The organism is Kitasatospora sp. NBC_00315 (assembly GCF_041435095.1).
GTDB lineage: Bacteria > Actinomycetota > Actinomycetes > Streptomycetales > Streptomycetaceae > Kitasatospora.
Window position 1 is genome coordinate 5,796,086 of sequence record NZ_CP108025.1, and the last position, 115,343, is coordinate 5,911,428.

Below are 115,343 nucleotides of genomic sequence, written 5' to 3' on the forward strand. Positions count from 1 at the left end.
ACCAGCTGTTCGGCATCTCCCGGCTGCTCGGCAAGCACCGCGAGCGGATCCTCGCCGTCCGCCTCGGCGTCACCGACCTCTGCTCCGCGTACGGGCTGCGCCGCTCGCCCGACCTGACCGCCTACGACGTCGCCCTGGTCGCCGCCGTCATCGGGGACGTCGTGAACGTCCTCGGCCGCGCCGACGGCAGCGGCTACACCGTCACCGGCCCGGTCTGGGAGTACTTCCCCGTCCAGGAGCGGATGTTCAAGCCGCAGTTGCGCCGCACCCCGTTCGCGGCGACCGACCCGCCCGGCGAGGCCGTCCGGCAGCGGATCATCGAGCACGACCTGGACGGCCTGATCCGCGAGATCGAGCTGGACCGTGCCAACGGGCTGCTCGGCAAGACCTGCATCCACCCCAGCCACGTCCCCGCCGTGCACGCGCTCTCCGTGGTGACCCACGAGGAGTACTCCGACGCCCGCGACATCCTGGACCAGGAGCGCGGCGGCGGCGGAGTGCTGCGCTCGGCCTACACGAACAAGATGAACGAGGCCAAGCCGCACCGGGCCTGGGCCGAACGGATCCTGCTGCGCGCCGAGGTGTTCGGCGTGGCCAGGGAGGACGTCAGCTTCGCCGAGCTGTTGGCGGCCTGCCTCTGCTGAGCGGCCGGCCCCGGGCGCGCCCCGTACGCTGACCCTTCGGCCCGCCCCGGCCGGTGGCCGCCCAGCGCACCCGGGTGCCGGCGGCCGGGCTCCGCCCGGCAGTGCAAGCTCCGCGCAGCCGGGGCCGGAGCGCTCGGCCGGCGCGCACGGGTTCGGCGTCGCGGGCGGACCGCCCGGGCCGACCCGGGCCGACCCGGTCAGACCGGACGACCAGGCCGGGCCAGACCAGACCAGACCAGTACCGAAGCACCTACCGCAGTACGCACGGAAGCAGGAGCAGTGACAGCACAGGAAGCCGCGACCCGGCCCGCAGGACTCCCCGGGGGCACCCCGGCGGCCGCCCCCGCCGCCCGGGCCCCCTGGACGGGCCGCTGGGTCGCCGAACGGCTCGGCATCGCCCTGACCGGATCGGACCGGCTGCCCGAGCTGGTCGGCCTCGCCCTGCGCGAGAACACGAAGCGGGCCCACCTGCTCGTCTCCCACGTGCTCGGCAAGCACATCCCGCAGCGCCCGGCCGTCGTCCACGGCGTCGGCCTGGAGCTGGGCCACCGGGTACGTGAGCTGCTCGGCGAGCAGGCCACCGCGCGGGCCGTGGTGCTCGGCTACGCGGAGACCGCCACCGGCCTCGGCCACAGCGTCGCCGACGGCCTCGGGGCGCCGTACCTGCACTCCACCCGCCGCCCGGTCGAGGGCGTCGCCCCGGTCGGCGGCTTCGAGGAGGAACACTCGCACGCCACCTCGCACCTGCTGCTGCCGGCCGACCCGGGGATGCTGGCCGGCGACGGCCCGCTGGTCCTGGTCGACGACGAGTTCTCCACCGGCAACACCGTCCTCAACACCATCCGGGCCCTGCACGCGGGCCACCCGCGCGACCACTACGTGGTGGTCGCGCTGGTCGACCTGCGCGGTGATGCCGACCGTGCGCGCCTCGCCGGGGTGGCCGCCGAACTCGGCGCCCGGCTCGACCTGGTCGCCACCGCCGTCGGCGGCGTCGAGCTGCCCGCCGACGTCCTGCCGCGCGCCCAGCGACTGATCGCCGACGCCGCCCCCGCCGCCCCGCTGCCGGACGTCACGCCCGCCCCGCTGACCCGCGTCGAACCGGCCTGGCCGGCCGGCGTGCCGGACGGCGGCCGGCACGGTTTCACCGCCGAGCACCGCGCCCGGCTCGACCACGCGCTCCCGGCGCTGGCCGCCGGGCTGGCCGAGGCGCTGGCGGGCGGTGGCCGCGCCGGAGCCCGGCGGGTCCTGGTCCTCGGCTTCGAGGAGCTGATGTACGCCCCGCTGCGCCTCGCGGAGCAGCTCGCGGAGCAGCTCGGCGAGGACGTCGTGCGCTTCTCCACCACCACCCGCTCCCCGGTCCTGGCCGTGGACGACCCCGGCTACGCGATCCGCACCCGGCTGGTCTTCCCCGCGCACGACGACCCGGCCGACGAGGGTTCGCGCGAGCGCTACGCGTACAACGTCGCTCCCGGTGCCGACCCGGCCCGCCGCTTCGACGCGATCGTGCTGGTCGTGGACGACCTCGCCGACACCCCCGCCCTGCACGAGGGCGAAACCGCGCTGCTCCGGCAGTTGCGCCGGGTCACCGACCACGTCGTGCTGGCCGTTCTGCCCTCCCACCGCCCCACCCGTCCCGCCGGGCCCGGTCGCCCCGTCACCGATCCGACCGCCGCCACCACCACCGCGTGAGCCGGGGAACGGACCGACTCGTGCACTCGTTCGAACATCAGCCGCGCACCACACCGAAGGCGAGCATGACCACGATGCCTCCCAGCACCGCGACCACCCCGCGCCCGCTGTACGGACCAGAGTTCTCCTCCTACGCCGCAGCCGACGTCACCTGGCTGCTCACCGACCTCTCCGAGGTGGCGCTCGAGGCGCCGACCGAGGAGCGGGAGGAGGCCGTGCAGAGCGGCGGCGCCCACTACGCCGAGTCCCTGCCGGTGGAGTACCAGCCCAGCCCCGAGTACCAGGAGCTGTTCCACCAGGCCCTGCGCACCTCCGCGGCCCGGATCGCACTCGCCGTCGGTACGGTGGCCGAAACCCTGCTGCGCGAGCGCGGCCGGGGTCTGGTGCTCGCCTCCCTGGCCCGCGCCGGCACGCCCGTCGGCATCCTGATCCGCCGCTGGCTGGCCTTCGCCCACGAGCTGGACACCCCGCACTACGCCGTCTCGATCGTGCGCGGTCGCGGCATCGACCCGGTCGCCCTGCGCTATCTCGCGGCCCACCACGAGGCCGCCGACGTGGTGTTCGTCGACGGCTGGACGGGCAAGGGCGCGATCACCCGCGAACTCGCCGAGGCACTGGCCGGCACCGGCTTCAACCCCGACCTCGCCGTCCTCGCCGACCCCGGCGGCTGCGTCCGCACCTACGGCACCCGGGACGACTTCCTGATCCCCTCCGCCTGCCTCAACTCCACTGTCTCCGGCCTGATCTCACGTACCGTCCTGCGCGACGACCTGATCGGGCCGGACGACTTCCACGGTGCCAAGCACTACGCCGAGCTGGCCGGCGCGGACGTCTCCAACTCGTTCCTGGAGACCGTCGCCGACCACTTCGCCGCCGTCCGCGAGGAGGCGCTCGCCGCCGCCGACCGGCTGGCCGACGAGGACCGCACGCCGTCCTGGGAGGGCTGGGCCGCCGTGGAGCGGATCAGCACCGAGTACGGCATCGACAACGTCAACCTGGTCAAGCCCGGCGTCGGCGAGACCACCCGGGTCATGCTCCGCCGGGTGCCCTGGCGGGTGCTCGCCCGACGCGGCGCCGGCGCCGACCTCGACCACGTCCGACTGCTCGCCGCCCAGCGCGGCGTCCCGGTCGAGGAGGTCGACGACCTGCCCTACTCCTGCGTCGGCCTGATCCACCCCCGTTACAGCCGAGGTGCCGTCGGCGAAGCCGGCACCGCCGTCCTGACCAAGGAGTCCTGAAGCCTGATGAGTACCGACCGGACGGGCACCGAACGGAAGTTCCTGGTCGCCAGCGACCTCGACCGCACGCTGATCTACTCCAACCGCGCGCTCGCCCTGGACGTCCCCGACCGGCTCGCGCCACGGCTGCTCTCGGTGGAGGTGCACGACGGCAAGGCGCTCTCCTTCATGACCGAGCAGGCCGCCGAACTGCTCGTCGAACTCGTCCAGGCGGCCGTCTTCGTGCCCGCCACCACCCGCACCCGCACCCAGTACGAGCGGGTCAACCTGCCCGGTCCGACGCCCGGTTGGGTCCCGCAGTACGCGATCTGCAGCAACGGCGGCCAGATCCTGGTCGGCGGCGTGCCGGACACCGACTGGCAGGCGGAGGTCCGCAGTCGGCTGGACGCCGCCTCCGCGCCGCTGCGCGAGGTGGTCGAACACCTCGCCCTGTCGGCCGACCCCGAGTGGACCCACAAGCGCCGGGTCGCCGAGGACCTCTTCGCCTACCTGGTCGTCGAGCGCGCCGAGCTGCCCGCCGGGTGGATCGACGAGCTCACCGGCTGGTGCGCCGAGCGCGGCTGGACGGTCTCCCTCCAGGGCCGCAAGGTCTACGCCGTGCCGGCCCCGCTCAGCAAGAGCGAGGCCCTCGCGGAGGTGGAACGCCGGATCGGCGGGGCCACCGTCCTCTCGGCCGGTGACTCCCTGCTCGACGCGGAACTGCTGCTCGCCGCCGACGCGGGCTGGCGCCCCGGACACGGCGAACTCGCCGACTCCGGCTGGACGGCGCCGGGCGTCACCGCGCTCACCCAGATCGGGGTGGCGGCCGGCGAGGAGATCGTCCGGCAGATCCTCGGCCGGGTCCGGGCCGGCAGCGCCCGCCCGGGGGCGGTACCGGCCCGATAGCCGCTGCCGCTACCCGCAGCAGCCGCCACCGCAGCAGCCGCCACCGCCGCCGGGCGCCTGCTGCGGTGCGGCGCCGCCGCCGACACCCGTGACGGCGACGGTGGACAGCAGCTTGACGGTGTCGGGGTGGCCCTGCGGGCACACCGCGGGGTCGTTGGCCTGCGCCATCGCGCGGCGCAGCTCGAAGGTGGCACCGCAGGACCGGCAGCGGAAATCGTAACGAGGCATACCCGGCAGCGTACCGGGCCGCCGCCGCCACGCCAGGGGGCCGCGGCCCGGGGGCCGGCGGTGTGGGGGCCGGCGGTGTGGTGCTCGCGGCGGTGCCGCGGGGTGCGGTGGTCGGTCTCGTCCGGGTGTGTGCCGGTCGGGTACCGGTGACCGCGCGGTGCGGCGTCCGCTCAGTGGTGGCCGGTGCCGAGATCGCCGCGGATCAGCGACACCACCTGGGCCGCCGTCGCCCGTACCGCCGCCAGCTCGGTCAGGAAGTGCCAGTAGTCCGGGTGGCGTCCGGCGGCCTCCAGTGCGGCCACCGCCTGGTCGAGGCGCCCGACGGCGGCGTCCAGCGGCCCCGCGTGCCGAGGGTCCGGCGCCTGCCGCCCCGCCATCGCCAGCCGCTGGGCGTCCCGCAGGGCGAAGCGGGTCCGCTCGATCTCCTTGGTCGGGTCGTGCTCCACCTCGTTCAGCTGCCGCAGCCGCTCGTTGACCGCCGCGACCGAACCGTCCGCCGTCTCCAGCAGCGCCCGCACCGTCCCGATCGCCCCCGTCGCATCCGCCCAGCGCTGTTCGTCGCGCGCCCGCGCGGCCTCGGCCAGCTTCTGCTGCGAAGCCCGCACCGCCTCCGCGACCTGCTCCGACACCCGCCCGAGGTCTTGCCAGCAGGCCGCGCTGAACCGCCGCCTGAGCTCACTCAGGGCGGGTTCCACCGTGCCGGACTTGGTCTCCAGCGCCTGGATCCTGGTCCGCAGACTGGCCACCCGCCGGTCGATCTCCCCGGCCCGCTCCGGCAACTGCCCGGCCGACGCGGCGACCGCCTCCGCCCGCCGGGCCACGTCCTGCGCCCGCTTCAGCGTCGGCGCCACCCCGTGCTTCGAAGCCCCCTCGTTCAGCCGGGTCAGCTCCGGGGCCAGCTCCGCCAGCTGCGCCGCCAGATCGTCCGCCTTCAGCCCCGCCGCCCGGACGGCGTCCAGCGCGGTGGTCGCCGCCAACAGCGCACGCTTGGCCTTCTCCACCGCCGGGGCCACCTGCATCAACTGCGACTCGGCGCGCTGCAGCACTGGCTGGAGCCGCTGGAGGAAGCCCTCCAGATCCGTCTTCGCGGACCCGAGCTGCCCCGTCACGTCCTCCAGCCGGCGCCGGGCCCGGGTGGCCGCGCCCGACTCCAGCTCCTCGGCGTCCAGATCCTGCGCGTCCAGCGCGGCCAGGTAGTTCACCGTGACCTGGTCGACCCGCTCCGTCACCTGCTGGAAGTCCGCCAGGGCCTGCCGGACCGCCGCACCGTCCTCCGACGCTCGGACGGTCTCCACCGCCAGCCGCACGTCGCGCTGTGTCGAGTCCAGCTCGTAGAACGCCTCCTGCGCCGCGTCCCGCGCACCCCGGGCATCGGCCCGCACGGCATCACCCCGCCGCCACCAGCTGCCCCGGCCGCCCCCCGCACCACCGAACGACGCCACCCCGGCCGTCCCCAGCACCCCGGCCACCACCAGCGGCAACACCAGCACCTCGACCGCCGCGCCCGCCCTGGCCGCCGCGCCCCCGAGGCGCCCCCGCGCCCGCCCGCTCCCGCCGGCCACCCTCACACTGCGCTCCCTGCTCCGCCGTCCGAGCCGCCGGACACCCCATCGGGCCGCCCGGCAGCTGATCCACCACCCATTCTTCCCGATCGGCCACACCTACCGGCACCCCCGTGGCCCCATTCCCGTCCCACCGCGATCCTCGCGCCCGCCCCGGGCCCGTCCCACTCCTCGGCCACCTGCACCGGACGCCCCGCCGGAGCGGGTAGGCTTGCCTCTCGTCGTGCCCCCGGGCTGCGACGGGGGGCGCGTAGCTCAGTGGTAGAGCGCTGCTCTTACAAAGCAGATGTCGGCGGTTCGAAACCGTCCGCGCCCACATCCGGCGATCCACGGTCGCCAGCACGAAGGGCCAGTTCGGAGGCATGATCCTCACGAACTGGCCCTCTGTCGTCCCGGGGGCGGGGGAGTGGGCGGGTGCGGGGGCGGGTGCGGGGGAGTGGGCAGCCGGGCTGTGCCGTCCCGGTGCCGGATGTCGCCGGCGGCCCCCTGTCAGCGGGGCTTGCTGCGGCGCTTGCCCAGGTGGGTCCAGACGTGGCGGTGGCGGGCGACGGTGAAGATCCGGTCCACTCGGGCGGGGGACAGTTCCGTCGGGCGGCAGGGGAGGGCGGTGGCGATCTGGCGGCCGTCGATGACCGTCACTTCGGGTGTCACCCCGAGTATGATCTTCTGTGCGCCGACGATGGCGATGACGGGGTGGACGGGGACGTCGAAGCCGCACCACTCGGTCAGCAGGGCAGCGGTGCGGGTCGCCTCGAACTCGGAGTTCTGCAGGTAGGGGAAGCCGTTGCGGTTGACCTTCACGACCTCGTCGCCGACCCAGACGGTGGCGCCGGGGTGGTGCTTGGAGTTGACGGTGAAGACACCCGGCGGGCCGATCACCACGTGGTCGATGTCCGATCCGGACGGCAGCGGTACTCCGTGCAGGACGTTCCAGCCGGCGGCCTTCAGTGACTCCAGGCGGGCGCCCACGATCTGTTCACCCTCCAGTCCTCGGAGGGTGCTCGTGTCCCCGAGCCGCTGCCGGGAGATCCTGGCGGCGAGCCGGACCAGTGGCTTGTATCTCGCCTCACCCTCGCGGACCAGGCGTTCCAGGCCGGCGCCGGGGAGGTTGCGTGCCAGGTCGTCCTCGTCGCTCATGGGAGGTAGGAGGGGCAGCGCTGTCCGAGGCTGTGGTGCCCGGGGCCGTGGTACCCGGGGCTGCGGTACCCGGGGCGTGTCCGCCGTCGCGCGCGGGCGGCTCTCCGCCCGGCGTTGGACGGCTCGTGGTGGTACATGGCGGCCGGAGGATCCGCACCAGTCCTCGATGGTGGCCAGGGCGGCGGCCTCCAGTTGCGGAGTGTGGACCGTGACCACCCCTGTCCTGCAGTCCAGCCAGGCCACCGAGGCGCCACGGGCACCTGGTCTGTTCACGTAGAGCCGTTCCCTGCCCGGCACTTGCCACAGCTTGACCACCAGGTCGGTCATATCGCCCCCTCCTGCGCGCCCGCCCGACACGGAGTCAGTATGCCCACGCACGGATCGGTGGGAACGCGGCGAGCCGAGCGGTCGGCGCCTGCGGCCGGTGGGTGGTGGACGGCGTTCGGCCGGGAGACGCTCCTGGGGGCGGCAGAACCGGTGGACAGGCGGCCTGCCGGTCGATCATGATCCGCCCATGGATCATGAAACGGCCCGGGGCCTTGCCGTAGCCAGATTCGTGGAGAGCGGGAGGAACCGCATCGAGGACTGGGAGGTGTCCGGCCCGGTGCTGTCACCGGTGCGGACGCCGAGCGGGGTGCTACCGCACCTGACCTTCCGGTTCAGGCCGCGCGAGGGCACCGACACCGGCTGGGATCGTTCCTGGATCCCGCTTCAGGTAGCGGTGGATCCCCGCACCGGGGTCGCGGACATGTTGCGTTAGCGGCCCGAGGACTACGACGGAAGGACTGCGACGGCCGACGTCGGTCGGCCGCCCCGACGCGGGCAGCCGGTCGTACGGCCGACCCGTGGGCGCGTGCGTCGGTACGGGCGCCTGATCGGCCCCGCACGGGGTGCGGCGGCGCTCGGGGCGCGGTCGGATGGGGCCATGGAGACTCCGGAGCAGTGGCTGGCCACCTACGTCGAACAGCTGATGAGGCTCACCCGGGACCTCGATCAGGCTGCGGCGGTCGCGTTCGTCCGTGAGGTGTACGAGGCCGGTCGCGAGGCGGGTATCGCCGAGGTCGCCTACGGGCTCGGCGAGTCCGAGTAGGCGCGTCGGCGGCCGGAGCGGCGCCGTCCGTCCCGGGCGCATGCCGACCGGCGATGTCCGTACCGACGCCCGTGTGGTCGAATGCCGGTATGCCACGTCTCACCGCTCCCGTCGTGCCCGTCGGCTCGCTCGGCAGGGCCGGTCAGCCGGTGCTGTCGGCCGGCGGCCTGCTCCTGCGGCCGTGGGCCGAGGCGGATGCCGACGCCATGGTGTCGGCGTTCGCGGACCCGGTCCTGCAGCACTGGCACGCGCGTACCGTCGACTCCCGGCGGGAGGCGGTCGAGCTCATCACCGATGACGTCCGAGCTGACGTCCGGGGCGGATGACGTCCGGGGTGGGTGACGTTCGGTTTGGCGTCCGGGTCGGTGTGCCGGGCGTCGACGGGAGCACCGGCTGAGGCGGGGTCGACCGGCTCCGGGTGGCCGCGACCGTGGCCGACGGCTCGCTCCCGGGTGCCGACCGGTGTGACGAAGAGTCACCGAAGCTCGATTGACGGGGCCGATCGGGCGTTCGTACACTCGGAGCGGCGAAGAATGTCAGCTTTGGGCCCCGGCCGGCTGACTGGCAACCCTCCACTGTGGCGGGGTGCCGCCGGGGATAAGCCGGGCGACATGGGTGTCATGTCGCAAGCACAGATGCCCCGGGTGACGGGGAATGGAGACGGCCATGCAGCGCGTGCACGGCAGCAATGCCGTTCGGCTCAGGCTGGTGGCCAGGCTGGCTGTCGACCTCGTCCGCAGTGCCAGCTCGCTCTGTCGTTGAGGTCGTTCGGCCGGACCCCAGTGCGGGGTCGCGGTTCGGTTCGTGCGTCGGGGTTCCTGTTCCGCAACCGCTGACGCTCCTCTTTTCCGGCCTCTCGTACGACGGGTAGCGCAGCGTTGCGCGGCCCGGTCGTGCGCCCTGCTCCAGGAGAGCGGATGCTCACGTCCACCGCGCGTGCCGCGCGTCTTGTCCACCGATCCGAACCCTCCGGCCGTGACGTCGAGTTCCGGCTGCTGCGCCATGCGCTGGACCGCTGCCTGCGGGGCCAGGGCGGTGTCGTCGCCCTCAACGGTGCCGTGGGGACGGGCCGAACCGAACTGCTGCACGTGTTCTCGGACGCCGCGGCCGACCACGGCGTCCGGGTGCTCGCCGCGGCGGGCTCTCCGCTGGAGAAGGACTTCCCGTTCGGGATCGTCCGGCAGCTCTTCCAGAGCGCGGGCCTGGACCCGGCCACCGATGCCGAGGTGGCGCGACTCCTGGAGGCCGGTGTCGAGGCCCCCGCGGGGGACAGCGGCGCGCGGCTCACCCCGCAGGCGCTGCACGGCCTCTGCTCGATCGTGCTGCGGCTCGCCGAGCGGGTCCCGCTGCTGCTGGCGGTCGACGACCGGCAGGACGCGGACGTGCAGTCGCTGGAGTTCCTGCTCTACCTGGTGCGGCGCACCAGGACCGCCCGGGTGCTGACCGTGCTCAGCTCCCGCGAGACGATGACACCGCCCAACCCGTTCTTCGAGGTCGAGCTGGCCAGACAGCCGCACCACGAGCGGGTACGGCTCGGCCTGCTCTCCGCCGGCCTGGTCTCCGAGCTGCTCCGGGAGTGGTTCGGCGCGGACGCGGCCCTGCGGCTGACGGCCGAGGCGCACGCGCTCACCGGAGGCAATCCGCTGCTGGTCCGGGCGCTGCTGGAGGACCAGGAGCCGGGGCGGGCCCGGCAGGAGCTGGTGGCCGGGGAGAACTACCGGCGGGGGCTGATGAACTGCCTGCACCGGATGGACCCGCTGGCGCTGCGCTGCGCCCGGGGAGTGGCGGTGCTGGGTCGTCCGTCCGAGCCCGAACTCCTGGCCGAACTCCTGCTGCTCGCACCGCAGTCGCTCTCCCGGGCGGCCTATCTGCTGCATGCCGCAGGGCTGTTCCACGAGGGCGGGTTCCGGCACCCGACGGGCGGCGGGGACCTCCTGGCCGCGATGAAGCCGGAGGAACTGGCGGCACTGCACCGCCGGGCCGCCCAACTGCTGCGGGCCGGCGGCGCGCCGGCCGAGCGGGTCACCGAGCAGTTGCGCGCGGCGGAGGGACACGTCCGGGCGCCGTGGGCGGTGCAGGCGACCCCGGCGACCGGCCTCGGAGCGGCGCTCGGGCAGGCGCTGGAGGAAGTGCTCAGCGACTGCGATCCCGGTGGGACGGACGGGTGGGCCGAGGAGCTGCTGCAGCCGTTGCAGCCGCAGTGGGGACTTCCGCGGACAGGTGCCGTGGCAGGTCCCGTGGCAACTTCCGTGACAGGTGCCGTGGCAGGTGTGCCGACGCCGGACGCGGCTCCGGCCCTGGCCCCGTCCCCGGGGGCGACGGGTGCGGAGCCGACGACTCCGGGCTTCACGCCCGCTGGCCTCACGCCCGCTGGGTTCGCGCCCGCTGGCTTCACGCCCACGGGCTTCACGACCGATGGGTTCACGGGTCCGGGACCGTCGACCCTGGAACTCCGGTCGCCGGCCCTGCCGGCCTCGGACCTTCCGGCTCGGTCCGACGAGCCGGTGGAGATCCACTGCGTGCCCTGGTTGCCGGGCACCGGGGCGGACTCCGGCGAAGCGCAGGTGCGACGTCAACTGAAGGCGGTGCGGTACCTGTTCTGGCACGGACGGGTGGCGGAGGGCACCGCCGCGCTGGAGCGCTTCGAGGCGGAGCAGCCGCCCGGCGACGAGCCGGAGGGACTGCGCGAGCTGCGCTCCTGGCTCGGCTACTGGTTCCGCTCGCTCTTCCCGCAGCCGGCGCCCGTGCCGTCCGCGCGGTTCTGCGGCGAGGACGGACTGGCGGTCCTGGGCGGCCTGCTGGCCGGGCTGCCCCCGGAGGAGTCGGTGCTCAGCGCGGAGCGGATCCTGCGCGACGGCCGGCTGGGCGGCTCCTCGGTGGAGTCGCTGACCTCCGCGCTGACGGTACTGGTGTACGCGGACCGCGCGGACCGTGCGGCCCGCTGGTGCGAGCCGATCGCGGCCCGTACCGCGGCCAACTGCAGTTCGACCTGGCACGCGCTGTTCTCGGCGCTGCGGGCCGAGACCGCCCTGCGGCAGGGCGACCTGCGGACCGCCGAGGAGGCCTCCCGGGCCGCGTTCGCCCGGATCCGTCCCGAGGGGTGGGGTGTCGCGGTGGGCTACCCGCTGTCCACCCTCATCTCCGTCCGGACCGCGCTCGGACGGCACGAGGACGCCGCGCGCTACCTCGCCCTCGCCGTCCCGGACGAGATGGACCGGACGCCGGCCGGCCTGCACTACCGGTACGCCAGGGGCGGCCACCTGCTGGCCGTCGGCCGGATCCCGGAGGCCCTCGCCGACTTCCGGGCCTGCGGCGAGACGATGGCGCGCTGGGACGTGGACCACCTGCCCGGGATCGTGCCCTGGCGGGTCGGTGCGGCGCAGGCCGAACTGGCCCTGGGGCGAAGGCAGTCGGCTATCGCCCTGGCCGAGCGGCAGCTTGCCGCGCTGGGTCCGGGCGGTCATGCCCGGGTCCGCGGGATGGCGCTGCGGGTCCGCGCGGCGGCGGGGGAGCCGACGGAGCGGGCCGGTCTGCTGGAACGCGCCGCCGACGCCCTGGAGCGGGCCGGCGACCACGTCCAGTTCTCCGCCGTACTGGGTGAGCTGGGCGCCGTCCACCAGGCGCAGGGCGACCCGGCCCGGGCCCGGCTGGCCGAGCGGAGGGCCCGGCCGGGGCTGTCGCACGACGTGCGTGCCGCCGTTCCGCGCCCGCGCGCGGTGCCCGCCCAACCGCCGACGCCGCTCCCGTCCGGGGCCTCGCCCGAGCGGCCGGGGACGGGGACCGACCGGCCGGGGACGGCCACCGACCGTCTCGGCGGCGCAGGCCACCCCGGCGCGGGCGTAGGTCACCCCGGCGGCGTCGGCCACCTCCGGGACGGCGGCCACCTCCGCGACGGCGGACCGCTCGGTGACGGTGACCGGCTCGGTGACGCCGAACTGCTGAGTGACGCCGAACGGCGGGTCGCCGAACTGGCCGTGCACGGGCTCACCAACCGGGAGATCGCGCGCAAGCTGTACATCACGGTGAGCACGGTCGAGCAGCACCTGACCCGGGTCTACCGCAAGCTCGGCGTCCGGCGGCGGCTGGATCTGCGCCGATCGCCCTACCTCGGCGGCGAGTTGGCCGGATGACGACCGGCCGCCGTCCCGCCGCCGACCGGCCGCCGGCCGGTCGGCGGGACGGGCCGGCGCAGGTCGCCGGGGCAGGACCCCTAGCAGGGTCCAGCAGGGCTAGGGGTCCCGCAGGGGCCCGCTAGGGGTTAGCGCCGCAGGTGCGCGACAGAAGACTGGGGAGCGCCGGAAGAAGCCCTTTCCCAGAGGTGGAATCTCACGATGGCGCGCCAGGAACACCTGCACCCGTCCTTGCCCGAGAGCGTGCTCGCGACTGCGACCGCCGTCATCGGATCCGCCTGCCGCCTGCCCGGAGCACCGGACACGGCCTCCTTCTGGCGGCTGCTGGACGGCGCCGCCGAGGCGGTCGGCACGTTTCCGCCAGGCCGCTTCGCCGAGGGCGAGGAGGCCCGCCCCGGCGGCTACCTCGACCACGTGGACCGGTTCGACCCCGAGTTCTTCGGTATCTCGCCGGCCGAGGCCGTCGCCGCCGATCCGCAGCAGCGGCTGGTGCTCGAACTGGCCTGGGAGGCACTGGAGGACGCGGGCATCGTGCCGCGCACCCTGGCCGGACGTCGGGCCGGGGTCTTCGTCGGCTCGATCGGCGGCGACTACGCCACCCTGGTCGCCCAGGCTCCGGCCACCGTGGGCCGGCACTCGCTGACCGGCCTGAACCGGGGCATCATCGCGAACCGGGTCTCCTACACGCTGGACCTGCGCGGCCCGAGCCTGACGGTGGACTCGGCCCAGTCCTCCTCCCTGGTCGCCGTCCACCTCGCGCTGGAGAGCCTGCGCAGCGGTGAGTCCGAGGTCGCGCTGGTCGCCGGGGTGAACCTCAATCTCGCGCCCGACAGCACGCTGACGGTCGACCGCTTCGGCGCGCTGTCCCCCGACCACCGCTGCTTCACCTTCGACGCCCGCGCCAACGGCTACGTACGGGGCGAGGGCGGCGTGCTGCTGGTGCTCAAGCCGCTGGCCCGCGCCCTCGCCGACGGCGACGACGTCCAGGCGGTGCTGCTGGGCAGCGCGGTCAACAGCGACGGCGCCACGGACGGGCTGACGGTGCCGGGCGGCCGGACCCAGACGGCGGTGATCCGGGCGGCCGTCGAGCGGGCCGGAGTGGAGGGCCGCGACGTCCAGTACGTCGAACTGCACGGCACCGGCACCCAGGTCGGCGACCCGATCGAGGCGGCCGCGCTGGGCGCCGCGCTCGGCGCCGGCCGCGAGCCCGGCCGGCCGCTGCTGGTCGGTTCGGCCAAGACCAACGTCGGTCACCTGGAGGGTGCGTCCGGCATCGTCGGTCTGCTCAAGACGGTGCTGAGCGTGCGCCACCGCCGGCTCCCGGCGAGCCTCAACTTCGTCACACCGAACCCGGCGATCGACTTCGAGGGGCTCGCCCTGCGGGTGCGCACCGAGTCCGGTCCCTGGCCGGACGAGAGCCGGCCGCTGGTCGCCGGTGTCAGTTCGTTCGGCGTCGGGGGCACCAACGCGCACGTGGTGGTCGCCGAGGCGCCCGCCGCGGCGGCCGGGACGTCTGCCGCCTCCCCGGCGGCTGACGCCGGCGTGCCCGCGCCTTCGGCCGCCTCCCCGGCGGAGGCAGGCGCGTCCGTTGCTCCGCTGCTCTGGCCCGTCTCCGCCCGCAGCGCGCCCGCGCTGCGGGCGCAGGCCGCCCGGCTGCTCGCCCTGGTGGAGGAGCAGCCCGGCCCGGATCCGGTCAGCCTCGGCCGCTCGCTCGCCACCAGCCGGTCGGCGTTCGAGCACCGGGCCGTCGTCACCGGAACCGAGCGCGGCGAACTGGTCGACGGGCTGCGGGCCCTGGCCCGGGGCGGCCAGGCGCTCAACCTGGTCCAGGGCACCGCACACCGCAGCGGCCGGACGGTCTTCGTCTTTCCCGGCCAGGGCTCCCAGTGGGAGGCGATGGCACGCGAACTGTTCGCCACCGCACCGGCGTTCGCCGACAAGCTGCGCGCCTGCGAGGTCGCGCTCGCGCCGCACACCGACTGGTCACTGCTGGACGTCCTGCTCGGCCGGCCGGGTGCGCCCGGTCTGGAGCGGGTGGACGTGGTGCAGCCCGCGCTGTTCGCGGTGATGGTCTCGATCGCCGCGCTCTGGGAAGCCTCCGGGGTTCGTCCGGACGCGGTGATCGGCCACTCCCAGGGGGAGATCGCCGCCGCGCACGTGTCCGGCGCGCTCTCGCTGGAGGACGCGGCCGCCGTCGTCGCGCTGCGGGCCCGGGCCATCGCCGGGCTGGCCGGTCCGGGCGCGGGTGGGACGCCCCCGGGCGGGATGGCCTCGGTGCCGCTGCCGGAGGCGGAGGTCAGGGCCGCCCTGGCGCCCTGGGCGGGACGGATCGGCATCGCGGCGGTCAACGGCCCCTCGGCCACGGTGGTTTCGGGCGAGCGCGCGGCGCTGGACGAACTGCTCGCCGGCTACCGCGAGGCGGGCGTACGGGTACGGCTCGTCCCGGTCGACTACGCCTCGCACTCGCCGCAGGTCGAGCCGCTGCGCGACACCCTGCCCGTGTTGCTCGCCGGGATCCGGCCGCGGGCCGCCCGGACGGCCTTCTACTCCACCGTCACCGGTGGTCTGCTGGACACCACGGAGCTCACTCCCGCGTACTGGTACCGCAATCTGCGGCAGACCGTCGAGCTCAGCAGCGCCGTCCGGGCCGCCCACGCCGACGGCCACCTGGCCTTCGTCGAGGCCAGTGCGCACCCGGTGCTGACGGTCGGCCTCGGGCAGATCCTGGACGGCGCGGCCGCGGTGACGGGCACCCTGCGGCGGGACCACGGCGGCCTGCCGCAGTTCCATCGCGCGGTCGCCGAACTGTACGCGCAGGGCGGCGCCGTGCACTGGCCCGACCTCTTCGGACCCGAGCTCCACGGCCCCGAACCCCACGGACCCGGCGTCCGGCCGGTGGCCCTACCGACGTACGCCTTCCAGCGGCGCCGGCTCTGGATCGACTCCACCGCCGCCCGTACACCGCTCGCCGGCGCCGTGGCGCAACCGGGCCTGCCGCAACCGAACACGGACCACGCGGGTTTGGACCACGCGGGTACGGAGCTGGCGGGCACGAATGAGCGGGGCGGCGCCGGGGCGCCGGTCACGCCGGCCGTTTCGAGCGGGAGCGCCGTACTGGAGAGCGTCCGGACCAGCGCCGCGCTCGTCCTCGGCCAGGCCTCCGCCGAGGCCGTCGACCCCGACCTCACCTTCAAGGACCTGGGCTTCGACTCGGTCTCCGCCGTGGAGTTCCGCAACCGGCTGGCCGCCGCCACCGGTCTCACGCTGCCCAGCACCATCACATACGACCGGCCCACCCCACGCGCGTTGGCGGCTCACCTGCACGAGCAGGCCGGCGGCGCCGCGTCGCCCGGCGCCGCGTCCGCCGTCGCTCGCCCGCCGCGTGACGAGGAGGACCCGATCGCGATCGTCGCCCTCAGCGGCCGCTGGCCGGGCGGCGCGGACACGCCCGAGGCGCTCTGGGAGCTGCTGCGCGAGGGCAGGGACGCGATCGGCGGCTTCCCCGACAACCGGGGCTGGGATCTCGACGCCCTGTACGACCCGCAGGGCCTGCGACCGGGCAGCTCCTACACCCGCCAGGGCGGCTTCCTGTACGACGCCGACCGCTTCGACGGCGCGTTCTTCGGGCTGAGCCCGCGCGAGTCGGCCGCGATGGATCCGCAGCAGCGGCTGCTGCTGGAGTCCGCCTGGGAGCTGACCGAGCGGGCCGGGATCGCGCCCTCCGAGCTGCGCGGCAGCCGCACGGGCGTGTTCGTCGGGGTGATGCCGCAGGACTACGGGCCCCGGCTGCACGAGACCGCCGAGGGTCACCAGGGCCACGCCCTGACCGGCAGCCTGACCAGTGTCGCCTCCGGCCGCCTCGCGTACGTCCTCGGGCTGGAGGGCCCGGCCATCACGGTCGACACGGCCTGCTCCTCCTCACTGGTGGCGATGCACCTGGCGGCGCGCTCGCTGCGGCTGGGGGAGTGCGACCTCGCGCTCGCCGGCGGCGCCACGGTGATGTCCGGGCCGGGCATGTTCACCGAGTTCAGCCGCCAGCGCGGGCTGGCCGCCGACGGCCGCTGCAAGCCGTTCGCGGCCGCCGCCGACGGCACCGCCTGGGCCGAGGGCGCGGGTCTGGTCCTGCTGGAGCGGCTCTCCGACGCCCGGCGGCTGGGCCACCCGGTGCTCGCCCTGGTCGTCGGCTCGGCGGTCAACCAGGACGGTGCGTCCAACGGGCTGACCGCCCCCAACGGCCCCTCCCAGGAACGGGTGATCCGTGAGGCGCTCGCCACCGCCGGGCTCTCCCCGGCCGACGTGGACGTGGTCGAGGCGCACGGCACCGGCACCACGCTGGGCGACCCGATCGAGGCCCAGGCCCTGATCGCCGCGTACGGGCCGGGGCGTCCGGCGGAGCGGCCGCTGCTGCTCGGTTCGCTGAAGTCGAACATCGGTCACACCCAGGCCGCGGCCGGGGTGACCGGTGTGATCAAGCTGGTCCAGGCCCTGCGACACGGTGAACTCCCCGGCACGCTGCACCTCGACCGGCCCTCGCCGCACGTCGACTGGTCGGCCGGTACGGTCTCGCTGCTCACCGGGACCACCGAGTGGCCCCGGACCGGACGCCCCCGCCGGGCCGCCGTCTCGTCCTTCGGCATCAGCGGCACCAACGCGCACCTGATTCTTCAGGCGCCGCCCGCCGATCCGGGGGCTGCCGTCACCGCGCCGCCCGCTGATCCGGGGGCTGCCGTCACCGCGCCGCCCGCTGATCCGGCCGACTGGCCGCAGCCCTGGGTGCTCTCCGCCCGGGACGACCAGGCGTTGCGGGAGACCGCCGCACGGCTGCTCGCCCACCTCGACGCCGGTCCCGCCGCCGGGGCGACGGTGGCCGACATCGGCTATTCGCTGGCCGCCGGCCGGGCCCGCTTCGACCACCGCGCGGTCCTGGCCGGCGGCGACCGTGTCCAGCTGGCCGCGCTCGCCGCGGGCGGGACGGCCCCCGGTCTGGTCCGCGGTGAGGCCGGAGGCGGCCGCAAGCTCGCCGTGCTGCTCTCCGGGCAGGGCAGCCAGCGGCCCGGCGCCGGGCGTGAACTGTACGCCCGCCACCCGGTGTTCGCGCGCGCCCTGGACGCCGCCGCCGAACTCTTCGACGCCTCGGGCAGCCTGGACGTGGCGCTGCGCGAGGTGCTGTTCGCCGAGCCCGGCACGCCGCTCGCCGCCCTGCTGGACACCACCGCGTACACCCAGCCGGCGCTGTTCACCCTGCAGGTCGCGCTGTACCGGCTCGCGGAGTCCTTCGGGGTGCGCCCCGACCACCTGATCGGGCACTCCATCGGTGAGCTGACCGCCGCCCACCTCGCCGGAGTGCTCTCGCTGCCGGACGCGGTCACCCTGGTCGCCGCCCGCGGCCGGTTGATGCAGGCGCTGCCCGAGGGCGGCGCGATGGCCGCGCTGCAGGGCAGCGAGGCCGAGGTGCGGCCGCTGCTGGCCGGGCTCGACGGGGTGGACGTCGCGGCCGTGAACGGCCCGGGCGCCGTGGTGGTCTCCGGTGACGCCGCCGAGGTGCGGCGGATCGCCGCCACCTGGCGCGAGCGGGGCCGCCGCAGCAAGCTCCTCGCGGTCAGCCACGCCTTCCACTCCCCGCACATGGACGCCGTGCTGGACGACTTCCGGCGCGTGGCCGAAGGTCTGGAGTTCGCCGAGCCCCGCATCCCGGTCGTCTCCAACCTCACCGGCGAGCCGGCCACCGCCGATCAGCTGCGCAGCCCGGAGTACTGGGTGCGACACATCCGGGGCGCGGTCCGCTTCCACGACGGGATCCGCGCACTGGACGCCCTCGGTGTCAGCGCCTACCTGGAGATCGGGCCCGGCGCCGTTCTCACCGCGCTCGCCGAGGAGAGCCTGGACGCGCGCCCGGACGCGACCTCCGACGAGCGTCCGGAGGGGCCCGCCCGCACCGCGGTCGCCGTCCTGCGGCCCGACCGCCCGGAGGCCGACACCTTCACCGAGGCCCTCGCCCGACTGCACGTGCACGGCGTACCGGTGGACTGGAGCGCCGCCCACGCGGGCCGGGGCGCCCGCCGGGTGACGCTGCCGACCTACCCCTTCCGGCGGGTGCGGCACTGGCTGGACGCGCCAACGGGGGCCGCGCCGGCCGCTGCCGGCCTGCAGTCGGCCGGTCACCCGCTGCTCGCCGCTGCCGTCGAACTGCCGGACGAGGCAGGGTGGTTGTTCACCGGGCTGCTCTCCCTGCGCACGCACCCGTGGCTCGCCGACCACGCGGTGGGCGGCGCCGCGCTGCTCCCCGGGACGGCCTTCGTCGAGCTCGCCCTGCACGCGGCGGCCCGCACCGGTCGGGCCGCGCTGGCGGACCTCACCATCGAGGCGCCGCTGACCCTCACCGCGCGCGGCGTCCGGCTCCGGGTCTCGGTCGGCGCGGCCGACGAGGCCGGGCGCAGGCCCGTCCAGGTCCACTCCCGGCCGGTGGACGGCGACGGTTCCTGGACCAGGCACGCCGTCGGTGCCGCCGCCGTGCCCGAGGACACGGCGCCCGAGGACACGGCGCCCGAGGAGCCCGCCGAGGCCGAGGGAGCGCGGCGCTGGCCGCCGGCCGGGGCCGTCCCGGTGGACACCGGCGAGCTGTACGGCCGGCTGGCCGACCGGGGCTACGCCTACGGCCCGGCCTTCCGGGGCCTGCGCGCCGCCTGGCGGCTCGGCGAGGAGGTGTACGCCGAGGTGGGCCCGGCCGCCGAGGCCGACGCGTACGGGCTGCACCCCGCGCTGCTGGACTCCGCCCTGCACGCGGTGATCGGCGTCCTGCGTGACACCGAAGCTCTCGAACTGCCCTTCTCCTGGCAGCAGGTGACCCTGCACGCGGCCGGCTCCGCCGCCCTGCGGGTCCGGCTGCGTCCGGACGGCCCCGACACGGTCGCCCTGGAGGTGACGGACGACACCGGCGCGCCGGTCGCCACGGTCGGCGCCCTCACCCTGCGGGCGGCCGCCGGCGGGGCGATCGACTCGCTGTACCGCCCGGACTGGACTCCGCTCGCCCTGCCCGAGGCCCCGACCCGGACCCCGGCTCCCGCCGGGCCCGCCGACGGGCCGTGGGCCGTACTCGGCGAGGACGAGCCGCTGCGCGGCGCGATCGCCACCGTCACCGGCCGGAGCGTCTCGGCCCACGCCGACCTCGCGTCGCTGCCCGCCGGCCCGGTGACCGTCCTGGCGCCGGTGCCGGACGCCGAGCACGCCCTCGCACTGCTCCGGGCCTGGACGGCGGACGAGCGGTTCGGCCGGGCCCGGCTGGTGCTGCTCACCCACCGGGCGGTCGCCGTCCACGGTGGCGAGGACATCCCGGACCCGACCGCCGCCGGAGTCTGGGGCCTGGTCCGCGCCGCGGCCATCGAGCACCCGGACCGCTTCGTGCTGGCCGATCTGGACGGCGCCGCCGCGGCGGCCGCCCTGCCCGCGGCGCTCGCCACCGGCGAGCCCCAACTCGCCCTGCGTGACGAGGAGCTGTTCGTCCCCCGGCTGGCCGCGATCCGGGCCGGCGAGAGCCTGGCCCCGCCGGCCGGCGCCCCCGCCTGGCGGCTCGACACCGAGACCCCCGGCAGCCTCGACAGCCTCCGGCTGCTGCCGGCCGCCGAGGCACGGCGGCCGCTCGCGGCGGGCGAGGTCAGGATCGCGCTGCGCGCCGCCGGCCTCAACTTCCGCGACGTGCTGATCACGCTGGGGATGTACCCGGGCGGGGCGAGGATCGGCGCCGAGGGCGCCGGCGTGGTGCTGGAGACCGGCCCGGGCGTCACCGCCCTCGCCCCCGGCGACCGGGTGATGGGCCTGGTCCAGGGTACCCTGGGCCCGGTCGCGGTCACCGACCACCGCCTGCTGACCCCCGTCCCGGCCGGCTGGAGCTTCGCCCAGGCGGCCACCGTCCCGGTCGCCTTCCTCACCGCCTACCACGGCCTGTACGACCTCGCCGGGCTGCGTCCCGGCGAGAGCCTGCTGGTGCACGCCGCGACCGGCGGCGTCGGCCAGGCGGCGGTCCAACTCGCCCGGCACGGCGGCTCGCAGGTCTTCGGCACGGCGAGCCCCGGCAAGTGGGAGACGCTGCGCGAGCAGGGCCTCACCCGGGAGCGGATCGCCTCCACCCGCACGCTCGACTTCGAGGAGGGGTTCCGCCGGGCCACCGGCGGGCGCGGCGTCGACGTCGTGCTGAACTCGCTGGCACGGGAGTTCACCGACGCCTCGTTGCGGCTGCTGGCCCCCGGCGGCCGGTTCGTCGAGATGGGCAAGACCGACCAGCGCGATCCGGCGGTCGTCGCCGCCGACCACGACGGCGCCGCCTACCTGGCCTTCGACCTCTTCGACGTGGATCCGGACCGGATCGCCCGGATCCTCGCGGAGCTGGCCGGCCTGTTCGAGAGCGGCGCCGTCCGGCCGCTGCCGGTGCACGCCCAGGACGTCCGGCAGGCCCCGCAGGCGCTGCGCCGGCTCAGCCAGGCCCGGCACACCGGCAAGCTGGCCCTCACCCTGCCCGCCGCCCTGGACGAGGACGGCACCGTCCTGGTCACCGGCGGTACCGGCACCCTCGGCCGACTGGTCGCCCGCCGCCTGGTCACCCGGCACGGCGTACGCCGTCTGCTGCTGACCGGCCGGCAGGGCCCGGCCGCCCCCGGCGCCGCCGAACTGGCCGCCGAACTCACCGCGCTGGGAGCCGAGGTGACGATCACCGCCGGTGACGTCGCCGACCCGGAGGCGGTGGCCGCGCTGGTCGCCGCCGTGCCCGCCGCACACCCGCTGACCGCCGTCGTGCACACGGCGGGAGTCCTGGACGACGCCCTCCTCGACTCGCTCACCGCACAGCGGCTGCGGGCGGTGGAGCGCCCGAAGGTGGACGGCGCGCTGGCCCTGCACCGGGCCACCGAACACCTGGATCTCGCCGCCTTCGTGCTCTTCTCCTCGGCGGTCGGTCTGCTCGGCAACCCGGGCCAGGCCGGCTACGCCGCCGCCAACACCCAGCTGGACGCGCTCGCCCAGCACCGCCGGGTACGCGGCCTGCCGGCCGTCTCGCTCGCCTGGGGCCACTGGGCGCAGGCCGGAGGGATGGCGGCGGGGCTGACCGCGGCCGAGGCCGAGCGGCTGGCCCGGACGGGCCTGGCCCCGATGACCACCGAGCAGGCGCTCGACCTCTTCGACGCCGCTCTCGACTCGCCCCACGCGGTGCTCGCACCCGCCCGGCTCGACCTGGCCGGGGCGTCGCCGGAGGCCGTCGCCCCGGTGCTGCGGGGCCTGGTCCGGGCCCGGCCCGGGCGCGGCCCGGCGACCGGGACCGACGGTCCGGCGGCCCTGCTGCGCCGGCTCGCCGGAAAGCCGCCGGCCGAGCAGCAGCGACTGCTGCTGGCGCTCGTCCGCTCGACCGCCGCGGCGGTGCTGGGCCACCCGGACGCCGAGTCGATCCGGCCCCGGACCGGGTTCATGGACTCGGAGTTCGACTCGCTGGGGGCGATCGAGCTGCGCAACCGGCTGAACGCCGCCACCGGGCTCCGGCTGCCCACCACGGTGGTCTTCGACCAGCCCACGCCGGTCGCCCTGGCAGCCCATCTGCGCGAGCTGCTCGCCCCCGCACCCGCCGAACCCGAGCCACCGGCCGCCCCCGATCTGCTGGCCGAACTGGACCGGCTGGAGGCGTCGTTCGCCCGGACGGCACCCGGCGCCGAGACCCGGGGACAGGCCGTGGACCGGCTCGCCGCACTGCTGAGCGCCCTCGGCGGCCGCCCGGCCGCCGCCGGTGAGGACATCGCGGAGCAGATCTCCGCGGTCAGCAACGACGACATCTTCGACTTCATCGACAACGAGCTCGGAATTTCCTGAGAGAGGCGACGACACATGACCACCAACGAGGAGAAGCTCCGCGACTACCTCAACCGGGTCGCCGCCGAGCTGCAGCAGACCCGCCGCCGGCTGGCCGAGGCCGAGGCGAAGTCGCAGCCGCAGGAGACCGGGCACGAGCCGATCGCGATCGTCGGCATGGCCTGCCGCCTGCCGGGCGAGGTACGCGGCCCGGACGACGTCTGGCGGCTGGTGACCGAGGAGCGCGACGCGGTCGGGCCGTTCCCCGCCGACCGCGGCTGGGATCTGGACCACCTGTACGACCCCGACCCCGACCGTCCCGGCCGCAGCTACGCCCGTGAGGGCGGATTCCTCTACGACGCCGGTGAGTTCGACGCCGGGTTCTTCGGGATCTCGCCGCGCGAGGCGCTCGCCTCCGACCCCCAGCAGCGGTTGCTGCTGGAGACGGCCTGGGAGGCGTTGGAGCACGCCGCGATCGATCCGACCACGCTGCGCGGCAGCCGCACCGGCGTGTTCGCCGGCGTCATCGCCCAGGAGTACGGCCCGAGTCTGCACCACCTGCCCGCCGAGAAGACCGACGGGTACGTCCTGACCGGGACGACCACCAGCGTCGCCTCCGGCCGGATCGCCTACACCCTCGGCCTGGAGGGCCCGGCGGTCACCGTCGACACGGCCTGCTCGTCCTCGCTGGTGGCGCTGCACCTCGCCGCCCAGGCGCTGCGCTCCGGCGAGTGCTCCCTGGCGCTCGCCGGCGGCGCGACGGTGCTGGCCGCACCCGGCATGTTCATCGAGTTCTCCCGCCAGCGGGGCCTGGCCCCGGACGGCCGCTGCAAGCCGTTCGCCGGGGCCGCGGACGGCACCGGCTGGGGCGAGGGCGCCGGCGTCCTCGTCCTGGAGAAGCTCTCCGACGCGCAGCGCCACGGCCACCGGGTGCTGGCGGTGCTGCGCGGCTCCGCCGTCAACCAGGACGGCAGCAGCAGCCAGCTCACGGCGCCCAGCGGTCCCTCGCAGCAGCGGGTGATCCGGGAGGCCCTGGCGGCCGCCGGCCTCGGTCCGGGCGACGTGGACGCGGTGGAGGCGCACGGCACCGGCACCCGGCTCGGCGACCCGATCGAGGCGCAGGCGCTGATCGCCACCTACGGTCAGGGCCGGTCGGCCGAACAGCCGCTCTGGCTCGGTTCGCTGAAGTCCAACATCGGTCACACCCAGGCCGCGGCCGGGGTGGCCGGCGTGATCAAGGTGGTGCAGGCGCTCAAGCACGGGGTGCTCCCGAGGAGCCTGCACGTGGACGAGCCCTCGCCGCACGTGGACTGGTCGGCCGGTACCGTCCGGCTGCTCACCGAGGCGCAGGCGTGGCCCCAGGTGGACCGCCCGCGCCGCGCGGCCGTCTCGGCCTTCGGGGTGAGCGGCACCAACGCGCACGTGATCATCGAGCAGGCCCCCGAGCCCGCGGTCGGGCAGGAACAGGAGCAGGAGCTGCGCGAGGCCCCGGCGACGCTGCCGTGGGTGGTCTCCGCCCGTACCCCCGAGGCGCTGCGGGCGCAGGCCGCGCGGCTGGTCGAGCACCTGGCCGGCGGGGCCGACCCGGTGGACACCTCGTACGCCCTGGCCACCACCCGCGCCGCGCTGGAGGAGCGCGCCGTGCTGATCGGCGACCCGGCCGGCCTGCGGGCCCTCGCCGAGGGCGAGGACGCCCCGGGGCTGGTGCGCGGGCGGGCCGACGCGGACGGCAAGGTGGTGTTCGTCTTCCCCGGCCAGGGCTCCCAGTGGGCCGGTATGGCCGCCGGACTGCTCGACTCCGCGCCGGTGTTCGCCGAGCGGATCGAGGCCTGCGCCGCCGCTCTGGCGCCGTACACCGACTGGTCGCTGCTGGACGTGCTGCGCGGCGTCGAGGGCGGCCCCGACCCCGACCGCGTCGATGTCCTGCAGCCCGCGCTGTGGGCCGTGATGGTCTCGCTCGCCGAGCTGTGGAAGTCCTACGGCGTGCGCCCGGACGCGGTGGTCGGCCACAGTCAGGGCGAGGTCGCGGCCGCCTACGTGGCCGGCGCCCTGAGCCTGGACGACGCGGCCCGGATCGTCGCCCTGCGCGCCCAGGCCCTCGCCACCATCTCGGGGCGCGGCGGCATGGTCGCCGTCCCGCTGCCGCTCGCCGCCGTCGAGCCCCGGCTCGCCGCCTGGGCGGGCCGGCTCTCGATCGGCGTGCTCAACGGCCCGTCCTCGGTAGTGGTCTCCGGCGATCTGGACGCGCTGGCCGAACTCACCGAGCAGTACACGGCCGAGGGCGTCCGGGTGCGCCCGGTCGCCATCGACTACGCCTCGCACTCCGGCCAGACCGACGCACTGCGCGACCGGCTCGCCGAACTGCTGGCACCGGTGCGTCCGGTCACCGGGGAGATCCCGCTGGTCTCCACGGTGACCGGCGACTGGCAGGACACGGCCGGTCTGGACGCCGGGTACTGGTTCCTGAACCTGCGCCGGACGGTCCGCTTCGAGGAGGCCACCCGCGCGCTGGCGGCCGACGGGCACACCGTGTTCGTCGAGATCAGCCCGCACCCGGTGCTGACCGGAGCGATCGAGGACACCCTGGAGTCGGCGGGCACGCGTGGCGCCGCCGTGGTCGGATCGCTCCGCCGCGACCAGGGCGGGCCCGCCCGCTGGCTGGCCTCGGTGGCGGAGCTGTACGTGCGCGGCGTCGCGGTCGACTGGTCGGCGGCCTTCGCGGGCGCCGCGCCGCGCCGCGCCGAACTGCCCACCTACGCCTTTCAGCGGCAGCGCTACTGGCTGGACGCCACGAAGTCCCCCGAACTGCTGACCGCGGCCGGATCCGGCGCGGCCGACGATCCGTTCTGGGAGCTGGTCGCCGGTCAGGACGCCGGCCGGCTGGCCGAGGCGATCGGTGTGGACGACGCCCAGATCGGCCCGGTGCTGCCCGCGCTCGCCTCCTGGTGGGAGCGCCGTCGGACGGCCTCGGCCGCCGACTCCTGGCGTCACCGGGTGCTCTGGCGCCCCGTTCCGACACCGGCCGGCGACCGCCTCACGGGAACCTGGCTGCTGGCCGTCCCCGAGGAGTCAGCCGGGTCACCCGAGTCACCCGCGCAGGCCGGTGCCCCCGCGCAGGCCGGTGCCCCGGAGCAGGCCGAGCAGGCCGAGCAGGCCGAGCACGCCCGGATCGCCGCGCTGACGCGTGAGCTGACCGCCAGGGGCGCCCGCGTCGTCCCGGTCACGGTCGGCACCGACCGGGTCGGGGCCGCCGAAGCGCTCCGCGCGGCGGACACCGGGGAGGTCACCGGAGTGGTCTCGCTGCTCGCGTCGGCACCGGGCGGTCACCCCGCGTTCGAGGCGGTTCCGCGCGGGTACGCCGCCAACGTCACGCTCACCCAGGCGCTGGACGACGCCGGGCTCGCCGTACCGCTCTGGTTCGTCACCAGGGGCGCCGTGGCCACCGGCCCGTCCGACGCCGTGACCGACCCGGCGCAGGCGCTGGTGTGGGGCTTCGGCGCGATCCTCGCGGTGGAGAGCCCGGCCCAGTGGGGCGGACTCGTCGACCTGCCGCAGGACGTCGACGAGCGCTCCTGGGGGCAGCTGGGTGCCCTGTTGGCGGCGAAGGGCCCGGGCCGCGAGGCCGAGGCGGCGATCCGCCCGGCCGGTGCGTTCGCCCGCCGCCTGGTGCCGGCCCCCCTCGGGGCCGAGCCCGCCCGCGAGCCCTGGAGCCCGGTCGGCACCACACTGATCACCGGCGGCACCGGCGCGCTCGGCGGCCACCTCGCCCGCTGGCTGGCCCGGCGCGGCGCCGAACACCTGCTGCTGGTCAGCAGGCGCGGCGCCGACGCCCCGGGGGCCGCCGAACTGGCCGCCGAACTCGCCGAGTCGGGCACCAGGGTCAGTTTCGCGGCGGCCGACGTCGCGGACCGCGCCGAGCTGGCCGCCGTACTGGCCGCAGTCCCCGCCGAGCTGCCGTTGAAGGCCGTGGTGCACACCGCCGCCGCCCTGCACGACGGCCTGATCCCCACCCTCACCCCCGAGCAGCTGGACCTCGCCCTGCGCGCCAAGGTCGGCGCCGCCCGACTGCTGCACGAGCTCACGGCGGAGCTGGAGCTCTCGGCCTTCGTGCTCTTCTCCTCGGTGGCCGGTCTCTCCGGCATCCCGGGTCAGGCCAACTACGCGCCCGGCAACGCCTATCTGGACGCGCTGGCGGCGCAGCGGGTGGCCGCCGGGCTGCCCGCGACCTCGGTCGCCTGGGGGCACTGGGCGGGCGCGGGCATCGCGGCCGACGGCGCCGAGGCCCAGCTGCTGCGCCACGGCCTGGTGTCACTGCCGCCGGAGCCCGCTGTGGAGGTGCTCGGGCAGATCCTCGACCACGGGGAGTCGCACCTGGTGGTCGCCGACATCGACTGGCCGGTCTTCTACCGCGGCCGCACCCACCCGCTGGCCGCCGAACTCCCGGGCGTCCGGCAGGAATCGGCGCAGCCCTCGGACGCGCCCGTCGGCGATGACCCGGCAGCGCGGCTCGCAGCGCTGCCGGCCGCCGAGCGCCGGCGCGGCCTGCTGGCCGTGGTTCGCGCGCAGGCCGCCGCCGTCCAGGGCCACCGCTCGGCGGAGGCGATCGACCCGGCCAGGGCCTTCCGCAACCAGGGCTTCGACTCGCTCACCGCCGTCGAGTTCCGTAACCGGCTGGGCGCGGCCACCGGCCGCCGGCTGCCCGCGACGCTGGTCTTCGACCACCCGACACCCGCCGCGCTCACCGACTGGCTGGCGGGCGAGCTCTGGGGCACGGAGGCCGCCGCACCGGCCGCCCTCCCGCAGGCACGGCCGGTGGACGACGACCCGATCGTGATCGTCGGCATGGCCTGCCGCTTCCCCGGCGGGGTCGCCTCGCCGGAGGACCTCTGGCAGCTGGTCACCGACGGCGTCGACGCCCTGACCGAGTTCCCCGCCGACCGAGGTTGGGACCTGGAGCGGCTGTACAGCGCCGACCCGGACCGTCCGGGCACCTCGTACGCCAAGCACGGCGGGTTCCTCGACAGCGCGGGCGACTTCGACCCCGGTTTCTTCGGCATCCCACCGCGCGAGGCGCCGGCCATCGACCCCCAGCAGCGGCTGCTGCTGGAGACCACCTGGGAGGCCTTCGAGCGGGCCGGCATCGACCCCGAGGCGTTGCGCGGCAGCCGGACCGGCGTCTTCGCCGGGATCTCCGGCCGCGACTACGGCACCGCCGCCCAGCACGTCCCGGACGAGCTGGAGGCCTACCTCGGCATCGGCAACGCGGCCAGCGTCGCCTCCGGCCGGATCTCGTACTCCTTCGGTTTCGAGGGCCCGGCGGTCACGGTGGACACGGCCTGCTCGTCCTCGCTGGTGGCGCTGCACCTGGCCGCCCAGTCGCTGCGCTCCGGCGAGAGCGACCTGGCGGTGGCGGGCGGCGTGCTGGTGATGTCCACGCCGACCACCTTCATCGAGTTCTCCCGCCAGCGCGCCATGTCCCCGGACGGCCGCTGCAAGGCCTTCGCGGCGGCGGCGGACGGTACGGGGTGGGCGGAGGGGGTCGGGCTGCTGCTGGTGGAGCGGTTGTCGGACGCCCGGCGCAACGGCCATGAGGTGCTGGCGGTGCTGCGTGGTTCGGCCGTGAACCAGGACGGCGCGTCCAACGGCCTGACCGCGCCCAGCGGCCCCTCGCAGCAACGGGTGATCCGTCAGGCCCTGGCCGTGGCCGGCCTCGGCACCGGCGACGTGGACGTGGTGGAGGCGCACGGCACCGGCACCACGCTCGGCGACCCGATCGAGGCGCAGGCGCTGATCGCCACCTACGGTCAGGGCCGGTCGGCCGAACAGCCGCTGCTGCTCGGGTCGGTCAAGTCCAACATCGGTCACACCCAGGCCGCGGCCGGGGTGGCCGGCGTGATCAAGATGGTGCAGGCACTCAAGCACGGGCTCCTGCCGAGGACCCTGCACGTGGACGAGCCCTCGCCGCACGTGGACTGGTCGCAGGGCACCGTCCGGCTGCTCACCGAGGAGCAGGCCTGGCCCGAGGTCGGCCGGCCGCGCCGGGCGGGCGTCTCGGCCTTCGGGGTGAGCGGCACCAACGCGCACGTGATCATCGAGCAGGCTCCCGAGCCCGCGGTGGAGCCGACCGAGGGCGCGGCCCCGGCGGTGCTGCCGTGGGTGGTCTCCGCCCGCACGCCCGAGGCCCTGCGGGCCCAGGCGGCGCAGCTGGCCGAGCACCTGTCGACCGGCTCGGAGCCGGTCGACACCGCCTACGCCCTGGCCACCACCCGGGCCGCGCTGGAGGAGCGGGCCGTCGTGATCGGCGACCTGGCCGCCGGCCTGGACGCGCTGGCCCTCGGCGAGAGCGCCCCGACCGTGGTCACCGGTTCGTCGGTGGGTGCGGGTGGGCTGGCGTTCCTGTTCTCGGGTCAGGGGAGTCAGCGGGTCGGTATGGGCGGGGAGTTGGCTGCCGCGTATCCGGTGTTCGCGGAGGCGTTCGGTGCGGTGGCGGCGGAGCTGGATCCGTTGTTGGGTGTGTCGTTGGCGCAGGTGGTGGCTTCGGGTGAGGGGTTGGACGGGACGGGTCTGACGCAGCCGGCGTTGTTCGCGGTGGAGGTGGCGCTGTTCCGGTTGTTCGAGTCGTGGGGTGTGCGTCCGGATTTCGTGTCGGGGCATTCGGTGGGTGAGTTGTCGGCGGCGCATGTGGCGGGTGTTCTGTCGTTGCGGGATGCGGCGGTGCTGGTGGCGGCGCGGGCGCGGTTGATGGCCGCTCTGCCGTCGGGTGGGGCGATGGTGGCGGTGCAGGCCTCGGAGGAGGAGGTGGTGGCTGCGCTGTCGGCGGGTGTGTCGGTGGCCGCGGTGAACGGTCCTTCGTCGGTGGTCGTCTCGGGGGACGAGGCGGCGGTGGTGGCGTTCGGTGAGGTGTTCGCCGGGCGGGGTCGCAGGACGCGGCGGTTGCGGGTGAGTCACGCGTTCCATTCGGCGCACATGGACGGGATGTTGGTGGAGTTCGGTGCGGTGGCGGCTTCGTTGTCGTTCGCTGCTCCGTCGATTCCGGTGGTGTCGAATCTGACCGGGCGGATCGCGTCGGCGCAGGAGATCACCGATCCGGGTTACTGGGTGCGGCACGTCCGTGAGGCCGTTCGTTTCGCCGATGTGGTCCGGGAGTTGGACGCGAACGGGGTGACGACCTTCGTGGAGCTGGGGCCGGACGGCACGCTGTCGGCGTTGGTCCGGGAGGCTCTGCCGGACGCCGTCGCCGTCCCCGTCCTGCGCCGCGACGCCCCGGAGGCGGCCGCCGCGGTCACCGCACTGGCGCAGGTCCACGTGCGCGGCCACCGGGTCGACTGGACGGCCCTGTTCACGGGCCCGAGGCCGACCAGGGTGACTCTGCCGACCTATCCGTTCCAGCGGCGTCGGTACTGGTTGGAGCCGGGCTCCGGCCGGGGCGCCGACGCGGCGGGTCTGGGTCTGGGCGCTCCCGGGCACCCGTTGCTGGGGGCGGTCGTCGCCCAGCCGGACTCGGACGGCGTCCTGCTCACCGGCAGCCTCTCGCTGCGCACCCACCCCTGGCTCGCCGACCACGTCGCCCTCGGTACGGTCATCGTGCCCGGCGCCGCGCTGGTGGAACTGGCGATCCGGGCCGGGGACGAGGTCGGCGCGAGCACGCTGGAGGAGCTGGTCGTCGAGGCGCCGCTGGTGCTGCCCGAGCGCGCCGCCGTCCAGTTGCAGGTCCGGGCCGGGGCGCCCGACGAGGCCGGCGCCCGACCCGTCACCATCCATTCCCGGGGCGACGACGGCGACTGGCAGCGGCACGCCTCCGGCACCCTGCTGCCCGTCTCGGCACCGGCCGGTTTCGACCTCACCGCCTGGCCGCCCGCGAACGCCGAACAACTCCCGGTCGAGGACGTCTACCAGGCCCTGGCCGACGCCGGACTCGCCTACGGCCCGGCCTTCCGCGGCCTGCGGACGGTCTGGCGGGACGGCGAGACCTTCTACGCCGAGGCCGCGCTGCCGGAGGCCCTGCGCGAGCAGGCCGGCCGGTTCGGCCTGCACCCCGCGCTGCTCGACGCCGCGCTCCAGCTGCCCGGCCTGGTCGGCGCGCCGGACGGCGGCGGCCGGTTGCCGTTCGCCTACCGCACGGTCGCCCTGCACGCCTCGGGCGCGGCCGAGTTGAGGATCAGGCTGACGGTCGACGGGCCGGAGCGGTTCACCCTCCGGGCCACGGACGGCGCCGGTGCGCCGGTGGTGTCGATCGCCTCGCTGGTCACCCGGTCGGTCTCCGGGGAGCAATTCGCCGCGCGGCGGCCGGTGCGGCGCGACTCGCTGTTCGCCGTGGAGTGGCCCGAACTGTCGCCGACCGGCACGGACACGCCGGGGAGCCCGCTGCGGTCCGGCCCCGTGGACGCCGAGGCGCTCCGCTGGGTGGCGGTCCGCGCCGCGGCCGGACCGCACCCGGCCGGGTCGGACGTCCCGGCCCAGGTCCGGAGCGCGCTGGGCGAGGCGCTGGCCGTGGTCCAGGACTGGGTGTCCGAGGAGCGCGACCGGTCGTCCAGGCTGGTGGTCGTGACCAGGGGCGCGGTGGCGGTGGCCGGGGGCGAGAACCCCGATCCGGTGGCGGCCTCGGTCTGGGGCCTGCTGCGCTCCGCGCAGAGCGAGAACCCGGACCGCATCGTGCTGCTGGATCTGGACGGGCACCCCGACTCCGAGGCAGCCTCGGCCGAGGCCGTGCGGACGGCGCTGGCCGCCGGCGAGCACCAGCTGGCGCTGCGTGCCGGGACGGTCCACGTTCCCCGCCTGGTCCGTGCGAGCTCCGCCGAGGTGGTGGGGCGGGTGTGGGATCCGGAGGGGACGGTGTTGGTCACCGGTGGTACCGGTGTGCTGGGTGGGGTGTTGGCGCGGCATCTGGTGGTGGAGCGCGGGGTGCGGCATCTGGTGTTGGTGTCGCGTAGTGGTGGTGAGGCGCCGGGTGCGTCGGAGTTGGCGCGGTTGGGTGCGACGGTGACGTTCGCGGCGGCGGACACGGCCGATCGGGAGGCGTTGGCGGCGGTGTTGGCGGCGGTTCCGGCGGAGCATCCGTTGACGGCGGTGGTGCACACGGCCGGTGTGGTGGACGACGGTGTCATCGGTGCGTTGAGCCCGGAGCGGTTGGACACGGTGCTGCGGCCGAAGGCCGACGGTGCCTGGCACCTGCACGAGCTCACCCGCGACAACCCGGACCTCGCCGCCTTCGTCCTCTACTCCTCGGTGGCGGGCGTGCTCGGCTCGCCCGGCCAGGCGGCCTACTCCGCCGCGAACACCTTCCTGGACGCCCTGGCCCAGCACCGGCACGCCGAGGGCCTGCCCGCGCAGTCCCTCGCCTGGGGCCAGTGGGAGCAGGCCAGCGGCATCACCGGCCGGCTCAGCCGTACCGACCTGGCCCGACTGGCCCGGCTCGGCATCCGGCCGCTCGGCTCCGACGAGGGCGCCGAACTGTTCGACGCGGCCCAACTGCGCTCCGACGCGCCCGTACTGGTGCCCGCACCGCTCGATCTGACCGCCCTCGCCGCCACCGGTGAGCCGGCGGCGCCGCTGCTGCGCGCCCTGCTGGGAGACCGGCCGGGCCGGGCCCGGCCCGCCGCCTCCCGGAGCGCGGCGACCGCCGCCCCCCGGTCCACCCTGGCCGAGCGGCTGGGCGCGCTGGCGGACGACGCCGAGCGGGAGGCCGAACTGCTCCAGCTGGTACGTGCCGAGGTCGCCACGGTGCTCGGCACCGAGCCGGGGGAGATCGGGGCCCGCAAGGCCTTCACCGCACTGGGCGTCGACTCGCTGACCGCCGTCGAGCTGCGCAACCGGCTCAACGCCGCCACCGGGCTGCGGCTCTCGGCGACTCTGGTCTTCGACCACCCGACCCCGGCGGTGCTCGCGGAACACCTGCGGGAGGAACTGCTGGGCAGCGCACCGGTGGTGGCGGCCGTCGCCACCACGGTCGCGGCGCGGCCGCAGGACGAGCAGATCGCGATCGTCGGCATGGCCTGCCGGCTGCCCGGCGGGGTCACCTCGCCGGACGAGCTCTGGCAACTGGTCACCGAAGGCCGCGACGCCGTCTCGGAGTTCCCCGAGGACCGTGGCTGGGACGTCGAGTCGCTCTACTCGCAGGACCCAGAGAAGCCCGGGACCTCGTACACCCGGCACGGCGGGTTCCTGGAGCAGGCCGCCGACTTCGACGCCGAGTTCTTCGGGATCTCGCCGCGCGAGGCGCTCGCCACCGACCCGCAGCAGCGGCTGCTGCTGGAGACGGGCTGGGAGGCGCTGGAGAGCGCCGGCATCGACCCGAACACGCTGCGCGGCAGCCGTACGGGTGTGTTCGCCGGTGTGATGTACCACGACTACGCCCCGCGGGTGCGGGAGATCCCGGCCGAGTTGGAGGGCTGGCTGGGCAACGGCACGGCGGGGAGCGTCGCCTCCGGCCGGATCTCGTACTCCTTCGGTTTCGAGGGCCCGGCGGTCACCGTCGACACGGCCTGCTCGTCCTCGCTGGTGGCGCTGCACCTGGCCGCCCAGTCGCTGCGCTCCGGCGAGTGCGACCTGGCACTGGCGGGCGGCGTGGCGGTGATGTCCACGCCGACCACCTTCGTGGAGTTCAGCCGGCAGAAGGCGCTCTCCGCCGACGGCCGCTGCAAGGCGTTCGGCGCCGGGGCGGACGGTACGGGGTGGGCGGAGGGGGTCGGGCTGCTGCTGGTGGAGCGGTTGTCGGACGCCCGGCGCAACGGCCACCGGGTGCTCGCGGTGGTCCGGGGGACGGCGATCAACCAGGACGGCGCGTCCAACGGCCTGACCGCGCCCAGCGGCCCGGCCCAGCAGCGGGTCATCCGCCAGGCGCTGACCAACGCCGGGCTCGACACCGGCGACGTGGACGTGGTCGAGGGCCACGGCACCGGCACCACGCTCGGCGACCCGATCGAGGCGGGCGCCCTGCTGGCCACCTACGGTCAGGACCGGCCGGCCGACCGGCCGCTCTGGCTGGGTTCGTTGAAGTCCAACATCGGCCACACCCAGGCCGCCGCCGGCGCGGCCGGCGTGATCAAGATGATCCAGGCGATCCGGCACGGCGTGCTGCCCCGCACACTGCACGCGCAGGAGCCCTCGCCGTACGTGGACTGGGAGTCCGGTGCGGTCCGGCTGCTGACCGACGCCCAGGACTGGCCGCTGACCGGCGGCCCGCGCCGGGCCGGGGTGTCCTCCTTCGGGGTGAGCGGCACCAACGCGCACGTGATCATCGAGCAGGCCCCCGAGGCCGAGGGCGAGCCGGCCGGCGGCGAGCGCCCGACGGCGCTGCCGTGGGTGCTCTCGGCCCGCACCGCGCGAGCCCTCCAGGCCCAGGCCGGCCGGCTGGCCGACCACCTGGAGGGCGGCGCGGATCCGGTGGACGCCGCGTACTCGCTGGTGACCACGCGCGCCGCCCTGGAGGAGCGGGCCGTGCTGGTGGGCGACCGGGCGGGCCTGCGGGCGCTGGCCGCCGGCGACCCGGCGCCCGGCCTGGTGCGCGGCACCGCGGACCTGGCCGGGAAGACCGTCTTCGTCTTCCCCGGCCAGGGCTCGCAGTGGGCCGGTATGGCCGTCGAACTGCTCGACTCCGCACCGGTGTTCGCCGAGCGGATCGAGGCGTGCGCCGCCGCTCTGGCGCCGTACACCGACTGGTCGCTGCCGGACGTGCTGCGCGGCGCCGACGGCGCGCCCGGTCTGGAGCGGGTGGACGTCGTGCAGCCGGTGCTGTGGGCCGTGATGGTCTCGCTCGCCGAGCTGTGGAAGTCCTACGGCGTGCGCCCGGACGCGGTGGTCGGCCACAGTCAGGGCGAGATCGCCGCCGCCGTGGTGGCCGGCGGCCTGTCGCTGGCGGACGGCGCCCGGGTGGTGGCGCTGCGCAGCCGGGCGATCCTCGCCCTGTCGGGACGCGGTGGGATGGCCTCGGTGGCGCTGTCCGCCGCCGAGGTGGCCGACCGGATCGACCGCTGGGCCGGACGCCTGTCGGTCGCCGTGGTGAACGGCCCGTCCTCGGTGGTGGTGTCCGGCGAGCCGGACGCGCTGGCCGAACTGGTCGCCGGCTACCAGGAGGAAGGGGTCCGGGCCCGACTGGTCCAGGTGGACTACGCCTCGCACTCCGGACAGGTCGACGACCTGCGCGAGGAACTGCTCGCCCTGCTGGCGCCCGTCCGGCCGCGCACCGGCACGGTGCCGATGCTCTCCACGGTGACCGGCGACTGGTTCGACACCGCCGGACTGGACGCGCGGTACTGGGTGACCAACCTGCGCGAGACCGTCCGCTTCGAGGAGGCCACCCGGGCGCTGGCGGCGCAGGGACACAGCACCTTCGTCGAGATCAGCCCGCACCCGGTGCTCACCGTCCCGCTCCAGGAGACCCTGGAGTCGGCCGGCCGGGCGCGCGGCACGGCGGCGGTCGGCTCGCTGCGCCGGGAGCAGGGCGGCCTGGACCGCTTCCTCACCTCGGCGGCGGAGCTGTACGTCCGGGGTGTGCCGGTGGCCTGGCCGGTGGTCTTCGAGGGCGCCGGCGCCCGCCGGGCCGAGCTGCCGACGTACGCCTTCCAGCGGCAGCGGTACTGGCTGGACGCGACCGTCTCCAACACGACGGTGGCGACCGTGCTCGGACAGGCGGGCGCCGAGGCGGCCCCGGCCGAGGCGGCCTGGACCGTCCGGCTGGCCGGGCTCGGCGCGGCCGAACGCGAGACCGCGCTGCTGGAGCTGGTGCGGGCGGAGGCCGCCGTGGTGCTCGGCCACACCGGGGTCGCGGGAGTGGCCGCGGACAAGGCGTTCCGGGATCTCGGCCTCAGCTCGCTGACGGCCGTCGAGCTGCGGAACCGGATCGGCGCCGCGACCGGCCTGGAACTGCCGGCCACGCTGATCTTCGACCATCCGACCCCGGCCGCCATCGCGGCCTACGTGGTGGCGGAACTCCCCTCGGCCGACGGGAGGTCGGAGCCGCTCACCGCGCTGGCCTCGCTGTCGGCCCTGGAGGACGCGCTGGCCGCTCCCGTGGGCGCCGACGAGGACCGCGACTCCGTCCTCGCCCGGCTCCGGGCGCTCGTCGACCGGTGGGACACCCCCGAGGACCTGCTCGCGGTGGACGACGAACTCGATCTGGAGTCGGCGACCGACGAGGAGCTGTTCGAACTGATGGACCGCAACGCCGAGTCACTCTGACCCGCCCGAGGCGGCGCCGTGCCCGACGGGCACGGCGCCCGCCCGCCCTGCGGTGTGCCCGATGTGCGCCGTGCCCGCTGTGAGTTGCGCCCGACGTGAGATGTGAGAGGCAGTAATGTCCAACGACCAGAAGCTCCGCGAGTACCTGAAGCGGGCACTCGCCGACGCCCGGCAGGCCCAGAAGCGCCTCCAGGAGGTCGAGTCCGGCCGTCGGGAGCCGATCGCCATCATCGGGATGGCCTGCCGGCTCCCCGGCGGGATCGCCTCGCCGGAGGACCTCTGGCAGGTGGTCGCGGACGGTGTCGACACCGTCTCGGAGTTCCCCGACGACCGGGGCTGGGATCTCGCGGGCCTCTACGACCCCGATCCGGAGCACACCGGCACCTCGTACACCCGGCACGGCGGGTTCCTCGACACGGTCGCCGACTTCGACGCCGAGTTCTTCGGCATATCGCCGCGCGAGGCGCTCGCCACCGACCCGCAGCACCGGCTCCTGCTGGAGACCGCCTGGGAGGTGTTCGAACGGGCCGGCATCGACCCGACCGGGCTCAGGGGCAGCCGGACGTCGGTCTTCGCGGGCATCGCCGGCGGCGACTACACCCCCCGGCACCACGACGCTCCGGGTGAGTTGGAGGGGTACCTCGGCATCGGCGGGCTGGACAGCGTCGCCTCCGGCCGGATCTCGTACACCTTCGGCTTCGAGGGCCCGGCGGTCACGGTGGACACGGCCTGCTCGTCCTCGCTGGTGGCGCTGCACCTGGCCGCCCAGTCGCTGCGCTCCGGCGAGTCGGATCTCGCGCTCGCCGGCGGGGTGAGCATCATGGCCAGCCCGCAGGGCTTCGTGGAGTTCTCCCGCCAGCGCGGCCTGTCGGCGGACGGCCGCTGCAAGGCGTTCGGCGCCGGCGCCGACGGTACGGGGTGGGCGGAGGGGGTGGGGCTGCTGCTGGTGGAGCGGTTGTCGGACGCCCGGCGCAACGGCCATGAGGTGCTGGCGGTGCTGCGTGGTTCGGCCGTGAACCAGGACGGCGCGTCCAACGGCCTGACCGCGCCCAGCGGCCCGGCCCAGCAGCGGGTGATCCGTCAGGCCCTGGACAACGCCCGGCTCACGGCGGCGGACGTCCACGCGGTGGAGGCACACGGCACCGGCACCTCGCTCGGCGACCCGATCGAGGCGGGCGCCCTGCTGGCCACCTACGGTCAGGACCGGCCGGCCGACCGGCCGCTCTGGCTGGGTTCGTTGAAGTCCAACATCGGCCACACCCAGGCCGCGGCCGGGGTGGCCGGCGTGATCAAGTCGGTGCAGGCGATCCGGCACGGCGTCCTGCCGCGGACCCTGCACGCCGAGGAGCCCACCCCGTACGTCAACTGGTCGGCGGGCGCGGTGCGGCTGCTGACCGAGGCCCGGGCGTGGCCGGCCGGCGAGGGCCCGCGCCGGGTGGGGGTCTCGGCCTTCGGGGCCAGCGGCACCAACGCGCACGTGGTCATCGAGGAGGCGCCGGCGGCCGAGGAGGAGCAGCCCTCCCCGCCGCAGCCCGGCTCCGTGCTGCCGCGTCCCTGGGTGCTCTCCGCGCGGACGCCGCAGGCGCTGCGCGAGCAGGCGGCCCGGCTGGCCGCGGTGGTCCGCGCCGACGGGGAACTGGGCCTGGCCGACGTCGGGTTCACCCTGGCCACCTCGCGGGCCCGGCTGGACGAGCGGACGGTCGTCGTCGCCGAGGACCGCGCCGGTTACCTCGCCGGGCTGGACGAGGTGGCGGCCGGTGGCGGAGTCACCGGTTCGTCGGTGGGTGCGGGTGGGCTGGCGTTCCTGTTCTCGGGTCAGGGGAGTCAGCGGGTCGGTATGGGCGGGGAGTTGGCTGCCGCGTATCCGGTGTTCGCGGAGGCGTTCGGTGCGGTGGCGGCGGAGCTGGATCCGTTGTTGGGTGTGTCGTTGGCGCAGGTGGTGGCTTCGGGTGAGGGGTTGGACGGGACGGGTCTGACGCAGCCGGCGTTGTTCGCGGTGGAGGTGGCGCTGTTCCGGTTGTTCGAGTCGTGGGGTGTGCGTCCGGATTTCGTGTCGGGGCATTCGGTGGGTGAGTTGTCGGCGGCGCATGTGGCGGGTGTTCTGTCGTTGCGGGATGCGGCGGTGCTGGTGGCGGCGCGGGCGCGGGTGATGGCCGCTCTGCCGTCGGGTGGGGCGATGGTGGCGGTGCAGGCCTCGGAGGAGGAGGTGGTGGCTGCGCTGTCGGCGGGTGTGTCGGTCGCGGCGGTGAACGGTCCTTCGTCGGTGGTCGTCTCGGGGGACGAGGCGGCGGTGGTGGCGTTCGGTGAGGTGTTCGCCGGGCGGGGTCGCAGGACGCGGCGGTTGCGGGTGAGTCACGCGTTCCATTCGGCGCACATGGACGGGATGTTGGTGGAGTTCGGTGCGGTGGCGGCTTCGTTGTCGTTCGCTGCTCCGTCGATTCCGGTGGTGTCGAATCTGACCGGGCGGATCGCGTCGGCGCAGGAGATCACCGATCCGGGTTACTGGGTGCGGCACGTCCGTGAGGCCGTTCGTTTCGCCGATGTGGTCCGGGAGTTGGACGCGAACGGGGTGACGACCTTCGTGGAGCTGGGGCCGGACGGCACGCTGTCGGCGTTGGTCCGGGAGGCTCTGCCGGACGCCGTCGCCGTCCCCACCCTGCGCCGCGACCGCTCCGAGACGCTGACCGCCCTGACCACGCTCGGCCGGATCCACGTCCAGGGCCGGACCGTCGACTGGAACTCGTTCTTCGCCGACGGCGCGCCGCGGCGGGTGGACCTGCCGACCTATCCGTTCCAGCGGCGTCGGTACTGGTTGGAGCCGGGCTCCGGCCGGGGCGCCGACGCGGCGGGTCTGGGTCTGGGCGCTCCCGGGCACCCGTTGCTGGGCGCGGTCGTCGCCCAGCCGGACTCGGACGGCGTCCTGCTCACCGGCAGCCTCTCGCTGCGCACCCACCCCTGGCTCGCCGACCACGCGGTGCAGGGCACCGTGATCGTGCCCGGCACCGCCCTGCTGGAACTGGCGATCCGGGCCGGGGACGAGGTCGGCGCGAGCACGCTGGAGGAGCTGGTCGTCGAAGCGCCGCTGGTGCTGCCCGCGCGCGCCGCCGTCCAGTTGCAGGTCCGGGCCGGGGCGCCCGACGAGGCCGGCGCCCGACCCGTCACCATCCACTCCCGGGGCGCCGACGGCGACTGGCAGCGGCACGCCTCCGGCACCCTGCTGCCCGTCTCGGCACCGGCCGGTTTCGACCTCGCCGCCTGGCCGCCCGCGAACGCCGAACAACTCCCGGTCGAGGACGTCTACCAGGACCTCACCGACGCCGGACTCGCCTACGGCCCGGCCTTCCAGGGGCTCCGGGCGGCCTGGCGGGACGGCGAGACCTTCTACGCCGAGGTGGCCCTGCCGGAGGCCCTGCGCGAGCAGGCCGGCCGGTTCGGCCTGCACCCCGCGCTGCTCGACGCCGCCGTGCACATCACCGCCCACCACGGGCTGCTGGACACCCCGGCGGGCTCCAGCCGCCTGCCGTTCGCCTACACCGGCGTACGCCTGCACGCCGGTGGCGCCGGGGCTCTGCGGGTGCGGCTGCGCCGCACGGGCCCGGAGGCGATCTCCGTGGAGGCCGCCGACGAGAGCGGCGCGCCGGTCGCGACGGTGGAGGCACTGCTGGCCCGGCTGGTGTCGGCGGCGCAGCTGGAGCCGGCCCGGGCCGGCCACCGGGACGCGCTGTTCCAGCTGGACTGGGCGGTCCTGCCGCCCGTCACCGGCCCGGCCGCGGCCGTACCGGGCGCCGGCCCCTACCCGGACCTCCGCTCGGTCGGGCCCGACGCGGGGAGCGGCGGCTGGCTGGCCGTCGCCCTCGAAGGACATCAGGAGCCCCGGACGGCGCTGCGGGACGCGCTGGCCCTGGTGCAGGAGTGGGTGGCCGACGAGAGCCGGCAGTCCACCCGGCTGGTGGTGGTGACCCGGGGCGCGGTGGCCGTGGCCGAGGGGGAGCGGCCCGACCTGGCGCTGGCGCCGGTCTGGGGTCTGCTGCGCTCGGCGCAGGCCGAGCACCCGGATCGGATCCTGCTGCTGGACCTGGACGAGCACCCGGACTCCGCGAACGCGCTGCCCGCGGCCGTGGCCTCGGCCCTGGCCGCCGACGAGCCGCAACTCGCCGTCCGGGCCGGAACCGTGTGGGTGCCCCGGCTCGCGCGCGCCACCGGGCCCGAGGTGGTGGGGCGGGTGTGGGATCCGGAGGGGACGGTGTTGGTCACCGGTGGTACCGGTGTGCTGGGTGGGGTGTTGGCGCGGCATCTGGTGGTGGAGCGCGGGGTGCGGCATCTGGTGTTGGTGTCGCGTAGTGGTGGTGAGGCGCCGGGTGCGTCGGAGTTGGCGCGGTTGGGTGCGACGGTGACGTTCGCGGCGGCGGACACGGCCGATCGGGAGGCGTTGGCGGCGGTGCTGGCGGCGGTTCCGGCGGAGCATCCGTTGACGGCGGTGGTGCACACGGCCGGTGTGGTGGACGACGGTGTCATCGGTGCGTTGAGCCCGGAGCGGTTGGACACGGTGCTGCGGCCGAAGGCCGACGGTGCCTGGCACCTGCACGAGCTCACCCGCGACAACCCGGACCTCGCCGCCTTCGTCCTCTACTCCTCGGTGGCCGCCCTGTTCGGCGGCCCGGGCCAGGGCTCGTACGCGGCGGCCAACACCTTCCTGGACGCCCTGGCCCAGCACCGGCACGCCGAGGGCCTGCCCGCGCAGTCCCTCGCCTGGGGCCAGTGGGCCCGAACCAGCGGTGTCACCGCCCAGCTGGGCGAGGCCGACCTGCGCCGGGCCGCCCGGGCCGGGGTGCGGCCGATCCCGGACGAGCAGGGCACCGAACTGCTGGACGCGGCGGCCCTGCTGGGCGCCCCCTACCTGGTGCCCGCACCGCTCGACCTGGCCGCGCTCCAACGCGGGGGGCAGCCCGTTCCGGCCCTGCTGCGCGGGCTGGTCCGCCCGGCCCGGCGCGCCGCGCGGGCCGCCGCGGCCGAGGGGCCGACGCTGCCCGAGCGGCTCGCCGGGCTCGGCGAGCCGGAGCGGGAGGCCGTCCTGCTGGACCTGGTACGGACCGAGGTCGCCGCGGTGCTGGGCACCGAGACCGAGTCGGTCGCTCCCGCGCGCCCGTTCAACGATCTGGGGCTGGACTCGCTCTCCGCCGTCGAACTGCGCAACCGGCTCACCGTGCTGACCGGCCTGCGGCTGCCGCCGACGGTGACCTTCGACCACCCGTCACCGACCGTCCTGGCGCTTCATCTGCGCGAGCTGCTGGGCGACCTCGCACACCGGCCGGCCCCGCGCCCGGCGGCGGGCCGCGCCGCCGAGCCCCAGCACCCGCTCTCCTCGCTCTACCGGGCGCTCGCCGCGCAGGACAGCTTCGCGGAGGCGTCCGCGCTGATCGGGGTGGCCTCCGCGCTGCGGAGCAGGTTCCCGGCCGAGGAGCGTGCCGCCCACACCCCGGAGCCGATCCGACTGGCCTCCGGGAACGGGGGGTTGGCCGTGGTCTGCTTCCCCGCACTGAGCGCCATCTCGGGTCCGCACGAGTACGCCCGCTTCGGCCACGGCTTCCAGGGCGAGCGCGACGTGTTCGTGCTCCCCTCGCCGGGTTGGGCCCCCGCCGACCTGCTGCCGGACACCCTGGACACCTATCTGCGGATGCAGGTCGACAGTGTGCGGCGACTGATCGGGGAGGAGCGGCCGTTCGTGGTCGTCGGCCGCTCGATGGGCGGTTGCGTGGCACACGCGGTGGCCGCCCGGCTGGAGGCCGAGGGCCGGTCGGTGGCGGGCCTGGCCCTGATCGACGCGTACCCGATCGACAGCGCGGTCCGTGAGGGCATGGGCGAGTGGTGGCTGACCGCGATGCTCGGCGGGATGCTCGACCGGATCGAGCAGTACGACATGGTCTGGAGCGACGCCAGCCTGACCGCGATGGGCGGCTACAACAGCGTCTTCGCCGACTGGCGGCCCGGACCGATCGCCGCCCCCACCCTGGCCGTCCGGGCGGACACCCCCCTGCGCGGCACCGTGATCGACCCGACCGGGCGGCACGACTGGCGCGCCTACTGGCCCACTCCGCACGAGGTGGCCGACGTCCCCGGCGACCACTTCACCGTGCTGGAGCAGCACACCCCGACGACGGCGGACGCCGTCCGGCAGTGGATCGAGAAGAGGGAGCAGGAATGGTCAACCCGGTAGTTCTGGTCACCGGCGCGGCGTCCGGTATCGGCGAGGCGACGGTACGGCTGTACGCGGAACGCGGGCACCGCGTGGTCGCGGTGGACGTCGACGAGGAGGGGCTGGCCAAGCTCGCGGTCCTGGACGGTGTCGCGACCCTGGCGGGGGACGTCTCGACCGAGGAGACGAACGAAGGCGCGGTGCGCCTGGCCCTGGAGCGGTTCGGCCGCCTGGACGCGGCCGTGCTGAACGCCGGGATCGGCGGGGCCGGCCCGCTGGAGTCGGCGGGCGCGATCGAGCGCTTCGACCGTCTGTTCGCGGTCAACGTGCGCGGCGTCGCCCTGGGCATCCGGGCGGCCGTCCCGGCCCTGCGGGCGGTCGGCGGCGGGGCGATCGTGGCCACCTCCTCGGTCTCCGGCCTGCGCGGGGATCCCGGCACCTGGGGCTACAACGCGACCAAGGCCGCGGTGATCAACCTGGTGCGCGGCGCGGCCATCGACTACGCGGCCGAGCAGATCCGGATCAACGCGATCGCTCCCGGCGGCACGGTGACCGCGATGACCGGCAGCCAGGTCGCGGACCCCCGGTTCTCCCGCGCGATCACCAGCAAGATCCCGCTCCAGCGCTGGGCGGTGGCGCGGGAGCAGGCCGAGGTGATCTGGTTCCTGACCTCCCCGGCCGCCTCCTACGTCACCGGGGTGACCCTCCCGGTGGACGGCGGTCTGACCGCCAACGGCGGCATCCTGGCGCCGCCGCCCGCCCGCAACTCCTGACCCTTTCACCACCGTTCACCTAGGAGAGACATGAGCACCGAGGACAACAAGGCGCTGGTTCGTCGTTACTACCACGAGCTGGTCAGCGGGCAGCGGATCGATCTGCTGGCGGAGCTGGTCGCCGAGGACGCCGCCGACGAGACCCGGGTCGGTCCCGGCGGCTCCGGCACCCGGGACGACTTCCGCGAGCACCTGGAGGTGCTCTGGGCGAACGTCCCGGACGTGCGCGCCACCGTCGAGGACCTGGTGGCCGAGGACGACCGGGTGATCGCCTTCTGGCGCATCGAGGGCACCCACGCTGGCCCGGTCTTCGGAGTGCCGGCCACCGGAAAGCCGTTCAGCGGCTTCAGCATCAGCACGCTGACCGTCCGGGACGGCCAGGTGGTGCGCTACAACGTGCTGCCCGACCGCCTGGGCATCATCAGCCAGCTGGGCGGCTCGGTCCGCTGACTCCCGCCCCTTCCGTGCCCCGCCCGGCCGGCCCCACCCGGCCGGGCGGGGCCGTTCCACACCCGATCGCCGAGAAGGAATCACGAGGGAATCATGGCCGAAGAACTGACGCTCCATCAGATATCCGACATCCGAAGGCTGTTCGCCCTGTTCGCGCACGTCTTCGACAATGGTGAGGTCGACGCGCTCGACCAGGTCTTCGCCGAGGACGGCGTGATCGAGCTGGCCCGTACCGGCACCGTCTTCCAGGGGCTGGCCGCCATCCGGGCGTTCAACCTGAGCCTGGGGGAGCACTCCCCGGACCACCACACCCTGGACACCGTGCTGTCGGTGGACGAGGACGGCACGGTGCGCGGGCGCAGCCGCTATCTGGCGATCCTGCCCGACGGCAGCGTCCACAACGGCGACTACTTCGACGTCCTGGTGCACACCGCGCGGGGCTGGCGGATCGCCCACCGCCGCTCCGTCCCGCGCTACCCGCTGGTGGGCCCGCACTGAACCTGCCGCCCGCGCCCAGGGGTGACCCCTGCGGGCCCCGCCCGGACGAGGTGCGGCCGGCGTGCCTGCCGGTCGCTCTAAGGGTCCGGTAGGGGCCCGCTAGGGGTGCGGCGGGGGGTCGGCGATCGCTAGTTTCGGATCATCCCCCCGACGCACGAACCCTGCGAACCATCGGAGTCACCGGCATGCCCAGATCCGTCCCCCGACCGTCAGCCCTGCTCGCCGCCGCCGCGGCCGGGACCCTCCTCCTCGCGGGGTGCGCTTCCACCGGAGGCACGGTCGGCGACAGCGCCGGCGCCTCGGCGAAGCCCGTCGAGGGGGGATCGCTCACCTACGCCGTGGACACCGAGCCGGTCTCCTTCGACATCCACGCCAGCTCGCAGGACATCACCGGCGCCATCCAGCGCAACGTCTTCGACTCGCTCGTCCGCCAGGACGACGCGGGCGAGTTCCACGCCTGGCTGGCGAAGACCTGGGAGGTCGCGCCCGACCTCAAGAGCTACACCTTCCACCTGCGCGAGGACGTGAAGTTCACCGACGGCACGGTCTTCGACGCCGAGGCCGTGAAGATCAACTTCGACCGCATCGTGGCGAAGGACACCAAGTCCCAGTACGCCTCCAGCCTGATCGGCCCCTACACCGGCACGGACGTCATCGACGCGCACACCGTGAAGGTCAACTTCTCCGAGCCGTTCGCGCCGTTCCTCCAGGCCGCCAGCACCCCCTACCTGGGCTTCTACTCCCCGGCCACGATCAAGGCGAACGGCCCGAAGCTGGGTTCGGGCGGCGCGGTGGACATCGGCACCGGCCCGTTCGTGTTCAGCGGCTACACCAAGGGCCAGAGCGCGGTGCTCACCAAGAACCCCGACTACGCCTGGGCCCCGGAGGGCTCCGCGCACCAGGGTCCGGCCCACCTGGACAAGCTCACGGTGCGGTTCCTGAGCGAGAGTTCGGTCCGCATCGGCGCCCTGAACAGCGGCCAGGTGCAGGTCGCCGACGCCGTCCCGCCGGCCGACGTGAAGACCCTCAAGGCCGACTCCCGGATCCGGCTGATCACCAAGGACGCGCCCGGCGCCAACTACGGCCTGGTGCTGAACACCACGCAGGCCCCGCTCGACGACCCGGCGGTCCGCAAGGCGATCCAGCGCGGCATCGACGTCGACACCGACGTGAAGAGCGTGTACTTCGGGGTGTACCAGCGCGCCTGGAGCCCGATCTCCCCGAGCACGCCGTTCTACGACCCGTCGTTGGAGAAGAGCTGGCCGTACGACCAGGCGCAGTCCAACAGCCTGCTGGACCAGGCCGGTTGGACGGCCCGCGACGCGGACGGCTACCGCACCAAGGACGGCAGGCGGCTCACCGTCGAGTGGCCGCTGATGCCCGCCGAGTACATCCGCGACCAGCGCGACACCCTGGGCAGCGCGATCCAGGCCGACCTGAAGAAGATCGGCGTCGAGATCACCCGCCCCCGCCTGGACATCGGCACCTACATCAAGAAGGTCTACGCCGGCGAGGAGGGCATCGCCGACTACAGCTGGGCCCGCTTCGAGCCGGACGTCCTGCGGCTGTACTTCAACAGCGCCAGCGACCCCCGCAAGGGCGGCCAGAACGCCACCTTCTACAAGGACGCGGATCTCGACACCTGGACCGACGCGGGCAAGTCGACCACCGACAAGGCCGTGCGCCAGGACGTCTACGCCAAGACCCAGAAGCGCGCCATCGACCTGGCGCTGTACGTGCCGCTCTACGTCCGCACCGCCGTGGCGGGCACCACCGCCGACGTGCACGACGTGAAGTCCGACCCCAACACCTGGCTGAACTTCTACGACGCCTGGCTCGGTAAGTGACATGAGCCCCCTCCCCCTGCTCGGCGCGATCGCGAAGCGGCTGGCCGCAGCCGCGGCGGTGCTGCTCGGAGCCGCCACGGTGGCCTTCGCCGCGCTGCAGCTGATCCCCGGTGACCCGGTGACCGTGATGCTCGGGCCCGGCACGGTCGCGACGCCCGAGATCAAGGCGCAGATCAGGGCGCAGTACGGGCTCGACCAGCCGCTCGCCCTGCAGTACCTGCACTACCTGGGCAACCTGCTCCGGGGCGATCTCGGCGAGTCGTACCAGCTGCAGCGGCCGGTCGCGGATCTGATCGGCGAGCAGCTCTGGCCCACCGTCCAACTCGCTCTGGCCGCGCTGGCGCTGGCCGTCCTGCTCGCGGTTACCACCGCGGTGGCGACGGCCGGCCGCCGGCCGGCGCTGCGGGCCCTCGCCACCCTGCTCGAACTGCTGACCGTCTCCAGCCCCTCGTACTGGATCGGGATCCTGCTGCTCACCGCCTTCTCGTTCCAGTTGCGGATCTTCCCGGTGGCGGGGGACCAGGACCTCTCCGCGCTGGTGCTGCCGGCCCTCACGCTGGCGCTGCCGCTGACCGGCGTCCTGGCCCAGGTGCTGCGCGAGGGGCTGGAGACGGCCCTCGGCCGGCCGTTCGCGGTCACCGCCCGTTCGCGCGGGCTCAGCGTCACCGCCGTCCGGCTGCGGCACGCGCTGCGGCACGCGGCCGTGCCGCTGGTGACCCTCACCGGCTGGCTGACCGGCTCGCTGCTCGGCGGCGCCGTCCTGGTGGAGACCGTCTTCGCGCGGCCCGGCATCGGCGCGCTCACCCTGCAGGGAACCACCAACAAGGACATGCCGCTGGTGATCGGTGTGGTGCTGCTGTCGGCCCTGGTGTTCGTCGTGCTGTCCACCCTGGTCGATCTGCTCTACACCGTCATCGACCCGCGACTGAGGACCGGTTGACCACATGACCTCGCTCTTCGCCGCCCCGCCCCGGCCCGCCGCCCGTCCGCGCCGCAGGCTGCCGCGTCCGCCCGGCGGCCCGGTCCTCGTCCTCGCCTGCGTCGTCCTCGCCCTGATCGTGCTGGCCGCCGTCGCGCCGGGCCTGTTCACCGGCACCTCGCCGATCGAGACCGACCCGGTGCACGCCCTCACCCCACCCGGCGCCGAGCACTGGTTCGGCACCGACCAGCTGGGCCGCGACCTCTTCTCCCGGGTGCTGTACGGCGCCCGGCCCTCGCTGCTGCTGGGCCTGGGCGCCACCGTGCTCGCGGTGGCCGGCGGCGCGCTGCTCGGCGTCGCGGCCGCGCTCGGCGGGCCGTACGCCGACCAGGTGCTGATGCGGATCACCGACATCCTGCTGTCGCTGCCGCCGATCCTGCTCGCCCTGCTCGGCGTCATCGTGCTCGGCACCGGCTCGGGCAATGTCGCCGCCGCCATCGCGATCGCGTTCGTCCCCGGCTACGCCCGGATCGTGCGGGCCGAGACGCTGGTGGTCCGCCGCTCCGGCTACGTCGAGGCCGCGGTCGGACTCGGCCTGCCGCGCCCGCTGCTGATCGTGCGGCACGTCCTGCCCAACGCGCTCGGCCCGATGCTGGTGCTCGCCACCGTCGGCTTCGGGGCCTCACTGATCGCCGCCTCCGGCCTGAGCTTCCTCGGCCTCGGGCCCGAACCGCCGTCACCGGAGTGGGGCGCGATGCTCTCCCAGGGGCGCGGCTTCCTCCAGAGCGCCTGGTGGGTCGGGGTGTTCCCGGGCGCCGCGATCACTCTCACGGCGCTCGTCGTGAACGCCGTGGGCCGCCGCGCGCAGGCCCGATTCACCAGGAGGACCACCCGATGAGCCTGCTGCGCGTCGATGCGCTGGACGTCTCCTTCGGCGCCGTCCGCGCCGTGCGGGACGTCTCCTTCACCCTCGACCGGGGCGAGTGCCTGGCCATCGTCGGGGAGTCCGGCTCGGGCAAGAGTGTCACCGCCCGCACCCTGGTCGGGCTCGCCGGCGACGGCGCCGAGATCACCGCGGGGGCGCTGACCTTCGACGGCCTCGACCTCGCGGCGCTCACCGAGACCCGCTGGCGCGCCGTGCGCGGCCGCCGGATCGGCCTGGTGCTCCAGGACGCCCTGGTCTCACTCGATCCGCTGCGCAAGGTCGGCGCCGAGATCGCCGAACCGCTGCTCACCCACGGCCTGGCGTCCCGGGCGCGGATCCGTCCCCGCGTGCTCTCGCTGCTGGACGACGTCGGGGTCCCCGAGCCCGGGCGCCGCGCCGAGCAGTACCCGCACCAGCTCTCCGGCGGGCTGCGCCAGCGCGCCCTGATCGCCTCCGCGATCGCCGCCGGCCCCGAACTGCTGATCGCGGACGAGCCCACCACCGCGCTCGACGTGACGGTCCAGGCCCAGGTGCTCGACCTGCTGGGACGGCTCAAGGAGCAGGGCACCGCGCTCCTGCTGATCAGTCACGACCTGTCCGTGGTGGCCAGACTGGCGGACCGGGTGGCCGTGATGTACGGCGGCCGGATCGTCGAGACCGGCCGCACCGAGGACGTCCTCGCCGACCCCCGGCACCCGTACACCCGCGCGCTGCTGGAGGCCGTGCCCACCACCCGTGCCAAGGGCACCCGGCTGTCGGTGCCGGGCGCGGGGCGGCCCGCACCCGGTCCGGCGGGCTGCCCCTACGCCGCCCGCTGCGCCGCCGCCGACGACCGCTGCCGTGAGAGCCTGCCCCGGCCCGACGGGCACGGGGCGCTCTGCTGGTACCCGGGCGAGGGCGCCGGTCCGCCGGTGGCGGCCGTCCGGCTGCGCGTCCGCGCCGAGGAGCCGGCGGAGCAGGCACCCCCGCTGATCGAGGCCGACCGGATCTCCAAGCGGTTCCGGGCCCCTGACGGCAGCACGTACGACGCGGTGCGCGAGGTGTCGCTGAGCCTGCGGGCCGGCGAGACCCTGGGCGTGGTGGGGGAGTCCGGCTCCGGCAAGACCACCGCCGCGCGGATCGTCCTCGGCCTGCTGGAGCCCGACTCCGGCACCGTGCGGTTCGCGGGCGAGCCGTGGAGCGGCGTCCCCGAACGGCGGCGCCGGGCGGCCCGGTTGCGCATCCAGGCCGTCCAGCAGGACCCGCTGGGCTCCTTCGACCCGCGCTTCGACGTCGAGCGGGTGATCGGCGAGGCGGTCGCCAGGGCCGGGGTGCGGAGCCGTCGTGAGCGCCGGGCCCGGGTCGTCGAACTGCTCGACCGGGTGGGCCTGTCGGCGGGGCTGCTGGAGCGCCGGCCCCCGGAGCTCTCCGGCGGCCAGCGCCAGCGGGTGGCGATCGCCCGCGCCCTGGCGCCCGACCCCGACGTGGTGGTCTGCGACGAACCGGTCTCCGCGCTCGACGTCTCCGTCCAGGCCCAGATCCTCGACCTGCTGGCGGATCTGCGGCACGACCTGAACCTGGCGCTGCTGTTCATCTCGCACGACCTCGCGGTGGTGCACCACGTCAGCGACCGGGTGGCCGTGATGAAGGACGGCCGGGTGGTGGAGACCGGGGCGGTGGCCGAGGTCTTCGCGAACCCGGCCGAGGAGTACACCCGCGAGCTGCTGGCGGCCGTCCCCGGCGGGAACCTGCTGCGCGACCGGGCCTGACCCCCGCGCGCCCGAGCGGGGGTGGTACCGCGGTACCACCCCCGCCGGGGCGTTCACCTCCCGGGTACCACGGTTGCCGGTGCTCCTGCGCCTAGCGTGGAGGGTGAGGCAGTCCGGGACGGCCGGCGCCCGAGCGTGAGGGAAGAACCGATGATCGAAGCGCACCAGCTGACCAAGCGCTACGGGGAGAAGACGGCGGTCGACGGACTGGACTTCACCGTGAAGCCCGGTTCGGTCACGGGGTTCCTGGGCCCCAACGGCGCGGGCAAGTCCACCACGATGCGGATGATCGTCGGCCTGGACGCCCCCACCACCGGTTCGGTGACCGTCAACGGCCGCCGCTACGCCGAGCACGACGCCCCGCTCCAGGAGGTCGGGGCGCTGCTGGAGGCCAAGTCGATCCACCCGGGCCGGTCGGCCTTCGACCACCTGATGGCGCAGGCCTACACGCACGGCATCGGCCGCCGCCGGGTCGAGGAGGTCATCGAGCTCACCGGCCTGCAGTCGGTGGCCAAGAAGCGGGCCGGGGCGTTCTCCCTCGGTATGGGACAGCGGCTCGGAATCGCGGCCGCGCTGCTGGGCGACCCGGCGACCGTCATGCTGGACGAGCCGGTGAACGGCCTCGACCCCGAGGGCGTGCTCTGGATCCGCAACCTGCTGACCGGGCTGGCGGCCGAGGGCCGTACGGTCTTCGTCTCCTCCCACCTGATGAGCGAGATGGCGCTGGTCGCCGAGCACCTCATCGTGGTCGGCCGCGGCCGGCTGCTGGCCGACACCACCGTCGAGGACCTGGTGCGCCAGGCCGGCGGCGACACGGTCACGGTGGCCAGCTCCGACCCCGCCCGGCTGCGCGAGCTGCTGAGCGCGCCGGGCGTGGACATCACCGGCCGGGCCGGCTCCGAGGAACTCCAGGTGACCGGGCTGGCCGCGCGCGCCATCGGCCTGAAGGCCGCCGAGCACGGCATCGCGCTCTTCGAGCTGAGCGCCAGGTCGGTCTCGCTGGAGGAGGCTTTCATGGACCTGACCAGGGACGCCGTCGAGTACCACGGAACGACCACCGGCATCGAGACCCCCGGGAGCGCGGCATGACCACCGTCACCGAGATCCAGACCCCCGGCGCCGGCGCCGCCCCGGTGGCGCGCCCGCAGTACCGGGTGACCGCACGGCGCGTGCTGCGCTCCGAGTGGGCCAAGCTCTGGTCACTGCGCTCCACCTGGATCACCCTGGGCCTGGCCCTGGTCTTCGTGGTGGCCTTCGGCCTGATCGCCTGCGCCCACTACAAGTCCAGAATCACCGAGGGCGGCCGGCTGGACCGGGACTTCGCCGACGCCACCGCCGTCCAGCTGTCCCTGTTCGGCACGAACTTCGGCCAGCTCGCGCTGGGCGTGCTGGGTGTGCTGGTCACCGCGGGCGAGTACTCCACCGGGATGATCCGCTCCACCCTGGCCGCCGTCCCGCGCCGGCTGCCGGTGCTCTGGTCGAAGGCCGCGGTCTACGGCGTGGTCGCCCTCGTCGTCGCCACGACCGGAGTCCTGGTCGCCTTCCTGATCGGCAGCGGGATCGTCTCCGGCACCCCCGCCGCCCTCGGCATCTCGGACGCCGGTGTGATCCGCAGCCTGCTCGGCGCCGGGCTCTACCTGGCCCTGGTCGGTGTGATCGGCACCGCGCTGGGCGCCCTGCTGCGCTCGGTGGCCGGCGGCATCTCGGTGCTGGTCGCCTCGCTGATGCTGGTCCCCGGACTGGTCAGCCTGCTGCCCACGTCGTGGCAGGACCACATCAGCCCCTACCTGCCCAGCAACGCGGGCGAGTCGATGTTCGCCCTGCACCACACCGCGCCGGCGCTCACCCCCGGCGCCGGGCTGCTGGTCTTCCTCGCCTGGACGGCGCTGGCACTGGCGGGCGCCGCCTGGCGTCTGGTGCGGACCGACGCCTGACGACCGGCGTCCGACCGGCCGGGCCCGCGACCGGGGCCCGGCCACCGGCGCCCGGAGGCGACGCCCGACCACCGCCTCCGACGCCCGACCACCACCGCCTCCGACGACGACCGTCGGCCCGGCAGCCGAGCGGGTCGGCAGCCGGGCCGACGGCCGTCGCCCACTATGGACGGGTGACCACCATGACCACCGACGAGACGACGGGCGCCCCGGCGTCCTCCCGGACGCAGCCCGCGGGCCTCGAACCGCTCTGGGGGCACCCCCTGGTCGCCTGGCTGGCCCGGGCCGGGCGCCTGCTGCGCCGGCTCGACCAGGACCACCCGTGGGCCCTGGACACCGCCGTGGTGGCCGTGGTCTTCCTGATGTTCTGCGTGCCGGACCTGGTCCACGGCGAGGGCCCGCACGATCTGCGCCTGAAGATCACCCGACTGCCGCCGGCCGGCACGCTGCTCCTGCAGGCCGGACTGGTGCTGCCCCTGTGGTGGCGCCGCCGGGCGCCGTCCGCCGCCTTCGCGGTGATCGCGACCGTCTTCGTGACCCAGTGGATCATGATGGTCTGGCTGCGCGCGGACGTCGCCCTGCTGATCGCGCTGTACAGCCTCACCCTGCACGGCCGGCTGCGGCACCTGCCCTGGGCCTGTGCGGTGATGGCGGGCGTGCTCGGCTTCGCCGCGGTGCAGATCTCGGCCGGGCCCTTCCTCGGCGACGCCATGTTCTTCCTGTTCTGCGCCGCCACCGCGCCGGTCGCCCTGGGGCTGGCGCTGCGGATCCGCCGGGCCCACGTGGCCGCGCTGCACGAGCGCGCGGTCCGGCTGGAGATCGAGCGCGACCAGCGCAGCGAACTGGCCGCCGCCGCCGAGCGCGCCCGGGTGGCCCGCGAGATGCACGACATCGTCGGCCACAACCTGTCCGTGATCATCGGCCTCGCCGACGGCGGCGCGTACGCGACCGAGCTCAGCCCCCAGCGCGGCAAGGAGGCCCTGGAGCTGATCGCCGGCACGGGCCGGCAGGCGCTCGGCGAGATGCGCCGGATGCTCGGTGTCCTGCGCGACCACCAGGAGGGCCCGGAGTACAGCCCCCAGCCCGGTGTCGCGGATCTCGACGGCCTCTGCGAACGGGTCCGGGCGGCCGGACCCCGGGTGACGTACCGCACCAGCGGCGACCTCGAGGCGCTGGACCGGGGCGCGCAGCTGACGGTCTACCGCATCGTCCAGGAGGCCCTCACCAACACCCTCAAGCACGCCGGCCCGCACACCTGCGCCCGCCTCCACGTCGCCGTCGACCCGGCCGCCGTCCGCATCCAGGTCCAGGACACCGGCCCGGCGGCCGGCGCCGGGCCCGGGCCCGCCGGCCGCCCGCCCGGCGAGGAGGGCCACGGCCTGGCCGGGATGCGTGAGCGCGCCGCGCTCTACGACGGCACCGTCACCGCCGGGCCCCGCCCGGGCGAGGGGTGGACCGTGGAGGCCCTGCTCAACCTCGCCCCCCTGCCCGCCCTCAGCCCCGAAGGTCTCTCCTCGTGACCACCGTGCTCATCGTCGACGACCAGCCGCTCCAGCGACTGGGCTTCCGGATGCTCCTGGAGAGCCACCCCGAGACCGAGGTCGTCGGCGAGGCCGGGCACGGCGCCGACGCCGTGCGCCGCACCGCCGAACTGCACCCCGACGTGGTGCTGATGGACGTGCGGATGCCGGGCATGGACGGTATCGAGGCCACCCGCCGGATCGTCGCCGCCGGCGGCCGCTCCCGGGTGCTGGTGCTCACCACCTTCGACATGGACGAGTACGCCCACGCCGCCCTGCGGGCCGGGGCCAGCGGCTTCCTGCTCAAGGACGCGCTGCCCGAGGAACTGCTCGCCGGGATCCGGGCGGTGGCCTCGGGGGACGCCGTGATCGCCCCGAAGCTCACCCGGCGCCTGCTCGACGCCTACGCCCACCACCTGCCGCTGCGCGCACCCGGCGAGGAGGCCGACGATCCCCGGCTGCGCTCCCTCACCGACCGCGAGCGCGGGATCCTGCAGGCGATGGCCCAGGGGTGGACGAACGGCGAGATCGCCGAGCGGCTCTGCCTCGCGGAGTCCACCGTGAAGACCCACGTCGGGCGGGTGCTGGCGAAGATCGGGGCCCGGGACCGGGTCCAGGCGGTGATCTTCGCGTACGACCTCGGCCTGACGCGTCCCGGCGCCCTCGGCTGACGGTCTCCCCGGAGCCGGCGGCCGTCGGGACGCCCTGGTAAGGCGCACGGATCGCCGTCGGACGGACCGGTGCACCGCCCGTCCCCGGCGCCGGGTCAGCGGTGCTCGGTGGGCAGCCGGGGGCGGCGCTGGCGGGCGGCGGCCGGCGCGGGTCGTCGAGGTCAGGGATGACGCCGAGTGGAGGATGCTCCGCACGCGCTCGGCGTCGCTCGGGGCCGGGATGCGGGTGTCGAGGGGGAGCATGGCAGCCCTTCCGTCCACGTCAGGTAAGCCTGATTTGAACGGAAGGGCTGGAAGGTCAGACCGGGGTCGGAGCCGGGCCGTCACCCGGTCCGGCGCCGGGCCGGGCCGAGCGGACCTTCGTTGCTCCCTGCGGGTGAATCCGGCGACCGGACGGGGGGATCGGCCAATCCGGCCGATCCCGGGTGCCGAAAGAGGCCCTGAACGCCCGTGACGGCTCGGGCACCGAAGAGATGGGGCGTGATGGGCCAGGAGCACATCGACACCCGACTGCTGGAAGAGCTCACCGAACAGTCGCAGGACCTGAACAGCGACGCGATGCGGATCACCCGCGGTGCGCTGGCCGACTTCGCCGAGGCGGGCTTCGCCGAGGCGGGCTTCTCGGAGGCCGGCGAGGTGCGGCCGGCGCGACGCTGGTGGCAGCGCGGCGGTACGGTCGCGGGGTCGGCCGGCGCGGCCGGGCTGCTGCACGTCGCCAGGGCCGCCGCCGCCTCGCCCTCGTCCTCCGCCTCGCCTTCCGCCTCCGGGTCCGCGTCGGCCTCCGCCGCGTCCGGGTCCGCCTCCGGTGCGATCACGGCGGACGACATCATGGCGCTGCAGACCGCGGCGTCGCTGGAGAACCTCGCGGTGAGCGTCTACCGGACGGCGGCCGGGCTGCCGTTCATCAAGTCCGGGAACGCGACCGTCGCCGCGTTCATCGCCAAGACCACCGAGCAGCACCTGGCCCACGCCCAGGCGTTCAACGCCGCCGCCACGCAGGGCGGCGGCCAGGCCCAGAGCGGCCCGGACCCGAAGTACAAGGCGATCGTCGACCAGGTGCTGCCCACCATCACGGACGCCGCCGGGGTGGTGAAGCTGGCCCTCACGCTGGAGGACGTCGCCGCGCAGACATACACGAAGAACATCGGCCAGGTCAGCAACGCCGACCTGCGCAAGCTCTTCGCGTCGGTGGCTCCGGTGGAGGCCCAGCACCGTTCCGTCCTGCTGGCGGTGCAGGCACTGCTCGCGGGCAACGCGGCCGATCTCATCACCGTCCCGGTGGACCCGGCGAAGCTTCCGGCGGCCGCCGGAAGCGTCGGATTCCCGGACGCCTTCTACTCGACCAACGAGGCCTCGCCGATCAGTGAAGGGGCTGTGAAGTGACCAGTCGCGACGTGACAAGCCGTGCTGCGAGCAGCGGTGACCTGCCCGGCGCTGCCCGGGGTGCCCGGGGTGCCTGGGAGCTGCCGATCAGCGAGCGCGAACTCACCTGCCTGACCAGGGAGATGAACGAGGCCCACCGCCAGACGCTGCCCGCCATGCGGGCGAGCGCGGTGGACCTCGGGGAGGAGATCCGGGCCCGGAGCGCCGGCGTCCGGCCGGTGGACGCCGGGCGGCGCCGGTTCCTGCTCGGCGCGGGCGGGGCTGCCGCGGCGCTGGCGCTGGCCGCCTGTTCCAGCGGCGGCGCCACCACGAATCCGGTGCCCGCGGCCACCGGCTCGGGCAGCGCGTCGCCGACGGCCTCCGCGAGCGGCCAGTACACCGGGGACCTCCAGGTCGTCGCGCTGGCCACCGCGCTGGAGAACCAGGCCGTCGGCGCCTACCAGGCGGCGCTGGACTCCGCCAAGGCGGGCAGGCTCGGGGCGGTGCCGCCGGCGGTCGCCAACTTCATCACCTCGGCGATGGCCCAGCACGCCGACCACGCCAAGGCCTGGAACGCCGTCCTGACCGGGGCCGGGCTGCCCGCCATCTCCGGCGTGCCGCTGTCCGACCAGGCGGACGTGACGGCCGCGCTGAACAGCGCCACCGACGTGGGCGCGGTCGCCCGGCTGGCCCTCGGCCTGGAGGACCAGGCCGCGCAGACGTACCTCTTCGCGACCTACCACGTGACCAGTCCGGCCGGGATCGCCACCGCCGCCGGCATCGCGCCGGTCGAGGCGATGCACGCGGCGATCCTCAACTACGTCCTGGGCCAGTACCCCGTCCCGGACGACTTCCTGCCGGTCGACAAGGCGGCCGATCCGAGCCTGCTGACCGTCTGACGGCCCGACCGTTCGCCCGCCCCGCCGGCCCGCCGCTCTTGGTACCGCCGACCCCGCCCCGCCGGGTACCGGACCGCCCGGCCCCGGCCGGCCCGGCCGACCGGCACCCGGAGCGGCGGGGTCGGCGCTTACAGTTGCGGAGGCAGAGAGCTGATCAACAGCACCCCATCGTTGCGCGGAGGCGACCATGAGCTCCCACCCGGCCGCCGGAGCAGCTCCGGCCTCGGACCGGAGCCCCGATCCGGGGCCGGGCGCCGAGCCCGAGCAACCCTGGAGCAGACAGCGGCTCCGCAGCAACAACGAGTGGTTGCTGCTGGAGCGGCTGCGCACCACCGGGCCCGCGTCGCGCGCCCAACTGGCCCGGGACACCGGCCTCTCCAAGCCCACGGTCTCGGCCGCGCTGGCCACCCTGGAGCTGGCCGGACTGGCCCGGGAGGCCGGTCTGCTGGCGCCGGGGCGGGGGCGGACCGCGGTGCTGTACGAGCCGGATCCGAGCGCGGGCCACGTGCTCGGTGTCGACATCGGCCGGGGCCGGCTGCGGATCGCGGTCGCCGACCTGGCCGGCGGGATCAGGGCCCGCCGGGACGTCCCGAACCGGGGCAGCAGCGCCGACGAGGTGGCGGACGCCGTGCTCGGCGAGGCCCGCGCCGCGATCGAGGAGGCCGGGATCGAGCCGGGCGCCGTCGTGCACGCCGCGATCGGCACCCCGGGTGTCTGGGACGAGTCGGAGCAGCGCGTCCGCTACGCCGCCCAACTACCGGGCTGGGGCCGGCGCGGGCTCTTCGACCGGATCCGGGAGGCGCTCGGCACCACGATCAGCGTGCACAACGACGCCAATCTGGCGGCCCTGGGCGAGTACGCGCGAGGTGCGGGTGTCGGCTCCCCGCACTTCGTCTACCTGCTGATCGGTACCGGGGTGGGGATGGGCGTGGTCTCCGGCGGCAAGCTGCAGCGCGGGGCGCACGGCGCGGCCGGCGAGATCGGGTTCCTGCCGCTGCCGGGCCCGTACGGCGGTGCGCACGCCGACTCCGGCGCCGAGCCGGACCAGCGGCGCGGCATGCTGGATTCGGCGGCCTCGGCGGAGTCCGTGGTCCGTACGGCCGCCGAGTTCGGTCTGCGGGGCGCGGCCACGGCGAAGCAGGTCTTCGACGCGGCCCGGGCCGGCGATCCGGCCGCACTCGCCGCCGTCCAGCGCGAGGCCGAGCAACTGGCCTACGTGGTGGCGGTGGTGTCCTCGGTCATCGACCCGGATCTGGTGGTGCTGGGCGGTGGCATCGGGCACAGTTCGGATCTGCTGATCGACCGCGTGGAGGAGGCCCTGGCCGCGCTCACCCCGCTGCGCCCCCGGCTGGCGCCCAGCCTGCTGGGCGACGAGGCGGTGCTGATCGGCGCGCTGTCCACGGCGCTGCGCACCGCCCGCACGGAGGTGTTCGACCGCCGCTCGGCCGCGGTGGCCCGGGCGTAGCAGGAGGCTGCCGCTGGCCCCGCCGATCGCGTCACCCGTGCGGTTGCGCGGTCCGCGGTCCGCGGTCCGCCGTCCCGGCTGCGGCCGGTGAGTCCCGTCACCGGCCGCAGCAGTCGTGGGGCTCCGCGCCCGGTGAGGTACCGGGAGGTGCGGGCCGAGGGCGGGCTACTGGATGCCGGCCGCCGCGCAGGCGTCCGTGAACGCCGCGGTGCAGACCTCGTCCTTCGTGTACAGGCCACCGTCGATCACCGTGACGGCGACCTTCGCCTTGGTCACCACGATCGGGGTCAGCAGCATCGAGGGAATGTGCGCCCCGTTGCTCTCGGTGATCGAGCTGGCGACGGAACTGACGTCCAGTCCCTTCAGAAGAAGAACGGCGATGGTGCCGGCCGCATCCGTCTCGGGCTGGTACGGCTTGTAGATGGTGTACGTCTGCTCACCGGTCAGCACCCGCTGGACGGCGTCGACCGAGGCATCCTGGCCGCCGACGGGGACGTTTTTGATGCCGGCGGCCTTGAGGGTCTCGATGACCGAGGCGGCCATCCCGTCATTGGCGACGTAGACCGCCTGGAAACCGGTCTTTCCGAGCTTGTGGATGGCGTCGTTCATCTTCTGCGCCGCCACGTCCGGCTTCCATTCGCCGGACTGCTCGTAGACGATTCCCTTGACCTTGCCGTCCAGGGACTTGTGCGCCCCGGACTTGAACGACGCGGCGTTCGGGTCGGACTCGGCGCCGTTGATCATCACGACGTTGGCGTCGGTGGCCTTCGGGCCGAGCGCGTCGAGCAGGGCGTTGCCCTGGAGCTCACCCGTCCTGGCATTGTCGAAGGAGACGTACGCGGCGACGTCGCCCGAGGCCAGACGGTCGTAGGCGACGACCTTGGCGCCCTTGGCCTTGGCCGCCTCGATCCACGGCGCGGTGTCCTTGGCGTTGACCGGGTCGAGCAGGATGACCTTGACGCCCTTTTCCAGAAGAGCGTCGAACTGCATCTTCTGGGTCGTCTCGTTGTTGTCCGCGTTGGCGTAGTCGATGGTGCACTTGGTGCAGAGGGACGCGACGGATTTCTCGATCAGTGGCTTGTCGAATGCCTCGTACCGGGTCGACGAGGACTTCTCCGGCAATAGCAGGCCGACCGTGGTGTTGGCGATGCTGTCCGCGCCCGGGCCCGAGCCCGAGGACCCGCACGCGGTGAGCGAGAGAAGTGCGAGCGAGAGCGCGGCGGAGCCGCTGATGGTGCGACGCGTCCATGCGTTCATGCGGGGTGGTGCCTCCAGACTGCGCCGCTTCGTCGCGGCCGACGTCGGAGTCAAACCCTCTGTAGCACTTGCCGTCAATAACTAAAGGCCACTTAGCCCCGGAGATGCATAATTCGTTATCTTCTTAAAGTTGACGGGAATGCGACAACTACTGTCAGGTATAGACCACTGGGCGGAGTAAAACGCCGTACTCCCGGGGGAGTACGTCCGACTGCCACGCCGGGCTGACGCGCCGTCCGGCCCGACCGGTCTAGCCTTCCGGTCATGGCCCCCGAACCCGACGCCCCCGCGCCCTGGCGCCCGCCGTGGGTGCGCGCCGCCAAGGCCGGCTGGCCGGTGGCCTCCGCCCTGGCGGTCGCCGTGATCCAGGTCGGCGGCAGCACCGTGGCGGCCCGGCACCAGTCGGGCCGGGTCCCGCTGGACGCCCTCGGCTACCTGCTGCTCCTGCTCGGCCCCGCGCTGCTCGTGCTGCGCCGCCGCCGGCCGGTCGCCGTGGTGGCGGGCGTGTCGGCCGTCACCATCGGCTACCTGCTGGCCGGCTACCCGTACGGCCCGTTCTTCGTGAGCCTGGTGGTCGCGGTCGTCGCCGCCGTGCAGAGCGGTCACCGCCGGGCGGCCTGGACGGCCCTGGGGGCCGCCTACCTGGCGCACGCCCTGGTCGGCTTCGCGCTGCCGGCCGACTGGTCGCGGGCGGGAACGCCGAGGCTCCCCTGGTGGCAGGAGCTGGGCGCCACCGCCTGGCTGCTGCTGGTGGTCGCGGTCGCCGAGATCCTGCGCTTCCGGCGCGAACGCATGGCCGCGCACCGGGAGTTCCAGCTGCAGGCGGAGCGTCGTCGGGCGGACGAGGAGCGCCTGCGGATGGCCCGCGAGCTGCACGACATCCTGGCCCACAGCATCTCGCTGATCCACATCCAGGCGGGCGTCGCACTGGAACTGCTGGACACCCGGCCCGAACAGGCCCGCACCGCGCTGACCACGATCAAGAGCGCCAGCAAGGAGGCGCTAGGCGAGGTGCGCCAGGTGCTCGGCACCCTGCGTACACCCGGCGCCGCCGCCCCGCGCGGCCCCGCGCCGGGGCTGGCCCGCCTGGACGAACTGGCCGGACAGGCCGGGCGGGCGGGCCTGGCGGTCACGGTCGACGCGGTCGGCCCGCCGAGGCCGCTGCCGCCCGGCGTCGACCTGGCCGCCTTCCGGATCGTCCAGGAGGCGCTCACCAACGTGATCCGCCACTCGACGGCGCGCCGCGCGAACGTCCTGCTGGACTGGCGGGAGGCGGCCGCCCTGACCGTCCGGGTCGAGGATCCGGGCCCGGCCGGGCACGGGGACGCCGGCGGCTCCGGCAGCGGACTGGTCGGCATGCGCGAGCGCGCGGCGGCGTTCGGCGGCACTCTGGAGGCCGGCCCGCTGCCGGAGGGCGGCTTCCGGGTCCGCGCCGTGCTGGCCACCGGGCCCACGGCCGGACGGGGCGGCGAGTGAGGGAGAACGCGATGATCCGGGTCCTGCTGGCGGACGACCAGGCGTTGGTCAGGGCGGGCTTCCGGGCCCTGCTGGACGCGCAGGACGACCTCCGGGTGGTCGGCGAGGCGGGCGACGGCGAGGACGCCGTGCGCCTCGCCCGTGAACTCACCCCCGATGTCGTCCTGATGGACATCCGGATGCCCCGGCTGGACGGTCTGGCCGCCACCCGACGGATCGCGCGGGATCCGGCCCTGGACGCCGTCCGGGTGGTCGTGCTGACCACCTTCGAACTCGACGAGTACGTCTTCGAGGCACTCCGCTCGGGCGCCGCCGGCTTCCTGGTGAAGGACACCGAGCCGGCCGACCTGCTGCGCGCCGTGCGGGTCGCCTCGGCCGGCGACGCGCTGCTGTCGCCGGGGGTGACCCGCCGGCTGATCGGCGAGTTCGCCGCCCGCTCCAAGGCCCCGCAGGCCACGGCCGCCGGCCTCGCGCTGCTCACCGAACGCGAACGCGAGGTGCTCACCCTGGTGGGGATGGGCCTGTCCAACGAGGACATCGCCCGGCGCCTGGTGGTCAGCCCGCTGACCGCCAAGACCCACGTCAGCCGGGCCATGGTGAAGCTCGCCGCCCGCGACCGCGCCCAACTCGTGGTGCTCGCGTACGAGTCCGGACTGGTCCGGCCGGGCTGGCTGGGCTGAGTACGCCCGGCGGCCCGGTCTACTCCCCACGCGGTATCCGCACGGCCGCTGCCGGTACGACGCGCCCGCGCGCCCTCGGCGGAATGCTCGGAGTACCCCGGAAACGTCCGGGGAGGAGCCCGCCACCGAGGAGATGAACCGTGATGACCACCCTGTCGGCCGCCCACGACTGGAACGGCCCCGGCCCCTGGATCCTGCTGGTCCCGCTGGTCTGGATCGCCGTGGTGTCCCTGGTCGTCCTGGTACTGCGCCGGACCGCCCGGCGGCGCGGCTGCGCCGCCGGCCGCCCCGAGGGTCCGCTCGCGGTCCTGGGCCGCCGCTACGCCGAGGGCGACATCGAGGCCGACGAGTACCGGGCCCGGCACGCCGTGCTCACCGAGACCGGGGACACCCGCCCGCGCAAGGGCGGGGCCGCGTGAGCGCGCTCGACGTCGTGACCGCCGCCGCCCGGGTCACCGACGCCGTGAAGGACCACGGCGTCGGTGACACCCGGGTCCGCGCCCTGGACCACGTCACGGTCGAGTTCCCCGCCGGCCGCTTCACCGCGATCATGGGCCCCTCCGGCTCCGGGAAGTCCACCCTGATGCACTGCGCGGCCGGGCTGGACACGCTCACCTCGGGCAGCGCCCACCTCGGCGGCACCGAACTCGGCACGCTGGACGACCGCCGCCTCACACTGCTGCGCCGGGAGCGGATCGGCTTCGTCTTCCAGGCCTTCAACCTCGTCCCGACCCTGACGGTGCGGGAGAACATCACCCTCCCGCTGGACCTGGCGGGAACCGCGCCCGACCAGCGGTGGCTGGACACCCTGATCGGGGTGACCGGCCTCGGCGACCGGCTGCACCACCGCCCCGGCGAGCTCTCCGGCGGCCAGCAGCAGCGGGTGGCGGTGGCCAGGGCGTTGGCCGGCCGGCCCGAGGTGGTCTTCGCGGACGAGCCCACCGGCAACCTCGACTCCCGCAGCGGGGCCGAGGTGCTCGGCCTGCTGCGGACGGCGGTGGACGGGATGGGCGGCTGCGTGGTCATGGTCACCCACGACCCGGTCGCCGCCGGGTACGCCGACGGGGTGCTCTTCCTCGCCGACGGCCGGCTGGTCGACCGGATGCCGTCCCCCACCGCCGACGGAGTGCTGGACCGGATGAAGGCCTTCGATCGGGGGCGGTCGTGACCCCGGTCGCCGCCACCCTGCGGATCTCGCTGCGCTCGCTGCGCGCCCACCGCCGGCGGCTGGCCGGCACCCTGCTGTCCGTCCTGCTCGGCGTCAGCTTCCTGACCGGCACGATGGTGCTCGGCGACACCCTGCGGGCCAATTTCGACACCCTGTTCGCGGACGCCGACGCCGGCACCGACGCGGTGGTCCGCAGCGCCGACGTGCTGGACTCCCCGGGCACCCCCGGCGGCGTACGGGCCCCGCTGGACGCCGCGCTCGCCGAGCGGCTGCGCACCGTCCCCGGGGTGGCCGCCGCCGAGGCGTCCGTCCTGGGCGCCGGCCAGCTGGTGGGCGGCGACGGCCGGCCGGTCGGCGGCCAGGGCCCGCCCACGCTGGCCGGCAACTGGCTCGCCGACCCCGTGCTCAACCCCTACCGGCTGGCCGAGGGCCGGGCACCGGCGGCGCCCGGCGAGGCGGTGATCAACCGGGGCGCGGCGAGGAGCGGCGGGCTGCACCTGGGCGACAGCACCGTGCTGCGCACGCCCGATCCGGTGCGGATCACCGTCGTCGGCATCGCCACCTTCGGCGGGAGCGCCGACGGGATGGGCCCCAGCACCTTCACCGGCCTGACCCTCGACGACGCGGAGCGCCACCTCACCCCGAAGGGGGCCGGGCAGGCGAGCTCGGTCCAGGTACGGGCGACGGCCGGCACCTCCCAGGCCGAGCTGGTCCGGGCGATCACCCCGTGGCTGCCGTCCGGCGTCGAGGCAGTCACCGGGGCGGCCGCCACCGCCGAGAGCACCGAACAGGTCTCCGGACGGTTCCTGGACCTGTTCACCACGCTCCTCCTGGTCTTCGCGGGCATCGCGCTGCTGGTGGCGACCTTCACCATCCACAACACCTTCGCCATCGTGGTCGCCCAGCGCACCCGGGAGAACGCCCTGCTCAGGGCGCTCGGCGCGGCGCGGGGGCAGGTCCTGGGGGCGACTCTCGCGGAGGCCCTGGCGGTCGGCCTGCTCGCCTCGCTCGGCGGGCTGCTCGGCGGGGTCGGCGTCGCCACCGGCCTCAAGGCGCTGTTCTCGGCCCTCGGCTTCTCGCTGCCGACGGGTGGCACGGTGGTCAGTGCCGCCGCCGTCGTGCTGCCGCTCGTCGTGGGCACCCTCGTCGCGGTCGGCTCAGCGCTGCTGCCCGCCGTCCGGGCCGGCCGGACCGCTCCGCTCGCCGCGCTGCGGGAGGCCGCCGTGGACCGCGCCGCCGAGGGCCGGGCCGGGTGGCTGCGGCCCGCGGTGAGCGCGGCGCTGCTCGCGGGCGGAGTCCCGGCGACGGTGCTGGGCGCGAGCGACGGCCCGTCCGTGGCGCTGACCGCGGCCGGGGCACTGGCCGTGCTCGCCGGGGTGGTGGTGCTCGGCCCCGTCGCGGCCGCCCGCGCCGTGCGGGTGCTGGGCACCCCGCTGGCCGCCCTGCGCGGCGTCTCGGGCGTCCTGGCGGCCCGCAACGCCGCCCGCAACCCCCGGCGGACCGCCGCCACCGCGACCGCGCTGATGATCGGCGTCGCCGTGGTCACGCTGTTCACCGTCTTCGGAGCGTCCGTCAGGGCGACCCTGGACCGGACGGTCGCGGACTCCTTCGCCGGCGATCTGGCGGTCACCGCGCCCTCCTTCGGAGCCGGTGGCAGCGGAGTCAGCCCCGAACTCGCCGACGCGCTCGCCGCACTGCCCGAAGTCCGGCAGACGGTGGGTCTGGGCCGGGGCGTCGCCCGGATCGACGGCCACGGCCGCACCCTGGACGTCACCGACCCGCCCCGGCTGGCCGGCGTCCTCGACCTCGGCCGGGTGGACGGATCGATGGCCGCGCTCGGCACCGACGGCCTCGCCGTCTCCCGGGGCGAGGCGGCGAGCCGCGGGTGGCGGCTCGGCAGCACCGTCACGGTGGGCTTCACCGACGGCGTCACGGGCCCGTTCACCGTCCGGGCGCTGTACGAGGGCGGCACCCCGGCCGGCGACTACCTGGTCACCCGGGAGGCCTGGGCCCCGCACCGGGGCCAGGACAGCGACACCCTGGTGGCCGTCGCGCTCAGGGACGGCGTGTCGCTCCCGGACGGCTCGGCCGCCGTCCGGCGGGCCGCCGCGCCGTTCGGGGACCCGCAGGTGCAGGACCGCGACGCGTACGCGGCGAGCGCCGCCTCGGGCGTCGACATGATGCTCTCGGTGGTCTACGCCCTGCTCGCGCTGGCCGTGCTGATCGCGCTGCTGGGCATCGCCAACACGCTGACCCTGGCGGTCCACGAGCGGACCGGCGAGCTCGGCCTGCTGCGGGCGGTCGGCCAGACCCGGGGCCAGCTGCGCGCGATGGTGCGCTGGGAGTCCGTGCTGGTCGCCGCGTTCGGCACGGTCGGCGGCCTGGGCCTGGGGGTGTTCCTCGGCTGGGCGCTGGTCCGCGCCTCGGACCGCGCGGGGACCGGTTCGTTCGCCGTCCCGCCGGTGCAGCTCGCCGTGGTGCTGGGCGCGGGACTGCTGGCCGGCGCGGTGGCGGGACTGCGGCCGGCCCGGCGGGCGGCCCGACTGGAGATCCTGCACGCCGTCGCCGCCACCTGAGCACGCCACCTGAGCACGCCCGCTGAGCACGCCCGCTGAGCACGCCACCTGAGCACGTCCGCTGAGCACGCCACCTGAGCACGTCCGCTGGGCACCACGTGCCGGCACGCGCCACCACGTGCCCGCCGGGTGCGACCACAGCCGTTCCGGAGCGCCGCCGGGACGGCTGTGGGCGATGCTGGAGGCGCCGACCGCCGAACGCCGGTGGCCGCCCCGCGCGGGAGGAGAGCGATGCAGAGCCGTGCCCGCCCGGGAGCGGAGCTCGTGCGCTGGGTGCCCGCCGCGATCCTGGCCCTCGGCGTCGGCGTCGACCACTTCACGCCCGACGGCTACAACGGGGGCCCGCTGCTGGCCGTCGCCTGCGTCACCGCCGGGGCGACCCTGCGGCTGCGGGCCACCCTGCTGGTCTGGGCGGTGGCGGTGCTGGCCGCCGTCGGGCTCTCGGCCCACCACGGGACCTTCGGGCACGCGCGCGGTGCCAGCGAGATGGGCAACGTGCTGCTCGCCGGCCTGGGAGCGCTGTACGTCAACCAGGTGATCGCCCGGCAGGACCGGCGCCTCACCGCGGTCGCCTCGGTGGCCGAGGCGGCGCAGCGGGCGGTGCTGCCCGTCCCGCCGGCCACCCTGGGGCCGCTGTGGATCGCGGCCCGCTACGAGGCCGCTCAGAGCGAGGCACGGATCGGCGGCGACGCCTACGCCGTGCAGCGCACCCCGTACGGCCCCAGGTTCCTGATCGGCGACGTCCGCGGCAAGGGGATGGGTGCGGTGGGCGCCGTCTCCGTCCTGCTGGGTGCCTTCCGGGAGGCGGCCGAGAACGCACCGGACCTGCCCGCGCTGGCCGCCCGGTTGGAGCACGCGCTGCTCCGGGAGGGCGAGCGCCGGCAGGACCTGGACCGGGAGGAGGGCTTCACCACCGCGCTGCTGGGCGAGATCACCCCGGACGGCGGAACGCTGCGGCTGCTCAACCGGGGGCACCCGCCGGCCTATCTGCTGGAGGGCACCGGCGTGCGCACGCTCTCGCCGGCGGAGGCGGACCTGCCGCTGTCCTTCGGCGGGCTCGCGGCCCGCCGCACGGTGCCGGACGTCTTCGAACTGCGGCCGAAGGCCGTCCTGCTGCTGGTGACCGACGGGGTGACGGAGGCACGCGACCGGGCCGGGGAGTTCTACGACCCGGCGGCCCGGCTCGGGTACTGGGGGCCCTATCCCTCGCCGCGGTCCGTGATCGACACCCTGACCCGCGACGTCGCCTTCTGGACCGGTGGGCGCAGCACGGACGACATGGCGGTGCTCGCGATCACCAGGGTGGTGGCGGCCGACGACGGGGCGCCGGGGTCCGCCGGGCGCCGGTCAGCCCAGGTGCCAGAGGGTGCCGTGGGCGGTGGCGGTGGTCGCGGCCAGCACCGCGAGGTCGGCGACGCCGAGCAGGACGCCCAGCAGGGCCCGGCCGCGGCGCGCGGTGCCACGGACGAGTGCGAGGACGCCGAGCGTGACGGCGAGCGGGCCGAGCGCGATGTTGAAGAGCAGTAGGCCCGGCAGACCGAGCAGGAAGGAGGCGACGGCCAGGTTGTCCGCTTCGGCGACGGTGCGCGGGCGGGTGGTCGGGGTGGTGCTGTTCACAGGGTGCTCCTCGGGTGGTCGGGCCGTTCCGTCGGGCGGGAGGGATCAGCGGTGCCGGAGCCGGGCGAGGCCCTCGCGGGCGCCGAAGGCCAGCAGCCAGGCGGCGATCGCGGCGGCGGCGAGGAGGAAGACGGGCAGCGGGGTGTGGGCGGCGGCGCCGATGAGGATTCCCATGGCGACCAGCGCGGCGAGGAGGATCATGGTGCGGCCTTTCTGCGGGTCGGCCGGTGACGGCAGGACGGTTCGGCGAACAGTTGGGATGACAAGTGTTCGCCGAGTTCCACTCTACGCTGGCGGAAGTCGGCAAACAGTTGTTTACTGAATGACGTGAGTCACAGTGTGGGGATCAGACAGGCCCAGAAGCAGCAGAGCCGGCGCGCGTTGATGGACGCGGGCCTGCGCCTGCTGGAGGCGCAGAACCTCGCCGGCCTCGGCGTCCGCGAGGTGACCCGGGCCGCCGGGATGTCCCCGGCGGGGTTCTACCGGCACTTCCGCGATCTCGCCGACCTCGGCGTCGCCCTGGTCGAGGAGTCGCTCGCCAGCCTGCACGTGCTGGTGCGCGCGGTCCTGGAGGAGCGCGGCGGGGCCGAGGAGTTGATCGACCGTACGGTCGAGGTCATCGAACTGCACGTGCGGGCCAACCCGGCTCACATGCGCTTCCTGGCGCGCGAGCGCCACGGGGGAGTCCGGCAGGTGCGCGAGGCGATCGCGGCGGAGCTGGGCCGGTTCGCCGAGGAGGTCGGCGCCGCGCTCGCGCGGCAGCCGGCCTCGCGCGGCTGGGACGCGGGGGAGCTGCGCATGCTCGCGCAGCTCTACGTCGAGCACATGGTGTCGACCGCCGCGTCCTTCCTGGAGGCGCCGCCCGAGGACCCGGCGGTGGCCGCGCGGATCGCGGCCACCGCCCGGATGCAGTTGCGGCTGGTCAGCCTGGGCCGCCGCCACTGGAAGGACAACTGACACCTCGTCGACGCGGCCTCTCGGCGGCGCGGGCATCTTGACATCTGGTCATGCTCGCGCCAATTTTGGTGCACCCCACACACCGAGAGGCCCTCCCATGAAGAAGCCGCTCATAGGCGTGCTCACCGCACTCCTGCTGGCCGGGGCGAGCGCCCTCGCCGGCGCCGCCCCTGCCGCCGCCACCGTCACGGCCACCCCCGCCGTCACCGTCAACTTCGCCGGGACGGTGGCGCTCAGCAACTGCTCCGGCTCGCTCGTCCGCCTGCCGGCCTCGGCGGCGGGCGACCCGGCCCTGATCCTCACCAACGGCCACTGCCTGGAGAGCGGCATGCCCGCCGCCGGCCAGGTCGTCGTCAACCAGACCTCCAGCCGCACCTTCACCCTGCTCAGCGCCTCCGCCGCCCGGCTCGGCACGCTGCGCGCCGTCAAGGTCGTCTACAGCACCATGACCGACACCGACGTGACGCTCTACCAGCTCGACAGTACGTACGCCTCGATCACCTCGCGCTACGGGATCTCCCCGCTCACCCTCTCGGCGAGCCACCCGGTGCAGGGCACCTCGATCAAGGTCGTCTCCGGGTACTGGAAGAAGACCTACTCCTGCTCGGTCGACGGTTTCGTCTACCGCCTCAAGGAGGGCGGCTGGACCTGGAAGGACTCGCTGCGCTACACCTCCAGCTGCGACACCATCGGCGGGACCTCCGGTTCGCCCGTGATCGACACCGCCACGGGTGAGGTCGTCGCGGTGAACAACACCGGCAACGAGGACGGCGCCAGCTGCACCGTCGACAATCCCTGCGAGGTCGACCAGAACGGCGTGGTGACGGTCCGCAAGGGCATCAACTACGCCGAGGAGACGTACGGGATCCCGGCCTGCTTCGCGGCCGGAAACCGTCTCGACCTCACCCGCGCGGGCTGCGCGCTGCCGCGCCCGTAGCACCCCGTTCCACTCCGGTGGCACCCGTTCCACCCCGGTGGGCCGCCCGCGTCGCGCGGGCGGCCCACCGGCGTGTTGTGGCGCGCCCCCTGGTCGAAGTATTGAATCGGTGATTCAATACTTCGCATGCCCTATCGACGCACACCCGCCGTCCAGGCCCGGTTGGACGCCCAGCGCGAGGCGGTGCTCCAGGCCGCCGTCGGGCTGCTCGCCGACCGGGGCTACGGCGGGTGCTCGATGGCGGCGGTGGCCGACCGGGCCGGGATCGCCACCGGCAGCCTCTACCAGCACTTCGCCAACAAGGCGGAGCTGTCCGTGGAGCTGTTCCGCCGGGTGGTCACCCGGGAGATCGCCGCCGTCAACGAGGCCGTGGCCCGCCGGGACACCCCGCAGGCCAGGGTCGCGGCCGTGGTGGAGACCTTCGCCGCCCGCGCGCTCAGGGCGCCCAGGCTCGCGTACGCGCTGCTGGTCGAGCCCGCCGACGCCGTCGTGGACACCGAGCGGCTGGTCTTCCGCCGGGCCTTTCGCGACGTGATCGCCACCCAGGTCGCGGCGGCCGTCGCGACCGGCCACCTGCCCGCCCAGGATCCGGATCTCACCGCCGCCGCACTGGTCGGCGCCGTCGCGGAGGCCCTGGCCGGGCCGCTCGCCGCCGGCTCCACCCCGGCCGAGGTGACTCCCGGCCTGGTCTCCTTCACCCTTCGTGCCCTGGGAGGACGCGATGTCACCGACGCATGAGGTCACCAACCAGGCGCCACTGCCCTACGGGCACGACACCGCCGCCGACCCGGGCCTGATCGAGGCCCTGCACCGGGCCGGCGCGGGCTGGGCCGAGCCCGAGCTGCACCAGCTCGGCGTCCTGGCCGGCTCCGAACAGGCCGCCGAGTGGGGCAGGCTGGCCAACGAGCACCCGCCGGTGCTGCGCACCCACGACCGCTTCGGGAACCGGATCGACGAGGTCGAGTTCCACCCGCACTGGCACGACCTGATGCGCACCGCCGTGAGCCACGGCCTGCACGCCGCGCCCTGGCGCGACAACCGCCCCGGCGCGCACGCGGCCCGCGCCGCCAAGTTCCACGTCTGGAGCCAGGTCGAGGCCGGCCACACCTGCCCGATCTCCATGACGTACGCCGCCGTCCCGGCCCTGCGCGCCACCCCGGCGCTCGCCGAGGAGCTGGAGCCGCTGCTCGCCGCCCCCTCGTACGACTTCGGGTTGCGCGATCCGCTCACCAAGCGCGGCCTGATCGCCGGCATGTCGATGACCGAGAAGCAGGGCGGCTCCGACGTCCGCGCCAACACCACCACCGCCACCCCGCACGCCGACGGCGGCTACCGGCTGAACGGCCACAAGTGGTTCACCTCGGCGCCGATGTCCGACCTGTTCCTGACCCTCGCCCAGGCCCCGGGCGGCCTCAGCTGCTTCGTGCTGCCGCGGGTGCTGCCGGACGGCTCCCGCAACCGGATCCTGCTCCAGCGGCTCAAGGACAAGCTGGGCAACAGGTCCAACGCCTCCGCCGAGATCGAGTACGACGGTGCGCTGGGGCACCTCGTCGGCGAGGAGGGGAGCGGGGTGCGGACCATCATCGAGATGGTCAACATGACCCGGCTGGACTGCACCCTCGGGGCGGCCGCCGGCATGCGCCTGGGCGCCACCCGGGCGCTCCACCACGCCATCCACCGAAGGGCGTTCGGGGCCGCCCTGGTCGAGCAGCCGCTGATGCGCAACGTACTGGCCGACCTGGTGGTGGAGTCCGAGGCGGCCACCGCCGTCGCCATGCGGCTGGCCGCCGCCACCGACGCCGCACTCGCGGGCAACGAGACCGAGGTGCTGGTCCGCCGGCTCGGGTTGGCGGTCGCCAAGTACTGGGTCTGCAAGCGCGGTCCGGCGCACGCCGCCGAGGCCCTGGAATGCCTGGGGGGCAACGGCTACGTCGAGGAGTCCGGAATGCCCCGGCTCTACCGCGAGGCGCCGCTGGTGTCGATCTGGGAGGGCTCCGGCAACGTGGCGGCGCTGGACGCGCTGCGGGCGATGGCGAAGCGGCCGGAGAGCGTCCAGGCGTTCCTGGGGGAGCTCGACCTGGCCGCCGGGGCGGACCGCCGGCTGGACGCCGCCGTCGCGGCCCTGCGCAAGCAGCTCGGCGACCTCACCGACCTGGAGTACCGCACCCGGCGCCTGGTCGAGGCGATGGCACTGGCGTTCCAGGGCTCCCTGCTGGTGCGGTACGGCAGTGCGGCGGTGGCCGACGCGTTCTGCGCCTCCCGGCTGGGCGGCGACCACGGCGGTGCCTTCGGCACCCTGCCGACCGGCCTGGACACCGCCGCGATCCTCGCCCGGGCGACCCCGGTGGCGGCGTGAGCGCGGCCGAGGTCCGCTCGTTCTGGCAGAGCCTGGACCTGCCGGGCCTGGTCGACGTGCACACCCACTTCATGCCGAAGAGCGTCCTCGACAAGGTCTGGGCGTACTTCGACGCCGCCGGGCCGCCGACCGGCCGCCCCTGGCCGATCGCCTACCGCGAGGAGGAGGGCGAACGCGTCCGGCGGCTGCGGGAGTTCGGCGTCCGGGCGTTCACCGCGATGCTCTACCCGCACAAGCCCGCGATGGCCGCCTGGCTCAACTCCTGGGCCGCCGGCTTCGCCGCCCGCACCCCGGACTGCCTGCACACCGCGACGTTCTTCCCCGAGCCGGGGGCGGCCGACTACGTGGCGCGGGCACTCGACGAAGGAGCCCGGGTCTTCAAGGCCCATCTGCAGGTCGGTGGCTACGATCCCGCCGACCCGCTGCTGGACGAGGTCTGGGGCCTGCTCGCCGAGAGCGGCACCCCGGTGGTCACGCACTGCGGCTCCGGCCCCGTCCCCGGCAAGCACACCGGACCGGGGCCGATCGGGGCGGTCCTCGGCCGGCACCCGGAACTACCGCTGGTCGTCGCGCACATGGGCCTGCCCGAGTACGGGGAGTTCCTCGACCTGGCCGAGCGGTACCCGCGCGTCCGGCTGGACACCACCATGGCGTTCACCGCCTTCACCGAGCGGGACAACCCCTTCCCGACCGCCGAACTCCCGCGTCTGCGCGCCCTCCAGGACCGGATCCTGCTCGGCACGGACTTCCCCAACATCCCCTATCCGTACGCGGACGCGCTGCACGCCCTGGCCGGGCTGGGCCTGGGCCCCGAGTGGCTGCGGGCGGTCTGCCACGACAACGCGGCCGGACTCTTCGGCCTGCCCGACGCCTGACCCGCTCTCGGACCACCGTCGCGAGCAGCCGCAGCGCGTCACCGTGCAGGCCCGGCGCGGCGGCGAGGAAACCGTCGGAGGCCGGCGTCCAGGGCGCCCCGCGGGTGTCCGTCACCAGGGCGCCGGCCTCGCTCGCGATCAGCGCCCCCGGCGGGGGGTCGCCCGCGTCCGGTCCGTACTCCCGGAACAGCCCGAGGCGGCCGGAGCCGACGCAGGCGACCTGCAGTGCGGTCGGGCCGAGGTCGCGCACCGCCAGGACCTCGGCCGGGAGCGCCGACTGCTCGCGACCGGCGGGCCGACCGACCGGTCTGCCGGCCACCGTCTGCTGTCCCGACCCCGGCGGGCTGTACCGGTTCACCACCGACACGCTCGGTCCGCTCGGGGCGGCCCGCGCGGAGACCGCGATCGTCGGCCGCGCGGTCAAGCGCGCGGGTGTCGTGCTGTCAGCATTCGGCGCCGGCCCGGTCCATGCGGGGCGAGCCCGGCGATCCTGAGCGCGCGGCGGGCACCGTGTCCACGGGCCGGCCGTCGGTGGGCGGCTGCCCGGCCACGGCCGGCAGACGGAGCGCGGCGGCCGGGGCCGCGAGCAGCTCCTCGATCTCGCCGACCAGCGGCGAGTCGGTGCCGACGAGCGCTCGCAGGGCCTCCCGCCAGTGCGCCGCGGCCTCCTCGCCGAGCCCGCGGGCGCGCAGGATCAGCCCGTGGACGTGGTGGGCGAGGCCCTGCGCGTAGGTGTCGGAGCGCTCGTCGGCCATCGCGAGCACGGTCCGGCACTCGCGTTCGGCCTCCTCGTCGCGGTGCAACCCGTGCAGCGAGCGCACCAGGCCGAGCCGGGCCTGCACCTCGTGGTGCCAGTCGTCCATCCCCGACATCAGGCGCACGCAGGTCTCGAAGTGGGGGAGCGCCTGAGCGGGTTCGCCCAGGGTGAGGTGGGCGTACCCGATGTTGGTGCGCGCCGCCTGGTGCACGAGGCGGTCGCCGAGCCGTTCGCCGATCTCCAGGCTCAGCGAGTGGCACCGGATCGCCAGCCGGGGGTCGGCCCCCTCGTGCAGGTTGCCCAGGGTGCTCAGGGCGATCGCCTCCTCGCGGTCGGCCCCGCGGCTGCGGGCGATCAGCAGGCACTCGTCGAGCACGGCGATGGCCTCCTCGATCCGCCCGAGATCCTGCAGCAGCAGCCCGCGGTTGCCCAGGGCCGGCTGCACCCGGTCGTCGTCCCCGAGCGTGCGCCAGATCGCGATCGCCCGCTCGTTCAGGTCCAGTGCGGTCTCGAACCGGCCGGCCATGTAGTGCGCGGCCGCGAGGTCGCTGAGCGCCTGCGCCCGGCCCGGTTCGTCGCCGAAGTCGTGGGCGGCCGCCAGCGCGATCTCGTTGAGCCGGCGCAGCGCCTCGATCCGGCCCCGCCGCTGGAGGTAGGGGAAGAGCGCCTGGACCATCGCCGCCACCGTGCGGTGATGGGCGGGCTGCCGGCCGTAGGTGGTGGCGAGCGCGCCGATGTTGCCGAGCTCCCGGTCGCACCAGGCGAAGGCCGCCGGCCCGTCGGCGAACGGCTCCGCCTCGCCGAGCGGCTCGGGCAGCCGGCGCGCGCGCTCCCCCCACGGGCCGAGGATCGCCAGCACGGTCTCCCCGGCGGTCGCCGTGTACCAGCGCAGCGCCCGGTCGGCGGACCTCTCCAGATCGTCGCCGTCGCCGAGGCGGACGGCCAGCTCGCGGGCGAAGTCGCGGACCAGGTCGTGCGGCGCGTAGTGGCCGAAGTCGGTCTCCTCCAGCAGCGCGACGTCCACCAGCCGGTCCAGCGCGGCCGCCGCCCTGGCCTCGCCGGTGTCCATCAGCCGGGCCAGCAGGGGCACCCCGTACTCGGCGAGGTCGACGGCGCCGATCCGGCGCAGGGCGAGGGCGGCGTCGCGGTCGTCGCCGCGCTCGGAGGTGAGCAGCGCGTCGTGGGCGACGGCCAGCGAGCGGCGCACGCTCAGGTCGTCGTACTCCAGCTGGTCGAGCCGGCGCTCCTGGTCCGTGAGCAGTTCCACCAGGGACTGCGCGCTCAACGCCCGGCGGACGGCCAGCCGGGCGGCGACCACCCGCAGGGCGAGCGGCAGCTGGCCGCAGAGCTCGACCAGGCGCCGCACCGCCGCCTCGTCGCCCCGGGCCGGGCCGCGGCCGGACGCACTGGCGATCAGGGCGGTGCTCTCGTCGGCGGTGAGCGGCGCGAGCGGGACGGACACCGCGCCGTCCAGCGCGGCCAGCGGCGGCCTGCTGGTCACCAGTACCGCGCACCCGGGCTCGGCCGGCAGCAGCGGCCGCACCTGGGCGGCGGAGGCGGCGTCGTCGAGCACGATCAGGGTGCGGGTGGCGTCCAGGGTGGAGCGCAGCAGGGCGGAGGCGCCGTCGGCGTCGGCCGGGATCAGCCGGGGCTCGACCCCGAGACCGCGCAGCAGCGCGCCGAGCGCCTGGATCGGGCCGAGCGGCGCCATGCCCGGGGTCGCGCCGTGCAGGTTCAGGAAGAGCTGCCCGTCGGGGAACCCCTCGCGCAGCGAGCGGGAGACGTGCAGGGCGAGCCCGGTCTTGCCGACGCCGGCCATGCCGCTGACCACCACGACGGCCGGCTGGCCGCCCGCCGCCGTCAGGGCCGCCCGGACGGCACCGATCTGCTCGGCCCGTCCGACGAAGTGGGCGGGTGGGACGGGGAGCTGCGCCGGTCTGGGCCGGGCCGCGACGGCCGGGGGCTTTGGCGGCTCCTCCTCGGGTCCGACCGGAACGGGATCGCGCAGGATCTCCCGGTGGGCCTCCTGGACGGCGCGGCCCGGTTCGACCCCGAGCTCGTCGACCAGGGCGCGGCGCAGCGCGTGGAACACGGCGAGCGCCTCGGCCTGCCGGTTGGTCCGGTGCAGGGCGAGCATCAGCTGCCGGTGGAAGGCCTCCCGGTACGGGTGCTCGCGGGTCAGCGAGCCGAGCTCGGCCGCCAGGTACTGGTGGCGGCCGAGCTGGAGCTCCGCGTCGAAGCGCCACTCCAGCAGTTGCAGGCGCTGGTCGACCAGCCGTTCCACGATCGGGTGGTCGGCGAAGTCCGGGACGTCGGCGAGCGGGCGCCCGCGCCAGAGCTGCAGGGCGGCGGCGGTCTCCCGGGCGACGGTGGCCCAGTCCCGCTGCTGGTGCGCCGTGCGGGCGGCCGTGAGCCCGGCGGCGAACAGGTCGGTGTCCAGTTCGCCCTCGGCTACCTGCAACAGGAACCCCTGCGGCACCGCGAGCAGCCGCGCCGCGCCGCCCTCGGCGAGGGCCCGGCGCAGCCTGGCGACATGGTTGTGCAGCGAGGCGGTGGCGGTGGCGGGTGGACGGTCGCCCCACAGCGCCTGCCGGAGGGCGTCGAGCGGCACCGGGCGGCCGGGCCGGAGCAGCAGTGCGGTCAGCAGCACCCTGCTCTTGAGCGCTCCGACGGCGCGGACCTCGCCCGCGTCGTCGAGCACGGTCAGTGGGCCGAGCAGGCCGAATCGCATCTGACAACTCCCCCCGGGGCCGGTGCTGGTCGCCCGTCAACTCGCCGCCGAAGGACCTGTTGGTGCCATGTTAGTGGTCCGTTGGTGGCGCCCGGCAGGATCGTGCAGGTGATGAGCCGCCCGCTGCCGGACGGTCCGGCTACGGGGGGCCGGATCGCCCGGCAGCGGGCGGCTCATCACGTGTCGGGCGCCGCCGTGGGCGGACGCCGCGTCAGACCCCGGTGCTGGAACCCGGGCGGATCACCATCAGTACGACCACCACGGCCCACAGCAGGTTGAACACGCCGGCCGTCATCGGCAGCAGGCGCAGGCCCTGCACCGCCCTGGCGCGCTCCTGGTCACCCGCGCCGTCCGCCGTTCCGGCCACGGCCACAGGCGCTCCCTCGACCGCCGGCGCTCCCTCGGCCGCCGCGGCCGGGCCGAGGGCGTCCACGGCGGCCTGCTGGGCCGGCAGCACGAACAGCAGCAGCGAGAGCGCGGCCAGCGCGGTCAGCACCATCGAGACGATCAGCCAGGGCTGACCGAGGACGCCCATGACCTGCGCCAGCCCGATACCGAGGACGGGGACGGCCAGACCGAGCATCGCGTAGACCTGGGTGATCCGGTGCAGGACGCGCACCGAGCCGGTCTCCGAGGCGAGGTCGGGCCCGCCGGCGAGCGCGGCGCGGGCCCGGGCCGGGAACATGCTGACCGCCACCGCGACCGGGCCGATGAACAGCACCGAGACGAGGACGTGCAGGCTCAGGAGGAACTTCGCCATGGGGGAGGACCTTTTGTGCGGGGGCGGACAGTGCGGTGGGGCGTCCACCGGAGCGAAGCCCCCCGCACGCTAACATCGCCCCCGTGGCGCCCCCCGGCCGGGTGGCGGCCGGGCCGCCGCTACCCGGCGAACACCGCCGCGTGGGCCGGGACGGGCGGCCGGGTGCTCACGGCGCAGACCGACGCCCCGGCCTCGACCGCCCGCCCGGCCCGGTCCTGCGGCGCGCTCCGCCCGGGCCCGTCCCGGTGGTCCGGCAGGTGGGGCGCGTCCCGCCAGTCGAGAACGTGCAGGTCCTCGTGCCGGCTGCGCAGGGGGGCGTCCCCCTCGACGTCCGGCGGCAGGGCGGAGAGGTCGAGCCGGTCGAGGGTGTCCAGGGTGGCCCGACCGATCTTGATCATCGCCTCCTTGCGGACCCACTGCCGGAGGAACGCCCGGGACGGGTCGGCCTGAGCCCGTACCTGGTGCAGTTCGCCCTCGGTGAGGACCCGCTCGGCGACCCCGACGGCCGGGCCGCCCCGCTGGGGCAGTTCCACGTCGATGCCCACCGGCTGCCACCCGGCGGCCGCGGCGACCACACCCCGGGTGTGGGAGAGGCTGACGTGCACGTCCGGCAGGCCGATCAGGTACGGCTTGCCGTGTTCGTCGGTGCCGCAGCCGGGGCAGTGCTGGGCCAGCGTCAGTCCGGCCGCGGGGATGCCGAGCAGGCGGGCGGCGCAGAGTCGCACCAGGATGTGTGCGGCAGTGAAGTCGATCCGTCCGGATTCATGGTGGAATCGGGAGGCCCGGCGTTGCTCCAGCGCGGTGAGCAGGTGCCCGCCCGCCTCCGGGTGCCGCAGGACCTCGCCACTGGCCGACGCCACCACCAGTGGGCCGTCCCCCTCGTACGCGTCGCGCCGGCTCACCGTGCTCCCCCTTCGATCGCCGCCCCCAACCTATGAGCCGTCGCCTGATCGGACAAGCGGCGCCGCCGGTCGGACGAACCACGTGATCTTCGGGCAAACCGGGCGGCGTGGCGCCGGGAACCTCTCCGACACCCGGGCTTGGATGGACACATCATCAGATGAGCGGTGGCTGATGGGGGGTGGCCCGCTCCCGTGCGCGTAAGGGGCAGTCCATGACTTCAGAGGTCGGCACCACCGAGCCGGTCGAGCCGGCGGGTCCGGCGGCCGAGGCCCCGCCGGGCCGGCAGCGACGACTGGTCAGAGTGGCTCTGATCGCCGGGCTCACCCTCGCTCCCATGACGGCCCTGCTCAGCATCGGCACCGCCGCGCCCCTCGCACCACCGCTGGGTCCGTGCAGCGGCCCGGCCTGTCCCGACACCTTCCCGCCGGTCAACAACGGCGACTTCGCCGGGCGCGACGCCACCGTCAACATCTTCACGGGCGGCTACTTCCGGGCCTCCCAGCGAGCCGCCGAGGCCGAGGGCAAGATCGTCACGCTGGGCGACTTCACCGTGGACAAGGACGGCGGCGGCTCCTTCAACACCGCCGTGGCCGGCGTCGGCTCGCGGGTCGTCCCGCCGGACGGCACGGACTTCGTCACCGTCGGCGGCAACGTCGACGTCAAGACCGGCAACACCCTCTTCGTGGGCGGCGTCGACTCCAAGGGCGCCGCGTTCGGCGATCTCAGGTACGCCGGAACGCTGACCGGCACGACCAGCATCACGCCGACCGGCACGGCGATCCACGACCCGAACGCCGCCGATCCCTACCTCGACGTACTCGACCAGATCGAGACCGCGTCGAGCTGCACCGGCAAGGCGGCGGCGACCGGGACGGTGACGCTGACCTCCTTCGACGTCACCTTCACCGGTGACGGTACGAGCGCGAGGCAGGTCTTCAACGTCACCGGGGACCTGACCAGTCCGAGCGGCGGCCCGGTGGACATGGTCTTCGCCGGCATTCCCGCCGGCGCCACCGTGATCGTCAACATGCTGTCCGAGGGAGCGGTGATCAACACCAACACCGGCTTCGACGGGACGCAGACCGCCGACCTGCGGCCCCGACTGATGTGGAACTTCCCGACCGCCACCACCTCGACCATCAAGGGCGGCGCGCAGTTCCAGGGGTCGGTCATGGCGGGCAACCCCGCGAACACCATGACGCTCGCCCAACCCGGGATCAACGGCCGTGTGTACCTCGCCGGGAACCTGGAGCTGACGGGCACCTCCGGGACGGAGATCCACGCGTACCCGTTCGACGGCGACCTGCCGGAGTGCGCGAGTCCTTCGCCTTCGCCGAGTCCTTCGCCTTCGCCGAGTCCGAGCCCGAGTCCGTCGCCTTCGCCTTCGCCGTCGCCGAGCCCGTCCCCGTCCCCGTCCCCGTCGCCGTCGCCGAGCCCGAGTCCGTCCCCTTCGCCGTCGCCGAGCCCGTCCCCGTCCCCGTCGCCGAGCCCGAGTCCGTCGCCGTCGCCGAGCCCGTCCCCGTCCCCGTCGCCGAGCCCGAGCCCGTCGCCGAGCCCAAGCCCTTCGCCGAGCCCGAGCCCGTCCCCGTCCCCGTCGCCGAGCCCGAGTCCGTCGCCGAGTCCTTCGCCCTCTCCCTCTCCGTCGCCCAGTCACTCGTACTCCCCGCGCCCCAGTCCGAGTCACAGCTACAGCCCGAGCCCGAGTCACTCCCCGTCGGTGACACCCTCGCCGAGTGCCAGCCCCAGTCCGAGTCACAGCTACAGCCCGAGCCCGAGTCACTCCCCGTCGGTGACACCGTCGCCGAGTGCGAGTGCGAGTGCGAGTGCGAGTGCCAGCCCCAGTCCGAGTCACTCCCACTCGCACAGCCCGGGGGTGAGCCCCAGCCCGTCGCTGCCCTCCACCGGTGGCAGTGGGAGCCCGGTCGTGCTGGGCCTGGCGGCGGCCGCGCTGCTGGCGGGTGGCGGCCTGGTCGTGATGGTCGTCCGCCGTCGTGGACGCCACAGCTGATCCGCCACGGCTGATGCGCCGTTGACCGGCTGACGCCGCAGTAGGAGGCCGTCCGGGGCCCACGGGCCCCGGACGGCCTCCTCGCTCGTCCGGCCACTGATCGGTGTCGGTGTCGGTGTCGGCGGGGACGTGCGGGCGGCGGGTCGGATCGTGGCCCGTCCCGGGGGCGTCGCCACCGTCACGAGGGGGGCGGCGGGGCGGTCAACGGCGGCAGCTCGAAAGGGCCGTCGCCGGGGCCGGGGCGGCGAGCATGGCGGCGGAGACGACCGTCAGGTCGGCAAGGAACGTCTCCTCGTCGGTCAGCGGCACGGTGTCGGAGAGGTACTGCTGCGCCCGCCCGGCCAGTGCGGCGCACACCAGCGTCAGGACGTGGTCGATCCGCTCCAGGCGGATCGGTTCGGGCAGATTCAGGATCCGGTTCTCGACCAGTCGGATCACCGCCCGGTGGCCGCCGCCGGCCTGGGGCGGCCACGGGCTCCCGGGGCGTACTCCGCCCGCGTGGCCGAGCTGGGCGGAGATCCGCAGGCAGTGGCGACCGCGACCGGTCCGCAGTTCGGTCGCCTCGGCGGTGATCAGCGCGCCGAGCAGCTCCGGCAGCGCGGCCCCGTCGAGCCCGGGCAGCCACGGCGCGAGGGCCCGCTCGGTGCGGTCGCGGCTGCCGGCCATGATCGCGTCGAGCAGGCCCTCGCGGGAGCCGAAGTGGTACTGCACGGCGGAGGGGTTGCCCTGTCCGGCGAGCCGGGTGATGTCCCTGGTCAGGGCCGCTTCGACACCGCGGGTGGCGAACAACTGCTCGGCGGCGCGCAGCAGCTTCTCGCGGGTCTGGTGGCCCGCCGACGTCCTTGCCATGCGACCAGGTTGATGCTTGCCGTGGGCGACGGCAAGACCGCGCCCGGCGCGGGTGCTACGTCACCGCCCCGCGCCGCCCGAACCGCTCGGCCCGCCACTCGCCGGACTCCAGGACCTCCGCCAGATGCCGCGCCGCCTCCCAGACCTCCGCGTACGACAGGTAGAGCGGGGTGAAGCCGAAGCGCATCAGATCGGGTGCCCGGAAGTCGCCGATCACCCCGCGCTCGATCAGCGCCTGCACCACCGGGTACCCGTCGGGGTGCCGCAGTGCGACCTGGCTGCCCCGGCGGGCGTGCTCGCGCGGCGTGACCACCTCCACGTCCAGCGGCTCGACCAGCGCGATGAACAGGTCGGTCAGCGCCAGGCTCTTCGCTCGGACGGCCCGCAGGTCGACCGGCTCCCAGACGTCCAGGCTCGCTTCCAGCGCGGCCTGGCCGAGCAGCGAGGGCGAGCTGGTGAGGAACCGCCCGATCCCGCCGGTCGGTTCGTAGCCGGCCTCGAACGCGAACGGCCGGGCATGGCCGAACCAGCCGCTCAGCGGCTGCACGGCGGCATCCTGGTGCCGCTCGGCCACGTACAGGAACGCGGGTGAACCAGGGCCGCCGTTCAGGTACTTGTAGGTGCAGCCGACCGCGAAGTCCGCACCGCAGGAGTTCAGTTCCACCGGCAGCGCACCCGCCGAGTGGCAGACGTCCCAGATCATCAGCGCGCCGGCCGCCCGCACCCGCGCGGTGATCGCGGCCATGTCCAGCAACTCGCCGGTGCGGTAGTCGACATGGGAGAGCACCACGGCCGCGACGTCGTCGTCGAGCCGGGCCTCCAGCTCCTCGGCGGAGGACAGCAGGACGCTGCGGGCCCCCTCGAACAGACCGGTCACGCCCTCGGCGATGTACAGGTCGGTCGGGAAGGCCGCGCCGTCGCCCAGCACCGTCCGCCGTCCCGGCCGCAGCCGCAGGGCCGCCGACAGCACCTTGAACAGGTTGACCGAGGTGGTGTCGCACACCACCACCTCCCCGGCCGAGGCCCCGACCAGCGGTGCGATCCGCCCGCCGAGCCGGTACGGCTGCTCGAACCAGCCGGCCTCGTTCCAGCTGCGGATCAGCTCCTTGCCCCACTCGGCCTCGACGGTCCGGCGTACCCGCTCGGGGGTGCGCACCGGCAGCGCGCCGAGCGAGTTGCCGTCCAGGTAGATCACGCCCTCGGGCAGGCTGAACTCCTCGCGCAGCGCCGCGAGCGGATCAGCCGCGTCCAGCGCCTCGCACTCGGCACGGGTGATCACGGCCCGAAACCCCACGTCATGTCCTTCCGTCGATCGTTGTGTCCCCGCGCGTCGCGTGGTCCCTCGTTCCGCCGGCACGGTCCGCTCAGCCGTCGCGGGCCCTCGCGCCGTCGCGGGCCCTCGCGCCGGTACGGGCCCTCCCGCCGTCACAGTTCGTTCCTGACCGTCCACAGCTCGGGGAAGACGTCCTGCTCGGCCGAGCGCTTCAGCCAGCTCAGGCCGCTGGAGCCGCCGGTGCCCGGCTTGTCTCCCATCGTCCGCTTGACCGAGGAGTAGTGCCGCTGCCGCCACCGGGTGACCCGCTCGGCCGTGTCCAGCAGCGCCTCGCCCAGCCCCACGAGATCGGCCAGGGCCGGATCGCGGTAGACCTGCCGCCAGCCGGCCTCCACCTGCGGCGACGGCCGGTGGCGCTGCGCCGAGGGTTCGCAGGGGACCGCGAGACCGCGCCGGGCGAGCAGCGCCAGCACGTCGTCGTACAGGCTCGGTGCCCGCAGGGCGCCCGCCAGCTCCTGGTACGTCCCGGGCACCTCCTCGTACATCCGCAGCAGGTGGTCGCTCTTGTTGCCGAGCAGGAACTCCAGCCGCAGGAAGGCCGAGGACTGGAAGCCGGACGCCTCCCCGAGCACCTCGCGGAACGCGCCGAACTCCTGCGGGGTCATCGTCGCCAGCAGGTCCCAGGAGCCGACCAGTACGTCCTGGACGTGCGTCCCGCGCCGCAGGGCCGCCAGCGCCGCCGGCAGGTCGTCCTCGCGCAGCGCCTGCTGGGCCAGGGCCCACTCGTGCAGCAGCAGGTCGAAGAGCAGCTCCATCACCTGGGTGGTGATGATGAACGAGAGCTCGGCCGGCACCTTGCTGCGCGGGTGCTGCAGGGCGTGCAGCTCCTCCAGCCGGACGTACCGGGCGTACGGGGTTCCGTGCCCCGGCTCCTCGGCCCGACCGAACGAAAGGTTGGGCGTGCTCACCGCTTCGTTCCCCATCTCGTAACCTCCTGACGGCCCGCTCCGCACCGGATCTCCCGGCCATCCCGGTCCGTCCCGGTGGGGCGGACCCATTGTGCGGCGGCCCCGGCCCGCTCTTGAATGGGCTTCGGACACCGGATCGACGGCCGCGCCTTCCATTCAAATGGTCTTTCCGGTCTCCGGCCTCACGAACGTAAACCACCCGCCGCCCACCCAGTCCGAGGAACCCGCCATGGACGCCGTCGACCGCCGCCTGCTCGCCGAACTCCAGGCCGACGCCAGGCTCTCCTACAACGAGCTCTCCCGCCGGGTCAGCCTCTCGGCGCCGGCCGTCGCCGAACGCGTCCGCCGGCTGGAGGCCGACGGGGTGATCAGCGGCTACCACGCCCACATCGACCTCGCCAAGGCCGGCCTGCGGGTCACCGCGCTGGTCCAGATGCAGTGCTACGGACCGCGCTGCCTGCTGCGCGATCCCGGCGTCGCGGACTGGCCCGAAGTGCTCCAGCTGCACCGGGTCACCGGCGGGGCCTGCTGCGCGCTGCTGGTCGCGGTGCCCGCGATGGCCGACTTCGAGGCGCTGATCGACCGCCTCGCCGCGCACGGCCAGCCCGCCAGCTCGATGATCCTCTCCAGCCCGGTGCCCTGGCGCCCGGTGGTCGCGCCCTGAGTCGATCCGGGTAGCTTGGCGGCCATGCCGACCAACCGTCACGTCCTGCTGCTGTCCGGAAGCCTGCGCGCCGGCTCCTCCAACGAGGCCGTGCTGCGCACCGCCGTCGAGGTCGCCCCCGAGGGCGTCACCACCACGCGCTACGAGGGCCTGGCCGCCCTGCCGCACTTCAACCCGGACGAGGACACCGATCCGCTGCCGGCGCCCGTGGCGGCGCTGCGCGAGGCCCTGGCGGTGGCCGACGCCGTCCTGGTCTGCACCCCCGAGTACGCGGGCACGCTGCCCGGCTCGTTCAAGAACCTGCTGGACTGGACGGTCGGCGGCACCGAGATCTCGGACAAGCCGGCGGCCTGGATCAACGCCGCCAACCCCGGCCGGGGCCAGGGCGCCGAGGCCACCCTGCGGCTGGTGCTCGGCTACACCGGCGCCGTCGTCCGGGAGCGGGCCTGCGTCCGCGTCCCGGTCGGCCCCGGCTCGGTCGGCCCGGACGGCCTGCTCACCGATCCGGCCGCCCGCGCCCGGATCGCCGAGGTGCTCACCCGCCTGACCACGGCCTGAGCCGCGGGCCCGAGCACGGGCCCAACCAGGCCCGGCCGGAGCGCCCTGCGTATCGTGGACGGCATGAGCGAGCACCACGGTTGGCAGGTCGCCCCGGACCGGGGCGCCGCCGTCCAGGCCGAATGCGCCCATCTCGACGAGCCGGGGGAGTTCACCCCCCGCGCCGTGCGCGGCTGCGAGGAGTGCCTGCGGGCGGGTGGCCGCTGGGTGCACCTGCGCGAGTGCCTGGTCTGCGGGCACCTCGGCTGCTGCGACAGCTCGCCCGGGAAGCACGCCCACGCGCACGCCCACACCCTGCCCGGCCATGACCTGGCCCGGTCGGCGGAGCGCGGCGAGGACTGGGCCTGGTGCTACGCGGACGAGGTCTTCCTGCGACCCGCCGGCTGACCCGGCCGACTGACCCGGCCGGCGCCGCGCGCCGCTCGCCGCCCGCCGTCCCCGCCGCCTAGTGGCCGCCCGCCAGGTGCGCGCCCAGCCCGGCCAGGCCGTTCAGGAAGAGTTCGACGCCGACGGCCGCCAGCAGCAGCCCGAGCAGCCGGGAGACCAGCTCCAACGAGGTCCGCCGGCTGCGCTGGAGCAGCGGGGCCAGCACCAGCACACAGACGCAGTTGATCGCCACCACCGCGACGTACGCGGCGGCCACGGTGCTGTGCCAGGCCCAGGTGTCCTTGCTCAGCGAGCCGATCAGCACACCGGTCATCGCGAGCGGGCTGGCGATGTACGGCAGCAGCAGCGCGCGGATGCCGTCGACCATCGGGTTGGCCAGGTGTGCGTCGTCGTCCGCGCCGCCGCCCAGGTGGACGCCGAGCACCAGGGCCACCGCGTAGATGAAGAAGATCGCCCCGCCGGCCAGCTGCAGCGACTGGTCGCTGACGTGGAAGAGCGTGGTGACGAAGTCGGCGGTGAACGACATCACCCCGCCGACCACCGCCGCCACCAGCGCGCTCCACAACGCGAGGCGGCGCAGGTAGCCCGCGTCACGTCCGGCGCCGAGCTGGGCGAAGGCCAGCAGGACCTTGGGCGGGCCGACCACCGCGAAGAACGCGATGAACGCGCTGCTGAGATCGAAGACGTACATGCCCCAAGCCTTACCGCTCCACGACGGTCACGCCGCCCGCGCGCAGCGTGTCGAGCACCGCCTCGTAGTAGCTCAGGTCGCGTCCGGCGACCTCCAGCCGGCTGGTCAGCCACCGGCGCGCGACCGCCGCGTCGTGCCAGACCAGGGTGAACGGCGCCGCCGGGCCGAAGCCGCCGCGCAGGCAGTCGGCGAGCGCGTCCAGATTGGCGCCGTAGTAGCCGCCGGGGCCGTTGAGGGCCGCGCCGATGGCGGCGTAGCAGCCGGCCCGGTCCGTGACGTCGGCGCCGCGCAGCTGGTACTCGGGCGGTTTCCGTTCCGGTGTCCGTGTCATCGCGGCTCCCTGGGCCCGGCCGCTCCCGACGGGTGCGGCTCGCGGCCCGATCTTCGCCCGGATGGCGGCGCCGGGTCGAGCCGGCGGGCCGGATGGGCTGGGATGGAAGGCAGGAGCATCAGCCGTACGAAACAGAGGCCCGACATGACCTGTCTGAATCGCAAGGATCTCGGCCTGCTCGCCCTGCGGACGGCGGTGGGCGGGGTGCTCGTCGCCCACGGCACCCAGAAGCTGTTCGGGTGGTTCGGCGGCGGCGGCCTGGAGGGCACCACGCAGGGCATGGAACACATGGGTTTCCACCCGGCCCGGCAGAGCGCGATCGCCGCGGGCCTGGGGGAGGCGGGTGGCGGGGCGATGCTGATGGCCGGCCTGGCGACCCCGGCGGCCGGGTCGATCGTGGCCGGCACCATGGCGGGCGCCGTCGCGGTGCACGCCCCGGCCGGGTTCTTCAGCACGGCCGGCGGCTTCGAGTACCCGGCGCTGCTCGGCGCGGCCGGCCTCTCGCTCGGACTCTCCGGTGCCGGGCGCTACTCGCTGGACCACGCCCTGGGCCATCGGGTCGACCGGCCCTGGATCGGCCTGCTCGCGTTCACCGCGAGCGCCGTCTCGGCCTACTCGGTGGTGGCCCGCCGACGGCACGTGGTCCGGCTGCGCGAGGAGCGCGCGGCGATGGACGCGACGGGCGAGGAGGGCGCGGGCCTCTCCTGAGCCCCCGTCCCGCCGGCCTGGCAGCGACCACCCGGCGCCACCACTCCCGCCCGCGGGCCGCCCGGCGCCCGGAGGTCGGCCGCACCGAGCCGGGAAGCGATCGGGCACGGCCCACCAGGGGCGCCCGGCGAAGAAGGAGAACACGATGGAACGTCAGCAGCCCCGCCGGACCGCACACGACACCGCCGCTCCGGTGGTCCGCCGGACCCGGGTGGTCGCCGTCGCGGCCGTGGCCGCCGCAGCGATCGGCGCGACGGCGCTGGTGGGCTGTTCGTCGAGCGGGACGGCGAGTTCGACGGTGTCCTCGGTGGCCTCCGTGGCGCAGTCCGCGATCTCGGCCGCCGCGTCCGCCGCCTCCTCCGCGGTGGCCTCGGGCGCCGGTCAGCTCGGCTCGGCGGCCGCTTCCGCCGAGGCGGCCGCCTCCTCCGCGATCGCGAGCGTCAAGGGCGGCCTGGACGCCAAGGACGACGTGGCCGTCGGTCCGGTCACCATCGAGGCGGACGGCAAGGCGCAGGCGACCCTGACCGTCACCGACCACGCCTCGCAGTCGGGCAAGTACACCGTCCAGGTCAACTTCACCGACGAGTCCGGGAACGTCCTGGACGCCGCCGTGGTCAACGTCCCCGAGGTGGCCGCCGGCCAGAGCACGCAGGCCACCGTGCGCAGCAACCGCAACCTGAGCGGCGGCGTCCTGGCGGCGGTGATCCGGGCCGTCCGCTACTGACGTCCGGGGCCGTCCGGGGCCGTCCGGGGCCGTCGGGCAGCCGGGGAACGGGGCATGGGGACGGGCAGGCGGCCGGGCCGTCCGCGACGCCGGACGCCGGGCCTCCCGGGGCGGCCCCTCCGGGCTCCCGGCGGGTGGAGAAGGCCGAGGGCCGGCGCCCGGTGGTGCACGTCGGCGCACTTGACCCGGCTCCCGCGTGTACGCGCTCACCGGCAGCCGGGTCGGCCGGCTCGGGCCGGGGGCGCCGGTTCCGGTCGGCAGCGGCCGCACGGAGATCGACCTGTTCTGCGGTGCCCCCGGCGTCGACCAGCAGGTCAGACGGGGTGTGGCGGGAGCGGGAACCTTAAGGGCGGCTCAAGGGCCAACCGGGGGTCTTGACGGGTGAGTTGGTCTAGTCCATTTTAATTCCCAGGTGCAGGGAGCCCCTGAGCCGGCGTCAGAGGTCCAGACCTCTGGCGCCGGTTCGGCATACCCCGGCGTCCGTCAAGGCATGCCCCAGCTAGCGTCCTTTCTGTCATGTCCCTGGTCGTGCGGCCCCACCCCGCGCGGGCCTCCGGGGGCATGGCGGAGCCCCCACAACCTGGAGTCACGCACCCATGCTTCGCTCTGTCACTCCGGCCCAGGAGCCGGTTCGCAGGCGGCGGCCGAAGAGCCTCGTCGCTCTCGCGGCCGGCACCGCCGCCTCCCTGCTGCTCGGCGCGGGCCTCGCGCTCACCGCCGGCGGCACCGCCAACGCGGCCGCCACCAACACCACGGGCGCCGCGGCGACCGCGGGCGGCATCAAGGTCGCCTACTTCGACCAGTGGTCGGTGTACGGCAACGCCTACTACCCGAAGACCATCCAGGACACCGGCATCGCCGGGAAGCTGGACTACCTGATCTACGACTTCGCGAACATCGACCCGACGGGTCTCAAGTGTTTCGAGGCCACCAAGGCCGCCTCGCAGGACGACAACAACCCCAACGCGGGTGACGGTGCGGCGGACGCGTTCGCCGACTACCAGAAGTCCTTCGGCGCCGACACCAGCGTGGACGGCGTCGCCGACACCTGGAACCAGCCGATCACGGGCAACTTCAACCAGCTCAAGAAGCTGAAGGCGAAGAACCCGAACCTCAAGGTGCTGCTGTCCATCGGCGGCTGGACCTACTCGAAGTACTTCTCCGACGTCGCCGCCAGCGACGCCAGCCGCAAGACCTTCGTGTCGTCCTGCATCGACATGTTCATCAAGGGCAACCTGCCCGTGGACGCCGGCTTCGGCGGCCCCGGTTCGGCGGCCGGCATCTTCGACGGCATCGACATCGACTGGGAGTACCCGGGCGGCGGCGGCCACACCGGCAACCACGCCTCCCCGAACGACAAGCAGAACTTCACCGCCCTGCTCGGCGAGCTGCGCTCGCAGCTCGACGCCCAGGGCAAGGTGGACGGCAAGACCTACTCGCTCGCCGCGGCGGTCGGTGCCGGCCAGGACAAGATCAAGAACGTCGAGACGGACAAGATCGGTCAGTACCTGACCTTCCTGGACGTCATGACGTACGACATGCACGGTGCGTGGGACGCGACCGGTCCCACCAACCACCAGGCCCCGCTCTACTCGGGCCCGAACGACCCGATGACGCCGGTCACGCCGGGTACCTCCAAGTACTCGATCGACGAGGCCATCAAGGCGTGGACCGTCGGTGACCCGCAGTACGGGATTCCGGGCGGCTTCCCCGCCAAGAAGATCAACATGGGTGTCCCGTTCTACTACCGCGGCTGGACCGGCGTGCCCGCCGGTGCCAACCACGGCCTGTTCCAGAGCGCGACCGGCCCGGCCACCGGCGCTGCCATGTCCGGCAACGTCAACGGCATCCGGATGTACAAGGAGCTGAACGGCTTCGTCGACAACCCGGCGTACACCTACTGGGACGACACCGCCAAGACCTCGTACTTCTACGACGGCACCACCTTCTGGAGCGGTGAGAACGCGCAGTCCATCCAGGCCAAGCTCGACTACGCGCACTGCAACGGCCTCGGCGGCTCCTTCGCCTTCTCGCTCTACGACCTGGGCACCCAGACCGCGCTGTTCGACAAGATGGTGACGGCCACCAACGGCTCCGCCGCCAGCTGCCCGGCCGCCCCGTCCCCGTCGGCCACGGCGACCGCCAGCCCGACGGCGACCGCCTCCCCGACCGCGACCGCCTCCCCGACGGCCACGGCCTCCCCGACCGCGACGGCCTCCCCGACCGCCACGGCCACCTCGGGCGCCTGCACCGCGCCGAGCTGGAGCGCCGCCGCCGTCTACGCGACCTCCACCAAGGTCTCCTGGAAGGGCCACTACTACACCAACAAGTGGTGGACCACGAACGAGGACCCGTCGCTCAGCGGTCAGTGGGGCGTCTGGACCGACAACGGCGCCTGCTGACGTCGGGTAACCGGGTGAGGGGCCGTTGACGACGGACCCCGCACCACATCGCTGAACCCGGACGGGCCGCCACGGCCGTCCACGAATCCGGCCCGCTGGGAGTCTCCCGGCGGGCCGGAGGGCTGTCCGGGCCCGGGCGGCGGCGCGTGGCGGGCGCTCGCGGGCGCTGTCGCGGCCGCCGCAGGACCGCGCCGTCGTCCGGGACGCCCGGGTCGGTCCGGGACGCCCGGGTCAGTCCAGGTCGTCGGTGCGGCCCAGCGCGTCGGGCTGGCTCTCCTCGATCCGGCGCAGCATCCGGCCGAGCATGCCGGAGAGCGCCGCGCGCTCGTCGCCGACCACGTCCTGGAGGAGCTCCTCCTCGAAGACCGCGGCCATCCGCATCGACTCCAGCCACTTGTCGCGGCCGTTCTCGGTCAGTTCGATGATCACCCGCACCCGGTTGGCCTCGTCGCGCTCACGGGTGACCAGGCCCTCCGTCACCATCCGGTCGATCCGGTGCGTCATCGCGGCCGGGGTGAGGCCGAGCCGCTTGGCCAGGTCGCCCGGGCCGAGCTGGTAGGGGCTGCCGGCGATCACCAGGGCCTTGAGCACCTCCCAGTCGGCCGAGGTGATTCCGAGCACAGTCAACTGCCGGGTGTAGGCCACGCTCATCCGCCGGGCGACCCGGGACAGGGTCTGGACGATCGTCTCGACCTGGGGGTCCACCAGAGGGAACTCCCGCTGGTAGAGGGCCACCTGCTCGGAGATCCCCAGCTCGCCGGTGGCGGGCGGCTCGGGCTTGCGTGCGCTCATGGGGTCCAGTGTCGCACGCGACGGGTGCACTGTTTAAGCCTTTGACGAGAGAGACTTCCGATGCTTAGAGTTTAGCTCTGAAATCTTACGGGGTTAAGGGTATCCAGAGAAAGGGTGTGCACGGTGGCCGGCACGGTGAAGCAGCAGGGACAGCGTCGTCAGGCGGCGGGAGGCCCGCTGCGCCGCGTCCAGATCGGTAACGCGCTCAGCGCGTTCGGCAGCGGTTTCACGATGCCGTACATGTTCGTCTACGTGGACCAGGTGCGCGGCCTCGGCTCGCTCGCCGCCGGGATGGTGTTCACCGTCTTCGCGCTGGCCGCGCTCGCCGTGCTGCCGCTGACCGGCCGGGGCATCGACCGGTACGGGCCGAGGCCGGTGCTGCTGATCGGCGCCGCCCTCGCGGCCGCCGGTGCCTTCGCCTTCGGGCGGGCCACCGGCACCCCCGCGCTGCTGCTCTTCGCCTTCCTGTTCGGCGCCGGTTTCACCACCTGCCAGCCCGCACTGGCCACGATGATCGTCCGCTGCTCCACCAGGGCCACCCGGGCGCACGCCTTCGCTCTGCAGTTCACCCTGGTCAACCTGGGTATGGGCATCGGCGCACTGATCGGCGGCCAGATCGTGGACGTCGCCGATCCGGGCAGTCTGACCACGCTGTTCACCATCGAGGCGGCCGCGCTGCTGGCGCTCGGCCTGGTCGCCGGCAGCGCGCGGATCCCCGCCGCCGCGGCGATCGAGGAGCCGGCCGGCGCCGCCTCCGGACCGAGCGGTCTGCGGGCGATGGTCCAGGACCGGTCGATGCTTCGGCTCTGCCTGCTCGCCGCGCTGATCTTCTTCACCTGCTACGGCCAGTTCGAGTCCGGCGTCGCGGCCTTCGCCACCGACACGGTGGGTGTCGCGCCCTCCACCCTGGGCCTGGCCATCGGCGCCAACGCGCTGACCATCGTGGTGCTGCAGATGTTCGTGGTGCGGATCACCGCGCGCCGCCGCCGCACCACCGCGATGGCCGCCGCCGGTCTGGTCTGGCTGGTCGCCTGGACGATGGCCCTGGTGGCCGGCCTGGTCCGGGCCGAGGCACTCGCCGCCACCGTCGCCGTCGTCGCCGTCTACGCGCTCTTCGGCGTGGGGGAGTCGCTGCTCGCGCCGACCCTCGGCCCGATCGTCGCCGATCTCGCCCCGGCCCGGCTGCTCGGCACCTACAACGCCGGCTACTCGATGGTGAAGCAGATCGCCGTGGCGGTCGGCCCGGCCGTCGGCGTGCTGCTGGTGGGCTCCGGCACCTGGCCGCTCTACCTGGCCGCGATGGCCCTCTGCACCCTGCTGATCGTCACCCTGGCCGTGCGGCTGCGGAGCCACCTGACGCCCGCCCAGGACAACGCGCGCCCCACCCCCGTGCGCACCCTCCCCGTCCGGGAGCTGCAGACCGCCGCGTAGCCGCCGCGGCGCTCACCCGGGTGATCGGCGGGCACCCGTCCGACACGCTTGGAATCGTGCCGAGAGCCACATAGTGTCAGTCGCTGGTGGCACAGGGGCGGGAGAGCCCCGGGCCCGGGTCCCGTCCGGCCGACCGTGCCGGGCGGACGGGGCCGGGCAGGCGAGTGAGCGAATCGGCGAGGCAATGACACAAGCGGTAGTCACGCACACCCCGGCGGCACCGGCCCCCGCAGGCCCCGACCCGGCCCGGCGGGGGCCGGTGCGGTGGGCGCCGGCCCACTCCGGATGGCTCGGCCCGCTGGCGGTGGCGCTCTTCGCCGGGCTGCTGCGCTTCTGGCACCTCGGCTCCCCGCGCGCCTTCGTCTTCGACGAGACGTACTACCCCAAGGACGCCTGGTCGCTGCTGAAGCTCGGCTACGAGGGCTCCTGGCCGGACAGCGCCAACACCGACATCCTGGCCGACCCCCGGCTCATCCCGTTGGGGCCGTCCCCCGAGTTCGTCGCGCACCCGCCGCTCGGCAAGTGGACGATCGCCATCGGCGAGCAGATCTTCGGCCTCACCCCGTTCGGCTGGCGCTTCATGACGGCGCTGCTCGGCACCGTCACGGTGCTGATGCTGGCCCGGATCGGCCGCCGGCTCCTCGGCTCGACGCTGATCGGCTGCACCGCCGCGCTGCTGATGGCCGTCGACGGACTCCAGTTCGTGATGAGCCGGGTCAGCCTGCTCGACGGCGTCCAGATGTTCTACGTCCTCGGCGCCTTCGGTGCCCTGCTCGTCGACCGGGACCGGGCCCGCGAGCGGCTGGCCCCCCGGCCCGACGGCACCCTCCCGGACGGCGACCGCGCGCGGCTCGGGTGGCGCCCCTGGCGGATCGCCGCGGGTGTGATGCTGGGCGCCGCCTGCGCCACCAAGTGGAACGGCCTGACCATCCTGGCCGCCTTCGGCCTGCTGACCGTGCTCTGGGACGCCTCGCGCCGCCGCTGGGCCGGCGCCCGCCGCCCGTACCGCTCGATGCTGCGCCGGGACGCCGGCCCGGCCCTGCTGGCCACCGTGGGCGCGGCCGGCGCGGTGTACACCGCCTCCTGGGGCGGCTGGTTCCTGACCGACGACGGCTACGACCGGCACTGGGCCGACGGCCGCGCCGGGCTCTCCACGGACCACCTGTTCGGCGTCCCGCTGCCGCAGGTGGACATGACCTGGGTACCGGAGGCGCTGCGCGGCTGGTGGCACTACCACTCGCAGATGTGGGACTTCAACACCGGCCTGAGCACCCCGCACACCTACCAGTCCAACCCCTGGAGCTGGCTGCTCCAGGGCCGCCCGGTCAGCATGTACTGGGAGCAGGTGCCGCAGGGCCAGAAGGGCTGCACGGCGAGCGGCGGCTGCGCCAGCCAGATCCTCGGCCTCGGCACCCCGGTGCTCTGGTGGGCCGCCTGCTTCGCCCTGGTCTACCTGCTCTGGCGCTGGTTCTTCCGCCGGGACTGGCGCTCGGGCGCGGTGCTCTGCGCCGTCGCGGGCGTCTACCTGCCGTGGTTCCAGTACCAGGAGCGGACGGTCTTCTCCTTCTACATGGTCGTGCTCGTCCCCTTCCTCTGCCTCGCGGTCGCCCAGATGCTCGGAGCCCTGCTCGGACCGGCCGGCTGCTCGCCGGAACGCCGCCGGCTCGGCGCCGCCGGGGCCGGCCTGATCGTGCTCGCCGTGGTGGTCTGCTTCGCGTACTTCTACCCGCTGTACACGGCGGAGGTGATCCCGATGACGGACTGGCAGGACCGGATGTGGTTCACCAGCTGGGTGTGACGCCGGTGCGCACCGTCGCGGCGGGCAGCAGCCAGCTGCTGCCCGTCACCCCCGCACTCGGTGCGGTGACGGCGCTCCTGCTGGCCGCCGCCGTCGTGGTGGCCGGCCGCGGTCTGCTCGGGTACGGGCACGAGGTGCTGCGGGCCGGGTTGCGGGCGGTGCTCCAGCTCGGCGTGGTCGCGCTGGTGATCGCCTGGGTGGTCGGCTCGCTGTGGACGTCCGCGCTGTTCGTGCTGCTGATGTTCTCCGTCGCGGTCCGCACGGCCGGGCGCCGGATGACCGCCGGGCCCGACTGGGTCTGGGCCGCCGTGCCGATCGGCGCGGGCGTGCTGCCGGTGCTGGCCGTGCTGCTCGCCGGCGGCCTGCTGCCGCGCCAGGGCCTGTCCGTCATCCCGGTGGCGGGCATCCTGATCGGCGGCGCGCTGAGTGCCACCTCGCTGGCCGGCCGGCGCGCCCTGGACGAGCTGCGCCAGCGGAACGGCGAGGTCGAGGCCGCCCTCGCGCTGGGCTTCGAGGACCGTGACGCCCGCCTGGAGATCTGCCGCACCGCGGCCGCGACCTCGCTCGTCCCGGCCCTCGACCAAACCCGCACGGTCGGTCTCGTCACCCTCCCCGGGGCGTTCGTCGGCATGCTGCTCGGCGGCGCCACACCGGTGCAGGCGGGCGCGGTGCAGCTGTTCGTGCTGGTGGCGCTGCTGCTGGTCGAGGCGGTCGCGATCGTGGCCGTGCTGGAGCTGGTGGGCCGGGGCCTGGTCGCCCACGGGGGCCCCGGCGGCGTCCGGTAGACTGGTGGCTGTTGAAGGGGAGTAGCCCTCCACCGGACCGTCGACATACTGGCCCCCAGGGGCCCGGCGCCCGGGGCACCAGGTTCACCACCGGTGTCGGCGAGACCTTCGGCCGCAGTGCTGTGCTCTTCCACCAGTGCTGTCGGGCCGAGGCGTCCCCTTCAGGACTCGCGGCCCGCGCAGCCCCGACCGAGGGACAACCACCCCCGATGAGTCCGACCGTCCTCGCCATCACCTTCGGCATCGTCTTCCTGGCCGAGCTGCCGGACAAGACCGCGCTCGCCAGCCTGATGCTCGGCACCCGCTACCGCGCGAGCTACGTCTTCGCGGGCGTCGCCGCCGCGATGGCCCTCCAGGTGGGCCTGGCCCTCGTGGCCGGCCACCTGCTCGCCCTGCTGCCGCAACGCTGGGTGGAGGGCGTCACCGGCGTGCTCTTCCTGGCCGGCGCCGCGATGCTGCTCTTCCACCACGGCGGCGACGAGGAGGGACACGCCGCCAAGGAGCCGTCCGCGAACAAGTTCTGGAAGGTCGCCGGGGCGAGCTTCGTGGTCGTCGCGGTGGCCGAGTTCGGCGACCTCACCCAGATCATGACCGCCAACCTCGCCGCCAAGTACGCGGACCCGCTCGCCGTCGGCCTGGGTGCCTGGCTGGCGCTCTGCTCGGTGGCCGTGATCGCCATCGTGGGCGGGCAGAAGCTGCTCAAGCACGTACCGATGAAGGTGATCATCAGGGTGGCCGCCGGCGCGATGCTGCTGATGGCCTCCTTCAGCATCTTCAAGGCCGTGACGGGCTGACGGAGGGCGCTCCGAGGAGCGTTCAGCAGGCCGGGACCTGGCTCTCCAGCGAGGCGCGGGTGACCGGGCCGTAGACGCCCTGCTCGCTCTTGGGCAGGTTGTGCTTGGCCTGGTAGTCCGTCAGCACCCACTGGGTCCACCAGTCGAACACGCCCGAGACGAGCGACTTGTCGACCGTTCCGCAGTTGACCGCGACGAGCTTCGTCTGCATCGTCCGGACCTCCTTGCGGTCGTTGTCCGCGTCCCGCTTGAGGACCGGGCCGGCCGCCGACGGGCTGGGGGAGGCGCCGGGTGCGGTACTGGCGGCCGTCGCGGTCGGCGTCGCGGGTGCGGCCGGCGCCGGTGGCGCTGCGGTGGTGGCCGCCGTGGTGGCCGGGGCCTTGCTCGCCGCGGTCCTGCCGGAGTGCGCGGGGACGGGCGAGGCCCCGGTCGAGCCGGTCGCCGTTCCGCTCGGGCCCGGCTCCGCCGGGCCGGTGGGCGGCTCGACCGGAGCGGTCACCGTGGGTGCGGCGGTGAGGGTGGGGGCGGGCAGCGCCGTCCGGTCGGTGCTGCCCGAAGGCGCGGTCAGGAAGGCCGCGCCCACGCCCAGGACGACCACCCCGGCGCCGGCCGCCAGGATCGCGCCCCGGTGCCTGGCGAGCGGGCCGCGCTGCTCGGACCGGCGGGCCGCCCTGCCGGGCGGGGCGGCGCCGGGAGAGTTCTCGAACGCGAAGAGACCGAGCTCGCCGGGCGCGGCTCCCGGTCGGTGCGGCCCCGCGCCGGACCGGCCGGTACCGGAGGGGCCGGACGCGGGCAGGCCGGCGGTGGGCGGCGCGGCGCCGGCCGGCGCCGGCGGAAGCAGGGTCGTCGGGTACGCCGCGTCCGGGAACGCGGTGTGGTCCGGCGCAGGCCCGACCGGCGGCGCGCCGACCCGGCCGACCGGCTGCGGCACGTAGGGACGGACCAGCGGCGGGCCCTCGATGTGCGGGAGCACGGTGGTGTCCGTGAGATCCGGGGAGCATCCGCAGCTGCCGGCGGTCCGTACGGTGCCGCACACGGGGCAGTGCTGGTCCGGCACGGCCGGTCCTCCTCGGTTTGGGTGTCGAACGCGCCCGATTATGCATGACGTTCCCGAAGAGGGGACAGGGGTGACCGGGCATCAAGGAGGCTCTTGTGCCGATTGGTGACGATTGGGGCGGATGAACAATCCGTGCGAGCGACGTGGGGGCACGGTGAGCGCGGGTCGTTCGGATGGCGTAGCCCGGGGCCGCAATTGCGGGCAATCCTGACAGCATGGCCAGGTGACATGAGAGTCGGTCGGACCCGACCACCCGCTCAGGGCCCTGCCCCGGCCGGCGCCCGCACCCCGAGGAGACGCGCATGGCGGACCCGGTTGCTGCCGATCCCGACCGGCCCTCGGCAGGCGCCCCGGCACCCACGGCGGCCACGGGCGCCAACCTCTGGGTGCCGATCGGCGCCCTCCTGCTGGCCCTGCTGATCGCCGCCCTCGACCAGACGATCGTCTCCACCGCGCTGCCCACCATCGTCAGCGACCTCGGCGGCCTCGAACACCTCTCCTGGGTGGTCACCGCCTACCTGCTCGCCTCGACCGCTGCCACCCCGCTCTGGGGCAAACTCGGCGACATGTACGGCCGGAAGCGGTTCTTCCAGTCGTCCATCGTGATCTTCCTGATCGGCTCGGTGCTCTGCGGCATCGCCCAGAACATGGGTCAGCTGATCGCCTTCCGCGCCCTCCAGGGGCTGGGCGGCGGCGGCCTGATGGTGCTCAGCCAGGCCATCGTCGGCGACCTCGTCCCGCCCCGGGACCGCGGCAAGTACCAGGGCCTGTTCGGCGCCGTCTTCGGCGTCACCAGCGTGCTCGGGCCGCTGCTCGGCGGGGTCTTCGTGGACAACCTCAGCTGGCGCTGGGTCTTCTACATCAACGTCCCGATCGGCATCGTCGCCCTGATCGTCATCGCCGCCGTGCTGCACAGCACCGAGGTGAAACACCGCCACCGGATCGACTACCTCGGCACCGTCCTGATCGCCTCGGTCGCCACCTGCCTGGTCCTGATGACCTCGCTCGGCGGCACCACCTGGGCCTGGGGCTCCTGGCAGGTCGTCGGCCTCGCGGTGCTCGGGGCCCTGCTACTCGTCGCCTTCGTCGTGGTGGAGCGAGGGGCGGCCGAACCCGTGCTGCCGCTGAGGCTGTTCCGGCAGCGGACCTTCGGCCTGGTCGCCGTCATCTCCTTCGTGGTCGGCTTCGCGATGTTCGGGGCGCTCACCTACCTGCCGACCTTCCTCCAGGTCGTACAGGGCGTGTCGCCCACCATGTCCGGCATCCACATGCTGCCGATGGTGCTCGGCATGCTGCTGACCTCGATCGGCTCGGGCCAGATCGTCGCCCGCACCGGCCACTACCGGATCTTCCCGATCATCGGCACCGCCCTGACCGCCGTCGGCCTGCTGCTGCTCTCCCGTCTCACCGAGAACAGCGGCACCACCGAGATGAGCCTCTACTTCCTGGTGTTCGGCCTCGGGCTCGGCCTGGTCATGCAGGTGCTGGTACTGGCCGTGCAGAACTCCGTCGGCTACCAGGATCTCGGCGTCGCCACCGCCGGAGCCACCTTCTTCCGCTCGATCGGCGCCTCCTTCGGCGTCTCGATCTTCGGCACCATCTTCGCGAGCGGGCTCAACCGGCGCCTGGCCGACGCGCTGGAGGGCGTGCCGCTGCCGCCCGGCTTCAGCCCCGGCCTGATCAGCTCCGACCCGCACACCGTCGCCGTCCTGCCGCCCGCCGTCCAGGACAGCGTCCACCACGCCTACGCCGAGTCGATCACCCGGGTCTTCCTGTTCGCGGTGCCGCTGGTCCTGATCGCCTTCGTGCTCTCGTTCTTCCTGCGCGAGCAGACCCTGCGCTCCACCGTCACCGCGCCCGATCTCAGCGAGTCCATCGGCGTCAACCCGGTGGAGCGCTCCTCGATCGACGAGATCGCCCGAGCGCTGTCCGCCCTCAACACCCGGGAGGCCCGCCGCGACCTCTTCCGCCGGATCACGGCCGCCGCCGGGCTGGACCTCAAACCGGCCTCCAGCTGGCTCATCCTGCAGATGTACCACCAGGGCTCCGCCGAGCCCGCCGAACTGGCGGAGCGTCGGGTCGTCCCCATCGACGTCATCGAGGAGGCCGCCCGGGAGGTCGAGGGCCGGGGACTGGCCTCCCGCGGGGGCGGGCTGCCGCTGCGCCTCACCGAGAGCGGCGAGGCGAGCGCGGTGCGCCTGGTGGCCGCGCGCCGGGGCCAGCTCGCCGAACTCCTCGGCGACTGGGACGAGAAGCAGTACGCCGACCTCGCCGCACTCCTCACCCGGCTCAGCTCCGGCCTGTGCGCCGACACCCGCGACCGCCCCGACCGCACGGCGCCGGCGCCGCACGTCCCGCACAACGAGGGACGCTCGTTCTGACCGCCGCCCGGCGGCCGGGCGCCAGCACCCGCGCGTACGCCGGGGCCCGGACGCGGAGCGGTCCGCGCGGTGCCGCGACCGGCCGGTGTAGGAGACTGCTGGGAGATGGTCCGGGCCCGATGCGCGGCCCGGACCCGTTCTCCGAGAGGTGCCGTCGATGGCAGTCGTGAAGATCAATGTGCTGACCGTTCCCGCCGAGCAGCGTGAGGTGCTGGAGAAGCGGTTCGCCTCCCGGGCGGGGGCGGTGGAGAACTCGGACGGCTTCGAGTGGTTCGAGCTGCTGCGCCCGGTGGAGGGGACCGACCAGTACCTGGTCTACACCCGGTGGGCCACCGAGGAGGACTTCCAGGCGTGGATGGCCGGGCCGATGCAGGCCGCGCACCGCCAGGGCCCGCCGGCCGCCGAGGGCGCGGCGCCGCAGCGGCCGGCGGCCTCGGGGTCGACGCTCTGGTCCTTCGAGGTCGTGCAGTCCGCCGGGCCGAAGGCCTGACGCAGGTGTTCCGGGCGGGGCCCTGCCGGGGCCCCGCCCGGTCTCAGGACGGCGGCGGCCGGAAGGCGACCGGGGCGTCGAAGGCCGCGCGGCGCGAGGCGCGGCGCAGGGCGCGCAGGACGGGCGTGCCCAGCGTGAGGCAGAGCACGACGGTGAGGGCGGCGCGCGGGAGGTCCCAGCCGAGCGAGGTGGTCAGGCAGTAGGCCGCGAAGCGCGGCAGGTTGGCACTCAGCGGGTCTCCGGGGTGGAAGGAGACCGAGCTGGAGAGGCCGCCGATGTAGGGCCAGCCCTGGAGGTTCATGACCGTGCCGTAGGCGACGGCCGAGAGGGCGCCGTAGCCGGCCAGCAGCGTGAGCTCACGCCGCCCGCGCAGGCCGGCCGGCCCGGGGAGCAGCCCGGCGCCGAGGCAGACCCAGCCCATCGAGAGCATCTGGAACGGCAGCCAGGGGCCGACCCCGCCGGTGAGCAGGGCGGAGGCGAACATCGAGACCGAGCCCAGGACGAATCCGAAGCCCGGGCCCAGGACCCGTCCGGCGAGCACCATCAGGAAGAACATCGGCTCCAGCCCGGCCGTGCCCGCGCCGAGCGGACGCAGGGCGGCGCCGGCCGCCGCGAGCACGCCGAGCAGGGCGACCGCCTTGGCGTCCATGCCGGGCTCGCCGCCGCCGCCCGAGCGGCCCTCGGAGATCTGGGCGACCACCACGGCGAGCAGCAGCGGCAGCAGCAGGGCGAACAGCCAGGGCGCGTCGGTGGAGTGGCCCACCAGGGCGGAACCGGTGGAGGCCAGCAGCGGCCAGCCGAAGGCGACCACGCCGATCGCGGAGATGAGCACCAGGGTGGCCACGGAGCGCCGGCCGAGCGGGACGGGCCGGGCCAGCCGCGCGCGGTCGGGCGCCGTCGGCCCGGATGCCGTCGGGCCGGGCGCCGTCGGACCGGATGCCGTCGGGCCGGGCAGCTCGGGGGCGGGCCCCGCTGCGGGCGGCGCGTTCACGCGTCACCGTCCACGGTGTCGAGGGCCACGGTGTCGAGTGCCTCGGCCACCTGCCGGACGGTCAGCCAGGGCGACGGGCCGAGGATCTTGGCGACCTGCGGGGCGAAGGCGGGGGAGGAGAGCACGACCTCCGGGGTCGGTCCGTCCGCGACGATCTCGCCGTCGGCCAGGATCACCGTGCGGTGCGCGAGTTCGGCGGCCAGCTCGACGTCGTGGGTGGCCAGCAGGACGGTGTGCGCATCGGCGGCCAGCGCGCGCAGGATCTCCACCAGCCGCGCCTTGGCGGCGTAGTCGAGCCCCCGGGTGGGCTCGTCGAGCAGCAGCAGCGGCGGCCGGGAGGTGAGCACCACGGCCAGCGCGAGGGTGAGCCGCTGGCCCTCGGAGAGGTCACGCGGATGGGTGGTGTCCACGATGCCGGGCAGCAGCCGCTCGACCAGGGCGCGGCAGCTGCCGGCGGTGGCGCCGGCGTCCCGGTCGGCGGCCGTGCACTCGGCGGCGAGGCTCTCGCCGTACAGCAGGTCGCGCGGATCCTGCGGCACCAGGCCGACCTGGCGGACCAGTTCCTTGGGCCGGGCCCGGTGCGGGGTCAGTCCGCCGACCCGGACCGTTCCGCTGGTGGGGGCGTGCAGGCCGACCAGGCTCGCCAGCAGGGTGGACTTGCCCGCGCCGTTGCGCCCCATCAGTGCGGTGATCTCGCCGGGGCGCAGCACCAGGTCGACGCCGCGCAGGGCCTGGACCGGACCTCGCCGCACGGCCAGCCGCCGCACGGTGGCGACCGGCTCGCCGCCGGGGGCCGCGGGCGCGGCGGGGCGCAGCCCCTCCAGGCGGCTGCGCAGCGGGACGGCCCGGCGGCGGGCGTCCCGGACGGAGAGCGGCGGCGGCGACCAGCCGGCGAGCCGGCCCAGACCGACCACCGGCGGGTGCACGGGGGAGCGGTCCATCACCTCGGCGGGATCACCGAGGACGGCCGGTCGGCCGCCGCCGGGCAGCAGCAGCACCCGGTCGGCGTACTGCACGACCCGCTCCAGGCGGTGTTCGGCCAGCAGGACGGTGGTGCCGAGGTCGTGCACCAACCGCTGGAGGACGGCGAGCACCTCCTCGGCCGCGCCAGGGTCGAGCGCGGAGGTGGGTTCGTCCAGCACCAGGACCCGGGGGTGGACGGTCAGCACCGATCCGATCGCGACCCGCTGCTGCTGCCCGCCGGAGAGCGAGGTGAGGGCGCGGGCGCGCAGGTCGGCGAGACCGAGCAGATCGAGCGTCTCCTCGACGCGGCGGCGCATCACCTCCGGGGCCAGGCCCAGCGACTCCATGCCGTAGGCGAGTTCGTCCTCGACCGTGTCGGTGACGAAGTGCGAGAGCGGATCCTGACCCACCGTGCCCACCAGATCGGCGAGTTCACGCGGACGGTGGGTGTGGGTGTCGCGGCCGCCGACGGTGACCCTGCCGTGCAGCACGCCGCCGGTGAAGTGCGGGACCAGGCCGCTGACGGTGCCGAGCAGCGTGGACTTGCCGGAGCCGGACGGGCCGACCAGAAGGCAGAGTTCGCCCTCGGGGACGGTCAGGTCGATCCCCTGCAGGGCGGGCGCGGCGGCGTCGGGGTAGCTGACCGAGACCTGCTCGAAGGTGATCACGGGGTGCTCCGGGGCGGGGTCGGGGCGGCCGACGCGGGGATCAGGCCGATCAGGACGGCCAGCGCGGCGGACAGCGGCAGGGTCGGGGCGCTCAGCGGGACGACGGAGGGCGTGAAGGCCGCCGGGTCGCGCCCCGACAGCCAGATCACCAGCCCGGCGACCAGCACGCCGGAGCAGGCCACCAGCCACTCCCGCCAGACCCAGGGGTCCGGCCGGTAGCGGCTCCTGACGGCGCGTCTGCCGCCGAGCAGCAGCCCGCCGCCGGTGGCCGCCAGCCCCAGGAGGAGCACCGGCGGCGCCCAGCCGCTCGCGTCCGCGCCGAGCAGCCCGTACGTGGCCGCGCAGATCCCGAGCAGGCCGGTCAGGGTGAGCGCGGTGGTGCCGCGGGCGACTCCCGGCGGGAGATCGGCGGTCCGGCCGAAACCGCGGGTGTCCATCGCGGCGGCCAGGGCGACCGAGCGCTCCAACGCGCCTTCCAGCACCGGCAGTCCGACGCTGAGCAGGGCCCGCGCACCCCGGTCGGAGCGGCCGCGCAGCCGGCGGGCGGCGCGCAGCCGCTGGACGTCCGCGACCAGGTTGGGCGCGAAGGTCATCGCCACCACGACGGCCACCCCCGCCTCGTGCAGCGCGGCGGGCAGGGCGCGCAGCAGCCGGGCGGGGCTCGCCAGCGCGTTCGCCGCCCCGACGCAGATCAGCAGGGCCGCCAGCCGCAGCCCGTCGTAGAGCGCGAACAGCAGGCCCTCGACGGTGACCCGGCCGCCGATCCGCACCCCCTGTGCCCAGACCGGCAGCGGCACCTGGGGCAGCGTGAACAGCACGTGCGAGCCGGGGATCGGGGAGCCCAGCAGGACGGCGAACAGCAGCCGGACGCCGAGCACCAGCAGCCCCAGCTTGAGGAACGCCCCGTAGGAGCGCGACCAGGGGGCGTCGCCGCGCCGGGCGGCGACCACGTACCCGGCGACGGCGATCACCAGCAGGAGGAGCAGCGGGTCGGTGGTGCGGGAGGCGGCCGCGCCGAGGCCGAGCGCCCACAGCCACCAGGCCCCGGGGTGCAGGTGGCGGGGGCCGGCGGCCGGGCGGGTGCGGCGCGATGAGGTCACGGGAGGGGATCCAGGTGGGGACGGGGACGGGTTGCTCAGCGCCGCCGGCGGGTCTGCCACAGGGCGCCCGCGGCGAGCACCGCGACGGCGGCGCCGCCGGCGACCAGGCCCAGGTTCGGGCCGCCGCCGCCCCCGGCGGCGCCGGGGCCGGGGCCGGACAGTGCCTCGCCGCACCCGGCCGCCGGGTAGCCGGCGATGGCGCAGAGGATGCCCGCGGTGTCGTAGCGCAGGGGCGGGGCGACGGCGGCCAGCACCTCCGCGGAGCCGGCGGCGACGGGGACGACGGCGCAGGCGGTCCGCGCGGCCGGCGGGGCGGCGCCGGCCGCGAGCGTGCCGGGCGGGGCGTCGGCGGCGGTGCCGAAGTCGAGCACGACCGCGACCCGCTTGCGGCCTGCCTGGGCCGGGGTGGCCGCGCAGAGCGCGTCGAAGTCGCCGCCGGCGCCGGGCCGGGCGGCGTCCCGGCCGCCGTCGGGGCTGACCGCGAAGCGCCAGCCGTCCACCGCGCCGTCCGGCGGGACGTACACGGCGGGGCCCTGCTGCTGGTACGTCCAGGCCCCGGCGGACCACTTCCAGAAGGACCAGTAGCGGTAGCCGGTGGCGTGCGCGGGCGAGGCGGTGAGGACGCCGAGCAGCACCAGCAGGACGGCGGCGGTCAGAGCGGCCGCCGCCGTCCGCGGGCGGAGCCGGGCGGGCGGGTGGATCACGCGCGGGGCTTCCCGGCGGACTGCCGGGCGGCGCGCTTGCGCTGCAGGCTCAGCAGCAGGCCGCCGCCGACGCCGACCACCAGGCCCACGCCGAGCATCCAGACCGGGGAGGCCCCGCTCCCGTCGTCCTTCTTCTTAGGGGCCGCGGCGGGCGGGGCCGCGACGGCCGCCTTGGGAGCGGGCCCGGCGGCGGTCAGCTGCTGGACGAGGTCCGCCCCGCCGAAGGCGGCCGGGTCGCGCTGCGCGGCCTGCGCGACCAGCAGCAGGGTGGCGGTGGCCGACACGTCGGTGCCGCCCTTCGTCCAGGTGGCGCCCTGCGCGGCGAGCCAGTCGACGGCGCCGGCGGCCTGCTGGGGGTGGCCCGCCTGGATCAGGCCGAGCGCGGCCCAGGAGGTCGCGGTGAAGTCGGGGGTGGCGGCCGCGCCCGGCATGGTCAGCATCAGGTGCTGGTCGGTGGCGGCGAGCTGCGCGGTCAGATAGGCGGCCGCGGCCTCGGCGGAGTCCGCCCGCGACACCGGTTGCGCGGAGCCGTCGGCGCACGTCAGGGCCTTGGGCGCGGCGTCGACCCGGTTGGTGTTGACGACCGGCAGGTGGCCTCCGGCGGCGGCCGGCGCGGCCTGGGAGGTGGCCAGCGCGTTGGCGGCGAGGGCGCCGCTCTGGTCCGGCTGGTAGGCGAAGGCGCCGCGCTGGTCGGCGGGCGCGGCGCAGCCGAGCTGGAACCCGGCCAGGCCGTCGAAGCCGTTCCTGCCCGCCTTGGCGGTGCCGACCGGGTCGGCCTTGGCCGCGGTCAGCGCGGCGACGGCCAGACCGGTGGAGTCGGCGTCGCCCGGGCTGCCGGGGTTGTAGGCCCAGCTGCCGTCGGTGTTCTGGACGGTCTTCAGCCACTGGACGCCCTTGTCCACCGTGTCCTGGTGCCCGCCGAGCGCCACCAGCGCCTGGACGGCCACCGAGGTGGCGTTGCTGTCCTCGGTCTTGGCGTCGCAGGCCACCGAGGCGTCGGCGCGGTAGGAGGGCCAGCCGCCGTCCGCGCACTGCTGGCCGGTCAGCCAGCCCACGGCGGCGTCGGCCGGGACGACCTTGGCGTTCGCCAGCGCGGTCAGCGTCAGCGACTGGCGCCAGACGCCGTCGTACGTGGGGTCGCCGCTGCCGTAGAGCCCGGCGGGGACGGCCGCGGCGGCGGGCGAGGGAGTGTCTGCCAGGGCGGGCGCGGCGGCGGCGCCGGCCGGCAGCACGGCGATGAGCGCGGCGGCGCCCAGGCGGGCGGCGGTCAGCATGGCGGGAGGTGCCTTTCGGTGAGCGGTGGGTGGCCCGTGACGGGCCGTCCGTAGACCTCGACGGTGCCGGCGGAGGCCGGCATGGCCGCTCGCCCCTCCCCGGGCGGTCCGGCTCGCCCGGCGCGGGGCGCGGGCTCACGGTTGCGGGGTCAGCGCCGGTGTCGCACCGGCTTTCCCCGGGGGCAGGGCGGATGCAGTTGTGGTGCCCGTCGACTCTAGCCGCCCGTTCCGCCGCCGGTGCGCCACGGTGGTGTGGGCTCGGTCGCACCGGCCCCGGGCGGGGCGCTCCGGTACAGGAACCGGTTCTCGTCCGGTGCACCAGGGCCGCCCCCGGGCCGCCCCGGGCCGACCTCGGCCGTCCGGGGCGGCCCGGGGGCGGGGGCGGAGCCGGGTCAGGGCAGGGTCAGCAGCCGGGCGGCGGTCTGCAGGTCGGCGTGCACCTCGGCGATCGAGGCGCGTCCGGAGAGCCAGGCGACCAGGGCGGAGTGCCAGGTGTGCTCGATCACCCGGACGGCCGCCCGCTGCCGGGCGCTCGGCGGGCCGGCCTGGCCGATCGCGTCCAGGATGATCTGTGAGGTGAGGCCGGAGACCCGGTCGACCTCGGCGCTCACCGAGCGGTCCGCGAAGGACAGCGCCCGGACCATCGCCTCGGCCAGCAGCGGCTCGCGCTGCAGCGCGTGGAAGGCCCGGGTGAGCGTCTCGGCGACCCGCGGCGCGGGGTCCTCCCCGGCCGGCGGATGCCGTCGGACCTGGTCCAGCAACTGCTGGAGCTGCTCCTGCATCACCGCGACCAGCAGGTGGACCTTGGAGGGGAAGTACCGGTACAGGGTGCCGAGCGCGACCTCGGCACCGTCGGCGACCTCGCGCATCTGGACCGCCTCGTACCCGCCCCGGTTCGCCAGCGCGGTGGCCGTGCGCAGGATCCGCCGCCGGCGTTCGGCCTGCCGCGGACTGAGCGCGGGGCCCGCGGGCTGCGCGGCGGAGTTGGTCGGGGGGGTCGGCAAGAGGGCTCCCAGGGCGCGGGGTAACGGCGGCTCACGGGGTGGATCGGTGGTGGTCCGGCGGCGGATCGGTGGCGTGGCGCGAATCACCGGCCCTGGCTCCGAAGCACAAGCTACGGGCCGGTATCTTCGAGGTCTCTCATTGTTCACATGTGCAATGACGACCTCCACAGCACAGTGAAACCTGATCTACTTTAGCGCCGTGGCCGTCCTGCGGTCCGGACCAGTGATTCAGACCCGAACAGCAGAGATAAGGGGCCGAGGATGACCGCGCAGCCGCTGCGGATTGCCTTGCTGTCCTACCGCGGCGACCCGTTCTGCGGCGGCCAGGGCGTGTACGTCCGGCACCTGTCCCGCGAACTGGCGCGCCTGGGCCACCACGTGGACGTGATCGGCTCCCAGCCCTTCCCGGTGCTGGACGAGGTCGAGGGCCCCGGGTCGGTGCGGCTGGTGGAGCTGCCGAGCCTGGACCTCTACCGCGCCGACGACCCCTTCCGGACGCCTGGGCTCGCCGAGTACCGGGGGCCGGTGGACGTGCTGGAGGTCGCCACGATGAGAACCGGCGGCTTCCCCGAGCCGCTGACCTTCTCGCTGCGCGCCCGGCGGTACCTGGCCCGGCACAAGGGCCGCTACGACGTCGTCCACGACAACCAGACCCTCGGCTACGGCCTGCTCGGGCTCGAACGGCACGGCTTCCCGCTGGTCACCACGATCCATCACCCGATCACCGTGGACCGGCAGTTGGAGCTCGACGCGGCGCCGACCCGGCTGCGCCGGCTCTCGCTGCGCCGGTGGTACGCCTTCACCCGGATGCAGCGCCGGGTGGCCGCCCGGCTGGCGCACGTGATCACCGTCTCCGGCACCTCCAAGACCGAGATCGCCGAGCACCTGGGCGTCGCGCCCGGTGCCATCACGGTGGTGCCGATCGGCGCCGACACCCGGCTCTGGTCGCCCTCCCCGGAGGTCGCCACCGTGCCGGGGCGGATCGTCACCACCTCCAGCGCGGACGTCCCGCTGAAGGGCCTGGTCCACCTGGTCGAGGCGCTGGCCAAGCTCCGCACCGAGCGCGAGGCGCACCTGGTGGTGGTCTGCAAGCAGCGGTCGGACGGCCCGGTCGCGGAGGCCGTGCGGCGGTTCGGCCTGGAGCCGTACATCGAGTTCCGCAGCGGGCTGACCGACCAGGAGCTGGTCGATCTCTACCGCTCGGCCGAGGTGGCCTGCGTGCCGTCCCTGTACGAGGGCTTCTCGCTGCCGGCCGCCGAGGCGATGGCCACCGGGACGGCGCTGGTCGCCACCACCGGCGGGGCGATCCCCGAGGTCGCCGGGCCGGACGGGGAGAGCTGTCTCGCGGTGCCCCCCGGTGACGCGGACGCGCTGGCGACCGCGCTCGGGCGCCTGCTGGACGACCCCGGGCTGCGGGCGGCGCTCGGCGCGGCCGGGCGCGAGCGGGTGCTGGCCCGGTTCACCTGGGAGCGGGCGGCGGAGCTGACCGTCGAGGGCTATCGCGCGGCGATCGCGACCGGCGCCGGCCGGCACGCGCGGTCCGGCGCTGGCTGGCGCTACGTCGCCTGATCCGCCGCCGTCCGCACGTCACGCCGTCCGTCGCGGTGACGTAGCGTCAAGAACGTTTGGTACCAAGGAATGGGAGCCCCGCAGTGCTGACCGTCGATTTCTCGCGCTTCCCGCTCGCCCCCGGCGACCGGGTGCTCGACCTGGGCTGCGGCGGGGGCCGGCACGCCTTCGAGTGCTACCGGCGCGGCGCCAACGTGGTCGCCCTCGACCAGAACGCCGACGAGATCGCCGAGGTCCGGAAGTGGTTCGCGGCGATGGAGGAGGCCGGCGAGGCCCCGGCCGGAGCCTCCGCCGTGGCGATGGAGGGCAACGCCCTGGCGCTGCCCTTCGAGGACGAGTCCTTCGACAAGATCATCATCTCCGAGGTGATGGAGCACATCCCCGACGACAAGGGGGTGCTGGCCGAGATGTTCCGGGTGCTCAGGCCCGGCGGTCTGCTGGCCGTCACCGTTCCGCGCTGGCTGCCCGAGAAGATCTGCTGGGCGCTCTCCGACGAGTACCACGCGAACGAGGGCGGCCACATCCGCATCTACCGCGGCGACGAGCTGCTGGAGCGGCTGACGGACGCCGGCCTCACGCCGTACGGCACCCACCACGCGCACGCGCTGCACTCGCCGTACTGGTGGATCAAGTGCGCGGTCGGCGTCGGCAACGACAAGGCGCTGCCGGTCAAGGCCTACCACCAGCTGCTGGTCTGGGACATCGTCGGCACCCCGGTGATCAGCACCCTCACCAAGGCCGCCGAGAAGGCGCTCAACCCGGTCATCGGCAAGAGCTTCGTCGCGTACGCCAGCAAGCCGCACCGGCCCGCCGACGGGGCCACCGCGTGACCGCCGCCGTCCCCGAGGTGCTGCTGCTCGACGGGGTGCTGGACGCCGAGCAGGCCGCCGCGACCGTCCACAGCATCCTGCGCGAGCAGCGTCCCGACGGTGCCATCCCGTGGTTCGGCGGCCACCACCTCGACCCCTGGGACCACACCGAGGCGGCGATGGCCCTCGACACGGCCGGCGAGCACGCCGCCGCCGAGGCCGCCTACCGCTGGCTGGTGGCGAACCAGAACACCGACGGCTCCTGGTACGCCGGCTACACCGAGGGCGAGGTCTCCAACGCGTCCAAGGAGACCAACTTCTGCGCGTACCTCGCGGTCGGCGTCTGGCACCACCACCTCAGCACCGGCGACGACGCCTTCCTTGAGTGGATCTGGCCGACCGTCAGGCGTGCGCTCGACTTCACCGTCGGTCTGCGGCTGCCCGGCGGCCCGATCGCCTGGCGGCTCGACGAGGACGGTACCGCGCCCGAGGAGGCGCTGCTCACCGGCTCGTCCAGCATCCTGCACGCGCTGCGCTGCGGACTCGCCGTCGCCGACTACCTGGAGGAGCCCCAGCCCGACTGGGAGCTGGCCGCCGGCCGGCTGCGGCACGCGGTGGCCCGTCACCCGGAGCGCTTCCTCGACAAGGACCGCTTCTCGATGGACTGGTACTACCCCGTGCTCGGCACCGCACTGCGCGGCCCGGCCGCCGTGGAGCGGATCGAGCGGGACTGGCACCGGTTCGTGGTGCCGGGTCTGGGCGTGCGCTGCGTCAGCGACCGCCCCTGGGTCACCGGCGGCGAGAGTGCCGAACTCGCCCTGGCACTGTGGGCGGTCGGCGAGTCCGACCGCGCGGTGGAGATCCTGCGCTGGATCCAGCGCCTGCGGCACACCGACGGCTCGTACTGGACGGGATACGTCTTCGAGGACGACGTCGTCTGGCCCGAGGAGCGCACCACCTGGACGGCCGGCGCGCTGCTGCTCGCGGTCGCCGCGCTCGGCGGTGACCCGGCCACGGTGGCGGTGTTCGGCGGCGAGGAGCTGCCCGCCGGTCTCGTGGTGCGCGACTGCTGCTGAGCGGCCTGCCGCGGCGGAGGACGACGGAGGGGGCGGGACCGGAGCGATCCGGTCCCGCCCCCTCCGTCGTCGGAGCCCGTCAGCCGCGCTGGATGTCCGCGGCCTCGTTCAGCACACCCTGGCTGCCGTCCTGGAGCTGCGCGACCAGCGCGGCGCCGCGCTGCTCGACGGCGAGGTACCAGGTACCGGGGACCAGCTGCCCGACCGGGGCGCCGGAGGGGTTGTCCTTCGGAGCCAGCTGGCGGGGCGCCGGGACGGCGAACCAGAACGGCGCGAAGTCGGCGGCCGGAGCGGCGGCGGCCGCCGGGGCGCTCTGGGCCTGCACCGGCTGGGGCTGGGCCTGCTGGCCGCCGAAGGAGGCGTCCTGCGGCTGGCCGGGGGCCGGGTAGCCGTACCCGCCCTGCTGCGGCTGGCCGTAGGCCGGCGGCTGCGCGGACTCCTGGCCGGGGGCCGGGTAGCCGTACTGGCCGGGCTGGGCGCCCTGCTGCGGCTGGCCGGCGCCGGGGGCCGGGTAGCCGGCCGCGCCGGGGTAGCCCGGCTGGACGGCGGGCTTGTCGGCCACCAGCGGGGCCTGGAGCGCGGGCACCAGCGGTCCGGCGGCGGCCGCGCCGGCGAGCACGATCAGCGACAGGACGGCGAGCCAGGCACCGAAGCCGTGGCCGACCGCGCTGCTGTCGCCGCCGCCGCCGAGCGCCCACAGGGAGGCCCAGAGCGCGGCGACCGAGAAGGCGATGCCCCACTGGTCGAGGCGCAGGCCGAGCACCTGGCGGGTGGCGGCGGCCGCGCCCTGGAAGCGGTGCACCAGGATCAGGGCGGCGGCGGCCAGACCGAGCAGGAACACCGACGGCAGCACCGGGAACAGGCCGGTGTTCCAGGCACTGAACGAGGACGAGTAGCAGCTCGAACTCTTGATGCCGGAGCAGGCGTCGAAGGTCTGGTACGGCAGGAAGGATGCGATGAACAGCAGGACGGCCGCACCTGCGACGGCGGCGTCTCCCCTGGTGAGAGCGCGCAGATTCACTAACGTTCCCCTCGTTGGTGTGTCGTGGACGGCAGCTTGCGTGTTCGGCTTACCGGTCGGGCTTACCGGACGGGAAAACTCCCGAACGGACCAAGAGCCTAGGGCCAACGCATGAGCGTGTGCACGGCGGGCTCCGTAATGGGGCAAAGTCGTTGCAAAACCAGCGCCGCAGGTCAGCCCGGTGTGGTCAGAAACGCCGTCAGGGCGTCCACGATGCCCTGGGCGGCCTGCTGGCGCCACTGAGGGTCGGTCATCCGCTGTGCGTCACCGGCGTTGCGCATGTTGCCGCACTCGATGAACACCTTGGGGACGGTGGAGAGGTTCAGCCCGCCGAGGTCCGAGCGGGTGTCCAGGCCCTGCGAGGCGATGTAGTCGGCGTACGGTTCGCCCGTCGCGGCCCTGAACCTGTCCCGCAGCAGCAGGCCGAGACGGTGGGACGGCTCCACGATCGCCGTGGTGTTCGCCCGGCCGGCGACCACCTTGGCCGGCATGATCACGTGGAATCCGCTGCCGGAGGCCGGTCCGCCGTCCCCGTGCACCGAGACGGCGGCGTCCGCGTGCGCGGCGTTGCCCGCCTTGGCGCGGTCGTCTATGCAGGGGCCCCACGGCTTGTCGCCGTCCTGGGTGAACACCACGGTCGCGCCCCGGGCCTCCAGCAGCGCGCGGGCCCGGCGCGAGACGTCCAGGGTGTAGTCCGCCTCGCTGTAACCGGCGTTGGTCTCGGTGCCGGTGGTGTCGCACTCCTTGCGGGCGTTGCCGATGTCGACCTGACGGTTGATCTCGGTGGTGTGCCGCCCGTTGGCGGTGTTGTGGCCGGGATCGAGCAGCACGGTGCGGCCCGCCAGCGCGCGGTCGGTGGGCGCGGCCACCGGGGCCGGTGCGGTAGCGCCACCGGCCGGTGCGGCACCGGAACCCGCCGGGCTCGCGGCCGCGGCGGGAGCGCCGGCCTGCGGGCTCGCGGGAGGCAGTGTCGTCGGCCAGGCGGTCAGCACCTCGGGATCGGGCACGGCCTCGGCCGTCGAACCGATCGAGCGGGCGGGGGCGGGGGCGCCCCCGGCGACCGCGTGCCACCCCAGCCAGCCCACCAGGCCGAGCGGCAGCAGCGCGCCGCCGAGGGCCAGCGCGCGCCACCGGGTGACGCGCCGGGGCCGGTCCGGTCCGGGGCCGTCGTCGGCCGGCCGGAGGTCGGGGTGCTGGGGGTCGGTGCCGGTCACGAGTCGTTCAGATCCTGTCCCAGGTGCGCTGTGTCAGACCGTACGCGTCGGCGGTCGGCTTCCACTTGCTGACGAAGTCCTTCTTGGACTGGGTGGCCTGCGGGTTGAGCTCGTCCGCCCGCTTCTTCTCCGGAGTGCTCGGCGCCGTGCCGGAGCAGCCCTTGGCGGCGACGGCCCTGGCCCAGGTCGCGTAGGCGCGGTCGATGTCGCCCGACTGCTGCCACGCGGTCTTCAGGGTCTGCACGGCGTCCGCCCCGCCGGGTACGTCACCCACGTCCAACGTAGCCAGATCGGCCAGGAGTTGGTCGCGCTGGGTGGCCCCCGTGTCGAAGACCTGGGCGGCGCTCTCGATGTCCGCCCTGGCCGGGCAGCTGCTGACCTTGGCCACCGCGCTGCCGATCGGCGCCTTGGCCGTCTCGGCGCGGCCGAGCAGCTCGTCCAGCGCCTTGGCCTGCGCCGGGGCGTTCGCGCCGGCGGAGGGGCCCGCGCTCGGAGAGGCGCTGGGGCTCGCTCCGGCCGTGGACGCGGCGCCCGCGGAGGCGCCGTCCCCGCTCGGCAGCGGCGCCGGCTGCCCGCCGCCGGCCGTGGTGGCGGAGGGGGCGGGGCTCGCCGTCCGGCTGTTCGAGTCGCCGTTGCTGTTCTGCACCGCCCACACCACACCCGCGCCCAGTCCGAGGACGAGCAGCAGGCCGACGGTGACGAGAAGCGGGGTGCGGTTGCGCGGCGCCGGCTCCTCGTCGTACCGGCCGATCTCCTCGTGGCCGGGCCGGCCGGCGTAGCCGTCGGCGGGCGGGTACGGTCCCTGGGCGTACTGCTCCTGCGGGTACGGGCTCTGCGCCTGCTGCTCCGGCTGGAAGGGGCCCGGTGGGAACGAGTCCGGCGGGAAGGGGCCCGGCGGGAAGGGTCCCGGCGGCGGGCCTGCCGGCGCGGCGGGGCCGGTGTGCCCCGGGAACGGCGCCGGGCCGACGGCGTGCCCGGGGAAGCCCTGGGCCGGCCCGGCCTGCGGCTGGTACGGCGGCCGGCCGTGCGGCTGCTCGGACTGCGGCGGCGGGTAGCCGTAACCGCCGGGCACCGTCGGCGTGATCCGGGTCGGGGCCGTTTCGGGGCCGGACGACGGGGTCAGGTACGGGCGCGGCGTCGGCGGCCCGGGCTGCGGCGGGGGACCGGGGCGCTGCGGCGCCGGCGGTTGCGGGGCCGACTGCTGGGGCCTGCCCGGCCCGGGCGGCGGCGGGGCCGGAGCGCCGGAGGGTGTCCCGTCGGACGGCGCGCTCGGTGCCGTCTCGGGTGGTGCGGGCTGCTGCGGCGGTCCGGAGCTGCCCGCACCCGGCGGGCCTGCCGGAGTACCGCGCACCCAGCCGCCTGCGCCCCCCCGGGCACTGGGATCCCACACCGCCGGAGCGGTGTTGTTCTGGTCCGTCATGCGTTCGCCCCCGCCGTCCTGCCTCGCCGTGCGTGTCCGTACGTGTCCGTGTCGCCGTCGCGGCGCCGGGAGGAACCGCGCGGCCACCGTACCCGGAGAACCCCGGACGGCGTGCCCCGGCACCCGGACAACCATGCGACCAGGCACGACGGTAGAGCATTCGTGATCACGGCGGGGGCGGACGCCGGAGCCCGGGACGATCGGCCGTCGGGCGCCCGCTCAGAGCCCGGTGACGGCCGGGCGGCGCAGTACCCGCAGCGAGCCGGTCACCGAGATCTCCTCGAAGCCCTCGTCGAGCGCCCGGAGGTAGACCCGGTAGGGCGCCTGCCCGCCGTCGGCCGGGTCGGGGAAGACGTCGTGCACCACCAGCAGGCCCTCCGGCGCCAGGTGCGGCACCCAGCCCTCGTAGTCGCCGGTGGCGTGCTCGTCGGTGTGCCCGCCGTCGATGAAGACCAGAGCCAGGTCGCCGCCCCAGAGCGCCGCGATCTGCGGCGATCGGCCGACCAGCGCGACCACGTGGTCCTCCAGCCCGGCGGCGTGCAGGGTGCGGCGGAAGCGCGGCAGGGTGTCCATCCGGCCGACCTCGCCGTCCACCAGGCTCGCGTCGTGGTACTCCCAGCCGGGCTGCTGCTCCTCGGAGCCCCGGTGGTGGTCCACCGTCAGGGCGGTGGTGCCGGTCGCCCGGGCGGCGGCGGCCAGCAGGATCGCGGAGCGGCCGCAGTAGGTGCCGATCTCCAGGACGGGCAGTCCGGTGCGGCCGGCCGCGTCGAGGGCGGCCGCGTACAGGGCCAGGCCCTCGTCCACCGGCATGAACCCGGTCGCGGCCTCGAACGCCGTGAGCACCTCGGGTGCGGGGCGGGTGCTCTCCCGGAGGTCGGACATGTGGCGCTCCTTGCGGACGGCGGGGTACGGGTCCGGACGGGGTGCCCGACGGATGGACCCTACTCGACGGTACGGCCGGGACCGGCGGGGCCTCGCGCGGGCCGCAGGGCGGGCGGGTACGGCGGGGCGGGGTGGTCGGCCGGGGTGGTGGGGCGGGGTGGTGGGGCGGGGACGGCGGCGGGCGGTCCCGGCCCCACCACCGGGCGGCGGGGAGGTGCTGTGCTGTCAGCGCTGTCAGTGCTGCTCGGCGCCGGCCAGCCGGTGGCGGCCGTGCGGGTTCGCCTCGGGGGTGTCGTCGGGGGCCGTCAGGCCACGGTGGCGGCCGTGCGTGTCGTCCGCGCGGTGGTGTTCGGCGCGGCTCTCGTGGGCTCCGGGGCCGGTACCGCCGGGGTGGTCGGGGTGGTCGGGGCTGCCCGTGCTTCCGGTGTCATCTGTACTGCCGGGGCCGGTGGGATCGGTGAGGGTGTCGAACATCATGATCGTCTTCCGTGCGAGGGTGCGAGAGCGGGCCGGTGCCGCCGCACGGCACCGGGAGGGCAGGACGCCCGAGGCGTCGAGGCGGATGATCACGGCCTCTGCCCGGGCCACCATAACGGGCCGAACCGGCCGGATTCCCATCCATCGGGTCCGGCGCCGACCGGCGTCCGCCGCGAACCGCCGCCGACCCGTCGGTGAGCCCTCGCGGCCCGCCGCGGTGACGCACCGCCGGGCCGGCGGCGACACAGCTCCGGGCGGGCGGCGACACAGCTCCGGGCGGCCGGGCCCGCCCCGCCGCCCGGAGCTACCCGGGACGGCCGCTGCGCAGGAACCCCGCCAGCAGTTCGTGCAGCACCGCGGAGCCCTCCTCCGCGAGCACCTCGTGCCCGGCCCCGGCCGCCTCGACGTACCGGAAGTCGGCACCCTCCAGCCGGCCGATCCGGAGCAACTCGTGCCGCAGCGCCCGGGACTGGCTGACCGGTACGACCTCGTCGCGGTCACCGTGCACGATCAGCAGCGGCGCGGTGATCCGGTGCGCCAGCAACAGCACGTCGCGCGGGCCGCGGGCGTCCTCGACCTGGTCGGCGCCGCCCAGCCGGGTGGTGAGCTCCCGGACGGGGGCGGCCGCCTCGGCCAGCAGCCGGCCGCCGGAGAGGAACGGGGCCACCACCGCGCACCGCGCGACCTGCCCGGCCGGGGCGTGCGCGGCGGTCAGCAGGGCGAGGAACGCGCCGTAGCTGACCCCGAACAGCGACGGCGGCTCCAGCCCGAGCGCCGAGCGCTGGCCGGCGATCCCGTCGAGCAGGGCGAGGACGTCCTCCAGATCCGGCCCGCCCCAGGCGCCGCACACCGTCAGCGCGTGCTCCGTCCCGTAGCCGGTGCTGCCGCGCTGGTTCGGGGCGACGACCGCCAGCCCTTCGGCGGCCATCCGCTGGAGCGCCGGATCGAACTCCAGCCGCCAGGCGTCGGCCGGACCGCCGTGCAGGGCCAGTACCAACTGCGGGCTGCTCAGCCAGGCGTCCCCGCCGTACACGACGGCTTCCAACGGGCCTGCTGGACCGGCGAGTTCCAGGCTCTGCGCCGGGTGCCAGCGACCGCCGTCGCCGGGTGGCGCGCTGCCGTCCAGCTGCCATCCCGGCGGGGAGGTCCGGCAGATCCTCGGGCCGCCCGCCGTGGGCCGGGGCAGGTCCGCCTCACGCCACGGCCCGGGCAGCCCGCCGCTCAGCGGTGCCAGCCGCAGCGGCAGCGGCACCGTCGCGGTCGCTCCCGGCGGGCCCAGACCGACCATGGTGTCCACGTCCAGGGTGGCCAGTGCGGCCGGATGGTCGGGAGCGGAGTAGGGCATCCGCAGCCCGGCCGCCGACCAGTGGCCGACCGCGCCGAGCCGGCCGGGCGGTACGGGCAGCGGGTCCAGCCGGTGGCCCCCCGGCTGCCAGAGGGCGAGCGCGGACGCCGCGCCGTGGTCGATCTGGACGGCGACCCCGACCGCCTCGACGGAGCCGGGGGCGGGGCGAGGGCCGGTGGCAAACGGGGCGGCGGGCGGCGGGCCGAGAATGCTCGGACGCAGGGCGACCGGTCGCAGGAACACCCCGGGCACGTGCAGGCAGTCGGGGAAGCGCAGCCGCTCCCCGCCGCCGAGGACGCCCCAGCCGAGCCGGTCGGCGCCGGGCGCGTCGCTGCGCACCATGAGGAAGCGGGTGTCCGGGTCGAACAGCACCAGGCGGTCGTTGCTCCGCTCGCCGATCTCCAGCAGGGGAGTGACCTCGCCCGGTCCGAGATCCAGCACGACCGTGCGGACCACCCCGTCGTGCACCCGGTCGAGCGCGAGCAGCCGGCCGTCCCGGTCGAGCCAGACACCGCCGCCGTACAGGCCGGGCACCTCGGCGATCCGCTCGGGCTCGCCGCCGTCGGCGCGGACCAGCCAGACGGTGGTGACCGGGCGTCCGTCGCTGCCGATCGCCAGCGCCACCGGCGCGCCGGGCGCGACCCGGCCATCGGCCGGGACCGGCATCGGCAGCAACCGCAGGCCGGGGGTCCGCAGCGCGGCCAGCTGCCGTTCCTCCGCCGCCGGGCCGGGCGGCCGGCTGCCGTCGTACGTCCGGTGGTCAGGGCCCCGGCCGTCGTGCGCCCCCGGGCCGGCGGGTCCGTCGCCGGGGGACAGCAGCACCAGCTCGTGCCGGTCGCCGTCGCGCCGGCACACCAGCACCCGGCCGTCGGGCAGCGGGACGAGCTGGGCGTGCAGGCTCTCGGACCGGCTTCCCGGCAGCGCCAGCGCGGTCGGCACGGCGGGGCCGGTCGGCGGCAGTCGCCAGCTCTCCGCGTACCAGCCGCCGTCGGCGCCGGAGGCCAGGCAGGCCGCGTGCGAGCCGTCGGAGGCGAAGGTGAAGCCCACCCGGCGCATCGCCCGGGTCGAGGCGCGGGTGGTCACGTTCACGGGCCGGTCACCGCCGTCGCGGCAGGTGTACCGGGTGTCCGGGGCAGGGGCGTCCTGCGGGTCGGGGGTGCCGGGGCGCCGGCCGTCAGGGCGGCGCGGATCCCGGCCAGGCTCCGGCGCCGGTCCGGCGACAGCTCGCGCAGGTCGAGCGCGAGCCGCCCCAGCTCGGCCGCGGTGCCGCCGCCGCGTGCGGCCAGCGCCAGCCACCGGCCGAGCCGGTCGAGGAGCGGCGGTGCGTGCGGCAGGCCCTCGCCGAGCAGCGGGTCGTGTCCGGTGGCGAGCAGGAAGAACAGGCCGCCGAGGGCGTACAGGTCGGCGCCGTGACGGAGGCCCTCGGCGCAGCCGTGCAGCGGTCGTGGCCCGGTCGGCCGAGGGATCCGCGCGGGCGGCCGGTAGCCGGGCACGCCCGGCCGTACGGGGATCGGAGCGAAGGGGTCGGCCGGGGCGCCGGCCTCGGCCGTCAGCTCCAGCGCGGTCAGCCGCACCCCGCCGTCGGGCCGGACGACCAGGTGGTCGGGGGAGAGGTCGAGCAGCACCAGCCCCTGGGCACGGGCGCGGTCGATCAGGTCGACCAGGGCGAGGGCCAGCGGCCGGGCCTCGGCCCAGGGGACCCCCACCCGGCCGTCCTCGCCGCGTCGCCCGGCGACCCACTCGCCGAGCGACCTCCCGGCCACCCGTTCCCTGACCAGGAACAGCGCGTCCTCCTGCTCGACCAGGTGCAACGGCCGGGGTGCGACCCGATGGCCGTCCAGGTGCGCCAGCAGCGCGGCCTCCCGGCGCAGCGCGCC

At 74.9% G+C, this 115,343-nt stretch carries 78 protein-coding genes, 1 tRNA gene, 2 pseudogenes and 2 riboswitches (2 of these 83 running past the window's edge); of the genes and pseudogenes, 53 read left to right on the forward strand and 28 right to left on the reverse strand.

Going from position 1 to position 115,343, the window contains the following annotated elements; translation table 11 throughout:
* The 4 genes and pseudogenes from OG823_RS24150 to OG823_RS24165 form a co-directional block, all read left to right on the forward strand.
* On the forward strand, nt 1–644 hold the 3' portion of the coding sequence (locus OG823_RS24150; RefSeq protein ID WP_371481773.1) for an HpcH/HpaI aldolase/citrate lyase family protein. It extends 526 nt beyond the left edge of the window; 644 of the gene's 1,170 nt are visible here — the last part of the coding sequence; the start codon falls outside the window, past its left edge; it ends in the stop codon at nt 642–644.
* A gap of 483 nt (nt 645–1,127) precedes the next feature.
* Nucleotides 1,128–1,571, forward strand: a pseudogene (locus OG823_RS24155) (phosphoribosyltransferase domain-containing protein); the annotation flags it as partial.
* Nucleotides 1,572–1,747: 176 nt separating this feature from the next.
* Nucleotides 1,748–3,571 carry a cysteine protease StiP family protein gene (locus OG823_RS24160; RefSeq protein WP_371484636.1) on the forward strand — a complete coding sequence of 608 codons (1,824 nt, stop codon included), beginning with the start codon at nt 1,748–1,750 and terminating at the stop codon, nt 3,569–3,571.
* A 6-nt stretch (nt 3,572–3,577) separates the two neighbouring features.
* Complete coding sequence (locus OG823_RS24165; protein ID WP_371481775.1) at nt 3,578–4,456, forward strand: HAD family hydrolase; 879 nt, start codon at nt 3,578–3,580, stop codon at nt 4,454–4,456.
* A 9-nt stretch (nt 4,457–4,465) separates the two neighbouring features.
* Here OG823_RS24165 and OG823_RS24170 read toward each other — a convergent pair whose 3' ends face one another.
* Nucleotides 4,466–4,684, reverse strand: a complete 219-nt coding sequence (locus OG823_RS24170) for a zinc ribbon domain-containing protein (RefSeq protein ID WP_371481777.1) — start codon at nt 4,682–4,684, stop codon at nt 4,466–4,468.
* A gap of 170 nt (nt 4,685–4,854) precedes the next feature.
* On the reverse strand, nt 4,855–6,252 hold the full coding sequence (locus tag OG823_RS24175) for a hypothetical protein (protein ID WP_371481778.1): 1,398 nt from the start codon (nt 6,250–6,252) through the stop codon (nt 4,855–4,857).
* A gap of 238 nt (nt 6,253–6,490) precedes the next feature.
* On the opposite strand from OG823_RS24175, the gene OG823_RS24180 reads away from it, so the two are divergent.
* Nucleotides 6,491–6,562: transfer RNA gene (locus OG823_RS24180), tRNA-Val, on the forward strand.
* 173 nt (nt 6,563–6,735) lie between these two features.
* Here the strand turns inward: OG823_RS24180 and OG823_RS24185 are convergent.
* Nucleotides 6,736–7,383, reverse strand: a complete 648-nt coding sequence (locus OG823_RS24185) for a nuclease-related domain-containing protein (protein ID WP_371481780.1) — start codon at nt 7,381–7,383, stop codon at nt 6,736–6,738.
* Between the two features lie 925 nt (nt 7,384–8,308).
* On the opposite strand from OG823_RS24185, the gene OG823_RS24190 reads away from it, so the two are divergent.
* From OG823_RS24190 to OG823_RS24290, 21 genes and pseudogenes are all read left to right on the forward strand, one after another.
* The gene (locus OG823_RS24190; protein WP_371481782.1) at nt 8,309–8,473 is read left to right on the forward strand and encodes a hypothetical protein; all 165 of its coding nucleotides are present in this window, start codon (nt 8,309–8,311) and stop codon (nt 8,471–8,473) included.
* Between the two features lie 89 nt (nt 8,474–8,562).
* Nucleotides 8,563–8,799 carry a hypothetical protein gene (locus OG823_RS24195; RefSeq protein WP_371481784.1) on the forward strand — a complete coding sequence of 79 codons (237 nt, stop codon included), beginning with the start codon at nt 8,563–8,565 and terminating at the stop codon, nt 8,797–8,799.
* Nucleotides 8,800–8,998: 199 nt separating this feature from the next.
* Nucleotides 8,999–9,111: riboswitch (SAM riboswitch) on the forward strand.
* A gap of 28 nt (nt 9,112–9,139) precedes the next feature.
* A complete protein-coding gene (locus OG823_RS24200) occupies nt 9,140–9,235 on the forward strand; it encodes a putative leader peptide (protein ID WP_371481785.1) in 96 nt (31 codons plus the stop codon).
* Nucleotides 9,236–9,390: 155 nt separating this feature from the next.
* Entirely contained in the window at nt 9,391–12,603 is a 3,213-nt protein-coding gene (locus OG823_RS24205) for an AAA family ATPase (protein ID WP_371481787.1), read from the forward strand.
* 201 nt (nt 12,604–12,804) lie between these two features.
* Nucleotides 12,805–22,449 (forward strand): SDR family NAD(P)-dependent oxidoreductase, encoded by a 9,645-nt coding sequence (locus OG823_RS24210; RefSeq protein ID WP_371481789.1) that lies wholly within the window; start codon nt 12,805–12,807, stop codon nt 22,447–22,449.
* 15 nt (nt 22,450–22,464) lie between these two features.
* Nucleotides 22,465–35,604, forward strand: a complete 13,140-nt coding sequence (locus tag OG823_RS24215; RefSeq protein WP_371481791.1) for a type I polyketide synthase — start codon at nt 22,465–22,467, stop codon at nt 35,602–35,604.
* A gap of 133 nt (nt 35,605–35,737) precedes the next feature.
* A pseudogene (locus tag OG823_RS24220) lies at nt 35,738–41,818 on the forward strand (SDR family NAD(P)-dependent oxidoreductase); the annotation flags it as partial.
* On the forward strand, nt 41,803–42,570 hold the full coding sequence (locus tag OG823_RS24225) for an SDR family NAD(P)-dependent oxidoreductase (RefSeq protein WP_371481793.1): 768 nt from the start codon (nt 41,803–41,805) through the stop codon (nt 42,568–42,570). The pseudogene OG823_RS24220 and the gene OG823_RS24225, both read left to right, overlap by 16 nt.
* 30 nt (nt 42,571–42,600) lie before the next feature.
* Nucleotides 42,601–43,020: an ester cyclase gene (locus OG823_RS24230; protein WP_371481795.1), complete on the forward strand. Its 420-nt coding sequence runs from the start codon at nt 42,601–42,603 to the stop codon at nt 43,018–43,020.
* Between the two features lie 93 nt (nt 43,021–43,113).
* Entirely contained in the window at nt 43,114–43,518 is a 405-nt protein-coding gene (locus OG823_RS24235) for a nuclear transport factor 2 family protein (RefSeq protein WP_371481797.1), read from the forward strand.
* A gap of 185 nt (nt 43,519–43,703) precedes the next feature.
* Nucleotides 43,704–45,365: an ABC transporter substrate-binding protein gene (locus OG823_RS24240; protein ID WP_371481799.1), complete on the forward strand. Its 1,662-nt coding sequence runs from the start codon at nt 43,704–43,706 to the stop codon at nt 45,363–45,365.
* 1 nt (nt 45,366) lies between these two features.
* Nucleotides 45,367–46,305, forward strand: coding sequence for an ABC transporter permease (locus tag OG823_RS24245; RefSeq protein ID WP_371481800.1), 939 nt, complete (start codon nt 45,367–45,369; stop codon nt 46,303–46,305).
* Between the two features lie 4 nt (nt 46,306–46,309).
* The gene (locus tag OG823_RS24250) at nt 46,310–47,182 is read left to right on the forward strand and encodes an ABC transporter permease (RefSeq protein WP_371481801.1); all 873 of its coding nucleotides are present in this window, start codon (nt 46,310–46,312) and stop codon (nt 47,180–47,182) included.
* Entirely contained in the window at nt 47,179–48,957 is a 1,779-nt protein-coding gene (locus OG823_RS24255) for a dipeptide ABC transporter ATP-binding protein (RefSeq protein WP_371481802.1), read from the forward strand. The genes OG823_RS24250 and OG823_RS24255 overlap by 4 nt, the downstream gene beginning before the upstream one ends.
* 150 nt (nt 48,958–49,107) lie before the next feature.
* Nucleotides 49,108–50,046, forward strand: a complete 939-nt coding sequence (locus OG823_RS24260) for an ABC transporter ATP-binding protein (RefSeq protein ID WP_371481804.1) — start codon at nt 49,108–49,110, stop codon at nt 50,044–50,046.
* Nucleotides 50,043–50,891: an ABC transporter permease gene (locus tag OG823_RS24265; RefSeq protein WP_371481805.1), complete on the forward strand. Its 849-nt coding sequence runs from the start codon at nt 50,043–50,045 to the stop codon at nt 50,889–50,891. The genes OG823_RS24260 and OG823_RS24265 overlap by 4 nt, the downstream gene beginning before the upstream one ends.
* 173 nt (nt 50,892–51,064) lie before the next feature.
* Nucleotides 51,065–52,411: a sensor histidine kinase gene (locus OG823_RS24270; protein ID WP_371481807.1), complete on the forward strand. Its 1,347-nt coding sequence runs from the start codon at nt 51,065–51,067 to the stop codon at nt 52,409–52,411.
* The gene (locus tag OG823_RS24275) at nt 52,408–53,082 is read left to right on the forward strand and encodes a response regulator (RefSeq protein ID WP_371481808.1); all 675 of its coding nucleotides are present in this window, start codon (nt 52,408–52,410) and stop codon (nt 53,080–53,082) included. Before OG823_RS24270 ends, OG823_RS24275 begins: the two co-directional genes overlap by 4 nt.
* Nucleotides 53,083–53,565: 483 nt before the next feature.
* The gene (locus OG823_RS24280; protein ID WP_371484637.1) at nt 53,566–54,465 is read left to right on the forward strand and encodes a ferritin-like domain-containing protein; all 900 of its coding nucleotides are present in this window, start codon (nt 53,566–53,568) and stop codon (nt 54,463–54,465) included.
* Entirely contained in the window at nt 54,462–55,343 is an 882-nt protein-coding gene (locus OG823_RS24285) for a ferritin-like domain-containing protein (protein ID WP_371481810.1), read from the forward strand. Before OG823_RS24280 ends, OG823_RS24285 begins: the two co-directional genes overlap by 4 nt.
* A gap of 187 nt (nt 55,344–55,530) precedes the next feature.
* Nucleotides 55,531–56,808 carry an ROK family protein gene (locus OG823_RS24290; RefSeq protein WP_371481811.1) on the forward strand — a complete coding sequence of 426 codons (1,278 nt, stop codon included), beginning with the start codon at nt 55,531–55,533 and terminating at the stop codon, nt 56,806–56,808.
* Nucleotides 56,809–56,973: 165 nt separating this feature from the next.
* On the opposite strand, the gene OG823_RS24295 is transcribed toward OG823_RS24290, so the two are convergent.
* Nucleotides 56,974–58,065 carry a sugar ABC transporter substrate-binding protein gene (locus OG823_RS24295; protein ID WP_371481812.1) on the reverse strand — a complete coding sequence of 364 codons (1,092 nt, stop codon included), beginning with the start codon at nt 58,063–58,065 and terminating at the stop codon, nt 56,974–56,976.
* Nucleotides 58,066–58,329: 264 nt separating this feature from the next.
* Here OG823_RS24295 and OG823_RS24300 point away from each other — a divergent pair, with 264 nt between their 5' ends.
* From OG823_RS24300 to OG823_RS24325, 6 genes are all read left to right on the forward strand, one after another.
* On the forward strand, nt 58,330–59,541 hold the full coding sequence (locus OG823_RS24300) for a sensor histidine kinase (RefSeq protein ID WP_371481814.1): 1,212 nt from the start codon (nt 58,330–58,332) through the stop codon (nt 59,539–59,541).
* A gap of 11 nt (nt 59,542–59,552) precedes the next feature.
* On the forward strand, nt 59,553–60,221 hold the full coding sequence (locus OG823_RS24305; protein WP_371481816.1) for a response regulator: 669 nt from the start codon (nt 59,553–59,555) through the stop codon (nt 60,219–60,221).
* 143 nt (nt 60,222–60,364) lie between these two features.
* A complete protein-coding gene (locus tag OG823_RS24310) occupies nt 60,365–60,640 on the forward strand; it encodes an SHOCT domain-containing protein (protein WP_371481817.1) in 276 nt (91 codons plus the stop codon).
* Nucleotides 60,637–61,389, forward strand: a complete 753-nt coding sequence (locus tag OG823_RS24315) for an ABC transporter ATP-binding protein (protein ID WP_371481819.1) — start codon at nt 60,637–60,639, stop codon at nt 61,387–61,389. Before OG823_RS24310 ends, OG823_RS24315 begins: the two co-directional genes overlap by 4 nt.
* The gene (locus OG823_RS24320) at nt 61,386–63,965 is read left to right on the forward strand and encodes an ABC transporter permease (protein WP_371481821.1); all 2,580 of its coding nucleotides are present in this window, start codon (nt 61,386–61,388) and stop codon (nt 63,963–63,965) included. The genes OG823_RS24315 and OG823_RS24320 overlap by 4 nt, the downstream gene beginning before the upstream one ends.
* A gap of 231 nt (nt 63,966–64,196) precedes the next feature.
* Nucleotides 64,197–65,492 (forward strand): PP2C family protein-serine/threonine phosphatase, encoded by a 1,296-nt coding sequence (locus OG823_RS24325; protein ID WP_371481823.1) that lies wholly within the window; start codon nt 64,197–64,199, stop codon nt 65,490–65,492.
* A gap of 135 nt (nt 65,493–65,627) precedes the next feature.
* On the opposite strand, the gene OG823_RS24330 is transcribed toward OG823_RS24325, so the two are convergent.
* Entirely contained in the window at nt 65,628–65,783 is a 156-nt protein-coding gene (locus OG823_RS24330; protein ID WP_371481825.1) for a hypothetical protein, read from the reverse strand.
* A 126-nt stretch (nt 65,784–65,909) separates the two neighbouring features.
* Here OG823_RS24330 and OG823_RS24335 point away from each other — a divergent pair, with 126 nt between their 5' ends.
* The 5 genes from OG823_RS24335 (at nt 65,910) to OG823_RS24355 (ending at nt 70,707) form a co-directional block, all read left to right on the forward strand.
* On the forward strand, nt 65,910–66,539 hold the full coding sequence (locus OG823_RS24335; protein WP_371481827.1) for a TetR family transcriptional regulator: 630 nt from the start codon (nt 65,910–65,912) through the stop codon (nt 66,537–66,539).
* Nucleotides 66,540–66,636: 97 nt separating this feature from the next.
* The gene (locus OG823_RS24340; RefSeq protein ID WP_371481829.1) at nt 66,637–67,476 is read left to right on the forward strand and encodes a serine protease; all 840 of its coding nucleotides are present in this window, start codon (nt 66,637–66,639) and stop codon (nt 67,474–67,476) included.
* Between the two features lie 126 nt (nt 67,477–67,602).
* Nucleotides 67,603–68,214, forward strand: coding sequence for a TetR/AcrR family transcriptional regulator (locus OG823_RS24345; protein ID WP_371481831.1), 612 nt, complete (start codon nt 67,603–67,605; stop codon nt 68,212–68,214).
* Nucleotides 68,198–69,832 (forward strand): acyl-CoA dehydrogenase family protein, encoded by a 1,635-nt coding sequence (locus tag OG823_RS24350; protein ID WP_371481833.1) that lies wholly within the window; start codon nt 68,198–68,200, stop codon nt 69,830–69,832. Before OG823_RS24345 ends, OG823_RS24350 begins: the two co-directional genes overlap by 17 nt.
* Entirely contained in the window at nt 69,829–70,707 is an 879-nt protein-coding gene (locus tag OG823_RS24355) for an amidohydrolase family protein (protein ID WP_371481835.1), read from the forward strand. Before OG823_RS24350 ends, OG823_RS24355 begins: the two co-directional genes overlap by 4 nt.
* A 443-nt stretch (nt 70,708–71,150) precedes the next feature.
* On the opposite strand, the gene OG823_RS24360 is transcribed toward OG823_RS24355, so the two are convergent.
* From OG823_RS24360 to OG823_RS24370, 3 genes are all read right to left on the reverse strand, one after another.
* Nucleotides 71,151–74,195: a BTAD domain-containing putative transcriptional regulator gene (locus tag OG823_RS24360; RefSeq protein WP_371481837.1), complete on the reverse strand. Its 3,045-nt coding sequence runs from the start codon at nt 74,193–74,195 to the stop codon at nt 71,151–71,153.
* A gap of 211 nt (nt 74,196–74,406) precedes the next feature.
* Nucleotides 74,407–74,955, reverse strand: coding sequence for a hypothetical protein (locus OG823_RS24365; protein ID WP_371481838.1), 549 nt, complete (start codon nt 74,953–74,955; stop codon nt 74,407–74,409).
* 119 nt (nt 74,956–75,074) lie between these two features.
* Nucleotides 75,075–75,857 carry a 4'-phosphopantetheinyl transferase superfamily protein gene (locus OG823_RS24370; protein ID WP_371481840.1) on the reverse strand — a complete coding sequence of 261 codons (783 nt, stop codon included), beginning with the start codon at nt 75,855–75,857 and terminating at the stop codon, nt 75,075–75,077.
* Between the two features lie 212 nt (nt 75,858–76,069).
* Here OG823_RS24370 and OG823_RS24375 point away from each other — a divergent pair, with 212 nt between their 5' ends.
* A complete protein-coding gene (locus tag OG823_RS24375) occupies nt 76,070–77,866 on the forward strand; it encodes a choice-of-anchor A family protein (protein WP_371481841.1) in 1,797 nt (598 codons plus the stop codon).
* A gap of 201 nt (nt 77,867–78,067) precedes the next feature.
* On the opposite strand, the gene OG823_RS24380 is transcribed toward OG823_RS24375, so the two are convergent.
* The 3 genes from OG823_RS24380 to OG823_RS24390 all read right to left on the reverse strand — a co-directional run bounded on the left by OG823_RS24380 (nt 78,068) and on the right by OG823_RS24390 (nt 80,971).
* Nucleotides 78,068–78,715, reverse strand: a complete 648-nt coding sequence (locus OG823_RS24380; protein ID WP_371481843.1) for a TetR/AcrR family transcriptional regulator — start codon at nt 78,713–78,715, stop codon at nt 78,068–78,070.
* Nucleotides 78,716–78,770: 55 nt separating this feature from the next.
* On the reverse strand, nt 78,771–80,009 hold the full coding sequence (gene kynU, locus OG823_RS24385) for a kynureninase (RefSeq protein ID WP_371481844.1): 1,239 nt from the start codon (nt 80,007–80,009) through the stop codon (nt 78,771–78,773).
* 131 nt (nt 80,010–80,140) lie between these two features.
* Nucleotides 80,141–80,971: a tryptophan 2,3-dioxygenase gene (locus tag OG823_RS24390; protein WP_371481846.1), complete on the reverse strand. Its 831-nt coding sequence runs from the start codon at nt 80,969–80,971 to the stop codon at nt 80,141–80,143.
* 214 nt (nt 80,972–81,185) lie between these two features.
* Here OG823_RS24390 and OG823_RS24395 point away from each other — a divergent pair, with 214 nt between their 5' ends.
* The 3 genes from OG823_RS24395 to OG823_RS24405 all read left to right on the forward strand — a co-directional run bounded on the left by OG823_RS24395 (nt 81,186) and on the right by OG823_RS24405 (nt 82,565).
* Nucleotides 81,186–81,620: an Lrp/AsnC family transcriptional regulator gene (locus OG823_RS24395; protein ID WP_371481847.1), complete on the forward strand. Its 435-nt coding sequence runs from the start codon at nt 81,186–81,188 to the stop codon at nt 81,618–81,620.
* A gap of 24 nt (nt 81,621–81,644) precedes the next feature.
* Nucleotides 81,645–82,178 carry an NADPH-dependent FMN reductase gene (locus tag OG823_RS24400; protein ID WP_371481848.1) on the forward strand — a complete coding sequence of 178 codons (534 nt, stop codon included), beginning with the start codon at nt 81,645–81,647 and terminating at the stop codon, nt 82,176–82,178.
* Between the two features lie 63 nt (nt 82,179–82,241).
* Nucleotides 82,242–82,565, forward strand: coding sequence for a UBP-type zinc finger domain-containing protein (locus OG823_RS24405; RefSeq protein WP_371481849.1), 324 nt, complete (start codon nt 82,242–82,244; stop codon nt 82,563–82,565).
* Between the two features lie 58 nt (nt 82,566–82,623).
* Here OG823_RS24405 and OG823_RS24410 read toward each other — a convergent pair whose 3' ends face one another.
* Together OG823_RS24410 and OG823_RS24415 are read right to left on the reverse strand one after the other, a co-directional pair.
* The gene (locus OG823_RS24410; RefSeq protein WP_371481851.1) at nt 82,624–83,256 is read right to left on the reverse strand and encodes a MarC family protein; all 633 of its coding nucleotides are present in this window, start codon (nt 83,254–83,256) and stop codon (nt 82,624–82,626) included.
* Between the two features lie 10 nt (nt 83,257–83,266).
* Nucleotides 83,267–83,587, reverse strand: a complete 321-nt coding sequence (locus OG823_RS24415; protein ID WP_371481853.1) for a barstar family protein — start codon at nt 83,585–83,587, stop codon at nt 83,267–83,269.
* A 144-nt stretch (nt 83,588–83,731) separates the two neighbouring features.
* On the opposite strand from OG823_RS24415, the gene OG823_RS24420 reads away from it, so the two are divergent.
* From OG823_RS24420 to OG823_RS24430, 3 genes are all read left to right on the forward strand, one after another.
* Nucleotides 83,732–84,295 carry a DoxX family protein gene (locus OG823_RS24420; RefSeq protein ID WP_371481855.1) on the forward strand — a complete coding sequence of 188 codons (564 nt, stop codon included), beginning with the start codon at nt 83,732–83,734 and terminating at the stop codon, nt 84,293–84,295.
* A gap of 145 nt (nt 84,296–84,440) precedes the next feature.
* Nucleotides 84,441–85,019, forward strand: a complete 579-nt coding sequence (locus tag OG823_RS24425; RefSeq protein WP_371481856.1) for a hypothetical protein — start codon at nt 84,441–84,443, stop codon at nt 85,017–85,019.
* Nucleotides 85,020–85,615: 596 nt separating this feature from the next.
* A complete protein-coding gene (locus tag OG823_RS24430; protein WP_371481858.1) occupies nt 85,616–87,421 on the forward strand; it encodes a glycosyl hydrolase family 18 protein in 1,806 nt (601 codons plus the stop codon).
* Nucleotides 87,422–87,652: 231 nt separating this feature from the next.
* Here the strand turns inward: OG823_RS24430 and OG823_RS24435 are convergent, their stop codons facing one another.
* Nucleotides 87,653–88,213, reverse strand: coding sequence for a MarR family winged helix-turn-helix transcriptional regulator (locus OG823_RS24435; RefSeq protein WP_371481860.1), 561 nt, complete (start codon nt 88,211–88,213; stop codon nt 87,653–87,655).
* Nucleotides 88,214–88,336: 123 nt separating this feature from the next.
* Between OG823_RS24435 and OG823_RS24440 the strand changes: the two genes are divergently transcribed.
* From OG823_RS24440 to OG823_RS24455, 4 genes are all read left to right on the forward strand, one after another.
* Nucleotides 88,337–89,644, forward strand: coding sequence for an MFS transporter (locus OG823_RS24440; RefSeq protein WP_371481862.1), 1,308 nt, complete (start codon nt 88,337–88,339; stop codon nt 89,642–89,644).
* A 184-nt stretch (nt 89,645–89,828) separates the two neighbouring features.
* The gene (locus OG823_RS24445) at nt 89,829–91,442 is read left to right on the forward strand and encodes a dolichyl-phosphate-mannose--protein mannosyltransferase (protein ID WP_371481864.1); all 1,614 of its coding nucleotides are present in this window, start codon (nt 89,829–89,831) and stop codon (nt 91,440–91,442) included.
* Complete coding sequence (locus OG823_RS24450) at nt 91,421–92,227, forward strand: ABC transporter permease (protein ID WP_371481866.1); 807 nt, start codon at nt 91,421–91,423, stop codon at nt 92,225–92,227. Before OG823_RS24445 ends, OG823_RS24450 begins: the two co-directional genes overlap by 22 nt.
* Nucleotides 92,228–92,436: 209 nt before the next feature.
* Nucleotides 92,437–93,021 (forward strand): TMEM165/GDT1 family protein, encoded by a 585-nt coding sequence (locus OG823_RS24455; RefSeq protein WP_371481867.1) that lies wholly within the window; start codon nt 92,437–92,439, stop codon nt 93,019–93,021.
* Nucleotides 93,022–93,043: 22 nt separating this feature from the next.
* On the opposite strand, the gene OG823_RS24460 is transcribed toward OG823_RS24455, so the two are convergent.
* Nucleotides 93,044–94,078 (reverse strand): peptidoglycan-binding protein, encoded by a 1,035-nt coding sequence (locus tag OG823_RS24460; RefSeq protein WP_371481869.1) that lies wholly within the window; start codon nt 94,076–94,078, stop codon nt 93,044–93,046.
* 302 nt (nt 94,079–94,380) lie between these two features.
* Between OG823_RS24460 and OG823_RS24465 the strand changes: the two genes are divergently transcribed.
* Together OG823_RS24465 and OG823_RS24470 are read left to right on the forward strand one after the other, a co-directional pair.
* A complete protein-coding gene (locus tag OG823_RS24465) occupies nt 94,381–96,459 on the forward strand; it encodes a DHA2 family efflux MFS transporter permease subunit (protein WP_371481871.1) in 2,079 nt (692 codons plus the stop codon).
* A gap of 157 nt (nt 96,460–96,616) precedes the next feature.
* Nucleotides 96,617–96,949: an antibiotic biosynthesis monooxygenase gene (locus OG823_RS24470; RefSeq protein ID WP_371481872.1), complete on the forward strand. Its 333-nt coding sequence runs from the start codon at nt 96,617–96,619 to the stop codon at nt 96,947–96,949.
* 43 nt (nt 96,950–96,992) lie between these two features.
* Here the strand turns inward: OG823_RS24470 and OG823_RS24475 are convergent, their stop codons facing one another.
* The 6 genes from OG823_RS24475 to OG823_RS24500 all read right to left on the reverse strand — a co-directional run bounded on the left by OG823_RS24475 (nt 96,993) and on the right by OG823_RS24500 (nt 103,653).
* Nucleotides 96,993–97,826, reverse strand: coding sequence for an ECF transporter S component (locus OG823_RS24475; RefSeq protein WP_371484639.1), 834 nt, complete (start codon nt 97,824–97,826; stop codon nt 96,993–96,995).
* 110 nt (nt 97,827–97,936) lie between these two features.
* Nucleotides 97,937–99,571: an ABC transporter ATP-binding protein gene (locus OG823_RS24480; RefSeq protein ID WP_371481874.1), complete on the reverse strand. Its 1,635-nt coding sequence runs from the start codon at nt 99,569–99,571 to the stop codon at nt 97,937–97,939.
* The gene (locus tag OG823_RS24485) at nt 99,568–100,671 is read right to left on the reverse strand and encodes an energy-coupling factor transporter transmembrane component T (RefSeq protein WP_371481875.1); all 1,104 of its coding nucleotides are present in this window, start codon (nt 100,669–100,671) and stop codon (nt 99,568–99,570) included. The genes OG823_RS24480 and OG823_RS24485 overlap by 4 nt, the downstream gene beginning before the upstream one ends.
* A gap of 35 nt (nt 100,672–100,706) precedes the next feature.
* Nucleotides 100,707–101,375, reverse strand: coding sequence for an SCO2322 family protein (locus tag OG823_RS24490; protein ID WP_371481876.1), 669 nt, complete (start codon nt 101,373–101,375; stop codon nt 100,707–100,709).
* Nucleotides 101,372–102,649, reverse strand: coding sequence for a prenyltransferase/squalene oxidase repeat-containing protein (locus OG823_RS24495; RefSeq protein ID WP_371481878.1), 1,278 nt, complete (start codon nt 102,647–102,649; stop codon nt 101,372–101,374). The genes OG823_RS24490 and OG823_RS24495 overlap by 4 nt, the downstream gene beginning before the upstream one ends.
* A 105-nt stretch (nt 102,650–102,754) precedes the next feature.
* Nucleotides 102,755–102,825: riboswitch (cobalamin riboswitch) on the reverse strand.
* A gap of 216 nt (nt 102,826–103,041) precedes the next feature.
* Complete coding sequence (locus tag OG823_RS24500; protein WP_371481880.1) at nt 103,042–103,653, reverse strand: TetR family transcriptional regulator; 612 nt, start codon at nt 103,651–103,653, stop codon at nt 103,042–103,044.
* Between the two features lie 261 nt (nt 103,654–103,914).
* Between OG823_RS24500 and OG823_RS24505 the strand changes: the two genes are divergently transcribed.
* From OG823_RS24505 to OG823_RS24515, 3 genes are all read left to right on the forward strand, one after another.
* A complete protein-coding gene (locus OG823_RS24505) occupies nt 103,915–105,222 on the forward strand; it encodes a glycosyltransferase family 4 protein (RefSeq protein ID WP_371481882.1) in 1,308 nt (435 codons plus the stop codon).
* An 83-nt stretch (nt 105,223–105,305) separates the two neighbouring features.
* Nucleotides 105,306–106,052: a class I SAM-dependent methyltransferase gene (locus tag OG823_RS24510; protein WP_371481884.1), complete on the forward strand. Its 747-nt coding sequence runs from the start codon at nt 105,306–105,308 to the stop codon at nt 106,050–106,052.
* Nucleotides 106,049–107,107, forward strand: a complete 1,059-nt coding sequence (locus OG823_RS24515) for a prenyltransferase (RefSeq protein ID WP_371481885.1) — start codon at nt 106,049–106,051, stop codon at nt 107,105–107,107. The genes OG823_RS24510 and OG823_RS24515 overlap by 4 nt, the downstream gene beginning before the upstream one ends.
* Before the next feature lie 79 nt (nt 107,108–107,186).
* Here OG823_RS24515 and OG823_RS24520 read toward each other — a convergent pair whose 3' ends face one another.
* The 7 genes from OG823_RS24520 to OG823_RS24550 all read right to left on the reverse strand — a co-directional run.
* Nucleotides 107,187–108,128, reverse strand: a complete 942-nt coding sequence (locus OG823_RS24520; protein WP_371481886.1) for a hypothetical protein — start codon at nt 108,126–108,128, stop codon at nt 107,187–107,189.
* Nucleotides 108,129–108,301: 173 nt separating this feature from the next.
* Nucleotides 108,302–109,342: an N-acetylmuramoyl-L-alanine amidase gene (locus OG823_RS24525; RefSeq protein ID WP_371481887.1), complete on the reverse strand. Its 1,041-nt coding sequence runs from the start codon at nt 109,340–109,342 to the stop codon at nt 108,302–108,304.
* A gap of 7 nt (nt 109,343–109,349) precedes the next feature.
* Nucleotides 109,350–110,414 (reverse strand): hypothetical protein, encoded by a 1,065-nt coding sequence (locus OG823_RS24530; RefSeq protein WP_371481889.1) that lies wholly within the window; start codon nt 110,412–110,414, stop codon nt 109,350–109,352.
* Between the two features lie 567 nt (nt 110,415–110,981).
* Nucleotides 110,982–111,644 carry a class I SAM-dependent methyltransferase gene (locus tag OG823_RS24535; RefSeq protein WP_371481891.1) on the reverse strand — a complete coding sequence of 221 codons (663 nt, stop codon included), beginning with the start codon at nt 111,642–111,644 and terminating at the stop codon, nt 110,982–110,984.
* A 234-nt stretch (nt 111,645–111,878) separates the two neighbouring features.
* Nucleotides 111,879–112,121, reverse strand: a complete 243-nt coding sequence (locus tag OG823_RS24540) for a hypothetical protein (RefSeq protein WP_371481892.1) — start codon at nt 112,119–112,121, stop codon at nt 111,879–111,881.
* 304 nt (nt 112,122–112,425) lie between these two features.
* Nucleotides 112,426–114,555, reverse strand: a complete 2,130-nt coding sequence (locus OG823_RS24545; RefSeq protein ID WP_371481893.1) for an alpha/beta fold hydrolase — start codon at nt 114,553–114,555, stop codon at nt 112,426–112,428.
* Nucleotides 114,552–115,343, reverse strand: partial view of a hypothetical protein gene (locus tag OG823_RS24550; protein WP_371481894.1) — the 3' portion only. 216 nt of this gene lie beyond the right edge of the window; the window shows 792 of its 1,008 coding nt (coding positions 217–1,008); its start codon lies off the right edge, out of view; the stop codon is at nt 114,552–114,554. Before OG823_RS24550 ends, OG823_RS24545 begins: the two co-directional genes overlap by 4 nt.

What these genes read in the sequence shown, in the direction of transcription:
- OG823_RS24445 (WP_371481864.1), top strand. Translation starts at nt 89,829, where the DNA reads ATGACACAAGCGGTAGTCACGCACACCCCGGCGGCACCGGCCCCCGCA.
- OG823_RS24405 (WP_371481849.1), top strand. Translation starts at nt 82,242, where the DNA reads ATGAGCGAGCACCACGGTTGGCAGGTCGCCCCGGACCGGGGCGCCGCC.
- OG823_RS24325 (WP_371481823.1), top strand. Translation starts at nt 64,197, where the DNA reads ATGCAGAGCCGTGCCCGCCCGGGAGCGGAGCTCGTGCGCTGGGTGCCC.
- OG823_RS24330 (WP_371481825.1), bottom strand. Translation starts at nt 65,783, where the DNA reads ATGATCCTCCTCGCCGCGCTGGTCGCCATGGGAATCCTCATCGGCGCC.
- OG823_RS24540 (WP_371481892.1), bottom strand. Translation starts at nt 112,121, where the DNA reads ATGATGTTCGACACCCTCACCGATCCCACCGGCCCCGGCAGTACAGAT.
- OG823_RS24230 (WP_371481795.1), top strand. Translation starts at nt 42,601, where the DNA reads ATGAGCACCGAGGACAACAAGGCGCTGGTTCGTCGTTACTACCACGAG.
- OG823_RS24200 (WP_371481785.1), top strand. Translation starts at nt 9,140, where the DNA reads ATGCAGCGCGTGCACGGCAGCAATGCCGTTCGGCTCAGGCTGGTGGCC.
- OG823_RS24470 (WP_371481872.1), top strand. Translation starts at nt 96,617, where the DNA reads ATGGCAGTCGTGAAGATCAATGTGCTGACCGTTCCCGCCGAGCAGCGT.
- OG823_RS24425 (WP_371481856.1), top strand. Translation starts at nt 84,441, where the DNA reads ATGGAACGTCAGCAGCCCCGCCGGACCGCACACGACACCGCCGCTCCG.
- OG823_RS24535 (WP_371481891.1), bottom strand. Translation starts at nt 111,644, where the DNA reads ATGTCCGACCTCCGGGAGAGCACCCGCCCCGCACCCGAGGTGCTCACG.
- OG823_RS24240 (WP_371481799.1), top strand. Translation starts at nt 43,704, where the DNA reads ATGCCCAGATCCGTCCCCCGACCGTCAGCCCTGCTCGCCGCCGCCGCG.
- OG823_RS24290 (WP_371481811.1), top strand. Translation starts at nt 55,531, where the DNA reads ATGAGCTCCCACCCGGCCGCCGGAGCAGCTCCGGCCTCGGACCGGAGC.
- OG823_RS24170 (WP_371481777.1), bottom strand. Translation starts at nt 4,684, where the DNA reads ATGCCTCGTTACGATTTCCGCTGCCGGTCCTGCGGTGCCACCTTCGAG.
- OG823_RS24310 (WP_371481817.1), top strand. Translation starts at nt 60,365, where the DNA reads ATGACCACCCTGTCGGCCGCCCACGACTGGAACGGCCCCGGCCCCTGG.
- OG823_RS24375 (WP_371481841.1), top strand. Translation starts at nt 76,070, where the DNA reads ATGACTTCAGAGGTCGGCACCACCGAGCCGGTCGAGCCGGCGGGTCCG.
- OG823_RS24415 (WP_371481853.1), bottom strand. Translation starts at nt 83,587, where the DNA reads ATGACACGGACACCGGAACGGAAACCGCCCGAGTACCAGCTGCGCGGC.
- OG823_RS24255 (WP_371481802.1), top strand. Translation starts at nt 47,179, where the DNA reads ATGAGCCTGCTGCGCGTCGATGCGCTGGACGTCTCCTTCGGCGCCGTC.
- OG823_RS24365 (WP_371481838.1), bottom strand. Translation starts at nt 74,955, where the DNA reads ATGGCGAAGTTCCTCCTGAGCCTGCACGTCCTCGTCTCGGTGCTGTTC.
- OG823_RS24280 (WP_371484637.1), top strand. Translation starts at nt 53,566, where the DNA reads ATGGGCCAGGAGCACATCGACACCCGACTGCTGGAAGAGCTCACCGAA.
- OG823_RS24190 (WP_371481782.1), top strand. Translation starts at nt 8,309, where the DNA reads ATGGAGACTCCGGAGCAGTGGCTGGCCACCTACGTCGAACAGCTGATG.
- OG823_RS24210 (WP_371481789.1), top strand. Translation starts at nt 12,805, where the DNA reads ATGGCGCGCCAGGAACACCTGCACCCGTCCTTGCCCGAGAGCGTGCTC.
- OG823_RS24235 (WP_371481797.1), top strand. Translation starts at nt 43,114, where the DNA reads ATGGCCGAAGAACTGACGCTCCATCAGATATCCGACATCCGAAGGCTG.
- OG823_RS24205 (WP_371481787.1), top strand. Translation starts at nt 9,391, where the DNA reads ATGCTCACGTCCACCGCGCGTGCCGCGCGTCTTGTCCACCGATCCGAA.
- OG823_RS24295 (WP_371481812.1), bottom strand. Translation starts at nt 58,065, where the DNA reads ATGAACGCATGGACGCGTCGCACCATCAGCGGCTCCGCCGCGCTCTCG.
- OG823_RS24305 (WP_371481816.1), top strand. Translation starts at nt 59,553, where the DNA reads ATGATCCGGGTCCTGCTGGCGGACGACCAGGCGTTGGTCAGGGCGGGC.
- OG823_RS24430 (WP_371481858.1), top strand. Translation starts at nt 85,616, where the DNA reads ATGCTTCGCTCTGTCACTCCGGCCCAGGAGCCGGTTCGCAGGCGGCGG.
- OG823_RS24195 (WP_371481784.1), top strand. Translation starts at nt 8,563, where the DNA reads ATGCCACGTCTCACCGCTCCCGTCGTGCCCGTCGGCTCGCTCGGCAGG.
- OG823_RS24400 (WP_371481848.1), top strand. Translation starts at nt 81,645, where the DNA reads ATGCCGACCAACCGTCACGTCCTGCTGCTGTCCGGAAGCCTGCGCGCC.
- OG823_RS24245 (WP_371481800.1), top strand. Translation starts at nt 45,367, where the DNA reads ATGAGCCCCCTCCCCCTGCTCGGCGCGATCGCGAAGCGGCTGGCCGCA.
- OG823_RS24165 (WP_371481775.1), top strand. Translation starts at nt 3,578, where the DNA reads ATGAGTACCGACCGGACGGGCACCGAACGGAAGTTCCTGGTCGCCAGC.
- OG823_RS24380 (WP_371481843.1), bottom strand. Translation starts at nt 78,715, where the DNA reads ATGGCAAGGACGTCGGCGGGCCACCAGACCCGCGAGAAGCTGCTGCGC.
- OG823_RS24435 (WP_371481860.1), bottom strand. Translation starts at nt 88,213, where the DNA reads ATGAGCGCACGCAAGCCCGAGCCGCCCGCCACCGGCGAGCTGGGGATC.
- OG823_RS24495 (WP_371481878.1), bottom strand. Translation starts at nt 102,649, where the DNA reads ATGCTGACCGCCGCCCGCCTGGGCGCCGCCGCGCTCATCGCCGTGCTG.
- OG823_RS24360 (WP_371481837.1), bottom strand. Translation starts at nt 74,195, where the DNA reads ATGCGATTCGGCCTGCTCGGCCCACTGACCGTGCTCGACGACGCGGGC.
- OG823_RS24265 (WP_371481805.1), top strand. Translation starts at nt 50,043, where the DNA reads ATGACCACCGTCACCGAGATCCAGACCCCCGGCGCCGGCGCCGCCCCG.
- OG823_RS24350 (WP_371481833.1), top strand. Translation starts at nt 68,198, where the DNA reads ATGTCACCGACGCATGAGGTCACCAACCAGGCGCCACTGCCCTACGGG.
- OG823_RS24345 (WP_371481831.1), top strand. Translation starts at nt 67,603, where the DNA reads ATGCCCTATCGACGCACACCCGCCGTCCAGGCCCGGTTGGACGCCCAG.
- OG823_RS24395 (WP_371481847.1), top strand. Translation starts at nt 81,186, where the DNA reads ATGGACGCCGTCGACCGCCGCCTGCTCGCCGAACTCCAGGCCGACGCC.
- OG823_RS24410 (WP_371481851.1), bottom strand. Translation starts at nt 83,256, where the DNA reads ATGTACGTCTTCGATCTCAGCAGCGCGTTCATCGCGTTCTTCGCGGTG.
- OG823_RS24340 (WP_371481829.1), top strand. Translation starts at nt 66,637, where the DNA reads ATGAAGAAGCCGCTCATAGGCGTGCTCACCGCACTCCTGCTGGCCGGG.
- OG823_RS24420 (WP_371481855.1), top strand. Translation starts at nt 83,732, where the DNA reads ATGACCTGTCTGAATCGCAAGGATCTCGGCCTGCTCGCCCTGCGGACG.
- OG823_RS24215 (WP_371481791.1), top strand. Translation starts at nt 22,465, where the DNA reads ATGACCACCAACGAGGAGAAGCTCCGCGACTACCTCAACCGGGTCGCC.
- OG823_RS24185 (WP_371481780.1), bottom strand. Translation starts at nt 7,383, where the DNA reads ATGAGCGACGAGGACGACCTGGCACGCAACCTCCCCGGCGCCGGCCTG.
- OG823_RS24250 (WP_371481801.1), top strand. Translation starts at nt 46,310, where the DNA reads ATGACCTCGCTCTTCGCCGCCCCGCCCCGGCCCGCCGCCCGTCCGCGC.
- OG823_RS24300 (WP_371481814.1), top strand. Translation starts at nt 58,330, where the DNA reads ATGGCCCCCGAACCCGACGCCCCCGCGCCCTGGCGCCCGCCGTGGGTG.
- OG823_RS24455 (WP_371481867.1), top strand. Translation starts at nt 92,437, where the DNA reads ATGAGTCCGACCGTCCTCGCCATCACCTTCGGCATCGTCTTCCTGGCC.
- OG823_RS24465 (WP_371481871.1), top strand. Translation starts at nt 94,381, where the DNA reads ATGGCGGACCCGGTTGCTGCCGATCCCGACCGGCCCTCGGCAGGCGCC.
- OG823_RS24505 (WP_371481882.1), top strand. Translation starts at nt 103,915, where the DNA reads ATGACCGCGCAGCCGCTGCGGATTGCCTTGCTGTCCTACCGCGGCGAC.
- OG823_RS24260 (WP_371481804.1), top strand. Translation starts at nt 49,108, where the DNA reads ATGATCGAAGCGCACCAGCTGACCAAGCGCTACGGGGAGAAGACGGCG.
- OG823_RS24390 (WP_371481846.1), bottom strand. Translation starts at nt 80,971, where the DNA reads ATGGGGAACGAAGCGGTGAGCACGCCCAACCTTTCGTTCGGTCGGGCC.
- OG823_RS24225 (WP_371481793.1), top strand. Translation starts at nt 41,803, where the DNA reads ATGGTCAACCCGGTAGTTCTGGTCACCGGCGCGGCGTCCGGTATCGGC.